General features: G+C 63.1%; 104 protein-coding genes and 1 other RNA gene (1 of these 105 running past the window's edge). 55 read left to right on the plus strand and 50 right to left on the minus strand.

Going from position 1 to position 115,343, the window contains the following annotated elements; all coding sequences use genetic code 11:
• The first annotated feature begins 177 nt into the window (after positions 1-177).
• From aspS to PQR08_RS12480, 8 genes are all read left to right on the plus strand, one after another.
• Positions 178-1,980, plus strand: a complete 1,803-nt coding sequence (gene aspS, locus PQR08_RS12445) for an aspartate--tRNA ligase (protein WP_187607472.1) — start codon at positions 178-180, stop codon at positions 1,978-1,980.
• Between the two features lie 109 nt (positions 1,981-2,089).
• Entirely contained in the window at positions 2,090-2,566 is a 477-nt protein-coding gene (gene nudB, locus PQR08_RS12450) for a dihydroneopterin triphosphate diphosphatase (RefSeq protein ID WP_187607473.1), read from the plus strand.
• On the plus strand, positions 2,563-3,858 hold the full coding sequence (locus PQR08_RS12455; RefSeq protein ID WP_408161314.1) for a phospholipase D-like domain-containing protein: 1,296 nt from the start codon (positions 2,563-2,565) through the stop codon (positions 3,856-3,858). The genes nudB and PQR08_RS12455 overlap by 4 nt, the downstream gene beginning before the upstream one ends.
• Before the next feature lie 271 nt (positions 3,859-4,129).
• Positions 4,130-4,804 carry a TetR/AcrR family transcriptional regulator gene (locus PQR08_RS12460; protein ID WP_187607475.1) on the plus strand — a complete coding sequence of 225 codons (675 nt, stop codon included), beginning with the start codon at positions 4,130-4,132 and terminating at the stop codon, positions 4,802-4,804.
• Between the two features lie 67 nt (positions 4,805-4,871).
• The gene (locus PQR08_RS12465) at positions 4,872-6,659 is read left to right on the plus strand and encodes an acyl-CoA dehydrogenase C-terminal domain-containing protein (RefSeq protein ID WP_408161315.1); all 1,788 of its coding nucleotides are present in this window, start codon (positions 4,872-4,874) and stop codon (positions 6,657-6,659) included.
• 714 nt (positions 6,660-7,373) lie between these two features.
• Positions 7,374-9,803 carry a 3-hydroxyacyl-CoA dehydrogenase/enoyl-CoA hydratase family protein gene (locus PQR08_RS12470; RefSeq protein ID WP_408161316.1) on the plus strand — a complete coding sequence of 810 codons (2,430 nt, stop codon included), beginning with the start codon at positions 7,374-7,376 and terminating at the stop codon, positions 9,801-9,803.
• Positions 9,804-9,817: 14 nt separating this feature from the next.
• On the plus strand, positions 9,818-11,014 hold the full coding sequence (locus PQR08_RS12475; RefSeq protein ID WP_187607478.1) for an acetyl-CoA C-acyltransferase: 1,197 nt from the start codon (positions 9,818-9,820) through the stop codon (positions 11,012-11,014).
• Between the two features lie 54 nt (positions 11,015-11,068).
• The gene (locus PQR08_RS12480) at positions 11,069-11,833 is read left to right on the plus strand and encodes an enoyl-CoA hydratase (protein WP_408161317.1); all 765 of its coding nucleotides are present in this window, start codon (positions 11,069-11,071) and stop codon (positions 11,831-11,833) included.
• Positions 11,834-11,839: 6 nt separating this feature from the next.
• Here PQR08_RS12480 and fdhD read toward each other — a convergent pair whose 3' ends face one another.
• The gene (fdhD, locus tag PQR08_RS12485; protein ID WP_408161318.1) at positions 11,840-12,667 is read right to left on the minus strand and encodes a formate dehydrogenase accessory sulfurtransferase FdhD; all 828 of its coding nucleotides are present in this window, start codon (positions 12,665-12,667) and stop codon (positions 11,840-11,842) included.
• A gap of 190 nt (positions 12,668-12,857) precedes the next feature.
• Here fdhD and PQR08_RS12490 point away from each other — a divergent pair, with 190 nt between their 5' ends.
• Positions 12,858-13,337, plus strand: a complete 480-nt coding sequence (locus tag PQR08_RS12490) for a nitrate reductase associated protein (RefSeq protein ID WP_187607481.1) — start codon at positions 12,858-12,860, stop codon at positions 13,335-13,337.
• Positions 13,338-13,536: 199 nt separating this feature from the next.
• Positions 13,537-16,650, plus strand: a complete 3,114-nt coding sequence (locus tag PQR08_RS12495) for a sensor domain-containing protein (protein WP_408161319.1) — start codon at positions 13,537-13,539, stop codon at positions 16,648-16,650.
• 13 nt (positions 16,651-16,663) lie between these two features.
• On the opposite strand, the gene PQR08_RS12500 is transcribed toward PQR08_RS12495, so the two are convergent.
• Positions 16,664-17,059 carry an acyl-CoA thioesterase gene (locus PQR08_RS12500; RefSeq protein WP_187607483.1) on the minus strand — a complete coding sequence of 132 codons (396 nt, stop codon included), beginning with the start codon at positions 17,057-17,059 and terminating at the stop codon, positions 16,664-16,666.
• A 234-nt stretch (positions 17,060-17,293) separates the two neighbouring features.
• On the opposite strand from PQR08_RS12500, the gene PQR08_RS12505 reads away from it, so the two are divergent.
• Together PQR08_RS12505 and PQR08_RS12510 are read left to right on the plus strand one after the other, a co-directional pair.
• Entirely contained in the window at positions 17,294-19,171 is a 1,878-nt protein-coding gene (locus tag PQR08_RS12505; RefSeq protein ID WP_408161320.1) for an ABCB family ABC transporter ATP-binding protein/permease, read from the plus strand.
• A 111-nt stretch (positions 19,172-19,282) separates the two neighbouring features.
• Entirely contained in the window at positions 19,283-19,486 is a 204-nt protein-coding gene (locus tag PQR08_RS12510; RefSeq protein ID WP_238285181.1) for a DUF805 domain-containing protein, read from the plus strand.
• 9 nt (positions 19,487-19,495) lie between these two features.
• Here PQR08_RS12510 and PQR08_RS12515 read toward each other — a convergent pair whose 3' ends face one another.
• The gene (locus tag PQR08_RS12515) at positions 19,496-20,884 is read right to left on the minus strand and encodes an MFS transporter (protein ID WP_238209728.1); all 1,389 of its coding nucleotides are present in this window, start codon (positions 20,882-20,884) and stop codon (positions 19,496-19,498) included.
• Between the two features lie 285 nt (positions 20,885-21,169).
• Between PQR08_RS12515 and PQR08_RS12520 the strand changes: the two genes are divergently transcribed.
• The 6 genes from PQR08_RS12520 to PQR08_RS12545 all read left to right on the plus strand — a co-directional run bounded on the left by PQR08_RS12520 (position 21,170) and on the right by PQR08_RS12545 (position 26,974).
• Entirely contained in the window at positions 21,170-22,141 is a 972-nt protein-coding gene (locus tag PQR08_RS12520) for a LysR family transcriptional regulator (protein WP_187607487.1), read from the plus strand.
• A gap of 108 nt (positions 22,142-22,249) precedes the next feature.
• A complete protein-coding gene (locus PQR08_RS12525) occupies positions 22,250-23,563 on the plus strand; it encodes a Glu/Leu/Phe/Val family dehydrogenase (protein ID WP_035497661.1) in 1,314 nt (437 codons plus the stop codon).
• A 309-nt stretch (positions 23,564-23,872) separates the two neighbouring features.
• On the plus strand, positions 23,873-24,766 hold the full coding sequence (locus PQR08_RS12530; RefSeq protein WP_035497662.1) for a glutamate/aspartate ABC transporter substrate-binding protein: 894 nt from the start codon (positions 23,873-23,875) through the stop codon (positions 24,764-24,766).
• A gap of 68 nt (positions 24,767-24,834) precedes the next feature.
• A complete protein-coding gene (locus PQR08_RS12535; RefSeq protein ID WP_035497664.1) occupies positions 24,835-25,575 on the plus strand; it encodes an amino acid ABC transporter permease in 741 nt (246 codons plus the stop codon).
• Positions 25,575-26,252: a glutamate/aspartate ABC transporter permease GltK gene (gene gltK / locus PQR08_RS12540; RefSeq protein WP_035497665.1), complete on the plus strand. Its 678-nt coding sequence runs from the start codon at positions 25,575-25,577 to the stop codon at positions 26,250-26,252. The genes PQR08_RS12535 and gltK overlap by 1 nt, the downstream gene beginning before the upstream one ends.
• Positions 26,249-26,974: an amino acid ABC transporter ATP-binding protein gene (locus PQR08_RS12545; protein ID WP_035497667.1), complete on the plus strand. Its 726-nt coding sequence runs from the start codon at positions 26,249-26,251 to the stop codon at positions 26,972-26,974. The genes gltK and PQR08_RS12545 overlap by 4 nt, the downstream gene beginning before the upstream one ends.
• A 48-nt stretch (positions 26,975-27,022) precedes the next feature.
• Here PQR08_RS12545 and PQR08_RS12550 read toward each other — a convergent pair whose 3' ends face one another.
• Positions 27,023-27,925, minus strand: a complete 903-nt coding sequence (locus PQR08_RS12550; RefSeq protein WP_075583799.1) for a class II glutamine amidotransferase — start codon at positions 27,923-27,925, stop codon at positions 27,023-27,025.
• 180 nt (positions 27,926-28,105) lie between these two features.
• On the opposite strand from PQR08_RS12550, the gene pyrC reads away from it, so the two are divergent.
• The 3 genes from pyrC (at position 28,106) to rnpB (ending at position 30,425) form a co-directional block, all read left to right on the plus strand.
• Positions 28,106-29,176 (plus strand): dihydroorotase, encoded by a 1,071-nt coding sequence (gene pyrC, locus PQR08_RS12555; protein ID WP_408161321.1) that lies wholly within the window; start codon positions 28,106-28,108, stop codon positions 29,174-29,176.
• 10 nt (positions 29,177-29,186) lie between these two features.
• A complete protein-coding gene (locus PQR08_RS12560; protein ID WP_408161322.1) occupies positions 29,187-29,999 on the plus strand; it encodes a DUF3025 domain-containing protein in 813 nt (270 codons plus the stop codon).
• 12 nt (positions 30,000-30,011) lie between these two features.
• An RNA gene (rnpB, locus tag PQR08_RS12565) (RNase P RNA component class A) lies at positions 30,012-30,425 on the plus strand.
• Between the two features lie 65 nt (positions 30,426-30,490).
• On the opposite strand, the gene PQR08_RS12570 is transcribed toward rnpB, so the two are convergent.
• A complete protein-coding gene (locus tag PQR08_RS12570; protein WP_035497674.1) occupies positions 30,491-30,913 on the minus strand; it encodes an OsmC family protein in 423 nt (140 codons plus the stop codon).
• Between the two features lie 573 nt (positions 30,914-31,486).
• On the opposite strand from PQR08_RS12570, the gene rplM reads away from it, so the two are divergent.
• From rplM to erpA, 3 genes are all read left to right on the plus strand, one after another.
• The gene (gene rplM / locus PQR08_RS12575; protein ID WP_008351572.1) at positions 31,487-31,915 is read left to right on the plus strand and encodes a 50S ribosomal protein L13; all 429 of its coding nucleotides are present in this window, start codon (positions 31,487-31,489) and stop codon (positions 31,913-31,915) included.
• A gap of 11 nt (positions 31,916-31,926) precedes the next feature.
• On the plus strand, positions 31,927-32,319 hold the full coding sequence (gene rpsI / locus PQR08_RS12580; protein ID WP_035497678.1) for a 30S ribosomal protein S9: 393 nt from the start codon (positions 31,927-31,929) through the stop codon (positions 32,317-32,319).
• A 211-nt stretch (positions 32,320-32,530) separates the two neighbouring features.
• The gene (gene erpA / locus PQR08_RS12585; protein ID WP_035497680.1) at positions 32,531-32,896 is read left to right on the plus strand and encodes an iron-sulfur cluster insertion protein ErpA; all 366 of its coding nucleotides are present in this window, start codon (positions 32,531-32,533) and stop codon (positions 32,894-32,896) included.
• A gap of 64 nt (positions 32,897-32,960) precedes the next feature.
• Here the strand turns inward: erpA and PQR08_RS12590 are convergent, their stop codons facing one another.
• The gene (locus PQR08_RS12590) at positions 32,961-34,091 is read right to left on the minus strand and encodes an anhydro-N-acetylmuramic acid kinase (RefSeq protein WP_408161397.1); all 1,131 of its coding nucleotides are present in this window, start codon (positions 34,089-34,091) and stop codon (positions 32,961-32,963) included.
• 344 nt (positions 34,092-34,435) lie between these two features.
• Here PQR08_RS12590 and tyrS point away from each other — a divergent pair, with 344 nt between their 5' ends.
• From tyrS to PQR08_RS12605, 3 genes are read left to right on the plus strand one after another with little or no spacing between them, the layout of a single operon-like run.
• Positions 34,436-35,695, plus strand: a complete 1,260-nt coding sequence (gene tyrS / locus PQR08_RS12595) for a tyrosine--tRNA ligase (RefSeq protein ID WP_309879545.1) — start codon at positions 34,436-34,438, stop codon at positions 35,693-35,695.
• Positions 35,696-35,699: 4 nt separating this feature from the next.
• Positions 35,700-36,158 (plus strand): D-aminoacyl-tRNA deacylase, encoded by a 459-nt coding sequence (gene dtd / locus PQR08_RS12600; RefSeq protein ID WP_035497684.1) that lies wholly within the window; start codon positions 35,700-35,702, stop codon positions 36,156-36,158.
• Positions 36,155-36,805: a histidine phosphatase family protein gene (locus PQR08_RS12605; RefSeq protein ID WP_408161323.1), complete on the plus strand. Its 651-nt coding sequence runs from the start codon at positions 36,155-36,157 to the stop codon at positions 36,803-36,805. Before dtd ends, PQR08_RS12605 begins: the two co-directional genes overlap by 4 nt.
• On the opposite strand, the gene ruvB is transcribed toward PQR08_RS12605, so the two are convergent.
• The 9 genes from ruvB to PQR08_RS12650 form a co-directional block, all read right to left on the minus strand.
• Entirely contained in the window at positions 36,802-37,863 is a 1,062-nt protein-coding gene (gene ruvB, locus PQR08_RS12610) for a Holliday junction branch migration DNA helicase RuvB (RefSeq protein WP_187607494.1), read from the minus strand. The two genes, PQR08_RS12605 and ruvB, sit on opposite strands and share 4 nt — an antisense overlap.
• 56 nt (positions 37,864-37,919) lie before the next feature.
• A complete protein-coding gene (gene ruvA / locus PQR08_RS12615; RefSeq protein ID WP_187607495.1) occupies positions 37,920-38,501 on the minus strand; it encodes a Holliday junction branch migration protein RuvA in 582 nt (193 codons plus the stop codon).
• Between the two features lie 24 nt (positions 38,502-38,525).
• A complete protein-coding gene (gene ruvC, locus PQR08_RS12620; protein ID WP_187607496.1) occupies positions 38,526-39,068 on the minus strand; it encodes a crossover junction endodeoxyribonuclease RuvC in 543 nt (180 codons plus the stop codon).
• An 88-nt stretch (positions 39,069-39,156) separates the two neighbouring features.
• Entirely contained in the window at positions 39,157-40,722 is a 1,566-nt protein-coding gene (gene purH, locus PQR08_RS12625; protein ID WP_238209738.1) for a bifunctional phosphoribosylaminoimidazolecarboxamide formyltransferase/IMP cyclohydrolase, read from the minus strand.
• A gap of 64 nt (positions 40,723-40,786) precedes the next feature.
• A complete protein-coding gene (locus tag PQR08_RS12630; protein WP_008351548.1) occupies positions 40,787-41,020 on the minus strand; it encodes a Fis family transcriptional regulator in 234 nt (77 codons plus the stop codon).
• On the minus strand, positions 41,017-42,111 hold the full coding sequence (gene dusB, locus PQR08_RS12635) for a tRNA dihydrouridine synthase DusB (RefSeq protein ID WP_371880203.1): 1,095 nt from the start codon (positions 42,109-42,111) through the stop codon (positions 41,017-41,019). The genes PQR08_RS12630 and dusB overlap by 4 nt, the downstream gene beginning before the upstream one ends.
• Positions 42,112-42,322: 211 nt before the next feature.
• Positions 42,323-43,519, minus strand: coding sequence for a UbiH/UbiF/VisC/COQ6 family ubiquinone biosynthesis hydroxylase (locus PQR08_RS12640; RefSeq protein WP_408161324.1), 1,197 nt, complete (start codon positions 43,517-43,519; stop codon positions 42,323-42,325).
• Positions 43,520-43,521: 2 nt separating this feature from the next.
• Entirely contained in the window at positions 43,522-44,919 is a 1,398-nt protein-coding gene (locus tag PQR08_RS12645) for an aminopeptidase P N-terminal domain-containing protein (RefSeq protein ID WP_408161325.1), read from the minus strand.
• Between the two features lie 188 nt (positions 44,920-45,107).
• The gene (locus PQR08_RS12650) at positions 45,108-46,412 is read right to left on the minus strand and encodes a THUMP domain-containing class I SAM-dependent RNA methyltransferase (RefSeq protein WP_408161326.1); all 1,305 of its coding nucleotides are present in this window, start codon (positions 46,410-46,412) and stop codon (positions 45,108-45,110) included.
• A gap of 225 nt (positions 46,413-46,637) precedes the next feature.
• On the opposite strand from PQR08_RS12650, the gene PQR08_RS12655 reads away from it, so the two are divergent.
• A complete protein-coding gene (locus PQR08_RS12655; protein ID WP_075583800.1) occupies positions 46,638-46,856 on the plus strand; it encodes a hypothetical protein in 219 nt (72 codons plus the stop codon).
• A 69-nt stretch (positions 46,857-46,925) separates the two neighbouring features.
• On the opposite strand, the gene PQR08_RS12660 is transcribed toward PQR08_RS12655, so the two are convergent.
• Genes PQR08_RS12660 through PQR08_RS12670 form a run of 3 tightly spaced genes read right to left on the minus strand, consistent with a single transcriptional unit; the run spans position 46,926 to position 49,854 of the window.
• Positions 46,926-48,368 (minus strand): NAD(P)(+) transhydrogenase (Re/Si-specific) subunit beta, encoded by a 1,443-nt coding sequence (locus PQR08_RS12660; protein WP_238209742.1) that lies wholly within the window; start codon positions 48,366-48,368, stop codon positions 46,926-46,928.
• Positions 48,369-48,689, minus strand: a complete 321-nt coding sequence (locus tag PQR08_RS12665) for an NAD(P) transhydrogenase subunit alpha part 2 (protein ID WP_035497951.1) — start codon at positions 48,687-48,689, stop codon at positions 48,369-48,371.
• Between the two features lie 19 nt (positions 48,690-48,708).
• Positions 48,709-49,854: a Re/Si-specific NAD(P)(+) transhydrogenase subunit alpha gene (locus PQR08_RS12670; RefSeq protein ID WP_035497703.1), complete on the minus strand. Its 1,146-nt coding sequence runs from the start codon at positions 49,852-49,854 to the stop codon at positions 48,709-48,711.
• A gap of 226 nt (positions 49,855-50,080) precedes the next feature.
• On the opposite strand from PQR08_RS12670, the gene PQR08_RS12675 reads away from it, so the two are divergent.
• The 3 genes from PQR08_RS12675 (at position 50,081) to PQR08_RS12685 (ending at position 52,433) form a co-directional block, all read left to right on the plus strand.
• Positions 50,081-50,563 (plus strand): NUDIX hydrolase, encoded by a 483-nt coding sequence (locus tag PQR08_RS12675; protein WP_408161327.1) that lies wholly within the window; start codon positions 50,081-50,083, stop codon positions 50,561-50,563.
• Positions 50,564-50,570: 7 nt separating this feature from the next.
• On the plus strand, positions 50,571-51,701 hold the full coding sequence (mnmA, locus tag PQR08_RS12680; protein ID WP_408161328.1) for a tRNA 2-thiouridine(34) synthase MnmA: 1,131 nt from the start codon (positions 50,571-50,573) through the stop codon (positions 51,699-51,701).
• Between the two features lie 174 nt (positions 51,702-51,875).
• The gene (locus PQR08_RS12685) at positions 51,876-52,433 is read left to right on the plus strand and encodes a TetR/AcrR family transcriptional regulator (RefSeq protein ID WP_408161329.1); all 558 of its coding nucleotides are present in this window, start codon (positions 51,876-51,878) and stop codon (positions 52,431-52,433) included.
• 273 nt (positions 52,434-52,706) lie between these two features.
• Here the strand turns inward: PQR08_RS12685 and PQR08_RS12690 are convergent, their stop codons facing one another.
• The 5 genes from PQR08_RS12690 to PQR08_RS12710 form a co-directional block, all read right to left on the minus strand.
• The gene (locus tag PQR08_RS12690; RefSeq protein ID WP_408161330.1) at positions 52,707-53,318 is read right to left on the minus strand and encodes a glutathione S-transferase N-terminal domain-containing protein; all 612 of its coding nucleotides are present in this window, start codon (positions 53,316-53,318) and stop codon (positions 52,707-52,709) included.
• A gap of 137 nt (positions 53,319-53,455) precedes the next feature.
• On the minus strand, positions 53,456-54,157 hold the full coding sequence (locus PQR08_RS12695; protein WP_238285084.1) for a PqiC family protein: 702 nt from the start codon (positions 54,155-54,157) through the stop codon (positions 53,456-53,458).
• Entirely contained in the window at positions 54,154-55,836 is a 1,683-nt protein-coding gene (locus PQR08_RS12700; protein ID WP_408161331.1) for a PqiB family protein, read from the minus strand. The genes PQR08_RS12695 and PQR08_RS12700 overlap by 4 nt, the downstream gene beginning before the upstream one ends.
• Positions 55,829-56,518, minus strand: coding sequence for a paraquat-inducible protein A (locus PQR08_RS12705; protein WP_250483061.1), 690 nt, complete (start codon positions 56,516-56,518; stop codon positions 55,829-55,831). Before PQR08_RS12705 ends, PQR08_RS12700 begins: the two co-directional genes overlap by 8 nt.
• Positions 56,515-57,195 (minus strand): paraquat-inducible protein A, encoded by a 681-nt coding sequence (locus PQR08_RS12710; protein WP_187607509.1) that lies wholly within the window; start codon positions 57,193-57,195, stop codon positions 56,515-56,517. The genes PQR08_RS12705 and PQR08_RS12710 overlap by 4 nt, the downstream gene beginning before the upstream one ends.
• Before the next feature lie 460 nt (positions 57,196-57,655).
• Between PQR08_RS12710 and PQR08_RS12715 the strand changes: the two genes are divergently transcribed.
• From PQR08_RS12715 to PQR08_RS12725, 3 genes are all read left to right on the plus strand, one after another.
• The gene (locus PQR08_RS12715; RefSeq protein WP_238209750.1) at positions 57,656-58,225 is read left to right on the plus strand and encodes a cytochrome b; all 570 of its coding nucleotides are present in this window, start codon (positions 57,656-57,658) and stop codon (positions 58,223-58,225) included.
• A 116-nt stretch (positions 58,226-58,341) separates the two neighbouring features.
• Positions 58,342-58,899 (plus strand): YceI family protein, encoded by a 558-nt coding sequence (locus PQR08_RS12720; protein WP_408161332.1) that lies wholly within the window; start codon positions 58,342-58,344, stop codon positions 58,897-58,899.
• A 56-nt stretch (positions 58,900-58,955) separates the two neighbouring features.
• Positions 58,956-59,534 (plus strand): YceI family protein, encoded by a 579-nt coding sequence (locus PQR08_RS12725; RefSeq protein WP_187607512.1) that lies wholly within the window; start codon positions 58,956-58,958, stop codon positions 59,532-59,534.
• Positions 59,535-59,610: 76 nt separating this feature from the next.
• On the opposite strand, the gene secF is transcribed toward PQR08_RS12725, so the two are convergent.
• The 5 genes from secF to queA form a co-directional block, all read right to left on the minus strand.
• Positions 59,611-60,561 carry a protein translocase subunit SecF gene (secF, locus tag PQR08_RS12730; protein ID WP_187607513.1) on the minus strand — a complete coding sequence of 317 codons (951 nt, stop codon included), beginning with the start codon at positions 60,559-60,561 and terminating at the stop codon, positions 59,611-59,613.
• Positions 60,562-60,587: 26 nt separating this feature from the next.
• Positions 60,588-62,654 carry a protein translocase subunit SecD gene (secD, locus tag PQR08_RS12735; RefSeq protein WP_408161333.1) on the minus strand — a complete coding sequence of 689 codons (2,067 nt, stop codon included), beginning with the start codon at positions 62,652-62,654 and terminating at the stop codon, positions 60,588-60,590.
• A 127-nt stretch (positions 62,655-62,781) separates the two neighbouring features.
• A complete protein-coding gene (yajC, locus tag PQR08_RS12740) occupies positions 62,782-63,111 on the minus strand; it encodes a preprotein translocase subunit YajC (RefSeq protein WP_035497714.1) in 330 nt (109 codons plus the stop codon).
• 210 nt (positions 63,112-63,321) lie between these two features.
• Positions 63,322-64,482 (minus strand): tRNA guanosine(34) transglycosylase Tgt, encoded by a 1,161-nt coding sequence (tgt, locus tag PQR08_RS12745; protein ID WP_408161334.1) that lies wholly within the window; start codon positions 64,480-64,482, stop codon positions 63,322-63,324.
• 46 nt (positions 64,483-64,528) lie between these two features.
• Positions 64,529-65,575, minus strand: a complete 1,047-nt coding sequence (gene queA / locus PQR08_RS12750) for a tRNA preQ1(34) S-adenosylmethionine ribosyltransferase-isomerase QueA (RefSeq protein WP_408161335.1) — start codon at positions 65,573-65,575, stop codon at positions 64,529-64,531.
• Positions 65,576-65,578: 3 nt separating this feature from the next.
• On the opposite strand from queA, the gene recG reads away from it, so the two are divergent.
• The 6 genes from recG to PQR08_RS12780 all read left to right on the plus strand — a co-directional run bounded on the left by recG (position 65,579) and on the right by PQR08_RS12780 (position 72,140).
• Positions 65,579-67,837, plus strand: a complete 2,259-nt coding sequence (recG, locus tag PQR08_RS12755; RefSeq protein ID WP_408161336.1) for an ATP-dependent DNA helicase RecG — start codon at positions 65,579-65,581, stop codon at positions 67,835-67,837.
• Positions 67,838-67,967: 130 nt separating this feature from the next.
• Positions 67,968-68,927, plus strand: a complete 960-nt coding sequence (locus PQR08_RS12760; protein ID WP_187607518.1) for a hydrogen peroxide-inducible genes activator — start codon at positions 67,968-67,970, stop codon at positions 68,925-68,927.
• Positions 68,928-69,153: 226 nt separating this feature from the next.
• Positions 69,154-69,306: a hypothetical protein gene (locus PQR08_RS12765; RefSeq protein WP_371880192.1), complete on the plus strand. Its 153-nt coding sequence runs from the start codon at positions 69,154-69,156 to the stop codon at positions 69,304-69,306.
• 144 nt (positions 69,307-69,450) lie between these two features.
• Positions 69,451-69,939, plus strand: a complete 489-nt coding sequence (locus PQR08_RS12770; protein ID WP_035497719.1) for a Dps family protein — start codon at positions 69,451-69,453, stop codon at positions 69,937-69,939.
• 119 nt (positions 69,940-70,058) lie between these two features.
• Positions 70,059-70,919 (plus strand): 4-hydroxybenzoate octaprenyltransferase, encoded by an 861-nt coding sequence (gene ubiA, locus PQR08_RS12775; protein ID WP_187607520.1) that lies wholly within the window; start codon positions 70,059-70,061, stop codon positions 70,917-70,919.
• A gap of 402 nt (positions 70,920-71,321) precedes the next feature.
• On the plus strand, positions 71,322-72,140 hold the full coding sequence (locus PQR08_RS12780; protein WP_408161337.1) for an FkbM family methyltransferase: 819 nt from the start codon (positions 71,322-71,324) through the stop codon (positions 72,138-72,140).
• Between the two features lie 31 nt (positions 72,141-72,171).
• On the opposite strand, the gene proC is transcribed toward PQR08_RS12780, so the two are convergent.
• The 6 genes from proC to PQR08_RS12810 all read right to left on the minus strand — a co-directional run bounded on the left by proC (position 72,172) and on the right by PQR08_RS12810 (position 79,236).
• Positions 72,172-72,984 (minus strand): pyrroline-5-carboxylate reductase, encoded by an 813-nt coding sequence (proC, locus tag PQR08_RS12785; RefSeq protein ID WP_408161338.1) that lies wholly within the window; start codon positions 72,982-72,984, stop codon positions 72,172-72,174.
• 13 nt (positions 72,985-72,997) lie between these two features.
• Complete coding sequence (locus PQR08_RS12790; protein ID WP_187607523.1) at positions 72,998-73,693, minus strand: YggS family pyridoxal phosphate-dependent enzyme; 696 nt, start codon at positions 73,691-73,693, stop codon at positions 72,998-73,000.
• A 44-nt stretch (positions 73,694-73,737) separates the two neighbouring features.
• On the minus strand, positions 73,738-74,964 hold the full coding sequence (glcF, locus tag PQR08_RS12795; RefSeq protein ID WP_238209763.1) for a glycolate oxidase subunit GlcF: 1,227 nt from the start codon (positions 74,962-74,964) through the stop codon (positions 73,738-73,740).
• Between the two features lie 8 nt (positions 74,965-74,972).
• Positions 74,973-76,061, minus strand: a complete 1,089-nt coding sequence (gene glcE / locus PQR08_RS12800; protein WP_187607524.1) for a glycolate oxidase subunit GlcE — start codon at positions 76,059-76,061, stop codon at positions 74,973-74,975.
• A gap of 144 nt (positions 76,062-76,205) precedes the next feature.
• Positions 76,206-77,717: an FAD-linked oxidase C-terminal domain-containing protein gene (locus PQR08_RS12805; protein ID WP_035497956.1), complete on the minus strand. Its 1,512-nt coding sequence runs from the start codon at positions 77,715-77,717 to the stop codon at positions 76,206-76,208.
• 100 nt (positions 77,718-77,817) lie between these two features.
• Positions 77,818-79,236, minus strand: coding sequence for an FAD-binding oxidoreductase (locus PQR08_RS12810; RefSeq protein ID WP_408161339.1), 1,419 nt, complete (start codon positions 79,234-79,236; stop codon positions 77,818-77,820).
• Positions 79,237-79,487: 251 nt separating this feature from the next.
• On the opposite strand from PQR08_RS12810, the gene PQR08_RS12815 reads away from it, so the two are divergent.
• The 4 genes from PQR08_RS12815 to PQR08_RS12830 all read left to right on the plus strand — a co-directional run bounded on the left by PQR08_RS12815 (position 79,488) and on the right by PQR08_RS12830 (position 82,029).
• Positions 79,488-80,054, plus strand: a complete 567-nt coding sequence (locus PQR08_RS12815) for a cob(I)yrinic acid a,c-diamide adenosyltransferase (protein ID WP_408161340.1) — start codon at positions 79,488-79,490, stop codon at positions 80,052-80,054.
• A gap of 98 nt (positions 80,055-80,152) precedes the next feature.
• The gene (locus tag PQR08_RS12820; protein WP_408161398.1) at positions 80,153-80,524 is read left to right on the plus strand and encodes a DUF262 domain-containing protein; all 372 of its coding nucleotides are present in this window, start codon (positions 80,153-80,155) and stop codon (positions 80,522-80,524) included.
• A 14-nt stretch (positions 80,525-80,538) separates the two neighbouring features.
• The gene (locus PQR08_RS12825) at positions 80,539-81,330 is read left to right on the plus strand and encodes a hypothetical protein (RefSeq protein ID WP_408161341.1); all 792 of its coding nucleotides are present in this window, start codon (positions 80,539-80,541) and stop codon (positions 81,328-81,330) included.
• 93 nt (positions 81,331-81,423) lie between these two features.
• Positions 81,424-82,029 (plus strand): MAE_28990/MAE_18760 family HEPN-like nuclease, encoded by a 606-nt coding sequence (locus tag PQR08_RS12830; RefSeq protein WP_408161342.1) that lies wholly within the window; start codon positions 81,424-81,426, stop codon positions 82,027-82,029.
• Between the two features lie 84 nt (positions 82,030-82,113).
• Here the strand turns inward: PQR08_RS12830 and aroG are convergent, their stop codons facing one another.
• Positions 82,114-83,187, minus strand: a complete 1,074-nt coding sequence (gene aroG / locus PQR08_RS12835; RefSeq protein ID WP_187607528.1) for a 3-deoxy-7-phosphoheptulonate synthase AroG — start codon at positions 83,185-83,187, stop codon at positions 82,114-82,116.
• A gap of 59 nt (positions 83,188-83,246) precedes the next feature.
• On the opposite strand from aroG, the gene PQR08_RS12840 reads away from it, so the two are divergent.
• The gene (locus PQR08_RS12840) at positions 83,247-83,567 is read left to right on the plus strand and encodes a hypothetical protein (RefSeq protein ID WP_408161343.1); all 321 of its coding nucleotides are present in this window, start codon (positions 83,247-83,249) and stop codon (positions 83,565-83,567) included.
• Here PQR08_RS12840 and tldD read toward each other — a convergent pair.
• The 3 genes from tldD to PQR08_RS12855 form a co-directional block, all read right to left on the minus strand.
• Entirely contained in the window at positions 83,519-84,985 is a 1,467-nt protein-coding gene (gene tldD / locus PQR08_RS12845; protein WP_035497732.1) for a metalloprotease TldD, read from the minus strand. The two genes, PQR08_RS12840 and tldD, sit on opposite strands and share 49 nt — an antisense overlap.
• 148 nt (positions 84,986-85,133) lie before the next feature.
• Positions 85,134-85,964 (minus strand): carbon-nitrogen hydrolase family protein, encoded by an 831-nt coding sequence (locus tag PQR08_RS12850; protein WP_408161344.1) that lies wholly within the window; start codon positions 85,962-85,964, stop codon positions 85,134-85,136.
• A gap of 68 nt (positions 85,965-86,032) precedes the next feature.
• On the minus strand, positions 86,033-90,322 hold the full coding sequence (locus tag PQR08_RS12855; protein WP_408161345.1) for a YhdP family protein: 4,290 nt from the start codon (positions 90,320-90,322) through the stop codon (positions 86,033-86,035).
• A 183-nt stretch (positions 90,323-90,505) separates the two neighbouring features.
• On the opposite strand from PQR08_RS12855, the gene glnE reads away from it, so the two are divergent.
• Positions 90,506-93,298, plus strand: coding sequence for a bifunctional [glutamate--ammonia ligase]-adenylyl-L-tyrosine phosphorylase/[glutamate--ammonia-ligase] adenylyltransferase (gene glnE, locus PQR08_RS12860; protein ID WP_408161346.1), 2,793 nt, complete (start codon positions 90,506-90,508; stop codon positions 93,296-93,298).
• Between the two features lie 9 nt (positions 93,299-93,307).
• Here the strand turns inward: glnE and recN are convergent, their stop codons facing one another.
• Both recN and PQR08_RS12870 read right to left on the minus strand, forming a co-directional pair.
• Positions 93,308-94,960 (minus strand): DNA repair protein RecN, encoded by a 1,653-nt coding sequence (recN, locus tag PQR08_RS12865; protein ID WP_408161347.1) that lies wholly within the window; start codon positions 94,958-94,960, stop codon positions 93,308-93,310.
• 31 nt (positions 94,961-94,991) lie between these two features.
• Complete coding sequence (locus tag PQR08_RS12870; RefSeq protein ID WP_408161348.1) at positions 94,992-95,888, minus strand: NAD kinase; 897 nt, start codon at positions 95,886-95,888, stop codon at positions 94,992-94,994.
• Between the two features lie 185 nt (positions 95,889-96,073).
• Here PQR08_RS12870 and hrcA point away from each other — a divergent pair, with 185 nt between their 5' ends.
• From hrcA to PQR08_RS12885, 3 genes are all read left to right on the plus strand, one after another.
• On the plus strand, positions 96,074-97,090 hold the full coding sequence (gene hrcA, locus PQR08_RS12875; protein ID WP_187607532.1) for a heat-inducible transcriptional repressor HrcA: 1,017 nt from the start codon (positions 96,074-96,076) through the stop codon (positions 97,088-97,090).
• 122 nt (positions 97,091-97,212) lie between these two features.
• Positions 97,213-98,280 carry a ferrochelatase gene (hemH, locus tag PQR08_RS12880; RefSeq protein ID WP_408161349.1) on the plus strand — a complete coding sequence of 356 codons (1,068 nt, stop codon included), beginning with the start codon at positions 97,213-97,215 and terminating at the stop codon, positions 98,278-98,280.
• Between the two features lie 25 nt (positions 98,281-98,305).
• Positions 98,306-98,713, plus strand: a complete 408-nt coding sequence (locus tag PQR08_RS12885) for an RNA-binding S4 domain-containing protein (RefSeq protein ID WP_238209779.1) — start codon at positions 98,306-98,308, stop codon at positions 98,711-98,713.
• On the opposite strand, the gene PQR08_RS12890 is transcribed toward PQR08_RS12885, so the two are convergent.
• Positions 98,685-98,846: a hypothetical protein gene (locus PQR08_RS12890; protein ID WP_181291003.1), complete on the minus strand. Its 162-nt coding sequence runs from the start codon at positions 98,844-98,846 to the stop codon at positions 98,685-98,687. The two genes, PQR08_RS12885 and PQR08_RS12890, sit on opposite strands and share 29 nt — an antisense overlap.
• A 361-nt stretch (positions 98,847-99,207) precedes the next feature.
• Here PQR08_RS12890 and grpE point away from each other — a divergent pair, with 361 nt between their 5' ends.
• The 4 genes from grpE (at position 99,208) to pabB (ending at position 105,213) form a co-directional block, all read left to right on the plus strand.
• Positions 99,208-99,798 carry a nucleotide exchange factor GrpE gene (gene grpE, locus PQR08_RS12895; protein WP_408161350.1) on the plus strand — a complete coding sequence of 197 codons (591 nt, stop codon included), beginning with the start codon at positions 99,208-99,210 and terminating at the stop codon, positions 99,796-99,798.
• Between the two features lie 261 nt (positions 99,799-100,059).
• Positions 100,060-102,015 (plus strand): molecular chaperone DnaK, encoded by a 1,956-nt coding sequence (gene dnaK, locus PQR08_RS12900; protein ID WP_187607536.1) that lies wholly within the window; start codon positions 100,060-100,062, stop codon positions 102,013-102,015.
• A 236-nt stretch (positions 102,016-102,251) separates the two neighbouring features.
• Positions 102,252-103,388: a molecular chaperone DnaJ gene (gene dnaJ, locus PQR08_RS12905; protein ID WP_035497750.1), complete on the plus strand. Its 1,137-nt coding sequence runs from the start codon at positions 102,252-102,254 to the stop codon at positions 103,386-103,388.
• Positions 103,389-103,425: 37 nt separating this feature from the next.
• Positions 103,426-105,213 (plus strand): aminodeoxychorismate synthase component I, encoded by a 1,788-nt coding sequence (gene pabB, locus PQR08_RS12910; protein WP_408161351.1) that lies wholly within the window; start codon positions 103,426-103,428, stop codon positions 105,211-105,213.
• A 5-nt stretch (positions 105,214-105,218) separates the two neighbouring features.
• Here the strand turns inward: pabB and dgoD are convergent, their stop codons facing one another.
• Positions 105,219-106,367, minus strand: a complete 1,149-nt coding sequence (gene dgoD / locus PQR08_RS12915) for a galactonate dehydratase (RefSeq protein ID WP_187607537.1) — start codon at positions 106,365-106,367, stop codon at positions 105,219-105,221.
• A 182-nt stretch (positions 106,368-106,549) separates the two neighbouring features.
• Here dgoD and PQR08_RS12920 point away from each other — a divergent pair, with 182 nt between their 5' ends.
• Positions 106,550-107,185: a FadR/GntR family transcriptional regulator gene (locus PQR08_RS12920; RefSeq protein WP_408161352.1), complete on the plus strand. Its 636-nt coding sequence runs from the start codon at positions 106,550-106,552 to the stop codon at positions 107,183-107,185.
• Here the strand turns inward: PQR08_RS12920 and PQR08_RS12925 are convergent.
• On the minus strand, positions 107,182-108,042 hold the full coding sequence (locus PQR08_RS12925; RefSeq protein ID WP_250483077.1) for an MBL fold metallo-hydrolase: 861 nt from the start codon (positions 108,040-108,042) through the stop codon (positions 107,182-107,184). The genes PQR08_RS12920 and PQR08_RS12925 overlap by 4 nt on opposite strands.
• Before the next feature lie 150 nt (positions 108,043-108,192).
• Here PQR08_RS12925 and PQR08_RS12930 point away from each other — a divergent pair, with 150 nt between their 5' ends.
• Complete coding sequence (locus tag PQR08_RS12930; RefSeq protein ID WP_408161353.1) at positions 108,193-109,209, plus strand: DedA family protein/thiosulfate sulfurtransferase GlpE; 1,017 nt, start codon at positions 108,193-108,195, stop codon at positions 109,207-109,209.
• Position 109,210: 1 nt separating this feature from the next.
• On the opposite strand, the gene PQR08_RS12935 is transcribed toward PQR08_RS12930, so the two are convergent.
• The 7 genes from PQR08_RS12935 to glyQ all read right to left on the minus strand — a co-directional run.
• Positions 109,211-110,140, minus strand: a complete 930-nt coding sequence (locus tag PQR08_RS12935; RefSeq protein WP_408161354.1) for a DMT family transporter — start codon at positions 110,138-110,140, stop codon at positions 109,211-109,213.
• 152 nt (positions 110,141-110,292) lie between these two features.
• On the minus strand, positions 110,293-110,679 hold the full coding sequence (gene gloA, locus PQR08_RS12940; protein ID WP_238209787.1) for a lactoylglutathione lyase: 387 nt from the start codon (positions 110,677-110,679) through the stop codon (positions 110,293-110,295).
• 81 nt (positions 110,680-110,760) lie between these two features.
• On the minus strand, positions 110,761-111,681 hold the full coding sequence (locus tag PQR08_RS12945; RefSeq protein WP_238286167.1) for a M48 family metallopeptidase: 921 nt from the start codon (positions 111,679-111,681) through the stop codon (positions 110,761-110,763).
• A gap of 82 nt (positions 111,682-111,763) precedes the next feature.
• Complete coding sequence (locus tag PQR08_RS12950; protein ID WP_408161355.1) at positions 111,764-112,537, minus strand: lysophospholipid acyltransferase family protein; 774 nt, start codon at positions 112,535-112,537, stop codon at positions 111,764-111,766.
• 12 nt (positions 112,538-112,549) lie between these two features.
• A complete protein-coding gene (gene gmhB / locus PQR08_RS12955; protein ID WP_187607541.1) occupies positions 112,550-113,122 on the minus strand; it encodes a D-glycero-beta-D-manno-heptose 1,7-bisphosphate 7-phosphatase in 573 nt (190 codons plus the stop codon).
• A 9-nt stretch (positions 113,123-113,131) separates the two neighbouring features.
• Positions 113,132-115,231 (minus strand): glycine--tRNA ligase subunit beta, encoded by a 2,100-nt coding sequence (glyS, locus tag PQR08_RS12960; RefSeq protein WP_408161356.1) that lies wholly within the window; start codon positions 115,229-115,231, stop codon positions 113,132-113,134.
• Between the two features lie 17 nt (positions 115,232-115,248).
• Positions 115,249-115,343, minus strand: partial view of a glycine--tRNA ligase subunit alpha gene (glyQ, locus tag PQR08_RS12965; protein ID WP_075583802.1) — the final stretch only. 934 nt of this gene lie beyond the right edge of the window; 95 of the gene's 1,029 nt are visible here — the last part of the coding sequence; its start codon lies off the right edge, out of view; it ends in the stop codon at positions 115,249-115,251.

Below are 115,343 nucleotides of genomic sequence, written 5' to 3' on the forward strand. Positions count from 1 at the left end.
GTCTCGTGGGGGGGGGGGGCTCCCGCCCCGAGCGCGCCGGCGCCGGTCGCGCCCGCCCGCCGCCCCACCGAGCCGCCGATGTAATGCCGGCACGCGCGAGCCAGGAGTCCGCCGAACGAAAGAGCGAGGCCCGAACGCGCGAGCCGTTGATCAACGAACAACGAAAGACACAACATCATGTCGATGCGATCTGAATACTGCGGTCTGGTGACCGAGGCCCGCCTGGGCCAAACCGTTTCGCTGTGCGGCTGGGTGCATCGCCGCCGCGACCACGGTGGCGTTATCTTCATCGACTTGCGCGATCGCGAAGGGCTCGTTCAGGTCGTCTGCGATCCGGACCGCGCCGAGATGTTCAAGGTGGCCGAAGGCGTGCGCAACGAGTTTTGCGTGCAGGTGAAAGGCGTCGTGCGCGACCGTCCCGAAGGCACGGTCAACGCGAACCTCACGAGCGGCAAGATCGAAGTGCTGTGCCACGAGCTGACCGTGCTGAACGCATCGGTCACGCCGCCGTTCCAGCTCGACGACGACAACCTCTCGGAGACCACGCGACTCACGCATCGCGTGCTCGACCTGCGCCGTCCGCAAATGCAGAAGAACCTGCGCCTGCGCTATCGCGTCGCGATGGAAGTGCGCAAATATCTCGACGCGCAAGGTTTCATCGACATCGAAACGCCGATGCTGACCAAGAGCACGCCGGAAGGCGCGCGCGATTACCTCGTGCCGTCGCGCGTGAACGCGGGTCAGTTCTTCGCGCTGCCGCAGTCGCCGCAGTTGTTCAAGCAGTTGCTGATGGTCGCGAACTTCGACCGTTACTACCAGATCACCAAGTGCTTCCGCGACGAAGACCTGCGCGCCGACCGTCAGCCGGAATTCACGCAGATCGACTGCGAAACGTCGTTCCTGACCGAGCAGGAAATCCGCGATCTGTTCGAAGAGATGATCCGCCACGTCTTCAAGGAGACGATGGATGTCACGCTGCCCGCGAAATTCCCGGTCATGCTGTATTCGGAAGCGATGCGCCGCTTTGGTTCGGACAAGCCCGATCTGCGCGTGAAGCTCGAATTCGCCGATCTCACGGATGCCGTGAAGGACGTCGACTTCAAGGTGTTCAGCATGCCGGCCAACTCGAAGGACGGCCGTGTCGCTGCGCTGCGCGTGCCGAAGGGCGGCGAGCTGTCGCGCGGCGACATCGACGGTTACACGGAATTCGTGCGCATCTACGGCGCGAAGGGCCTCGCGTGGATCAAGGTCAACGACAAGTCCCGTGGCCGCGACGGCCTGCAAAGCCCGATCGTCAAGAACCTGCATGACGCGGCGCTCGCGGCGATCATGGAGCGCACGGCGGCGCAAGACGGCGACATCATCTTCTTCGCGGCGGATCGCGCGAAGGTCGTGAACGACAGCCTCGGCGCGCTGCGCCTGAAGATTGGCCATTCGGAATTCGGCAAGACGACCGGCCTGCTCGAAACCGGCTGGAAGCCGCTGTGGGTCATCGACTTCCCGATGTTCGAGTTCGACGAGGAAGAGAACCGCCACGTGGCCGCGCATCATCCGTTCACGAGCCCGAAGGACGAGCACCTCGAGTACCTCGAAACCGATCCGGGCCGCTGCCTCGCGAAGGCATACGACATGGTGCTGAACGGCTGGGAAATCGGCGGCGGTTCGGTGCGTATCTTCCAGGAAGACGTGCAGAGCAAGGTGTTCCGCGCGCTGAAGATCGGCGCGGAAGAAGCGCGTCTGAAGTTCGGCTTCCTGCTCGACGCGCTCCAGTACGGCGCGCCGCCGCACGGCGGTATCGCGTTCGGTCTGGACCGCATCGTCACGCTGATGTCCGGCGCCGATTCGATCCGCGACACGATCGCGTTCCCGAAGACGCAGCGCGCGCAGGATCTGCTCACGCAGGCGCCGAGCGAAGTGGACGAGCGTCAGTTGCGCGAGTTGCACATCCGTCTGCGTCAGCCGGAGCAGAAGGCGCACTAAGCAGCTTTCGTTGTCGATGTGATGAAAAAGGCGCCGAGTGCGCCTTTTTCGTTTTTTGCGTTACAGTCTTTGGGCACCGACAAACAATGAAACGCGCGTTCACCAAGACATGCAGAAGCCGCCAAAAATCCCCGAATCCGTGCTGGTCGTCATTCATACGCCGGAGCTCGATGTGCTCATCATCGAACGCGTGGATCACAAGGGCTTCTGGCAGTCGGTGACGGGCTCGAAGGATCGCATCGACGAACCGTTCGTCGAGACCGCGGCGCGCGAGGTGCAGGAAGAGACGGGCATCGTGATCGGCAGCGCGCTCGTGCCCGAGAACGCGCTGCTCGACTGGCATCACAGCATCGAATACGAGATCTATCCGCAATGGCGGCATCGCTACGCGGAAGGCATCACGCGCAACACCGAACATCAGTTCAGCCTGCTCGTGCCGCATTGTCTCGAAGTGACACTCGCGCCGCGCGAACACACCGCACACTTGTGGCTGCCGTTTCGCGAGGCCGCCGACCGATGCTTCTCGTGGTCGAACCGGGAAGCCATCCTGCAATTGCCCGAGCGCCTCGCGGCGCATAGCCGATGATCGGACTGCGTCCGCGGCGCAGTTTCAAGCGTTTGCGCCAGGCGCTGTTCTCGGGCCGCCGCCCGCCGCGCTTTTGCTTCACGTCCGGCAATCACGTGCGGCTCTTCAAGGGCGGCGTGCAATTTTTCCCGGCGCTGATCGAGCGGATCGACAACGCGCGCAAGTCGGTGTCGCTGGAAACCTATATCTTCGCCAACGACGATATCGGCCGCGCCGTCTCCGATGCGCTCGTGCGCGCGGCCGAACGCGGCCTGAAGGTGCGTGTGATCACGGATGGCATCGGCACGGAAAGCAATCTGCCGATGTTCAAGCTCTGGCAGGAGCGCGGCGTCGATCATCGCATCTACAACCCGCATCTTCTGTTCGGGCCGCTCGGCTTCTCGCGCACGCATCGCAAGCTCGCGCTGATCGATGAAACGTACGCGTTTTGCGGCGGCATCAATATCGTCGACGACTACGATCAGAACGGCACGCGTCTCGAACGGCCGCGCTGGGATTTCGCGATGGAGGCGCAAGGCCCCGTCGTCAAGGACGTGCGCGAAGCCTTCGACCTGCAATGGCAGCGGATTCGGCTGGGCGTGAAACCGCGACAGCTGAAACAGCCGGCCTGCGAGCAGCAGGAAAGCGAAAGCGCGCGCGCGCCCGGCCGATGGAACGCCCGCCGCGCGATGCTGGCGCGCCGGCGCGCGCGGCTCGGTGAAATCCACGCAGTCGACCAGCCGTGCGTTGCGTTCGTCGCGCGCGATAACCTGCTCAATCGGCGCGCGATCGAAAAGGCGTATCTTCGTGCAATCGCGCACGCAGAGAGCGAAGTGTTGCTCGCGAATCCTTACTTCATGCCGGGGCGCAGGTTGCGGCGCGCGCTGGTCAATGCGGCCGGGCGCGGCGTGCGCGTGTCGCTGGTTATCGGTCGTAAGGAATTCGTAGCATTGGATTACGCGACGCCGTTTCTCTACGGCAACCTGCTGAAGCACGGCGTGAGGATCGCGGAATACGAGAAGACGATGCTTCACGGCAAGGTCGCGGTCGTCGATGCGGACTGGGCGACGATCGGCTCATCGAACCTCGACGCGCTTTCGCTCGTGCTCAACAACGAGGCCAACATGGTGCTCGTGAATCATCCCGAAATCGGCGGATTACACGACGCCATTCTTCAGGCGTTTGACGAAGGCCGTCCGATCGATGAAAAGCACTATGCGTCGCGGCCTGTTACGGAGCGAGCGCTTAATTGGCTGGCCTACAACACTTACCGCGTGATGATGAAAATGATCACCATTGGTCAGTACGATTAACCTGCTATTTCGCATCGATTGCGTAAAAATACTGGTCAGCAGGCATCATTGGAGAAAGGTTCCCACGAATCGGGAACTCGGGCAGTCACTTACAGGCAGTCCGTACATAAAACGCGACAATGGGCTCGGACATCGTTGAGATTTATCCTATAGACGAGTCCTAGCGTTTTAGAAACGCGTATCTAAAAATCTGCTTGTATCACCAGCGTTCGGCCATAATAATAGAACGGCCGTTCGATTTTACGGGTCACATAAGAACGGTAGGGACATCATGCGAAAAGGCGAACAGACGCGGGCCGCGATTCTCGACGCAGCGCTGGAGTTGGCAAGTCGGGACGGGCTGGAAGGGCTGACGATCGGCCTGTTGGCCGAGCGGATGCAAATGAGCAAGAGCGGTGTGTTTGCGCATTTCGGGTCGCGAGAGGATTTGCAGGTGGAGGTGGTGCGCGAGTATCACCGGCGCTTCGAAGACGAAGTGTTCTTTCCGAGCCTGCGCGAAGCGCGCGGCCTGCCGCGATTGCGCGCGATGATGAATCGCTGGATGGAGAAGCGCATCCAGGAAGTGACCACGGGTTGCATCTATATCAGCGGAGCGGTGGAGTACGACGACCGCGCCGCGAGCGCCGTGCGCGAGCAGCTCGTGCACAGCGTGAGCATGTGGCGCGAGGCGTTGTTGCGCGCGATTCGCCAATCGAAGGACGAAGGGCATCTGAAGGCGGAGACGGATCCGCATCTGATGCTGTTCGAGCTGTACAGCTTTACGCTCGGCCTGCATCACGATGCGCGCTTCCTGCATCTTCCGGAAGCCGTGCAACTGACGCGGGACGCGCTGGACAAGACGATCGTGTCGTATCAGACGTCGAATGCGGGAGCCGGAACGGCCATCCCTCAGCCGACTGCGAATGCGGCGACGAACCTGACATCGCAACACACCGACAGCCGTTAGCGGCGCCGTCGAATCGAAGGTGGTTCGGCGGCGCGCAACCAGACGCTTGAAGAAACTGGAGAGATTCATGGGACAGTACGCCGCCCCCCTTCGCGACATGCAGTTCGTGCTGCACGAAGTGCTGAACGTCGAAGCCGAATTGAAGAGCATGCCGAAGCATGCCGACCTCGACGCCGACACCATCAATCAGGTGCTCGAGGAAGCCGGGAAGTTCTGCTCCGAAGTCGTGTTCCCGCTCAACCAGAGCGGCGACCGCGAAGGCTGCACCTACGCCGGCGATGGCGTCGTCAAGACGCCGGCGGGCTTCAAAGAGGCGTACCGCCAGTACATCGATGCGGGCTGGCCCGCGCTCGGGTGCGATCCCGAGTACGGCGGCCAGGGTTTGCCTGCGTTCGTGAACAACGCGCTGTATGAAATGCTCAATTCGGCGAATCAGGCCTGGACGATGTATCCCGGCCTCTCGCACGGCGCGTACGAGTGTCTGCATGCACACGGCACGCCGGAGCAGAAGTCCACCTATCTTTCGAAACTCGTCTCGGGCGAGTGGACCGGCACGATGTGCCTGACCGAGCCGCATTGCGGAACGGACCTCGGCATCCTGCGCACGAAAGCCGAGCCGAATTCCGACGGTTCGTACGCGCTCACCGGCACGAAGATCTTCATTTCGAGCGGCGAGCACGACATGGCCGAGAACATCGTCCATCTGGTGCTCGCGCGTCTGCCGGGCGCGCCGATGGGAACGAAGGGCATCTCGCTTTTCATCGTGCCGAAGTTCGTCCCCGATGCAGGCGGTGCGATCGGTGCACGCAACGGCATCAAGTGCGGCTCGATCGAGCACAAGATGGGCATCCACGGCAATGCGACCTGCGTGATGAATCTCGACGGCGCCACGGGTTGGCTCGTCGGCGAGGCGAACAAGGGCTTGAACGCGATGTTCGTGATGATGAACGCGGCGCGTCTGGGCGTCGGCATGCAGGGACTCGGCCTGACCGAAGTCGCGTATCAGAACTCGCTCGTGTATGCGAAAGAGCGTCTGCAGATGCGCTCGCTCACCGGCCCGAAGGCGCCGGAGAAGGCTGCCGATCCGATCATCGTGCATCCGGACGTGCGCCGCATGTTGCTCACGCAGAAGGCCTATGCCGAAGCGGGCCGCGCGTTCACGTACTGGGCGGCGCTCAACATCGACAAGGAACTCTCGCACGCGGATGAATCCGTGCGTCAGGAGGCCGCCGATTTCGTCGCGCTGCTGACGCCGGTCATCAAGGCCTTTCTGACGGACAACGCGTTCGAAGGCACCAATATGGCGATGCAGATCTACGGCGGCCACGGCTTCATCTCCGAATGGGGCATGGAGCAGCACGTCCGCGATGCGCGCATCAACATGATCTACGAGGGCACGAATTCCATTCAGGCGCTCGATCTGCTGGGCCGCAAGATTCTCGGCGATATGGGCGCGAAGCTGAAGCGCTTCGGCAAGCTCGTTGCCGATTTTGTCGAGCAGGAAGGCGTGAAGCCGGAGATGCAGGAGTTCATCAATCCGCTTGCCGATATCGGCGACAAGGTGCAGAAGCTCACGATGGAGATCGGCATGAAGGCCATGCAGAATCCTGATGAGGTCGGCGCTGCGGCCGTGCCTTATTTGCGTACTGTTGGGCATCTGGTGTTTTCATATTTCTGGGCGCGGATGGCGCGGGTTGCTCTGGACAATGCCGCTTCCGACGATGCCTTCTACAAGGCCAAGCTCGCCACTGCGCGGTTTTACTTTGCCAAGCTGCTGCCTGAGACCGCTTCGACGATTCGTGCTGCTCGTGCCGGAGCTAAGCCGATGATGGATTTCGACGAAGCGCTTTTCTGATTTTTTGGGCTTGTGCGCCGGATCCCGTTTTCGCGGTGGTCTATTGGCATTGCCCCTGTGCGGGGCGGCAGTCACTTTCTTTGCTGCTGCAAAGAAAGTAACCAAAGAAAGCAGCTCGTTGAGGCCCGCGGTCACACGCAGTTTGGCCATGCTTGCCAGCCGTCGATGGCACTCGCCTAAGTGTCGCCCCCAAAGGCCCATCCGGGCTTGGATCGCGCACGGTCTGTCGAGCCAGTAGTTTGCGCGCGCTGGTTCAGCACAAAAGAGCATCGGCACAGCGCTACGCGCTGCCGTTGGGTATGCAAGGGAAACCAACGGCGCACATGTGCAGAGCATTGAGATGGCGGTGTTTGCAAAGAAGCACGTGCAAACCCGATTGGCCGGTCGGCCGCGAAGCGGGCCGGAGCTATTTGGTGCTGAACCAGTGAGGCGAGTGGTGCGATGTGTCAGACCGTGCGCGGTCCAAGCCCCGCTAGACCTACGAGGGCACTCGCTATAGCCGGGCCATTCAGCCAATCGCCTGTGCCGCGGCCGGTGTGAAGTGCTTAGGCTGGGGATAGCTGTTTCTTTGGTTACTTTCTTTGCAGCAGCAAAGAAAGTGACCCCCGCCCCGGGGAGGGGCAGAGCAAATAGACCGACACGAACTCAGGATTCCACGAAGAACGAAGGCCACCGAATCAACCCACCTCTCACGAACCCCGGAGTGACAAACCTGTGAGCACCCTGAACATCAAAAAAGTCGCCGTGCTCGGCGCGGGCGTGATGGGCGCGCAGATCGCCGCGCATCTGATCAACGCCCGCGTCCCTGTTCTTCTCTTCGATCTTCCCGCGAAGGAAGGCCCGAAGAACGGCATCGCGCTGAAAGCCATCGAGAACCTGAAGAAGCTGTCGCCCGCGCCGTTCGGCGTCAAGGACGACGCCCAATACATCGAGCCCGCGAACTACGACGACGATATCGCGAAGCTCGCCGAATGCGACCTCGTGATCGAAGCCATCGCCGAGCGCATGGACTGGAAGCACGATCTCTACAAGAAGGTATCGCCGCACATCGCGCCGCAAGCAATCTTCGCGAGCAACACGTCGGGCCTGTCGATCACCGAGTTGTCGAACGGCTTTTCCGATGAACTGAAATCGCGCTTCTGCGGCGTGCACTTCTTCAATCCGCCGCGCTACATGCATCTGGTCGAGCTGATTCCGACCGAATCCACGAAGCCCGAAATCCTCGACCAGCTCGAAACCTTCCTGACGAGCGTGATCGGCAAGGGCGTCGTGCGCGCGAAGGACACGCCGAACTTCATCGCGAACCGCGTCGGCATTTTTTCGATTCTCGCGGTGATCGCGGAAGCCGAAAAGTTCGGCCTGCGCTTCGACGAAGTCGACGACCTCACCGGCGCGCGCCTCGGCCGCGCGAAGTCCGCGACGTTCCGCACGGCGGATGTCGTCGGTCTCGACACGATGGCTCACGTCATCAAGACGATGCAGGACAACCTGCACGACGATCCGTTCTTCTCCGTCTACAAGACGCCGCCCGTGCTCGAAGCACTGGTGAAGAACGGCGCGCTCGGCCAGAAGACGGGCGCCGGTTTCTATCGCAAGGAAGGCCGCGCGATCAAGGTGCTCGACCCGAAGACGGCGTCTTATATCGATGGCGGCGCGAAGGCCGACGAACTCATCGGCCGCATTCTGAAGCGTCCGCCCGCCGAGCGCTTCAAGCTCCTGCGCGAAACCGACAACAAGCAGGCGCAGTTCCTGTGGGCAATTTTCCGCGACGTGTTCCACTACATCGCGGTGCATCTCGAATCGATCGCGGACAACGCGCGCGATGTCGATCTCGCGATCCGTTGGGGCTTCGGCTGGAATCAGGGGCCGTTCGAAAGCTGGCAGGCGGCGGGTTGGCAGCAAATCGCGAAGTGGGTGCAGGAAGATATCGATGCAGGCAAGGCGCTGTCGAACGCGCCGCTGCCCGCGTGGGTGCTCGACGGTCCCGTCGCCGGGAAGAACGGCGTGCATACGAACGAAGGGTCGTGGTCGCCGAAAGCGAAGCGCTTTGAGCCGCGCTCGACGCTGCCCGTCTATGAGAAGCAGGTGTTCCGCGCGCCGCTCGTCGGTGAGACGGGCGCCGATCCGAAGACCTTCGGCAAGACGCTGTTCGAAACCGAGAACGTGCGCGCCTGGCTCGATCGTGACGATGGCGACATCGTGATCGTCTCGTTCAAGACGAAGCTGAACACGATCGGCGCGGGCGTGATCGACGGCCTCACGCAAGCCATCGAGCTCGCGGAGAAGTCGTATCGCGGCGTCGTGATCTGGCAACCGACGTCGCTGCAACTCGGCGCGCCGGGCGGTCCGTTCTCGGCAGGCGCGAACCTCGAAGAAGCAATGCCCGCGTTCATGATGGGCGGCGCGAAAGGCGTCGATCCGTTCGTGAAGAAGTTCCAGCAAGGCATGCTGCGCGTGAAATACGCGAACGTGCCGGTGGTGTCGGCGGTGTCGGGCATCGCGCTCGGCGGCGGCTGCGAACTGCTGCTTCATTCGGCGAAGCGCGTCGCGCATGTCGAGAGCTATCTCGGTCTCGTGGAAGTGGGCGTCGGTCTGGTGCCGGCGGGCGGCGGTCTGAAGGAAGCCGCGTTGCGCGCGGCGGAAGCGGCCAGCGCGGTCAATGCGACGACCGATCTGCTCAAGTTCCTGCAGAAGTCCTTCGAAAACGCGGCGATGGCGAAAGTCTCGTCGTCCGCATTCGATGCCCGCGCGATGGGTTATCTGAAGCCGTCCGACACGATCGTCTTCAACGTGCACGAACTGCTCGACATCGCGAAGAACGAGGCGCGCGCATTGAGCGCGTCGGGTTATCGTCCGCCGTTGCGCGTGAAGCAGGTGCCGGTGGCGGGGCGCTCGGCGATCTCGACGATCAAGGCGTCGCTCGTGAACATGCGCGACGGGCGCTTCATCAGCGATCACGACTATCTGATCGCGAGCCGCATCGCGGAAGCGGTGTGCGGCGGCGACGTCGAAGCGGGCAGTTTCGTCGACGAAGAATGGCTGCTGGCGCTGGAACGCCGCGCGTTCGTCGAACTGCTCGGCACGCAGAAGACGCAAGAGCGAATCATGGGCATGCTGCAGACCGGCAAGCCGGTTCGCAACTAATCGCGGAGCAATCAATGAGCAAACAACTTCAAGACGCATACATCGTCGCCGCGAGCCGCACGCCGATCGGCAAGGCGCCACGTGGCGTGTTCAAAAACACGCGCCCCGACGAGCTGCTCGTTCACGCGATCAAATCGGCGGTCGGGCAAGTGCCGGGACTCGACACGAGCGTGATCGAAGATGCGATCGTCGGCTGCGCGATTCCCGAAGCCGAGCAAGGTCTGAACGTCGCGCGCATGGGCGCGCTGCTGTCGGGCTTGCCGAACACGGTCGGCGGCGTGACGGTGAACCGCTTCTGCGCATCGGGCCTGACCGCGCTCGCGATGGCGGCGGACCGCATTCGCGTCGGTGAAGCCGAGGCGATGATCGCGGGCGGCTGCGAATCGATGAGCATGGTGCCGATGATGGGCAACAAGCCGTCGCTGTCGCCGCATATCTTCGATCGCAACGAAGACGTGGGCATCGCCTACGGCATGGGGCTGACGGCGGAGAGGGTCGCGGAGCGCTGGAAGGTGAGCCGCGAGGCGCAGGACGCGTTCGCGGTGGAGTCGCATCGCCGCGCGCTGGCCGCGCAGCAGGCGGGCGAATTCGCCGATGAAATCGCCGCCTACACGCTGAACGAGCGCTTTCCGGATCTCGCATCGGGTGAAGTGCGCGTGAACAATCGCGAAATCAGGCTCGACGAAGGCCCGCGCGAAACGAACCTGGAAGGGCTGGCGAAGCTGCGTCCCGTGTTCGCGAACAAGGGCTCGGTCACGGCCGGCAACAGTTCGCAGACGTCGGACGGCGCGGGCGCGCTGATCGTCGTGTCGGAAAAGGTCTTGAAGCAGTTCAACCTGACGCCGCTCGCGCGTTTCGTGAGCTTCGCGGTGCGCGGCGTGCCGCCGGAGATCATGGGCATCGGGCCGAAGGAAGCGATTCCGGCCGCGTTGAAGGCGGCAGGTCTGAAGCAGGACGACATCGACTGGATCGAGCTGAACGAAGCCTTCGCGGCGCAGGCGCTCGCGGTGATCGGCGATCTCGGTCTCGATCCGTCGAAGGTCAATCCGCTCGGCGGCGCGATCGCGCTCGGCCATCCGCTCGGCGCGACGGGCGCGATCCGCGCATCGACGGTCGTGCACGGCCTGCGCCGGCGCAACCTGAAGTACGGCATGGTGACGATGTGCGTCGGCACCGGCATGGGCGCGGCGGGCATCATCGAACGCCTTTGATCGCGAATGGTCCGCGACGTCGTTGCTCGCGGACCGACATGAAGGAGACAGCGGATGGAAATTCAGATCGAACGCGCGGACGGCGTGCTGAGCATCGTGCTCAATCGTCCGGAGAAGAAAAACGCGATCACCGCGGCGATGTATCAGGAAATGGCCGACGGCCTCTACGAAGCCGAGATGGACCCGACTGTGCGGGCCGTGCTGATTCGAGCGGTGGGCAGCACGTTCAGCGCGGGCAACGATCTCGACGATTTTCTGAACGATCCGCCCAAAGGCCTCGACGCGCCCGTGTTCCAGTTCCTGCGCCGCATCAGCGCCTTTCCGAAGCCGATCGTGGCGGCGGTCGGGGGCACGGCGGTGGGCATCGGCACGACGATGCTCCTGCACTGCGACATCGTCTACGCGAGCACGAACGCGAAGTTCTCGCTGCCGTTCTCGCAACTCGGACTGTGTCCCGAAGCGGCGTCGAGTCTGCTGCTGCCGCGCACGGCGGGTTATCAGCGCGCCGCGGAAAAGCTCCTGCTCGGCGAAGCGTTCGACGTGAATGAAGCGATCGGCATGGGCTTCGTGAACGGCGGGATCGATGCCGCCGAGCTCGACGCCTACGCGTTCGAAAAGGCGAAGCGGCTGGCGATGCTGCCGGCCTCGTCGCTGCGCGTGACAAAGTCGTTGATGAAGGGCGCGCAGACGCATGAAGTGAGCGCGCGCATGGAAGACGAAGCCGCGCACTTCGCGCGGATGCTGGTCGCGCCCGAAGCACGCGAAGCGTTTCAGGCGTTCTTCGAGAAACGCAAGCCGAACTTCAGCCAGTTCGAGTAAGGCGCTTCACTCGACGTCGTATTCGACGAAGCTGTTCTCGCGCGCGAAGCTGACGAGCCGCAAGCCCGCCTGCTTCGCGATCGAGATGGCGAGGGATGTCGGCGCGGAAATCGTCGCGACCATCGGAATGCCGACGCGCGCCGACTTGCGCACGAGTTCATAGCTCGCGCGGCTCGAAAGAAACACGAAGCCTTGCGTCGTGTCCTCGCGGCGCAGGATCAGGTGGCCGATGAGTTTGTCGAGCGCGTTGTGCCGCCCGACGTCCTCGAAGGCGTAGCGCACGGCGCCGGTTTCGTCGCACCACGCGGCGGCGTGCAGTCCGCCCGTCAGCTTCGTCAACTGCTGATACGCGGGCAATTCGCGTGCGGCGCGCTCGGTCGCGTCGGGCGCGAGACGCGCAAGAAAGCCCGTATCCGGCACCTGTTCGGGCTGAAGATCGAGCAACTCGATACTTTCGATGCCGCACACGCCGCAGCCCGTGCGCCCGGCGAGCGCACGGCGCTTGTCCTTGAGCGACGCGAACGCCTGCTGCACGACCTGCAAATGCACTTCGGCATGCGGCAACGCGACGCCGTCATCGCGGAAGTAGACCTCGATGTCGTGAATGTCGCTGCCACGCTCGACGATACCTTCCGTCAGCGAGAAGCCCACGGCGAACGCTTCGAGATCGCGCGGCGTGCACATCATCACCGCGTGCGAGATGCCGTTGAAAACGAGTGCGACGGGCCATTCCTGACCGACGTTGTCCGCGGCGATCGCGCTCTCGTTCCTGCGATGCCTGCGCACCTGACGCTCGACGAAGCCCGGTTGGTCGTCGGTTTCGAGTTGATTCACTTCAATGCTCCTGACCGCTCACTTCGAGTAAAGTCGGGTATGTGATTTGCTGCCTATCGTTGCTGTTCGCACGCATCGCGACGCGAACAGCGGCTAGATTGCAATGGTTCCAGCCAGATCCAAGGCCCTACAATAACTTAAGCGGGCGATGCGCGTCGCGCACCCCTGCTCAATCCAACGAGGCTTCGCCATGGGACTTTACGACGCCGCCCGTCTCTTCGGATTCGAAGTCGAATCCTCTGACAATCTGCGCTTCATTCCGCTTGCGGTGCGCTTCAATCTCGATCGCTTCGGCATGCGCATTACGCTTGATCAATGGCAGCAGCTTCCTTACGACGATCGCGCGCTGCTCGCACGCTTTCCCGTCGAGGACGATGCCGAACTCGAGAAGAACTTCGACCTCGCGCTCGAAGAGATGATGAAGACGCACGTGAACGCTGCGCCCGAGAAGATCGAGCGCGATCCGGACCCCGTGTGGATGCACGCCGATGCCGTGCCCGAAACCGTGATCCGGCAAAGCAGCCTGTCCGGCGTGAGCGCGCCGAGTCTCGATCGCTGGGGCGCGCTCGACCGTTTCCAGCGTTACGCGCTTGCGAAACTCTCGCGCAACACCGACAAGGTCAATCACGATTTCCTGCCCGCGATGAAGGAATTCGGCCTGGTCGACTGAAGGCCCGGCGCGCGCAAACGTTAAGCGCGCGCTTTAATCGGATTATTTGCGGGCAAGCCCTAAATATAGGGCGAGCGGTGCCGTTATTGGGCGTTATCCATTAATCGCGGCGTGTACGCGTTTCACGCCGCGCATTCGCGTGGACGCGCGTTGCCTCGATGCGCATCCGACGCGCACTCAAGGATTCAGCCCGCCGCTCATGACCCGATTCCTCTCCAGAGGTTTGCTCGTCAATATCGCCGTGGTATTGGCCGCGCTCGGCGCGAATGCGTTCGTCGCCTGCGAGCGCATCGGCGGGCTGCGCGAAAGCGACGCGCGCACGCTGCGCTCGATGAGCCTCCTGCGCGATCTCGCGGCCTGGCGCGGCGCGCTCGGCGAATCGCTCACGCAACTGAGCCGCTTCGAAGCGACCGGCATCGCCGAAACCGACGCACGCCATCAGGAGCGCGAAGCCCATCTCGACGCGCTCGAAAGCGGACTGCGCGCGCAGATCGCGATGGAGCCGGGCATGACGGGCGCCTTCGATGCGCTCGCCGCGCGCGCCGCCGAAATGCGCCGCGACGCCGGTCTCGCGTTCGAGCGCGCGAAACGCGCCGCGCCCGACGAATCCCGCGCGTGGGCCGACGCCGCGTTCGTCACGCTCGGCGAAGATCAGCAGAGCGTCGATGATGAACTCGACTTCGTGCGCTCGCGCATCGATAACGCGACGATCATCGCGCTCGATCAGTCCGCGCAGGCATCGAGCGGCGCGATGCTGCTGCTCGTGTTCACGATGCTCGCCGGCAGCGCCGTGCTGATCTATCTGTTCGCAAGCCACGAGCGGCAGTCGCGCGAGAAGCTCGGCGTCGTGCGCGCGAGACAGCGCAGCAACGAACGCTTTCGCGGCATGTTCGAGGCGCATCCCGTGCCGATGTGGATCGTCGATCGCGAGACGATGCGCTTCGTCGCCGTGAATCAGGCCGCAATCGAACACTTCGGTTTCAACGAGCCGGAGTTCATGAACATGACGCTGCGCGATCTGCACCATGCGGACGACTTCGACAGCTTCGCCGCACGGCTCGCGCGCAGCGTCGGCGAGAGCGGCGAGCGTGCCGCCTCGGGGCAGGGATCGGCGGGCGTGTGGCGTTATCGGCGCAAGGATGGCGCGATCGTCGGCGCGGATGTCTCGCACCACTCGCTCACGTATTCGAATCGTCCGGGCATCTTCATGCTGGCGAACGACGTGACCGACCGCATCAACGCGGAAGCCGAGGCGAGAAGATCGAACGAGATGCTCGAAGCGGTCATCGACAACATTCCGCAGCGCGTCTTCTGGAAAGACCGCGACTTGCGCTATCTCGGCTGCAACAACGCGTTCGCGCGCGATGCGGGTCTCGCCTACAACGAACAGGTGATCGGCAAGACGGATTTCGACCTGCCGTGGAGCGCGCTCGCGGACATCGTGCGCGCGGACGACGAGGAAGTCATCGTCACGACGGTGCCGAAGATGCATCACGAGCGAGACATCGTGATGGGCGAGCAATTGCGCACCGTGGTCACGAGCAAGCTGCCTTTGCTCGACGGCGAAGGGCAGACGATCGGCGTGCTCGGCTCGTATCACGATGTCACCGATCACAAGCGCGCCGAACTCGCGCTGCGCCTGCAAAGCCGCGCGCTCGACGCGAGCGTGAACGCGATTCTGATCACGGGCGTCGTGGACGGCGCGAACGTGATCGAGTATGCGAATCCGGCGTTCAAGCGCATCACGGGCTACGACCCGAGCGAGGTGATCGGGCAGGACTGCCGCTTCCTGCACGGCCCGGACGGCGATCAGGACGGACTCACCGCGATCCGTCGCGCGCTCGCCGTGAACATGGAGGCGAGCGTCGTGGTGCGCAACTATCGCAAGGACGGCGCGCTCTTCTGGAATCAGCTCTTTGTCGCGCCGGTGCCGGACGCGCAGGGCATGACGACGCATCATATCGGCATCATCAACGACGTGACCGATCTGATGCGCTATCAGGAAGAGCTCGAATATCAGGCGAATTACGACACGCTCACACGCCTGCCGAACCGCAATCTGCTGCGCGACCGCTTGCAGCACGCGATCGAGACGGCGCGGCGGCGCGAGACGAAGATCGCCGTCGTCTTCATGGATCTCGACGGCTTCAAGAACGTCAACGACAGTCTGGGTCACAGCGTCGGCGACCGGCTGCTCGCGGTGATAGCGGAGCGGCTCGCGCGTTCGGCGCGATCGAGCGATACGGTCGCGCGTCACGGCGGCGACGAGTTCGTGGTCGTGCTGCCCGATCTCACCGACGAAGCCGGTCTGATCGCATGGATGGAGCGCACGCGCGCGGCGATTTCGGAGCCGGTATGGCTCGACGACACCGAGCTTTATGTCGGCTGCAGCATGGGCGCGAGTCTCTATCCGCAAGATGGCGACGATGCCGAAACCGTGATGAAGAAGGCCGATCTCGCGATGTATCGCGCGAAGGACATGGGCCGCAACAACTATCAGTTCTATCAGCCGGAGATGAACGCGAGCGTCGGCGCGCGCATGAATCTCGAGCGGCGCTTGCGGCGCGCACTGCGCGACGGCGAGTTCCTGCTGCACTATCAGCCGCAGGTGGACATGACGACGCGATCGATCGTCGGCATCGAGGCGCTCGTGCGCTGGAGCGATCCGGAGCAGGGGCTCGTGTCGCCGGCGTCGTTCATTCCGGTGGCGGAAGAGAGCGGGTTGATCGGACCGCTGTCGGAGTGGGTGTTGCGCGAAGCATGCCGGCAGAACAAGGCGTGGCAGGATGCCGGGCTGCCGCCGGCGCGCGTGTCGGTGAATCTGTCGGCGCGGCATTTTCAGCAGCGCGACATCGCGCGGCTCGTGACGTCCGTGCTCGAAGAGACCGGACTGGAACCGCGCTATCTCGAACTCGAACTCACGGAAAGCGCGATCATGCGCAACGCGGAGGAAGCGATCACGATGCTCTCGGAGCTATCGGCGCTCGGCATCGGCATTGCGATCGACGACTTCGGCACCGGATATTCGAGTCTTTCGTATCTCAAGCGCTTTCCGGTGCATCGTTTGAAGATCGATCGCTCGTTCGTCGCGGATATCGGCTCGTCGGGCGATGACGAAACGATCACGTCGGCGATCATCGCGCTCGCGCATTCGCTGGAATTGCAGGTGATCGCGGAGGGCGTCGAAACGCACGCGCAGCACGACTTCCTGCGCGAGCGCGATTGCGACGAAATGCAGGGCTACCTGTTCTCGCGCCCGATGCCGCACGAAGCGATTCCGGGCTTGCTGCGGCAGGGCGTGCTGCCCCACTGATCGCGTCGCGTGTCTAGTCGCGCGACGGCAGCACGCGCGGACGGCGATCGCGGTCGGTCGCGACATAGGTGAGCGTCGCTTCCGTGACCTTGACGACTTCTTCGGCGAGATTCATGCGCTGCGCCCAGACCTCGACCGACACCGTGACCGACGTATTGCCGGTCTTGACGATATCGGCGTAGAAGCTCAGCAGGTCGCCGACGAACACCGGATGCTTGAACAGGAATGAATTCACCGCGACGGTCGCGACGCGGCCGTTCGCGCGGCGGCTCGCTGGAATGGAGCCGGCGATGTCCACCTGCGCCATGATCCATCCGCCGAAGACGTCGCCGTGGACATTGGCGTCGGCGGGCTGCGGCACGACGCGCAGCGCGACGTGCTTCTCGGGAAGACTCGATTGGTCGGTCATGGAAGGCGGTCCGGTTTGCGATGCGGCAGGAAGGCTGGCGGGCGCGAGCGGCCCCTTGAACCTTCTGCGACAATGCATATTTATGAATAAGCCCAACGCGCGCGAGCGGAAACCTCGATTACGCCGGGGCTTGCAGTAAATTGTACGGGAAAGCATGCGAGAGACGTGCGCCCGTTTCGCCGATAACAGCGTCCCCACGCCGCGCCCAAGCGACGCGCTCACACGATACGACTCATGCGCCGCTATTCCAGCAGCGAGCCCGGCCCGATGGCCCAGGGTCCGCGCAACGACTGGCAGACGATTCGCTCGCTGCTGCCCTATCTCACCACGTACAAATGGCGGGTCGCGTTCGCGCTGACGTGCCTGATCGGCGCGAAGGTCGCGAACCTCGGCGTGCCGATCGTGATGAAGCGCATTGTCGATAGCCTCGCTTCCGTGCAGCATCTCACCGCACTCGGACGCGCGGACGACGCGCCGGGCATCGTGCTGATCGGCGGAATCGGGTTGCTGGTGATCGCTTATGCGGGCGCGCGGCTTTCGACCTCGCTCTTCACCGAGCTTCGCGAACTGCTTTTTGCAAAGGTCACCGAGAGCGCCGTGCGGCAACTCGCGCTGCAAGTGTTCCGCCATCTGCATTCGCTGTCGTTGCGTTTTCATCTGGAGCGGCAGACGGGCGGCATGTCGCGCGATATCGAACGCGGCACGCGCGGCATCCAGCAACTCGTTTCGTATTCGCTCTACAGCATCCTGCCGACGCTCGTCGAAGTCGGTCTCGTGCTCGCGTTCTTCGTGACGAAGTACGAGGCGTATTACGCGATCGTCACGCTTGTCGCGCTCGCCACGTATATCGTGTTCACGGTGAAGGTCACCGAGTGGCGCACGCATTTTCGCCGCACGATGAACGATCTCGATTCGAAGGCGAACTCGCGCGCGATCGATTCGCTGCTCAACTACGAGACCGTGAAGTACTTCGGCAACGAAGAGTGGGAAACGCGTCGTTACGATGAGAACCTGCAGCGCTATCGCGCGGCCGCGATCAAGTCGCAGCGCTCGCTGTCGATGCTCAACTTCGGCCAGCAGATGATCATCGGCATCGGGCTCGTGTTCATTCTGTGGCGCGCGACGCAGGGCGTGATGGCGGGACGTCTCACGCTCGGCGACCTCGTGCTCATCAACACCTTCATGCTGCAGCTTTATATTCCGCTGAATTTTCTCGGCGTCGTTTATCGCGAGCTGAAGCAGGCGCTGACCGACATGGACCGCATGTTCACGCTGCTCGGCGCGGGCCGCGAAGTTCCCGATGCGCCGAACGCGCAGCCGCTCGCCGTGCGCGGCGGCGAAGTGCATTTCGAGAACGTCAGCTTCGCGTACGAGAAGGCGCGGCCGATTCTGCATGACGTCGACTTTACGATTCCGGCAGGCACGACGACGGCCGTGGTCGGACACAGCGGATCGGGCAAGTCGACGCTCGGACGGCTGCTGTTCCGCTTCTACGATCTCGATCGCGCGCAGGGCGGCGGCATCAGGATCGATGGACAGGACATTCGCGACGTGACGCAGGATTCATTGCGCGCGGCGATCGGCATCGTGCCGCAGGACACCGTGCTCTTCAACGATTCGATCTACTACAACATCGCCTACGGGCGTCCTTCCGCGAGTCGCGACGAAGTGATCGCGGCGGCGCGCGCGGCGCATATCCACGAGTTCATCGAGACGTTGCCGGCGGGTTACGACACGCCTGTCGGCGAGCGGGGGCTTAAACTTTCGGGCGGCGAGAAGCAGCGCGTCGCAATCGCGCGCACGCTTTTGAAGGATCCGCCGATTTTGATCTTCGACGAAGCGACGTCGGCGCTCGATTCGAAGTCCGAACGCGCGATTCAGCGCGAGCTCGATTCGATCGCGCGCGAGAGGACGACGCTCATCATCGCGCATCGGCTATCGACGGTCGTGCATGCGCAGCAGATCATCGTGATGGATCACGGGCGTATCGTGGAGCGCGGCACGCATGCCGAGTTGCTGCGTGCGGGCGGGCTGTTTGCGCAGATGTGGGCGTTGCAGCAGCAGCGGGCGGAAGAGTCGGTGGTGGATCAGCGGGATACGGCGGGGGTTTGACGAAGCAGGCGCGTGATGTTCGACCAGGCACGATCGCACGAAACTCGACAATCCCTCCATTCGGTACCTGATAGACTGCGCTCCTTGTTTTGGAAGCCAAACTAAAAGCCCATGGACGGTATTAGTTTCGGGGACTTGGTCCTTTTCGCGGCATTTCTCGCCGTGGTCATCTATCCGGCCGTGCGAATCATTCGTCGCACGGGACGTTCCGGATGGTGGGTGCTCGCGTTTATGACGCCAGCACTGACGCTCATCGCGCTGTATGTCTTCGCATTCGCACGCTGGCCGGCGCTCGACGGCGATCGCCGGCCATAATCCGCAGCCTCACTCCATCGCGTGAGCACCACCGATCGCGATGCCATCATGCGCCTGCGATGCAGTGGACGACCACCGCAGCCACTGCCCACGCAGCAAGAACAACGCGCCGAACGCGCAGGTCGCGAGCACGCCGAAGGTCGCGAAGCCCATCTGATAGCTGCCGGTACTTTCCTTCGCGATGCCCATGATCACCGGCAGATAAAACCCGCCGATGCCGCCCGCCGCACCGACGATCCCCGACAGCAGTCCCGTCTTGCCCTTCCACCGATGCGGCACGAGCTGGAACGTCGAGCCGTTGCCGAGACCGAACGCGATGTACAGGCAGATCAGAATCGCGAGACCGCCTGCTACGGGCGGCATCCAGATCGCGAACGCGAAATCGCCGATCGCGATGGCCGCAAGCAGCACGAGCAACGCGCGCACGCCGGTCACTCGATCCGCGACATAGCCGCCGAACGGCCGCACGATCGCGCCGAGAAACGCGAGCAGCGACATGAAAAGTCCCGCTTCGAGCTTGGGCATCTGATAAAGCGACGTGAGCAGCAGCGTCACATACGACGACATGCCGACGAAGCCACCGAACGTGATGCTGTAGATCAGCATGATGACCCACGTGTCGCGCTCGCGGAGCACCGACCGATAGTGTCGCGGCAGCACCGCGATCGCGATCAGCGCGCCGATCACCGGCAATAGCAGCACGCCAGTCCTGCCGCCGCCGAACACGCCGCCGTTCACCGCGAGCACCAGCACGATCAGGCTGACGAGCGTCACCACGAAGCTCCCCAGCGCGCGCATCGTGCTGCCGGCTTTCTGACCGGCATCGGAGGCCCATGCGAAAAGTGCGACGGCCGTGATCGCGAGCAAGGGCAACGCGGCGGCGGTCGACATCTGCCAGCCGAAGGCATCGGCGAGATGCGGGAACAGGAAGCCATCGAGCACCGCGCCGATGTTGCCCGCGGCGGCGAGACCCAGCACGAGCCCTTGCACCTTCGGCGGATAGTTGCTGCCGGCCATCGGCAACGCGACGGCGAAGCTCGCGCCGCCCATGCCGAGGAACACGCCGAGCACGAGCAGCAACGCATACGACGGCACGCCGGGCAGAAGCGGCAGCACGATCGACGGAATCGACGAGAGCACGACGCCCATCAGCGCGACGCGCCTTCCGTCGGTCGACTGATAGAGATTGCCGAGCGTCACGCGCAGGATCGCCGCGGCCAGCACCGGCACCGCGACGAGAAAGCCCTGTTGCGCGGCGGACATCGTCACGTCGCGGCCGATGAACGGCGCGAGCGGTCCGTACAGCACCCAGACGGTGAAACCCGTATCGAAGTAAAGGAAGCAGGCGAGCAGCGAGCGCCAGTTGCCGCTCCTGAGCGACGCGATCAGATTGGACATTGCGGGGTTCCGTGTACGCGCGTGCTATCGGATGAGCACACGACGGCGCGAGGAACTGCAAACATCATGCCAACGAGATGCATGTTTAAACGACGTATCGCGGTCGAGCGAATGTGGGCGCGGATGCGTTCAGGCGTGCGGTCTTATCGGCACGGCTCGCCAGGAAACTCGACGGCACCGCGTACGTGCGCAACCGCATACGAATGGTGCGCCACGCCTTCGCGCGGTTCATGCGCCCGCTAGAATGCGTTCTTCGCCGAACACGCGCCTCGCGCTCGAAATCGCATGGAACTGAAATGGCTGGAAGACTTCGTTTCGCTAGCGGAGACGCGCAGCTTTAGCCGCTCGGCCGAGCTTCGACACATCACGCAGCCCGCATTCTCGCGGCGCATCCAGGCGCTGGAGGCGTGGCTCGGCACGGAGCTCATCGACCGGTCCGTGTATCCGACGCGGCTCACGCAAGCCGGCAACGTGTTCTACGAGCAGGCGCTCGCGATGCTCTCGCAGTTCCACGAAGCGCGCACGCTGCTGCGCGGACAGGGCGGCGTGCCTTCGGCGACCATCGAGTTCGCCGTGCCGCACACGCTTTCGCTCACGTACTTTCCGCGCTGGCTCGAACATATCGAGGCGCGGCTCGGGCGCATCCGCACGCGCCTGCGCGCGCTCAACGTTCACGATGCGGTGCTGTCGCTCGTCGAAGGCGGCTGCGATCTCGTGATGGGCTATCACCATCCGAGCCATCCGGTCGCGCTCGATCCCGCGCGCTACGACATGCTCACGCTCGGCGCCGAACCGATCAGTCCGTTCTCCGCCGTCACCAAGGGCGGACGTGCGCGCTTCACACTGCCCGCGACCGCCGAATCCCCGGTCCCTTACCTGTCGTACACGCCTAATGCGTATCTCGGACGCATGACCGAAGTCATCATCGCGACCGCGCCCACGCGGCTCTATCTCGACAAGGTTTATGAAACCGACATGGCCGAAGGCCTCAAGGCGATGGCGCTCGCCGGGCACGGCGTCGCGTTTCTGCCGCACAGCGCCGTGGAAGATGCTCTCGAAGAAGGGCGGCTCATCCGCCTCGATCGCGGCACGCGCGGCACGCCCGCCGGCCAGTTCACGCTGACGATGGAAATCCGCCTCTATCGCGACAAGCTCGCAGCGCAAGGCGAGGAGCCGCGACAGGCGTTGATGCGCGCGCTATGGGATGCGGTCGGTGAAGAACTGTTGAAGGCATCGCCCGGGAAGCCCGCCGCATAAGGCTCGGCGACGTTATGCAGAAATTGCATGATGGGATAAGGAAACGGCATTGGATTTGGAAACGGCGTTTTTCGACAATGAGCCCATTCCTTCACCGCTGGAGCATCAATGTCTGCCTCGAAGCAACCTGTGCAAGCGCCGGACGCAAAACACGCTATCCCGTCGTATCTCCATGCCGATGATCTCGGTCCCTGGGGAAACTATCTTCGCCAGGTCGATCGCGTCGCCCCGTATCTCGGTTCTCTCTCCCGCTGGCTCGAAACCCTCAAGCGCCCGAAGCGCATTCTCATCGTCGATTGCCCGATCGAACTCGATAACGGCACCGTCGCGCACTTCGAAGGCTATCGTGTGCAGCACAACACGTCGCGCGGCCCGGGCAAGGGCGGCGTGCGTTATCACCAGGACGTGACACTCTCCGAAGTGATGGCGCTGTCCGCGTGGATGTCGGTGAAGAACGCGGCCGTGAACGTGCCGTACGGCGGCGCGAAGGGCGGTATCCGCGTCGATCCGCGCACGCTGTCGCGCGGCGAACTTGAGCGCGTGACGCGCCGGTACACCAGCGAGATCGGCATCATCATCGGGCCGAACACGGACATTCCCGCGCCGGACGTGAACACGAACGAGCAGATCATGGCGTGGATGATGGACACGTACTCCATGAACCAGGGCCAGACGGCAACGGGCGTCGTGACCGGCAAGCCGATCTCGCTCGGCGGCTCGCTCGGGCGCAAGGAAGCGACGGGCCGCGGCGTGTTCGTCGTCGGCACGGAGGCGGCGCGGCGCATCGGCATGGATATCGAAGGCGCGCGCATCGCGGTGCAGGGCTTCGGCAACGTGGGCGGCATCGCGGCTAAGCTGTTCCAGGAAGCGGGCGCGCGCGTGATCGCCGTGCAGGATCACACGGGCACGATTCACAACTCGAAGGGCATCGATGCGGTCGCGCTGCTCGATCACGTCGCGAAGAACGGCGGCGTCGGCGGCTTCGCGGGCGCGGATCCCGTGCAGGCCGAAGAGTTCTGGATGATCGAAAGCGACATCCTGATTCCGGCCGCGCTCGAAAACCAGATCACCGAGAAGAACGCGTCGAAGATTCGCACGAAGATCGTCGTCGAAGGCGCGAACGGCCCGACCACGACCGCGGCCGATGACATCCTGACCGACAAGGGCGTGCTCGTGATTCCGGACGTCATCGCGAACGCGGGCGGCGTGACGGTTTCGTACTTCGAGTGGGTGCAGGACTTCTCGAGCTTCTTCTGGACCGAGGACGAGATCAATCAGCGTCTCGAACGCGTGATGCGCGAAGCGTTCGCCGGCGTGTGGCAGGTCGCGAGCGAGCACAAGGTGTCGGTGCGCACGGCGGCGTTCATCGTCGCGTGTACGCGGATTCTGCAAGCGCGCGAGATGCGCGGTCTCTATCCCTGATCCGGTGCGACGGCGCGTTCGCCGCAACGGTCCGCGGGAGGCGGAAAGCGTTCGCGCCCTTTGAATGATGCGGGCGGCATTTCCTCGGAAATGCCGCCCGCATTTGCATGAAAGCTACAAGTCGCCCGGCTAGTTGTATTCGGTCAAGCATCCGCGCGAAAACGACAGTAATATGCGCGGTCGCAACCAGTTGCAACCCTACTGCAATCGGGCGTCTCACAAATAAGACGGCTTGGGTTAACAATCATTCTTTCAGAATAATTACCCTGCTAAACTTGCCCCGGTTTTTCGCCACAGGAGATCGAACACATGAAGGTTAAAAAGGCTGCGCTGCTCGTCGCCGCGCTCGGGTTTCTCGCAACCGGCGCGTACGCGCAAGACGCCGGCACGCTGAAGAAGATCAAGGACACGGGCGTGATCTCGCTGGGGCATCGCGAATCGTCCATTCCCTTTTCCTACTATGACGACAAGCAGAACGTCGTCGGCTACTCGCACGAGTTCGCGCTGAAGGTCGTCGAGGCCGTCAAGCAGAAGCTGGGCATGCAGGATCTGAAGGTCAAGCTCACGCCGATCACGTCGCAGAACCGCATTCCGCTCGTGCAGAACGGCACCGTCGATATCGAGTGCGGCTCGACCACGAACAACGCCGAACGCCAGCAGCAAGTCTCCTTCTCGAACACGATCTTCGTGATCGGCACGCGCCTCATGACCAAGAAGGATTCGGGCGTGAAGGACTGGGCCGACCTGAAGGGCAAGACCGTCGTGACCACGGCCGGCACCACGTCCGAGCGCCTGCTTCGCAAGATGAATCAGGACAAGAACATGGGCATGAACATCATCAGCGCGAAGGACCACGGCGAGTCGTTCCTGACGCTGTCGACGGGCCGCGCGGTCGCGTTCATGATGGACGATGCGCTGCTCGCCGGCGAGCGCGCCAAGTCGAACAACCCGAACGATTTCGTGATCGTCGGCGCGCCGCAATCGCATGAAGCGTACGGCTGCATGATCCGCAAGAACGATCCGGAGTTCAAGAAGGTCGTCGACGACGCGATCGCCAAGGTCGAAACGTCGGGCGACGCGGACAAGATCTACAAGAAGTGGTTCGAAAGCCCGATCCCGCCGAAGGGTCTCAACCTCAACTTCCCCGAAAGTGAAGACATGAAGGCTCTCTACAAGAGCCCGAATGACAAGGCAATCGACTAACCGGTTCGAGTCTCGAACGAACGAAACGGAAGGAGCTTGCTTCTTCCGTTTCTTTTTGGAGTGAGTCCATGTCTTACCACTGGAACTGGGGCGTCCTGCTGAGTCCGGTTTCGACCGGCGAGCCCACCACCTATCTCGGCTGGCTGATCTCCGGCTTCTGGGTGACGATTACCGTGTCGCTCGCGGCCTGGGTGATCGCGCTCGTGGTCGGCTCGTTGTTCGGCATCTTGCGCACGGTCCCGAATCGTACGCTGGCGGGCATCGGCACCGTCTACGTCGCGATCTTCCGCAATATTCCGCTGATCGTGCAATTCTTCGTCTGGTATCTCGTGATACCGGAGTTGTTGCCGCCTTCCATGGGCAACTGGTTCAAGCAACTGCCGCCCAGCGCGCAGTTCTTTTCGTCGTCGATCATCTGTCTCGGGCTCTTCACCGGCGCACGTGTATGCGAGCAGGTGCGCTCGGGCATCAACGCGCTGCCGCGCGGACAGCGCAACGCGGGTCTCGCGATGGGCTTCACGCAATGGCAGACGTATCGTTACGTGCTGATGCCGGTTGCGTACCGCATCATCGTGCCGCCGCTCACGTCGGAATTTCTCAACGTGTTCAAGAATTCGGCGGTGGCGTCGACCATCGGTCTGCTGGATCTGTCCGCGCAGGCGCGCCAGCTCGTCGACTACACGGCGCAGACCTATGAGTCGTTCATCGCGGTGACGGTCGCCTACATGCTCATCAATCTGGTGGTGATGCAGTTGATGCGCTGGGTCGAAGCGAAGACGCGGCTGCCTGGCTACATCGGAGGCAAGTAATGCATCAGTTCAACTGGAGTGACATTCTTGCGCAGTGGCCCACGCTGATGACGGGTGCCAAGATCACGTTGCAGATCACGGTGCTCGCGATCGTCGTCGGCATTGTGTGGGGCACCGTGCTCGCGCTGTTCCGCCTGTCGGGCGTGAAGCCGCTGCAATGGTTCGCGAGCGCGTACGTCACGCTGTTCCGCTCGATCCCGCTCGTAATGGTGCTGCTGTGGTTCTTCCTGATCGTGCCGCAACTGCTGCAGAACGTGCTCGGGCTGTCGGCGGACATCGACATTCGTCTCGCTTCGGCGATGGTCGCGTTCTCGCTCTTCGAGGCCGCGTACTATTCGGAAATCATTCGCGCGGGCATTCAGGCGGTGCCGCGCGGTCAGGTGAACGCGGCCTTCGCGCTCGGCATGACGTACGGCCAGGCGATGCAGCTCGTCGTGCTGCCGCAGGCGTTCCGTGCGATGGTGCCGCTCCTGCTCACGCAGGCGATCGTGCTGTTTCAGGATACGTCGCTCGTCTACGTCATCAGTCTCGCGGACTTCTTCCGCACGGCGACGAACATCGGGGATCGCGACGGCACGTCCGTCGAAATGGTCCTGTTCGCGGGTGCGTGCTATTTCGTGATCTGCGTGGTGGCGTCGGCCCTCGTCAAAAGTCTTCAGAAAAAGGTCGCAAGATGATCTCTATCAAGAATGTTTCCAAGTGGTACGGGCAGTTCCAGGTGTTGACGGACTGCACGACCGAAGTGAAGAAGGGCGAGGTCGTCGTGGTGTGCGGCCCGTCGGGTTCGGGCAAGTCGACGCTCATCAAGACCGTGAACGGCCTCGAGCCGTTTCAGAAGGGCGAGATCACGATCAACGGGCAATCGTTGACCGACAAGAAGACCAACTTGTCGAAGCTGCGCTCGAAGGTCGGCATGGTGTTCCAGCACTTCGAGTTGTTTCCGCATCTGACCATCACGCAGAACCTGACGCTCGCGCAGATCAAGGTGCTCGGCCGCTCGAACGACGAAGCGATGCAGAAGGGTTTGAAGCTGCTGGATCGCGTCGGCCTGCGCGCGCACGCCGACAAGTTTCCGGGCCAGCTTTCCGGCGGTCAGCAGCAGCGCGTGGCGATTGCGCGCGCGTTGTCGATGGACCCGATCGCGATGCTCTTCGACGAGCCGACGTCCGCGCTCGATCCGGAAATGATCAACGAGGTACTCGACGTGATGGTCGAACTCGCGCAGGAAGGCATGACCATGATGTGCGTGACGCACGAAATGGGGTTCGCGAAGAAGGTGGCGAACCGCGTGATCTTCATGGACAAGGGATTGATCGTCGAGGACGATCAGAAGGAAGCGTTCTTCGCGAATCCGCGGTCGGATCGCGCGAAGGACTTCCTGGCGAAGATCCTGCACTGACCCTGTCGTGAAAGAAAAACGGCGCTTCCGAAAAGAAGCGCCGTTTTTTTATTCGATCCCGAGTTCCGATTCCACCGCTGCCGTCGTCTGAATCTCGCCGATCTTCAGCGCAGATCCGACGCACGCCTTCGCGAGCGGCTCCGCCGCCTTCTTCGCGATTTCCTCTGGCACGGGAATATTCACCGTGCGCGAGAGATCGCCTTTCTGGAACATCGCGAGATCGCCGGGCGCGAAACGCGTCCAGGTTTCATTGTCGGTGAGCGGGGACGTGGCGATCACGGCGACGCGATCTTCCGGCGTCGTGTATTTGGCGAAGTCGATCGACATGTCCGCATCGATCAGATGCGCCGTCGAGAACGGCCAGCTGCGCACCAGATAGTACAAATGCGTCGAGCAGTGCGAGAAGAGTGCCTGTCCGTTCGACATCAGGAAATTGAAGACGCCGTATTGCGTGATGTCGCGGGTGAGCACGGCGAGCGCGTCGAAGAGTTCGTCGAGCGGCGGCTGCGAGCACGGAAACGCGCGGCGCAGGCCTTGCAGCAGCGCGCAGAATGCGAGCTCGCTATCGGTCGTGCCGACCGGCTGGTACACGCCGGTGAGTTCGGGCGAATGGCCTTTCAGATCGCCGTTGTGCGCGAAGATCCAGTGACGGCCCCACAACTCGCGCATGAACGGATGGCAGTTCTCGAGCAGGATATGCCCCTGCGTCGCCTTGCGGATATGCGCGATCGTGTTCTTCGATTTGATCGGATAACGCTTCACCATGTCGGCGAGCGGCGAGCTGGCGGACGACTGATGATCGATGAAGAGCCGGCAGGCCTTGTCTTCGAAGAACGCGATGCCCCAGCCGTCGGCATGATGATCCGTAACACCGCCGCGCGCCGCGAAACCGGTGAACGAGAACGTCACGTCGGTCGGTTCGGCGCAATTCATTCCGAGAAGTTGGCACATGATGCTGGGGCGGGCGGCTTATGGCCTGTTGTTACAATACGTACCACAAGCATATCACCGAGGTCGGGCCGAAAAAATCGCGCAACCGCTCATAACGGCGCGCGTTGTGGAATTCCCACGGCGGTTTTTTCCTCTCCTCGCGTGGACTTGCGCCATTCCAACGTTCCCCGTCATCACGCCATGTCCGCTAACTCATCCTCGCCCAATTCGCTCACGATCGCGCGTCCCGACGACTGGCATCTGCACGTGCGCGACGGCGCGACGCTCGCGGCCGTCCTGCCGCACACGGCGCGCCAGTTCGGCCGCGCGATCATCATGCCGAACCTGAAGCCGCCCGTGACGACGACCGGACTGGCCGCGGCGTACCGCGAGCGCATCCTGGCGGCGCTGCCGAAAGAGGGCGCGGCCGCGCGCTTCGAGCCGCTGATGACGCTCTATCTCACCGACAACACGCCGCCCGACGAGATCCGTCGCGCGAAAGACAGCGGCTTCGTGCATGGCGTGAAGCTGTATCCGGCGGGCGCGACGACCAATTCCGACGCGGGCGTGACGGACCTCGGAAAGTGCGCGAAGACGCTCGAAGCGATGCAGGAAACCGGCATGCCGCTCTTGGTGCACGGCGAAGTGACCGATGGCGACATCGACGTGTTCGATCGCGAGAAGGTCTTCATCGACCGCGTGATGACGCCGCTGCGCCGCGATTTTCCGGCGCTGAAGGTCGTGTTCGAGCACATCACGACGAAGGACGCCGCCGATTACGTGCGCGAGGCCGAAGGTCCGATCGGGGCGACGATCACCGCGCATCATCTGCTTTACAACCGCAACATCATGCTGGTCGGCGGCATGCGGCCGCATTACTACTGCCTGCCGGTGCTCAAGCGCGAGACGCATCGCGTGGCGCTCGTCGAAGCGGCGACGTCCGGCAATGCGCGCTATTTCCTCGGCACGGACAGCGCGCCGCATCCGAAGGGCCTGAAGGAACACGCGTGCGGCTGCGCGGGATGCTACACGGCGCTGCACGCGCTCGAACTGTACGCAGAAACCTTCGACAAGGCCGGCGCACTCGACAAGCTCGAAGGCTTTGCGAGCTTCCACGGCGCGGACTTCTACGGCCTTCCTCGCAGCGCGGAAAAGGTGACGCTGGAACGTGGCTCCTGGACGTTGCCCGCCGAATTCACCGCCGGCGACTCGACCATCGTGCCGTTGCGCGGCGGCGAGTCGATCAACTGGCGCTTCTCCGACGCGCATTGACGCCGCGAACGTGAGCGCGGGTTTCGCCGATATCGACTGGGCGCGGCCCTGGCTCGCGTCCATCGAAGCGCGCGGCAGGCGCTGGCAAGCGGCGGCGCTCGCCGGTTACGACGAATACCTCGCGACGCTCAACGAAGACGCGGCGTCGGCCTCGCTCGTGACCGGGCGCGGCGAGCCGCTTGCGTTCATCGCACAGGAAGAACTGCCGGTCGGCGCTTCGTACGAAGGACATATCGCGCAGACCGGCCGCGTGCCGACCCGCCACAATCTCCACGATTTCTTCAACGCGTCGATGTGGTTCGCGTATCCGCGCATCAAGGCGACGCTCAACGCGCGACAGGCGCAGCAGATCGATGCGCTCGGCGTCGGACCGACGCGCGGCGGCGTGCGCGACGCGCTCACGCTTTTCGACGAAAACGCGGTGCTCTTCGCCTGCGCCGACGCATCGCTCGCCGATGCACTGCGCGGCTTCGGCTGGCGCATGCTGTTCGTCGACGAGCGCGCGGCGTGGGGCACGCGCTGCGAGGCGCGCATCTTCGGGCACGCGTTGCTGGAAAAGCTCGTTGCGCCGTACAAGGCGTGCACGGGGCACGCGTGGATCGTCGACGTTCCCGCCGACTATTTCACGCTCGACGATGCCGAGCGCCGCGCACTGATCGACGAACGTGTGGCGAAGGGCCTGAACGCCGGGCCGCTCGACAGCCGCGCGTTCGCGCCGCTGCCGGCGCTGGGCGTGCCGGGCTGGTGGACGGCGAACGCATCTCCCGATTTCTACGACGATGTATCTGTGTTTCGCCCGGGCCGCCGTAATCGCCAATGTTAGAATCGATGCCGCAAAGCGGGCCAGGCAATCGCGGCCTTGACGGTTTCGACCGAAAAGGGCGAGGAAAGTCCGGACTCCACAGGGCAGGGTGATGGCTAACGGCCATCCGTGGCAACACGCGGAACAGGGCAACAGAAAGCAAACCGCCGATGGCTTCGGGCGCAAGTCCGGAGATCAGGTAAGGGTGAAACGGTGCGGTAAGAGCGCACCGCGGACGTCGCGAGACGATCCGGCACGGTAACCTCCACCCGGAGCAATTCCAAATAGGCAGGCGCGCATCCACGCGATGCAGGACGGGGCCCCCGTCCGTCTGCGGGTAGGAAGCTTGAGCGCGTCAGCAATGGCGCGTCTAGAGGAATGATTGCCACGCGCGTTCGGCTTCGGTCGGCGCGTGCACAGAATCCGGCTTATCGGCCCGCTTTGTCGTCATTCAAAGAGAAGAGCCGGCGTCTTTCGACGTCGGCTCTTTTCATTTCCGCTTGCGGGCAGGCTTACGCTTCGACGATCTCGAACGAATGCGTGAGCTCCGCGGTCTTCGCCAGCATGATCGACGCCGAGCAATACTTGTCGTGCGACAGGTTGATCGCGCGCTCGACCGTCGCCGGGTTCAGGTTCTTGCCGGTCACGGTGAAATGAAAATGGATCTTCGTGAAGACCTTCGGATCTTCGCTCGCGCGATCCGCCTTGAGCGTGACCGAGCAGCCCTGAATTTCCTGGCGGCTCTTCTTCAGGATCATCACGACATCGTAGGCCGTGCAGCCGCCGGTGCCGAGCAGCACCATTTCCATCGGGCGCGGCGCGAGATTGCGGCCGCCGCCTTCCGGTGCACCATCCATATTGACGAGATGGCCGCTTCCCGTTTCGGCGGCGAAGGCCATGCCGTCTTGTCCCATCCAGCTAACTTTGCATTCCATGCTCAGGCTCCAGCTGCTCAGCGCGTCGTTACAGAAACTTTATTGTAGCGGTTCAGGCAGTCTCGACGGGTCGCTGCTTACGAGCATCCACGGGTTGACGAAGCGGAAATCGGCGAGACGGTTCGTCCTTCGACAGCAAGATTTCAAGTCGAGGATGGCCTCTAAAGCCAAAATATGCCGGATGATCGACGCGAAACTTTCATAAGTACATGAAAATACGCAAAAATTCTGGGTGATGCTCATCGTTTTTATATTTCAAATAGTGAAACTCACTTTCACCATGCAAATCTTCTTGCTTTGCAGCATGACCGTGCCTATACTCGTTCCTGTCTCCTCCACCTCCTCCTTGGTGGATTAAGCCCGAGCCTCAGCTGCCCGGGCTTTTTTTCGTCCTCACGTCGCGCAAAGCAAATCTTTGACGTAGCAGCCAAATTCCCTTTATAATTCAAAGTTCTCTTCGCTACACGCCCGCGGAGAGAGGCTTGTGAGAGCCTGCACGCGTCTCGAACGCACTCATATAAGCAGGGCCGAACAACGCAAAGTTCAAGGGCAGATCAATTTTTTGGATCGATCATGAAGACGTTTTCCGCAAAAGCCGAAGAGGTGACGCGCGAATGGTACGTGATTGACGCGACGGATAAGGTTCTCGGCCGTGTCGCCAGCGAAGTGGCACGCCGTCTTCGCGGCAAGCATAAGCCTGAATTCACCCCGCACGTCGACACCGGTGATTTCATCATCGTCGTCAATGCCGGCAAGCTGAAGGTCACCGGCAACAAGACCACGGACAAGAAGTACTATCGTCACTCGGGCTACCCGGGCGGCATCTACGAAACGACGTTCGGCAAGATGCAAGAGCGTTTCCCGGGCCGCGCGCTCGAGAAGGCTGTCAAGGGCATGCTTCCGAAGGGTCCGCTCGGCTACGCGATGATCAAGAAGCTGAAGGTCTACGCCGAAGCAACGCATCCGCATACGGCTCAACAGCCTAAAGCGCTCGAGATCTAAGGGGAGCCCACATGATCGGTAACTGGAACTACGGTACGGGCCGCCGCAAGAGCGCCGTCGCTCGCGTCTTCATCAAGTCGGGCAAGGGCGAGATCATCGTCAATGGCAAGCCCATCGCCGACTATTTCTCGCGCGAAACGTCGCTGATGATCGTGCGTCAGCCGCTCGAACTCACGAACCACGGCACCACGTTCGACATCAAGGTCAACGTGAATGGCGGCGGTGAGACGGGTCAAGCAGGCGCGGTCCGTCACGGCATCACGCGTGCGCTGATGGACTACGACGCTACGCTCAAGTCGCAGCTGTCGAACGCTGGCTTCGTCACCCGCGACGCGCGTGAAGTGGAACGTAAGAAGGTCGGTTTCCACAAGGCACGCCGCAGGAAGCAATTCTCGAAGCGTTAAGCGCTTCGGCGTTTCGCCGTTGTCGGACACCGGCTACCGGCGAAACTGCTGCAAAAGCCGCCCGCACCTTGGTGCCGGCGGCTTTTTCGTTTTGGCGCGCCAAAACAGGATCATGTCGAATTTGCATATAGCCCATTGATTTCATGGACATTCGGCACGATATTGAGATCAGCCCTACAATAGCGGTTAGAAGCTTAATTGGAGAGTTCGAATGAGCGCTGTCAGCGACACCCCCACGACCGAAATGCCGTTGCCGTTCGTCTTCACCGACGCGGCTGCAGACAAGGTCAAGCAATTGATCGATGAAGAGGGCAATCCGGATCTGAAGCTGCGCGTGTTCGTGCAAGGCGGCGGATGCTCGGGTTTCCAGTACGGTTTCACGTTCGACGAAGAAGTCAACGAAGACGACACCGTGATGGACAAGGCAGGCGTGCAGTTGCTGGTCGACTCGATGAGCTATCAGTATCTCGTCGGCGCGGAAATCGACTATAAGGACGACATCAACGGCGCGCAGTTCGTCATCAAGAACCCCAACGCCACCACGACTTGCGGTTGCGGTTCGTCGTTCTCGGTCTGAGCACGAATCAATCGATGTAAGCGAAACGGAGCCTTCGGGCTCCGTTTTTGTTTTTCCGCGCGCTTCAGTGCGGATAGATCGCGCCGAGCACCCGCCCACCCGACGCGCCCGTCACCGCTGGCAGATTGCCCGGCTCGCGCGCGACACAGCGCATCGCAAGCCACGCGAACGCAAATGCTTCGACCTGCTGCGGCGGCACGCCGAGCGCCTCGGTCGTCATGACGGGCACGCCTGCGACGCCGCCGTCTTCCAGCGCCTGCTGGAGCATCTTCATCAAAACCGGATTGCGCGCGCCGCCACCGCACACGTACACGGCGCGCACATCCGACGCGTGACGCGCGATCTCACGGGCGACGGTGGTTGCGGTGAGCGCGGTGAGTGTCGCCTGAACGTCGGCGGGAGCGAGGCTCGCGAAGGCGGCGAGCTTCGCGTCCATCCATGCCGGGTTGAACAGATCGCGGCCCGTGCTTTTCGGCGGAGGCAGTTCGAAAAACGGCTCGTCGAGAAGGGCATCGAGGAGCGCCGGATGCACCGCGCCTTGCGCCGCGAATTGCCCGCCATCGTCGTAGGCTCGTTGCAGATGACGCAACGCCCATTCGTCGATCAACGCGTTCGCCGGTCCGCAATCGAAGCCGCGTACTTCGCCGCTTGCCGCAAGAATCGTGATATTGCTGATGCCGCCCAGATTGCACACGACGCGCGTTTCGTTCCTTTCGCCGAAGAGCGTCGCGTGGAACGCCGGCACGAGCGGCGCGCCCTGACCGCCTGCGGCGACATCGCGGCTGCGGAAATCGGCGATCACGTCGATGCTGGTCATCTCCGCGAGCAGCGCCGGATTGTTGATCTGCCGCGTGTAGCCCTTCTCCGGCCGATGCCGCACCGTCTGGCCGTGAACCCCGATCGCGCGCACCTTCGCCGCCGAACAGCCGCTCATGCTCTGCAATTCGTGGCAGCAGACGGCGTAGCGCGTCGCGAGCGCATTTGCCGCGAGCGCCTCGCGTTCGAGTTCGTTGTCGCCGGGCGATTGCAGCTCGAAGAGCGCATCGCGCAAGCCTTTCGAGAAGGACACATGCGCTTCGCCGATCACGACAGGCGGCTTGCCCGTCGCGAATTGCACTGCGACGCCGTCCACGCCATCCATGCTGGTTCCGGACATCAAACCGAAGTACACGCCATCCGCCTTGCCGGTTTCGATTGCTTCGGTTTTCTTGGGCACGCTGCTCTCCTCTTCGATGCCATGTTGCGGGTTTTGCTCAAGCGGCGATTATCCGCGTTATGGGTCGAATCGTTAAGACGCGTCTGGCGTGGTCTTGTATCGGCTGATGCATTCCGACACGAAACGGCGCGAATGACCGCGTCATCGCGTAAAATCCTGAGCCTGAACAAGCAATTGCGCGAGATTTCGTCATTTTCCGCGCGCGCCGCGTTTCGACGCGCGGCGTCCCATCCGGCCACGCCGGACCGCTGCGACGGCATCGAGGCCAGATCGCGCCGCCGTTCGCCAGTCATCGAACCCTTTTGACTTCACAAGCCGCAAGCATGACCACAGATTCCAACGCTTCTTCCGCGCCCGCCGCCGCGCAGAGCTTTCCGATCACCGACGATGTGAAAAACGCGCTCGCCATCGCCAAACGTGGCTGCGACGAACTGCTGATCGAAGACGAATTCGCGCAGAAGCTCGCGAGGAGCGCGGCGACGGGCAAGCCGCTGCGCATCAAGCTCGGTCTCGATCCGACCGCGCCCGACATCCACATCGGCCATACGGTCGTGCTGAACAAGATGCGTCAGTTGCAGGATCTCGGCCATCAGGTCATTTTCCTGATCGGCGATTTCACTTCGCTGATCGGCGATCCGTCCGGCCGCAACGCGACGCGCCCGCCGCTCACGCGCGAGCAGATCGAAAGCAACGCGAAGACGTATTTCGAGCAAGCTGCGCTCGTGCTGGATCGCGAGAAGACCGAAATTCGCTACAACAGCGAATGGTCGATGCCGCTCGGCGCGGACGGCATGATCAAGCTCGCATCGCGTTACACGGTTGCGCGCATTCTCGAGCGCGAAGACTTCACGAAGCGCTTTCAAGGCGGCGTGCCGATCTCTATCCACGAATTCCTGTATCCGCTGATGCAGGGTTACGACTCCGTCGCGCTGAACGCGGATCTCGAACTCGGCGGCACGGACCAGAAGTTCAACCTGCTCGTCGGCCGCGAGTTGCAGAAGCAGTACGGCCAGGAACAGCAGTGCATCCTGACGATGCCGCTCCTCGAAGGCCTCGACGGCGTCGAGAAGATGTCGAAGTCGAAGAACAACTACATCGGCATCAGCGAAAAGCCGACCGAGATGTTCGGCAAGCTGATGAGCATTTCGGACGTGCTGATGTGGCGTTACTTCGAGTTGCTGTCGTTCCGCAGCATCGAGGAAATCGCGCGCTTCAGGAAAGAGGCCGAGGGCGGCCGCAATCCGCGCGACTTCAAGGTGATGCTCGCACAGGAGCTCGTGACGCGCTTCCACTCTTCGTCGGATGCGGAACGCGCGCTCGACGACTTCAATCATCGCGCGAAGGGCGGCGTGCCGGACGACATTCCGACGGTGACGCTCGCGGGCGCGCCGCTCGCGATCGGCCAGTTGCTGAAGCAGGCGGGTCTCGTGCCGTCGACGAGCGAGGCGCTGCGCAACATCGAGCAGGGCGGCGTGAAGATCGATGGCGCGACCGTCTCCGACAAGGGCCTGAAGATCGAGGCGGGCGAGTTCGTGGTGCAGGTGGGCAAGCGCCGTTTCGCGCGCGTCACGCTGACCGCTTGAGCCGATGATCGCGCTCATACAGCGTGTGAAGCGCGCCGATGTGCGCGTGGGCGAGCGCGTGACCGGCGCGATCGACGCGGGCTTGCTCGCGCTGGTCTGCGCCGAGCGGGGCGACAACGAAGCCGCCGCCGACAAGCTCCTCGCCAAGATGCTCGCGTACCGCGTGTTCAGCGATGCCGCGGGCAAGATGAACCTCCCGGTGCAGAACATGGATGGCGCGGGCCGCGCGGGCGGCGTCCTGCTGGTTTCGCAATTCACGCTCGCCGCGGATACGTCGAGCGGCCTGCGCCCGAGTTTCACGCCCGCCGCTCCGCCCGACGAAGGCAAGCGGCTTTTCGATTACTTCGTCGAGCAGGCGCGCGCGAAGCATCCGATCGTCGAGACGGGCGAATTCGGTGCGGAGATGCAGGTGTCGCTCGTCAATGACGGGCCGGTTACTTTCTGGCTTCAGGTGCGTCCATGACGACTCAGGTTCTTTTCATCCGGCACGGCGAGACCGACTGGAATCGCATCAAGCGCATTCAGGGGCATATCGACATTCCGTTGTCCGAGCACGGCTTCCTGCAAGCCGAGCAGCTCGGAGCACGCCTTGCTCGCGAGGGCCGTATCGACGCGGTTTATTCGAGCGATCTGCAACGCGCGCAGCAAACGGCGCGTCCTTTCGCGGATGCTTTGGGGCTCGAATTGCGTTTGTCGGAAAAATTGCGCGAGCGATTTTACGGCGCGTTTCAAGGCCACGACAGCGACGAAATCAACGACAAGTTTCCCGCTGAATACGTCGAATGGCAGACGCGCGATCCCGGGTTTTCACCGCCCGGCGACGGCGAATCGCAGCGCGTGTTTTATCACCGCGTCGTGCATGCGACGGAACCGATCGTTGCCGCGCATCCGGGCGGACGTATCGCGGTCGTCGCGCATGGCGGCGTGCTCGATTGCAACTATAGATTCGCGATGAAGCTGTCGCTGCAGGAACCGCGCATGTGGCCGCTGCTCAATTGCAGCGTCAATGTGGTGGAGTATGAGGGCGGCGGCGCGACGGTTGTGTCGTGGGGCGATGTCACTCATCTGTCCACGGATACCGACGACGACAACTTGCGCAAGCGCGCCTAGCCGTTGCTCGTATCCCAAAGATCCCGAATCGGCCCGGCATCCGGCGCGGCAAGACCAAAGTGCCGATAAGTAAGCATCGTCGCGACGCGGCCGCGCGGCGTGCGCTGCAAAAACCCTTGCTGGATCAGATACGGCTCCAGCACGTCCTCGATCGTGTCGCGCTCCTCACCGATTGCCGCGGCGAGATTGTCCACGCCGACCGGCCCGCCATCGAACTTGTGCAGGATCGCTTCGAGCAGCTTGCGGTCCATCAGATCGAAGCCGACAGGATCGACGTCGAGCATCTTCAGCGCTCGGTCGGCGACATCGGAGGTAATCATGCCGTCCGCTCTGACTTCGGCGTAGTCGCGCACGCGGCGCAGCAGGCGGTTCGCGATCCGCGGCGTGCCGCGCGAGCGCTTCGCGATTTCCAGCGCGCCTTCGGGCACGATCTCGGCCTTCAACAGCGACGCCGACCGTGACACGATACGCGCCAGCTCGCTCGCGTTATAAAACTCCAGCCGCGACACGATGCCGAAGCGGTCACGCAACGGATTCGTCAGCATGCCCGCGCGCGTGGTCGCGCCGACCAGCGTGAACGGCTGCAGATCCAGCTTAACGCTGCGCGCGGCCGGTCCTTCGCCGATCATGATGTCGATCTGATAATCCTCTAACGCCGGATACAGGATTTCCTCGACGACCGGAGATAGCCGGTGAATCTCGTCGATGAACAGCACGTCATTCGCTTCGAGATTGGTCAGGAGCGCCGCGAGATCGCCCGCGCGCTCCAGCACCGGGCCGGAAGTCTGCCGCAGATTCACGCCCATTTCCCGCGCGATGATATGCGCGAGCGTCGTCTTGCCGAGACCCGGCGGTCCGAACAGAAGTACGTGATCGAGCGCTTCGGAGCGCCGCTTGGCCGCTTCGATGAAAATTTCGAGCTGCCCGCGCGCCTTTTCCTGCCCGATGTATTCGTCGAGCTTGTGCGGGCGCAGCGCGCGCTCGAACGCTTCCTCGTTCGGCGAGACGGGCTTGGCCGAGATGACGCGTTCGGCGGCGAGTTTGTCGGTTTCGATCATGGGTCGATTGTACAGCGAGGATTCTCGCGGCGAATCTGGCCGAACGGCCTAGGCCGTCACGCCTTCGAGAGCGCCTTCAGCGCCAGCTTGATGCCTTCGGACACGCCCGTGCCCGCCGGCACGTTCTTGACGGCGGCGAGCGCTTCCTTCTCGGAATAGCCGAGCGCGAGCAGCGCGTTGAGGATATCGGATGCGTGATCGGACTGTGAAACCGTGCCCGCGATCGCGCCGAGATCCGCGCCGAGCTTGCCTTTCAGTTCGAGCAGCAGCCGCTCCGCCGTCTTCTTGCCGATGCCGGGCACGCGCGTGAGGCGCGCGGCGTCCTGCGTCGTCACGGTCTGCGAAAGCTCGTGCACGCTCATGCCCGAAAGCACGGCCAACGCCATCCGCGCGCCGATGCCGCTGATTTTCAGCAACTCGCGGAACGTCGAGCGTTCTTGCGCGGTGAGAAAGCCGTACAGCAGATGCGCATCCTCGCGCACGATCAGTTGCGTGAGCAGCACGACTTTTTCGCCGGTGTTCGGCAGGTTGTAGAACGTGCTCATCGGCACGTCGATTTCGTAGCCAACGCCGTTGCAATCGACAAGCAGGTGCGGCGGATTTTTTTCCAGCAGAACGCCAGCGATGCGACCGATCATGTGTTTGAACCAGGAAAAGTGTTATTAGCCGATGAGCCGGCCGCGACGCACGCGCAAGCCTTTCTTCGCAAGCCCCGGCGCGATGCCGCCCAACGCCGCGAGACCGGTGCCCCCGTGCGCGTGACAGATGGCCATGCCGAGCGCGTCGGCGGCGTCGGTGCTCGGCACGCCGGAGAGGCTCAAGAGACGCACGACCATCTGCTGCATCTGTTCCTTCGTCGCGCGTCCGTAGCCGACCACGGCCTGCTTCAACTGCAACGCCGTGTATTCCGCAACCGGCACGCCGCTCGCGACGAGCCCGCAAATGGCCGCGCCGCGCGCCTGCCCGAGCAGCAGCGTCGATTGCGGATTCACGTTGACGAAGACTTTTTCGATCGCGGCCTGATCCGGATTGTGCTGCGAGATGAGCGTCGAGATACCGCTGAAGATGGTGTTCAGGCGCGAAGGCAAGTCGGCATCGGCCGTCTTGATGACGCCGCTCGTCACGTAAGTGAGCGTGTGCCCCGTCTTGTCGATGATGCCGAAGCCCGTCACGCGCAGGCCGGGGTCGATGCCTAGGATTCTCATTCGTTCGCGATGCGCGTAGTCCAAATCAAAAAGGCCTGCTTGCGCCGTTCTAGCGCAAACAGGCCAATCTTAAATGAAGCAGACGGGATTAATGACGGAAATGACGCGTGCCGGTGACGATCATCGCGACATTGTGTTCGTCGGCGGCGGCGATCACTTCGTCGTCGCGCATGGAGCCGCCCGGCTGGATCACGCAGGTCGCGCCCGCATTCACGACGACATCGAGGCCGTCACGGAACGGGAAGAACGCATCCGAGGCCACCGCCGAGCCGTTCAGCGTCAGACCGGCGTTCTGCGCCTTGATGCCCGCGATACGCGCCGAATCCACGCGGCTCATCTGGCCCGCGCCGACGCCGAGCGTCATGCCGCCGCCGCAAAACACGATCGCATTCGACTTCACGTATTTCGCGACGCGCCACGCGAACATCAGATCGTCCATTTCCTTCGGCGTGGGGTGGCGCTTCGTCACGACCCGCAGTTCGTGCGGCTGCACGTTCTTCGCATCGAGCGATTGCACCAGCAGGCCGCCGCCGACGCGCTTCAGATCGAACGTGTTGTGACCGTCGCCGAGCGCGATCTGCAACAGGCGCACGTTCTGCTTCGCCGCGAACACGGTGCGGGCCGCGTCGCTGAACGACGGCGCGATCAGCACTTCGACGAACTGTTTCGCGACCGCTTGCGCGGTGGCTTCATCGACTTCGCGATTGAACGCGATGATTCCGCCGAACGCCGAGGTCGGGTCCGTCTTGAACGCCTTCGAGTACGCTTCGGCCGAATTTGCACCAACCGCCACGCCGCACGGATTCGCGTGCTTGATGATGACGCACGCGGGCGCATCGAACGTCTTCACGCATTCCCACGCTGCATCGGAATCGGCGATGTTGTTGTACGACAGTTCCTTGCCCTGCAACTGCTCGTAGTTCGCGAGCGCGCCGGCGGGCACCGAAAGGTCGCGATAGAACGCCGCGCTCTGATGCGGATTCTCGCCGTAGCGCAGATCCTGAACCTTCTCGAACGCCATGTTGAAGGTCGCCGGATACGTGTTGCGGCTCGCATGCTGCAGCTCTTCGGTCAGGCTCGTCAGATAGTTCGTGATCGCGCCATCGTATTGCGCGGTGTGCGCGAACACCTTCGTCGCGAGACGGAAGTTCGTCTTGTAGCCGACGGCATTATTGTTCGCGCGCATCTCTTCGAGCACGGCGGCGTAATCGGCCGGATCGACGACGACCGTCACGTCGCGATGATTCTTCGCCGCCGAGCGCAGCATGGTCGGGCCGCCGATATCGATGTTCTCGATCGCGTCTTCCAGCGAGCACTCTTCCTTCGACACCGTCTGCACGAACGGATAAAGATTGACGACCAGCAGATCGATGGTCGGAATATCGTGCTTTTCCAGCGCAGCCATGTGCTCGGGCAGGTCGCGGCGCGCGAGAATCCCGCCGTGAACCTTCGGATGCAGCGTCTTCACGCGCCCGTCGAGCATTTCCGGGAAGCCGGTGTAGTCGGCGACCTCGGTCACGGGCAGGCCCGCGTCGGCGAGCAGTTTCGCGGTGCCGCCGGTCGAGAGGAGCTTGACGCCGAGTTCCGACAGCGATTTGGCGAAATCGACGATGCCGGATTTGTCGGAAACGGAGAGGAGCGCTTGCTTGATCATGATGAACACTGAAACCGAAAAGGGAAACCAGGCCGGACCAAGGCGCGCGCCTCAGTCCGCAGAATCAAATCAATCCGTGCTGCTGAAGCTTCTTGCGTAAGGTGTTGCGGTTGATGCCGAGATACTCGGCAGCGAGCGATTGGTTTCCGCCCGCCTGCTCGAGCACCACTTCGAGCATCGGTTTTTCCACGCACGAAATCACCATGTCGTATACGTCGTGCGGGTTGGAGCCGTCCAGGTCCTGGAAGTAGTTGTCGAGGCTCTGGCGGACGCATTGTTCGATGTTATGTCTGCTCATGCGGCAATCAGTCGGTCTGTCGTGTTGTTGTTCCCGCCGCACGATTCTTCCCCGTCCGCGTCTTCGGCGTCTCCGGACTCGTCCACATAGACGAGGCGGTCCGACAACGCCTTTTGCGCGTCAAAGAATTCGTTGACGGCGAGCAATTGTTCTTTGGTCGTGTCCAGCGTGTTCATCCGGTGCCGGAAGGTGTTGGCGCCGGAAAGGCCGCGAGTGTACCAGCCGATATGCTTGCGCGCAGTCCGTACGCCCGTGAATTCCCCATAAAAGGCGTAGTGATCTTCGAGGTGTTCGTTCATCACCTGCTGGATCTCGTCGATGCGCGGCGGCGGCAAGCGCTCGCCCGTCTTCAGAAAATGCTCGATTTCGCGAAACAGCCACGGACGACCCTGCGCCGCGCGGCCGATCATGATGGCGTCGGCGCCGGTCGCGGCGAGCACGTCGCGCGCTTTTTCGGGCGTCGCGATGTCGCCGTTCGCGACGACGGGAATCGTCACCGACGCCTTCACGGCCGCGATGGTGTCGTACTCCGCGTCGCCCTTGTAGAGATCGGCGCGCGTGCGGCCGTGGACGGTGAGCATCGAAATGCCCGCTTCCTGCGCGATCCGCGCAATCGTCAGCGCGTTCTTGTTCTCGCGATTCCACCCCGTGCGAATCTTGAGCGTGACGGGCACGGCGTCCGGGCCCACGCCGACCGCCTGCACTACGGCTTCCACGATGCGCGCGACGAGCGGTTCGTTCTGCAGCAGCGCCGAGCCCGCCGCGACGTTGCACACCTTCTTGGCCGGACAGCCCATGTTGATGTCGATGATCTGCGCGCCGTTCGCGACATTGTGGCGCGCGGCTTCCGCCAGCATCTGGGGATCGGCCCCGGCGATCTGCACCGAGATCGGCTCGACCTCGCCCGCGTGGTTCGCGCGGCGCATGGTCTTCTCGCTTTTCCACAACTGCGCGTTCGACGCGACCATCTCCGACACCGCGTAGCCCGCGCCCATGCGCTTGCAGAGCTGCCGGAACGGGCGGTCGGTGACGCCTGCCATCGGAGCGACGAACAGGTTATTGCGCAGGACGTGTGAACCGATGGTGGGCATGAAGGCTAAACGATCCGCGCTGCGTTTCCGGCAAAGGCCGGGTCAGGCGGATGCAACGTTGCTTAAGGGGAAACGCATATTTTAACGCGAAGAGCGTGCTGAATTTAAGAGCAATCGCATGCAAGTCTTTAAATCTTCTATGAAAGAAGGCGCGTTCATAGAGGATAAGTTCCTTCGTTTAGCGCAGACGGATGCCTTTTTCCGTGCCGGATCAACGTCGCTGGCCGAACATCATCTGCCGGGCGAGCGCGGATTTCACCGGCGGGAGGAACTCCAGCGCGGTGAGGGCGAGACCGCGCATCGCTGCCAGCGGCGGGAAATCGACCGTGAAGATGCGCGCGAGCGTGTCGGTGGCGCCGATCGTCAGTCGCCGGTCGAGCGCGCGGCGCTGCGCGAAGCGGGCGAGCGCGAGCGGGCGCGGGCCGTCGGCGGACAGCGCGTCGGTGAGCGCGAGCGCGTCGCGCAAGCCGAGGTTCAGGCCCTGACCCGCGACCGGATGCAGCGTCTGCGCGGCATTGCCGATGGCGACGGCGCGCCTGTCGACGAGCACGTCGAGCGCGGTCAGGCCGAGCGGAAACGCCGCGCGCGATGCGATCCGCGTGAAGCGGCCCATGCGCGTGCCGAAGGCGGCGCCGAGTTCGGCGAGGAAAGTGTCGTCGTCGAGTTGCATGCGGCGCGCGGCTTCGTCGGGCGTGCTGCACCAGACGAGCGAGTAGTCCGCGTGACGCTGACCGCCGCATGGCAGAAGCGCGATCGGCCCTTCGCTGGTGAAGCGTTCCCACGCGACATTCGCTCGCGGATCCGACACGCTCACCGTGCCGACAATGGCCGTTTGCCCGTAATCCCGCGCGCGGCGCTCGCCGGGCGCGGGAACATCGCTCTTCTGATACAGACCGCCCTCGGCGTTCACGAGCACTTTCACGCGGATAGTGCGTTCGCCGCCCGGCGACTGCAGCGGCAGCGTGACGCCGTCGTGATCCTGCAGCGGCGCGAGGGCGGAGGTATCTGTGCACCAATCGACGTTGGTCGAGCGCACCGCATCGGCGAGCGCGCCGACGAGCGAGCCGTAGCGCACCACATAGCCTAGTTCGGGCAATTCGTGCTCGTCGTGCTCGATCAGCGTGCGGCCGAAGTGTCCGCGCTGCGACACGTGAATGCGGCGGATCGGCGTGGCGTCACCGGGGAAGCCGAGCGGCTGGAGCATCACGCGGCTGCCGTGCGACAGCGCGAGCGCGCGCGGATCGCTGGCGGCGGCATCGGGCGTGCGCGCATCGATGAGCGCGATGGAGAGCCGCGATGTCGCGCTGCGCCGCGCGAGCCAGCCGGCGAGCGCGAGCCCGACCGGCCCCGCGCCGACGATGGCGATGTCGTAGTTGAAATGCGGTTCGATGCCTTGGACGTCGCTCATGTTCAGTTTGCGTTTGAATCGCGCATCAGCGCTTCGATCTCGTTGGCGGCGACGGGCACCTCACGCGTGATCAGCTCGCAGCCGCTTTCCGTGACGATGGCGTCGTCCTCGATGCGGATGCCGATGTTCCAGTACTGCTCCGGCACATCTTCGGCGGCGCGCACGTAGAGACCCGGTTCGACCGTGAGCGCCATGCCGGGGGCGAGCATGCGCCAGGGACGCGCGCCTTGCTCGTCGAGCGGGCCGTCGGCCTCGCGATATTCGCCCGCGTCGTGCACGTCCATGCCGATCCAGTGCCCCGTGCGATGCATGTAGAAGCGCGCGTAGGCGCGTTGCGCGAGGACGTCTTCGACGCTGCCGAACTTGGTCTTGTCGAGGATGCCGGTATCGAGCAATCCTTGCGACAACACTTTCAACGCCGCCTGATGCGGTGCGTCGAAGCTCACGCCGGGGCGCGTCGCATCGACGGCTGCAGCCTGGGCCGCGAGCACGATGTCGTAGAGCGCTCGCTGCGCGGGCGTGAAGCGGCCGCTCGCGGGGAACGTGCGCGTGATGTCGGATGCGTAGCCGTCGAGTTCGCACGCAGCGTCGATGAGGATCAGGTCGCCGTCGCGCGCGATCGCGTTGCCCGCCGGATAGTGCAGCACGCAGGCGTTCGCCCCCGCCGCGACGATCGATCCGTATGCCGGCGCCTGCGCGCCGTGTCGGCGGAATGTGTAAAGCAGCTCCGCTTCGATCTCGTACTCGCGCATGCCGGGGCGACATGCGCGCATCGCGCGGCGGTGCGCTTCGGCCGAAATCGATGCCGCGCGGCGCATGATGGCGATTTCATGCGCGTCTTTCACGAGGCGCATCTCGTCGAGAATCGGCAGCAAATGCTCCGCGCTGGCGGGCGCGCGCACGCCGCTGCGGCTCTGCGCGCGCACGGCGGCAAGCCAGTCGCGCACTTGCGCATCGAGTTCTTCCGACGTGCCCAGCGCGTAGTGCAGCGCGGGCTTGTCGGCGATGAGCCGGGGCATTTCCTCGTCGAGCGCGTTGATGGGGAACGCGGCGTCGAAAGCGAAGGCGTCGCGCGCGGCGTCCGGGCCGAAGCGAAAGCCTTCCCACGTTTCGCGTTCCGCGTTTTTCTCGCGGCAGAAGAGGATCGATGCGGGCTCGCCTTCCTTCGCGCTCGCGTTCAGGACGAGCGTCGCCTCGGGTTCGTTGAAGCCCGTCAGATAGTAGAAGTAGCTGTCGTGCCGGAAAGGGTAGTCCGTGTCGCGATTGCGCATGACTTCCGGCGCGGTCGGCACGATGGCGACGCCGCCGCCTCGTGCACGCAGCGCGGCGAGAACGCGCTCGCGGCGCGTGCGGTAAATATCGACGGCGATGGGGCTGGCGAGTTCGGTCGGTGAGTTCATGCGCCGATTGTAGCGCCGGCTTCGCGATCACGGCATCTGGCCATTCGGCATAGGCCGAAACGCATCCGGGACGACGCCGTATTGCCCGTAAATCGGCCTATGCCATTCGGCCGAATGGTTTCACGCGCGCCGCCGCCGCATACTTGTTTCGAAGGCGGCGCGGACGGCGGCGCGGACGGCGGCGCGGTTCATTCGCCGGCGGGACGATTGCGCACGCTGCCCGCGATCAGATCGAAGCGGAACAGGCGGCATTCGAGCGCGCCATTGAAAAGCGGCGTCTTCGTCGATTCACGCAGCCGCAACAGGCCCGGCAGCTTGCGGTCGGACGTGAGCACGTACGCCCGCCAGCCGGGAAAGCGCTGCTTCAGCGCGTTGCCGAACGAGACGAAGAATTCCGTGTCGGCCGGATCGGGCTGCGCGCGCGCGAATGCGTCGTCGTCTTCGCGGCGGGAGCGCGGCGTATCGCGGATCTCGCCGCGCGGACCGCGCCCGCGCACTTCGATCCGTTCGCCGTACGGCGGATTCGCGAGGAGGATGCCCGGCGCGTCGGTGGGCGGGACCATGTTGCGGGCGTCGATCTGCTTGAGCGACAAATCGGTGATGCCCGCGCGGCCGAGGTTCGCGCGCGCCTTTTCGAGCATGTCGCCGGAAATGTCGCTGCCGAAGATGCTCAGCTCGGCTTGCGTGGCGCGGGAGGCACGGCGTTGTTCGAGGGCGGCCGTCTTGAGCTTCTGCCACATGCCCGGATGAAACGGCTTCAGCTTTTCGAAGCCGAAGCGCCGGTCGTTGCCCGGCGCGATGTTGAGCGCGGTTTGCGCCGCTTCGGCGAGGAAGGTGCCGCTGCCGCACATCGGATCGAAAAGCGGCGTGCCGGGCGTCCAGCCGGTGAGGCGCAGGATGCCGGCCGCGAGATTTTCGCGTAGCGGCGCGGCGCCTTTGTCCAGGCGCCAGCCGCGCTTGAAGAGCGGTTCGCCGGAGGTGTCGAGATAGAGCGTGCACTCGTTCACCGTGAGGAACGCGAACACGCGGACGTCGGGCTGCGCGGTATCGATGCTCGGACGCGCGCCGGCGACGTCGCGCAGGCGATCGCAAACTGCATCTTTCACGCGCAGCGTCGTGAATTCGAGGCTCTTCACCGGCGATTTGATCGCGGTGAGATCGACGCGCATCGTCTGGCTGGGCGTGAACCATTGCTCCCAGCGTTGGCGATGCGTGAGTTCATAGATGTCCTGCTCGCTGCGATACGGGCCTTGCGCGACTTTCAGGAGCACGCGGCTCGCGATGCGCGAATGCAGGTTCGCCGCCATGCCCGCGACCCAGCCGCCCCGGAAGTGGACGCCGCCGGGCACTTGCGCGCCGACGATCAGCGATCCGCCGCCCGACAGCGGCGCGTTCGCCACATGACGCTCTCCGATCTCCGAAAGCTCGGCGGCGAGCGGCGCTTCGAGACCGCGCGGGCAGGGGACAAACCAGTCGAAGAGTGGGGAGGACATGAGCTACTTTGAGGGACGTTTAAAGGCGGTATTGTACGCGCGTGCTTCAATGGGCCCGGACGTCGTCGCTCGATGCAGACAAACCCGCGCCTTTCGCGATGGCGACGGATACGAATCGTCGGCCGATCGTTTCCGTCGTGCCGAATTCGGAAAGTTCGTCTGTTGCTACAACGGCCAGATCTCCAGAGTCTGATTTGGCGAAACCCGCCAATCAAAGGAGATTCCATGCCGAACGTGTACGTTGAACCACTTCCGAAGCATCGCGAGGGAGCAATCGAAGGCTACGCACTCGAACTCTCAGCCACGCTACGACTGACCACCGTGGACTACAGAACGCAAGCGGAAGCGATAAAGGCCGCGCGAGCCAACGGCCATAAACCTTTGGTCGCTCGTGTGAGAAAAACGGATAAGGGCAATCCGGATCACTGGCGGGCAGCAGATTAAGTACAGGCCTTTGACCTTGCAGCCGCGCCCGGAATCCACCGGGGCGCGGCTGTCGGACCAGGCGGGTGGTTATTCCACCGCCTTCATCATGTCCTCCACCACCTTCTTCGCGTCCCCGAACACCATCATCGTCTTGTCCATATAAAACAGTTCGTTATCGAGTCCGGCATAACCCGCCGCCATCGACCGCTTGTTCACGATGATCGTCCGCGCCTTGTACGCTTCGAGAATCGGCATCCCGGCGATAACGGACTTCGGATCGGTCTTCGCGGCAGGGTTCACCACATCGTTCGCCCCGAGTACGAGCACCACATCCGTCTGACCGAACTCGCTGTTGATGTCCTCCATCTCGTGCACCATCTCGTACGGCACTTCGGCTTCGGCCAGCAGCACGTTCATGTGACCCGGCATGCGCCCCGCGACCGGGTGAATCGCATACCGCACATCGATGCCTTTCTCGACGAGCTTGTCCGTCAGCTCCTTCAGCGCGTGCTGCGCGCGCGCCACGGCAAGACCGTAACCCGGCACGATCACCACGCTTTCCGCATTGCCGAGCATGAACGCGGCGTCATCGGCGGAACCGGACTTGACCGGACGCTGCTCCGTCGAGCCGCCCGCAGAAGCACCGCCCGCCTCGCCGCCGAAGCCGCCGAGAATCACGTTGAAGAACGACCGGTTCATCGCCTTGCACATGATGTACGACAGAATCGCACCCGACGAACCCACCAGCGACCCCGCGATGATCAGCATCGGATTGTTCAGCGAGAAGCCGATGCCCGCCGCCGCCCAGCCCGAGTACGAGTTGAGCATCGACACGACCACCGGCATGTCCGCGCCGCCGATCGGAATGATGATCAGCACGCCGAGTGCGAACGCGATGATCGTCATGATGATGAACGGCAGCCACGACTCGGTGAGCATGAAGATCACGCCGAAGCCGATCATCGCGATGGCGAGCAGCAGATTGATCAGATGCTGCCCCGAGTACACGACCGGCGCGCCCTGAAACAGCCGGAACTTGTACTTGCCGGACAGCTTCCCGAACGCGATGACCGAGCCCGAGAACGTGATCGCGCCGACGAACGTGCCGATGAACAACTCGACGCGATTGCCATACGGAATCGGCTCGCCGAGCGGGGCGAGACCGAACGCGGCCGGCTCCGCAACCACGCCGTACGCGATACACACCGCCGCGAGACCGATCAGCGAGTGCATCGCCGCGACGAGCTCGGGCATCTTCGTCATCTCGACTTTCGCCGCGATGTACGCGCCCGCACCGCCGCCGACGATCAGCGCGACGAACAGCAGCGATAGCCCGAGCGCCAGATTCGCCTCGAGATAAGCGGCCTGCTTAACGATCAGCGCGAGCGTGGTGAGAATGGCGATTGCCATGCCCGCCATGCCGAACGTGTTGCCGATACGCGCGGTCTTCGGATTGGACAAGCCCTTGAGCGCCTGGATGAAACACACCGAGGCGACGAGATACAGAAGGGTGACGACGTTGAGGCTCATTTACGCGCCCTCCTTGACCGCAAGCTTCTTCGGCTCTTTCTTCTTGAACATCTCGAGCATTCGCCGTGTGACGAGAAAGCCGCCGAACACGTTCACCGCCGCGAGCAGCACGGCGAGCGTGCCGAAGAACTTGCCCGCGACACCGACCGTGAGGCCGACCGCGAGCATCGCGCCGACGATGACGATCGCCGAAATCGCGTTGGTCACGGCCATCAGCGGCGTATGCAGCGCAGGCGTGACGTTCCACACGACGTGATAGCCGACGTAAATGGCCAGCACGAAGATGATGAGGTTGATCACCGTGTGATTGATGACATCCATGTGCGTCTCCGTATCGGCGTTAAGCGGCCGCACGCGTGACTTGCCCATCGCGGCACTGGAGCGTGGCCGCGACGATGTCGTCCGCGAGGTCGATGTTGAGCGTGCCTTCCTTGGTGATGATGAGCTTCAGGAAGTCCAGAAGATTGCGGGCGTAGAGCGCGGAGGCATCGGCGCCGACCATCGAAGCGAGATTCGTGTGGCCGACGATATGCACGCCGTGCTTCATCACCACCTGATCGACTTCGGTGAGCGGGCAGTTGCCGCCTTTCCGTCCCTCGAACTCGGGTCCGCGACCGGCGGCGAGATCGACGATCACGGAACCCGGCTTCATGTGCTTGACCGTTTCGATGGAGATGAGCGTCGGTGCGGGACGGCCGGGAATCAGCGCCGTCGAGATGACGATATCCGCCGCCTTCGCACGTTCGTGCACCTGCGCCGCCTGCCGCGCGAGCCAGCTTGGCGGCATCGGACGCGCATAGCCGCCGACGCCGACCGCAGCCTCGCGTTCTTCATCGGTTTCGAAGGGCACATCGACGAACTTCCCGCCGAGCGATTCGATCTGCTCGCGCACAGCCGGACGCACATCGGATGCTTCGACGACCGCGCCGAGACGCTTGGCCGTGGCGATCGCCTGCAAGCCCGCGACGCCCGCGCCGAGCACCAGCACGCGCGCCGCCTTGACGGTGCCGGCGGCGGTCATCAGCATCGGCATGAAGCGCTGGTAATACTGGCAGGCGATCAGCACGGCCTTGTACCCGGCGATGTTCGCCTGCGACGAGAGCACGTCGAGACTCTGTGCGCGCGTGGTGCGGGGCGCGGCTTCGAGCGCGAACGCGGTGACGCCCGACGACGCGAGCCGCGCGGTGTTTTCAGTGTTGAAGGGATCGAGCATGCCGATGAGCACGGCGCCCGGTTTGAGCATCGCCAGTTCGCTTTCGCTCGGCGATTGCACCTTGAGGACGATTTCGGCGGAAAAGGCCGTGGCCGCATCGACGAGATCCGCGCCCGCTTGTGCGAAGGCATCGTCGATATAGCTTGCCGGCAAGCCCGCGCCGCTCTGGACGGAAACGCGATGTCCTTGCGTGACGAGCTTTTTGACCGTTTCGGGCGTAGCGGCGACGCGCGCCTCGTTCGCCCGCGTTTCAGCAGGCACTCCGATGTGCATCTTCAAATCCTCCTGTCTTTGTTGCCCTATTCGCCCCGGGGAAGGGTTAGGAAGGCTTAAGGCTGAGTAGTTATTTCAAATGCTGGAACTAACGGCTATCGCAACTGTAACCGAAGATTGCACCCGCAAGGATCCGATCCGGCACTTGTTCCATCCGCCCCACGTCAGCGCTTACCCCTAGAACGGGACGCGCGGGATCGTCGCCGGGACGGTAAAATATCTCGCCATGAAATCAGACACTTGGGCCCCGCACGTTACGGTGGCGGCAATCGTCGAGCGGGACGGAAAATTTCTCGTCATCGAAGAGCACACGTCCGCAGGGCTGCGAATCAACCAACCGGCCGGTCACCTCGAAGCGGGCGAAACGCTCGTCGAAGCGGTGATCCGCGAGACGCTGGAAGAAACGGCGCATCGCTTCGAGCCCGAGGCGCTCGTCGGCGCGTATATGACGCACTTCGCGCGACCGGGCCGCGACGTCACGTATCTGCGGTTCACGTTCTGCGGCAAATCGTTGGGCGAAGAAACCGGTCGTTCTCTCGATAAAGGCATCGTGCGCGCGATGTGGCTCACCGCCGACGAGTTGCGTGCGGCCGTCGAGCGGCATCGGACGGCGCTCGTGATGAAGTGTGTCGACGACTATTTATCCGGGCGGCGCGTGCCGCTCGATTTCATTCATACGCATTCGGTCGCGCCGGTGGTGCGGGCGTGATATCCCTATGAGCAAGCGAAGAGTGGTAGTGGGCATGTCGGGCGGCGTGGATTCGTCCGTGACGGCATGGCTGTTGAAGGAACAGGGCTACGATGTCGTCGGCCTTTTCATGAAGAACTGGGAAGACGACGACGACGGCGAATACTGCTCGACCCGGCAGGACTGGATCGACGTGGTGTCGGTCGCGGATCTGATCGGCATCGACGTCGAGGCGGTCAACTTCGCCGCCGAGTACAAGGACCGCGTGTTCGCGGAGTTCCTGCGCGAGTATTCGGCGGGCCGCACGCCCAATCCGGACGTGCTCTGCAACGCCGAAATCAAGTTCAAGGCGTTCCTCGATCACGCGATGTCGCTCGGCGCGGAAACCATCGCGACGGGCCATTACGCACGCGTGCGCGAGCAGGACGGGCTCTTCCAGTTGCTCAAGGCCACCGATTCGACCAAGGACCAGTCGTACTTTCTGCATCGGCTGAATCAGGCGCAACTGTCGAAGACGCTGTTCCCGCTCGGCGAAATGCCGAAGACGAAAGTGCGCGAGATCGCCGCGCAGATCGGCTTGCCGAACGCGAAGAAAAAGGATTCGACCGGCATCTGCTTCATCGGAGAACGTCCGTTCCGCGAATTCCTGAACCGCTATCTGCCGACCAAACCCGGTCCGATGAAGACGCCCGACGGCAAGGTCGTCGGCGAGCATATCGGGCTGGCGTTCTATACATTCGGGCAGCGCAAGGGCATCGGCATCGGCGGCGCAAAGGACGGCAGTGGCGAGCCGTGGTTCGTCGCCGGCAAGGACATGACGATGAACACGCTCTACGTGGTGCAGGGCCACGATCATCCGTGGCTTCTGTCGCCGACGCTCGTCGCGGGCAATACGAGCTGGGTCGCGGGCTTTGCGCCTGAAGAGGGCGCGGCGTGCGGCGCCAAGACGCGGTATCGGCAGCAGGACGCGGCGTGCCGCTTCGCGCATGCGGACGACGGCCGCTTCGCTCTTCATTTCGATGACGCTCAATGGGCCGTCACGCCGGGACAGTCCGCCGTGCTTTATCAGGGCGATGTGTGTCTGGGCGGCGGCATCATCGAGCATGCGGCGGCGGGGCGGGAATCGACGCAAACAGCGGCGCTTTCCGCCGCGCGCTAGCATCGCCGGCAGCGATCGGACGACAAGCCCTGACTTCGGTCAGGGCTTTTTAATTTCCATCGGCTCAATAAAAGCTTTTCGATAAAAACTTTTTGATACAAGCGCTTGACCGTCTATCTAGTGATAGATAAATTACGCACGTCGACTTCATGGGCAATGAGGCAAACGGACAAAATGGACAAGAACACGGTACGCGAAGCGCTTTTGGATCACGCCCAGACCTTGCTGATGACGCGCGGATACAACGGATTCAGCTATCGCGACCTGTCCGGTCTGGTCGGCGTGAAAACCTCCAGCATCCACTACTACTTTCCGACCAAGGAAGATCTCGCGCTCGAAGCCGTGAACGCATACAGCGCGGACGTGATGTCGTCGATCTATGCGATCGACAGCTCCGCCCCCGCCGACAAGAAGCTCGATCGGTATACGAAGTTGTTCGGACGAATCATCGGCGGCGGCAATCAGATTTGCCTCTGCGGCATGCTCTCGGCGGACATCGAATCGCTGCCGGATAAGGTCCGCCACGTCGTGCAGTCGTTCTACAAGGCGAACGAAAACTGGCTGGCGAAAGTGCTCGCGGAGGGCGAAGCGCAGGACACGCTGGACGCCGGTGGCAAACCCGAGGCCGCGGCGCGCACCTTGTACGCCGCGTTCCAGGGAAGCCTGCTCGCATGCCGCCTGTTTCAGACGCGCGCGCGTCTGGAAGAGATCGCCGACGCTTTCCGGCGGTAGATAAGGCTGTGGATAACCTTGTGAGAAAGCAGTGAATTCACGGTTGGTTATCTATCGCTGAATAGATAGATTTTGACGAGCCAAGACAGTTTCCCGACCGACACCGTCTTTTCGTCCGTCGATATGGCGAAAGGCCGGGTGTTTCGGGAAGAAAGCGCCTGCATCGGACATTGAATAGTCGTATCGCAATTCAATATCTATCTAGTAGTAGATGCAGCTTGAAAGCTTCCGCGCCGCAGGAATCGCAGGCATTCCAGCGCTCCGGCCTCGCGATCAGACCGGCGCGGTATCCACGAACGATTGCCGCTGCGAGATACGCGCGTAGTACTTGTCGAGATTCGGATGCGCGTCCCGCCAGTTCAGATCGGGCATGCGGAAGTCGAGATAACCGAGCGCGCAGCAGCACGCGATATCCGCGAGCGTGAAGCGGTTCGCCGAGCACCACTGCTTCGAGCCGAGACCGCGCGCCATCGCGCGCAGGCCGTCCTCGATCTTGTGACGCTGGCGCGTCGTCCATTTTTCGCTGCGATGCGCTTCTTCGCGCAAGACGCCTTCGAGACGGATCAGCACGGCGGCATCGAGCATGCCGTCGGCGAGCGCTTCCCAGCAACGCACTTCGGTGCGCTCGCGGCGCTCCTGCGGCAGCAACTTGCCGACCGGCGTAAGCGTGTCCACGTACTCGCAGATCACGCGCGAATCGAACACCGCTTCGCCGTCGTCCAGGATGAGGCACGGCACCTTGCCGAGCGGGTTGTAGTCGTGGATCTTCGAATCAGATGCCCAGACGTCTTCGAGCACCAGTTCGCAATCGATCTTCTTTTCCGCCATGACGATCCGCACTTTGCGGACGAACGGGCTGGGATGCGAACCGATCAGTTTCATCATCTAATTTTCACGTTTGATTCGGAATGCGGGCGACGACGATCTTAACCGGGCGCGCACGAACCATCGGCAAATTAGAGATGGCTTGCGTCGCCGATGTCGTCTGCCGACAACATGAGGCGCGCCCGGCGCGGCGTGGATCATTGCGCGCTGGCAGTTGTCGCGCCGTTCGTGGACGGACACGGCAGAACCGGCGCGGCTGCGGGCTTCGCGTTCGCGCTGTTCTTGCCCTTCGCGGACGCGACCGGCGCGCTCGTCGTCGAAGGGAGCGCGCTCAGGCTGCGCACGCCCGCGGAGATCGCGGAGGCGAGCGTATCGACCGCCTTGCGATGACCTTCGACGAGCGCGTCGTAACCTGCGTCCACGCGTTCCTGCGCGACGGTCCGGCACGTCAGCACCGTATCCGATCCGGCGGCGCGCACGCTCCACACAGCGTCGATCACAGCCTGCGAGCCGGGCCAGGATTCGAAGCGCCGCACGTTCACCTTCACGCGATAAACCGGCACCGATTCCGGATGCGGCGTGCCATAAACGTCGATCGCGCCGAGCTGCTGCGTGAGATCGGCGGACAGCGCGCGCCGCACTTCGTCGCCGGGCAGCGACGCCCAGCGCTCATCTTCGAGCACGCGAACCTGCGCGGGACTCGTCTGCACCACCAACTGATTCTTCGTGACCTGCTGCGGCACGTCGACGGGCGCGAGCTCGAAATAGAACGACGCCTGTGTCGACGGCACGGGACGCGCATCGCCGCCGCCGAGCGTGTAGAAACGGCTCGCCGGCGAAGCGCAGGCGGCGAGCATCGCCGATGCGCTCAGGGTCAATATCAACGAGCCGAACTTCATGGTTTGTCTCCCGATTTTCCGCGCAAGAGCGATTCCGGATGGCGTTCCAGATAATCCGCGAGCGAGTTGAGCGATTGCAGCGTGCGCGTGAGTTCCTGCAGCGCGTGATGCACGTCCGACTGCAGCGGCGAGTCCGATTGCAGCGTCGACTGCGCCTGGCCGAAGGTCTTCTTCGCCTGCGTGAGCGTGTCGCGCATTTCCGGCATGACTTCCTTGTCGAGCTTGTCGAAGAGCGCGTTCGCGTTCTTCAGCGAGCCGTTCAGGTTGGTGCCGATTTCGTCGAACGGAATCTTGTCGATCTTGCGCGCGATATCGGCGATCTGCAGTTGCAGTTCGTCGAGCGTGTTCGGCACGGTCGGCAGTTCGAGCGGATCGTTGGCGACGTTGACCTTCGCGGGCGGCGCCTTCGGGAAGAAGTCGAGCGCGATATACAACTGGCTCGTCAGCAGGTTGCCGGTGCGCAACTGTCCGCGCAGACCGCGCTTCACGAGCAGTTGCAGCATGTCCTGACTCGCCGTCGTACCTTGCTCCGGCAGCGCCTGCTTCGCGCGTCTGCCGAGACGATCGGGATAGAGATCGATCGTGACCGGCATCATGAACGCGTGCGATTTCGGATCGTATTGAACGCCGATACCCGTGACCTGCCCGAGCACGATGCCGCGGAAATCGACCGGCGCGCCGACCGACAGCCCGCGCAGCGACTGATTGAAGTTCATCACGACATGAACCGGCTGGCCATCGGGATCGCGCATCGCGTCGGCCTGATCGCCGGCGAGGCGGAACGTGGTGTTGTTTTGCGCCTGTGGTCCGGACTGCTGGTTCGGCGGCGTCTGGAACGCGATGCCGCCCAGCACGACCGTCGCGAGCGATTGCGTGTTGAGCGTGAAGCCGCTCGAATCGAGCCGCAGATCGACGCCGCTCGCATGCCACCAGCGCGCGTTGCTGCCGACGTACTGATCGTAGGGCGAGGTGACGAACACCTGCAGCGTGACGCCGGTGCCGTCCTTGTCGAGCGAGAACGCGACGACCTGCCCGACCTGCACGCGCCGGTAATAGACCGGCGAGCCGATATCGAGCGAGCCGAGCGACTCGCCGTGCAGCGTGAACGTGTGCCCCTTCTGGTCGCCAGTGACGGCGGGCGGCGTCTCCAGCCCGATGAAGTAAGTCTGGTCGTCGGTGGACTTGCCCGCATCGACGCCGATATACGCACCCGACAGGAGCGTCGACAGACCGGTCACGCCGCTTGCCGCGACGCGCGGGCGCACGACCCAGAAGCGCGTGTCCTTGACGGCGAAATCGGTGGCTTCCTTGGTGAGCTGAACATCGACGAGCACGCGCGAATGATCCTTCGACAACGTGATGGTCTTGACCGTGCCGATATCGACGTCCTTGAACTTCACCTTCGTCTTGCCCGGTTCGAGGCCCTCCGCGCTCACGAAGCTGATGGTCACGGTCGGTCCGCGGCTCGACACCGTCTTCACGACGAGAATCACGCCGATCAGCGCCGCGACGAGCGGAATGACCCACACCAGCGAGGGCAGCCAGCGGCTGCGCGGCTCGATCACGGGATCGGGCAGATTCGGCGGCAGGCCGCCGCCTTTGCCTTTGTTGCCGTCGCCGGGGTTGTCTGACGGCGGCGCCGGCTGCTTCGGGTCGATCGGACCTTGGGCACTAGTCATATCTCTTTCCTGACGGTTCGATGTTGTCCCACATGAGGCGCGGGTCGAATTGCATGGACGCGATCATCGTCAGTACGACGACCGATGCGAACGCGAGCGCGCCCGGCCCCGGCGTGATGACCGCGAGCGACTTGAAGCGCACGAGCGCGATGGTGAGCGTGATCACGAAGACGTCGAGCATCGACCAGCGCCCGATGCCTTCGACGATGCGAAAGAGCGTCGTGCGCTGACGCGGCCTCCAGATGGAGCGCCGCTGCACGCTGATGGTGAGAAAGCCGAGCGTGGCGAGCTTCAGCATCGGCACGAGAATGCTGGCGACGAAAATCACCGCGGCGAGCGGATAGTCGCCGTCGTTCCAGAAGAGCGCGACGCCGCTCATGATGGTGTCGTCCTCGGAGCCGAGAATCGACGACGTGTGCATGATCGGAAAGAGATTCGCCGGAATATAAAGAATCGCCGCGCTGATGAGCAGCGCCCAGGTGCGCGCGATACTGTCGGGATGGCGCCGGTGCACCACCGCGTCGCAGCGCGTGCAGCGTTGCTTCTCGACGGTGCGCGCGAGCGGCTGCACGAGCCCGCAGGCATGACACGACACGACGTTCGCGCGCGACGCCGTGGTGTAGTACGTCTCGCTGGCTTGCTCGCCGGTGGCCGGATCGGCCGGATCGATCGGATCGTTCACGATTTCTGCCTCGCTTCAGAGGGGATGCGCTTGCGGCCGTTCGCGCGCTGTGTCGCGTCGCGCCGGCCGAGCTCGGTCGCGATGTCCCAGAGCGCGCGCGGATCGAAACTCACGACGACCGCGAACATGAGCGTCAGCGCGCCGAACGCGAAGAGCGCCGCTTCGGGAATCACGCGCGCGATGCTGACCATCTTCACGAGCGTGACGAGCACGCCGAGCATGAAGACTTCGATCATCCCCCACGGACGCACGAACTGAATGCCGCGCAGGAGCGCATTGAAGCCCGGCGGAACGTAGCCCGAGCGCAGCGGCAGCAGCACATAGAGCAGCGCGAGCAGTTCGCACAACGGAAACAGAATGGTCGAGCAGAAGACGAGCACCGCCATCAGCTCCATCTGCTCGTTCCATAGCGCGACGATCGCGCCGATGAGCGTGGTCTGGGACGTGAGGCCGTTCGCGTCCAGCTCGACGATGGGAAAGCCCTGCGCGATCACGAACGTGACGAGCGCGGCGAGCGTCATCGCGCAGATTTTGTCGAGGTTCGACGAGATGCTGCGATAGAGCAGCGATCCGCATCGCGGACATTTCGCCGAAGTGCGCTGAGGCAGCGCACGTTTATGGAAGAGCGCGTCGCATTCGTGACACGCGATGAGGTCATCCGGTTCGTTCGCGTTCATGGTCGAGGCCCGAGACTTGTCGAGCATAGTGGTCGGGCGCCGCGAAGGCCGGCTCCGACGGAGCTTAGCAAGCCGTGGGCCAGCACAAAAAGTAACAGCATGGTATCAAATGGCGAGTCGCTGACGGATGTGGCGGGATGCTTCGTGCGCGCGGAATGAAATCGCCACTCCGCTCGTTAATACATTGATGCCGGAATCAAGCGCGGATCGCGCCGCTTGTTCGCGCCTTCATCGACCGTTGCACGCGTGGAATAGTTCGTTGCATGCGCGGCACCCGAAGGCTCCGCAACATGGTTCGATTGCCCGCAAAGCCGCGCCGGGACTGGCTTTGCGGGTTCGGTGCGGGCTTTTTCGCGCGCGCTGGCAATTCGTTATCGTTGATGTAGCATGGCGGCCTTGAACACCTGTCGTCGGCTGGCGACGGGGCAGGGCAACATCGAACATATGAGGTGAAAGGAAAATGGAAAGCACCGCTCGCATCGCGGCGACGCCGCCGGCGCAACGCTATAGCGCCACGGCGATCGGGCTGCATTGGCTGATCGCGTTGTTGATCGTGTGCGGCTTCTGGCTCGGCTGGATCATGACCGACATCCCGGGGTTCACGCCGACGAAGCTCAAATACTTCTCGTGGCACAAGTGGATCGGCGTGACGGTGTTCGCGCTCGCGCTTCTGCGCCTCATCTGGCGCGCGACGCATCAAGCGCCGCCGATGCCCGACGGCATGCCGCGCTGGCAGCACAACGCGGCGAATCTCGCGCATTTTCTGCTCTACCTGCTGATGCTCGTCATTCCCGCGTCCGGTTATCTCTACAGTTCCGCGGCCGGCATTCAGGTGGTCTATCTCGGCGTGCTGCCGCTGCCGACGATCATCGGTCCGGACAAGGCGCTGAAGGCGACGCTGCGCATCGTGCATGTCGCGCTGAACTACACGTTGCTGTTCTTCGTCGTGATGCACGTGCTCGCTGCGCTGAAGCACCATTTCGTCGATCGCGACGGCTTGCTCGCTCGCATGCTGCCGTTCCTCAAGTAAGCGCATCGCATTGTTTTTTCGCCGTTGGCAGGGCGTTTCCCGGCGGCTGATTGTTATCGCATTCTAATGATTTCCAATACCGGTTTGTTCGATCGGACCGTTTGAATAGGGCACACATGAAAGTGAAACTCAATCGTTGGATGCTGGCTACGGCGGCTTCGCTTGCTTTTGTCGCCGGCGCACAGGCGCAGGTGGATGCAAGCAAGAGCACGGTGATCGCCACCTCGAAGCAGATGAACGTCCCCACCGACGGCAAGTTCAACAAGTTCAGCGCGCAGATCGCCTTCGATCCGGCGAAGCCGACCGCGGGCACGGCGAACATCACGATCGACACCGGCAGCTACGACCTCGGCGACGACGACTACAACAAGCAGGTCCGCGGCGCGGAATGGTTCGATGCAGCCAAGTTTCCGACGGCGACCTTCGTCTCCAGCGCGATCGCGCCGGCCGGCGGCAACAAGTACAACGTGACCGGCAAGATCACGATCAAGGGCAAGTCGCAGACGGTCACGGTTCCTGTGACGGTCACGCAGCAGGGCGCGACTGAAACCTTCGACGGCGCGCTGCCGATCAAGCGCACCCAGTTCGATGTCGGGACGGGCGAATGGAAAGACACGTCGATCGTCGCGGACGACGTCGTCATCAAGTTTCACATCGTTGCCGCGAAGAAGTGAGCGGCGGTTTTGTCACACACGCATATTCAGCGTACTTAGTTAGTCAGGAGAAGAACTTGAAAAAGCTTTCGATCATCGCCGCGGGCGCGGTTGCACTGGGTCTGTCGTTCGGCGCGATGGCCGCCGACACGTACAAGCTCGATCCGAATCACACGTATCCGAGCTTCGAAGCCGATCACTTCGGCGGCGTGTCGACGTGGCGCGGCAAGTTCAACAAGAGCAGCGGCGAAGTCACGCTGGATCGCGCGGCGAAGACCGGCACGGTGAACGTGACGATCGACCTGTCGTCGGTCAACACGGGCAATCCGAAGCTGGACGAGCATCTGCAAAAGGCCGAGTTCTTCGATGTCGCGAAGTATCCGACGGCCGAGTACAAGGGCACGTCGATCAAGTTCGACGGCGACCAGCCCTCGGAAGTGATCGGCACGCTGACGATGCACGGCGTGACGAAGCCGATCAACCTGAAGGTCGAGAGCTTCAAGTGCTTCGTGAATCCGATGATGAAGAAGGAAGTGTGCGGCGTGGAAGCGACGACCACCTTCGATCGCGGCGACTTCGGGATGGACTACGGCAAGTCGTACGGTTTCAGCCTGAAGACGGTGCTGCATATTCAGGCCGAAGGTGTGAAGCAGTAAGTTCGACGCCTCAATGCAAAGCGGCCGGTCTGCGAAGACCGGCCGCTTTTTTACGTCCCTGCGAAGTGCGTGCGCCTCAAACCTGCGCGCCCGCGTTCGGATCGTTTGGATCGAACTTGTCCTTCTTGTCCTTCACGAGATCCTCGCGCTTCACGCCGAACCACATCGCGAGCGCCGCCGCGACGAACACCGACGAATAGATACCGAACAGAATACCGACGGTCAGCGCCAGCGCGAAGTAATGCAGCGTCGGGCCGCCGAAGAAGAACATCGACAGCACCATCATTTCCGTACAGCCGTGGGTGATGATGGTTCGCGACATCGTGCTCGTGATCGCGTGGTCGATCACTTCCCGCACCGTCATCTTGCGCTGCTTGCGGAAGGTTTCGCGAATCCGGTCGAAGATAACCACCGACTCGTTCACCGAATAGCCGAGCACCGCGAGAATCGCCGCCAGCACGGACAGCGAGAACTCCCACTGGAAGTAGGCGAAGAAGCCGAGAATGATCACCACGTCGTGCAGGTTGGCGATGATGCCCGCCACCGCGTATTTCCATTCGAAGCGGAACGACAGATAGATCACGATGCCGATCACCACGCACGCAAGCGCGAGCAGGCCGTTCGTCACGAGTTCCTTGCCGACCTGCGGACCGACGAACTCGACGCGCTGCAGCTTCACTTCGGCGTTGTCGGTCTTGAGCGCGGTCATCACCTGATCGCTCTGCTGCGCGGACGTCAGGCCCTGCTTGAGCGGCAGACGAATCAGCACATCCTGCGACGTGCCGAAGTTCTGCACTTGCGCGTCGGGGTAGCCGAGCCTCGACATCGACGCGCGCACCGGTTCGAGCTGCGCGGCTTGCGGATACTGCACTTCGACGACCGTGCCGCCGGTGAACTCCACCGACAGATGCAGACCGCGATGCATGAGGAAAAATACGGCCACGAGAAACGTCACGAACGAAATCACGTTGAAGATCAACGCGCGTTCCATGAACGGCAAGTCGCGGCGAATACGGAAGAATTCCATTGTCTATCTCTCCGGACTCAGCGGAATCAGCGGGACTCGCCCGGTTTCTGTTGATCGATGCCGGGGCCCGAACGACGGCGCACCGTCGGCTTGCCCGAGCGCGCCTGCGCCTGAGGCGCCGGGCGCGGCGCGGCCACTGCCGTCTTCGTCTTGCCCTTCGCGGTCTTCACGATTTCGTCGACGGGCGATTCGTCGCCGCGCTGCGCCGCGAGATAGGCCGCCGCGGCCGCTTCGGCGTTCGCGCCTTCCGGACGCCACACCTGACCGATCGCGAGCGACTTCAGCTTCTTCTTGCCGCCGTACCACAGGTTCACGAGCCCGCGCGAGAAGAACACCGCGGAGAACATCGACGTGAGAATGCCGATACAGTGCACGACTGCAAAGCCGCGCACCGGACCCGAACCGAACGCGAGCAACGCGAGACCGGCGATCAGCGTGGTGACGTTCGAGTCGAGAATCGTCGCCCAGGCGTGCTTGAAGCCCTCCTGAATCGCGGTCTGCGGCGGCGCGCCGTTACGCAGTTCCTCGCGGATACGTTCGTTGATCAGCACGTTCGCGTCGATCGCCATACCGAGCGCGAGCGCGATAGCCGCGATGCCCGGCAGGGTCAGCGTCGCCTGCAGGAGCGAGAGCACCGCGACCAGCAACAGCAGATTGACCGACAGCGCCAGCATCGAAAACACGCCGAACAGCAGGTAGTACGCGATCATGAAGATGGCGATCGCGGCGAAACCGTAGGTCACCGAATCGAAGCCCTTCTTGATGTTGTCCGCGCCGAGGCTCGGGCCGACCGTGCGTTCCTCGATGATGTCCATCGGCGCCGCGAGCGAACCGGCGCGCAGCAGCAGCGCGAGATCGGTGGCGGCTTGCGGCGTCGGCTGGCCGGTGATCGAGAAGCGGTCGCCGAGTTCGGACTGGATCGTCGCGACCGTCAGCACTTCGCCCTTGCCCTTTTCGAACAGGACCATGGCCATCGGCTTGCCGATGTTGTCGCGCGACACCGCCGACACCGCGCGGCCGCCGGCCGAGTCCAGACGGATATTGACCGACGGGCGCTGATGCTCGTCGAAGCCCGCCGAAGCGTCGATGATGCGGTCGCCGGTGAAGATCACCTGCTTGCGCAAGAGCACGAGGCGGTCGCCCTGCTTGAACGCTTCGTCGCCGGGGGGCACCGCGTCGTTCGGGCCGATGTAGGTGTTGACCGGATCGGCCAGGCGCGCTTCGAGCGTCGCCGTGCGGCCGATGATGTCCTTCGCCTTCGCGGTATCCTGCACGCCCGGCAGTTCGACCACGATGCGGTCCGAGCCCTGCTGCTGGATCACCGGCTCGGCGACGCCAAGTTCGTTCACGCGGTTATGCAGCGTCGTGATGTTCTGCTTGAGCGCGCTGTCTTCGACGATCTTCTGCGCGTCCGGCGAGAACGTGCCGACCACCTGGAAACCGTCGCCGCCCTGGCGCGTCGTCCATTGCAGTTCGGACACGCCCGTCTGGAGCTGCGTGCGCGCGCTGTCCGCGCCCGCCTGATCCGAGAAGTTCACGACGACCGATTGCCCGACGCGGTTCACGCCGCCATCGCGGATATTGCGGTCGCGCAGATAGGTGCGCGCGTCGGCGGCATCGGAATCGAGCTTCTTGTTGAGCGCGCCGGCCATGTCGACCTGCAGCAAGAAGTGCACGCCGCCGCGCAGATCGAGACCGAGGTACATCGGCAGCGCGTGCAGCGCCGTCAGCCAGCGCGGCGAGGCGCTCTGCAGATTCAGCGCGACGATGTACTGCGGATCGGTCGGATCGGCGTTCAGCGCCTTCGAGAGAAGATCCTTCACGTGCAACTGCGTGTCGGTGTCCTTCAGGCGCACGCGGATGTTCGCGTTCAGCTGCGAGTTATCGAAGGTGACTTCGTCGGCCTTGATGTTGCTCGCGGCGAGCGCGGCTTCGACGTTCGCAAGCGTCGAGGAATCGAGCTTGACCGTCGCCTTGCCGCTCGACACCTGAACTGCGGGCGCCTCGCCGAAGAAGTTGGGGAGCGTGTACACGAGACCGATGACGAGCGCCACCAGCATCACGACATACTTCCAGAGGGGATAACGATTCATGGGAATGGCCGACCGGAAAGTTGGCTTCGGAGGAGAGGGCGTCCGGCGTTATGCGCGATGAGCCGGTCGTGAAGACTCGGACGGCTCGGTGAGCGAGGCCGCGCCGGACGCGGTGGAACGAGTGGCCTTACAGCGACTTGATCGTGCCCTTCGGGAGAATGGTCGTCACGGCAGCCTTCTGGATGGTGATTTCCGTGCCTTCGGCGATTTCGACGCCCACGTATGCATCCGTGACCTTCGTGACCTTGCCGACGATGCCGCCGTTCGTCACCACTTCATCGCCCTTGGCCATGGCGGAGAGCATGTTGCGATGCTCCTTCTGACGCTTCATCTGCGGACGGATCATGATGAAGTACAGCACCGCGAACATCAGGATCAGCGGCAGGAAGCTCATCAGGCTCGATTCCGCGCCACCCGCGGTAAGGCCTTGTGCATAAGCATTGGAAATGAACGACACGTTGGTCTCTCCGTTAAAACGTCACAAATACGTTCGAAAAACTCGAATGGAAATTAGCCCGGTATTCTACCACTCGCGTATGCCGCGACACTCCGGGAATGCGCTTTGCCATCAAGCCGTTACGACTCGATGTCCCGGACTTTCGCGGCATTTTTTCGCAAATGGTAGAAAGGCAATTGTAATGCTTGCCGCGCCGTTTCGAGACGCGGCTTAATCGACGCCGCGCGCGCGATTCTCCGCAAAGGTCTTGCGGAACGCTTCGAACGTGTGATTTTCGATCGATTCCCGCACTTCGCCGATCAGCTCCAGGTAGTAGTGCAGGTTGTGAATCGTGTTCAGTTGCGCGCCGAGAATCTCGCCGACGCGATGCAGATGATGCAGATAGCCGCGCGTGAAGTTCTGGCACGTGTAGCAGCCGCAGCTTTCGTCGAGCGGCTTCATCGAGTTCTTGTGCGTAGCGTTCTTGATCTTGAGATCGCCGAAGCGCGTGAAGAGCCAGCCGTTGCGCGCGTTGCGCGTGGGCATCACGCAGTCGAACATATCGACGCCCGCCGCGACGCCCGCGACGAGATCCTCCGGCGTGCCGACGCCCATCAGGTAATGCGGCTTGTCGGCCGGCAGCTTCGGGCCGATGTGATTCAGCACGCGCATCATGTCTTCCTTCGGCTCGCCGACCGACAGCCCGCCGATCGCGAGGCCATGAAAACCGATGTCGGAAAGACCGGCGAGCGATTCGTCGCGCAGGTCTTCGAACATGCCGCCCTGCACGATGCCGAAGAGCGCGTTCGGGTTGCCGAGCTTGCTGAATTCGTCGATGGAGCGCTTCGCCCAGCGCATCGACATGCGCATCGAATCCGCGGCGTCCTTGTGCGAAGTCGGAATGCCGTTGGTCGAGTAGGGCGTGCATTCGTCGAACTGCATGACGATGTCGGAGTTCAGCACCTTTTGAATCTGCATCGACACTTCGGGCGACAGGAAGAGCTTGTCACCGTTGATCGGCGACGCGAACGTGACGCCTTCTTCCGTGATCTTGCGCAGTTCGCCGAGCGAAAACACCTGAAAGCCGCCCGAATCGGTCAGAATCGGCCGGTTCCAGCCCATGAACTTGTGCAAGCCGCCGTGCGCGCCGATGACTTCCAGCCCCGGACGCAGCCACAGGTGGAACGTGTTGCCGAGGATGATCTGCGCGCGAATCTCTTCGAGTTCGCGCGGCTGGATCGCCTTCACGGTGCCGTAAGTGCCGACCGGCATGAAGATCGGCGTCTCGACGACGCCGTGATTGAGCGTGAGACGGCCGCGGCGCGCCTGGCCGTCGGTCGTCAGCAATTCGAACTTGAGCCCGTTCTCGGGCGGGGTATGGGTTGCGGTCATTTGAATTCCTGCCACTGGAAAACAGTCCAGCGCATTGGTTAAAAATCTAGTCGCGGCGCGTCAGCAGCATGGCGTCGCCGTAACTGAAGAAACGGTACTTCTCCTCGATCGCGTGCCTGTACGCATCGCGGATCGTTTCCATGCCGGCGAACGCGGACACGAGCATCAGCAGCGTCGATTTCGGCAGATGGAAGTTCGTCACCAGCCGGTCGACGACGCGAAATCCGTAGCCCGGCGTGATGAAGATATCGGTTTCGGCCTGCGTCGCCGCGAGCGGCTGGCCGGCTTGAGCCGCATCGCGCGCGGCGGCTTCGAGTGCGCGCATCGACGTCGTGCCGACCGCGATGACGCTATTGCCGCGCGCCTTCACCGCCGCGATGCGATCGACGAGCGATTGCGGCAGGTCGTACCACTCGCTGTGCATCTTGTGCTCGGCGATGTTCTCCACGCGCACCGGCTGGAACGTGCCCGCGCCGACGTGCAGCGTCAGCGTCGCGCGCTCGACGCCGCGTGCATCGAGCTCGGCGAAAAGCGCGTCGTCGAAATGCAGGCCGGCAGTCGGTGCGGCCACCGCGCCCGGATTCGCCGCATACACCGTCTGATAGCGCGTTTCGTCGTAGGCGTCGGCGTCGTGCTCGATATACGGCGGCAGCGGCAAGCGCCCGTATTGCTCGATGAGCGTCAGGCATTCGGCCGGAAAGTGCAGCGTGTAGAACGGCTCGACGCGTTCGCCGACGGTCACATCGAATGCATCGGCGAGGCGGATCGTGGTGCCTTCACCCGGGCTCTTGCTCGCGCGAATCTGCGCGAGCGCCGTGGTCGCGCCGGTCAGCCGCTCGACCAGCACCTCGACGCGCCCGCCGCTGGCCTTCTGGCCGAAGAAGCGCGCCTTCAGGACTTTGGTATCGTTGAACACCAAAAGATCGCCCGGCGCGATCAGATCGGGCAGTTCGGAGAAACGCCGGTCGATCAGCGTAGCGGGCGTGGCGCGGTTGTCCACCTCGAGCAGGCGGCTCGCGCTGCGCTCGGCGAGCGCGCTCTGCGCGATCAGCTCGGGCGGCAGATTAAAATCGAAATCGGAAAGCGTGAACATGGCGTGAACGAAGCGCGAACGACACGGGAAACGCGCCGAACAAACCTCATATTGTACTTGCGAAGAGAGTCAATGCCCTTGTCCGACCGCCGCCTGGCTTCCCCGACCGATGCGCTCCCGACTGCGGACGAAGCCGAAGCGCCTGTCGCGCCCAAGCGGGCAAAGACGGCCGAAAGCGCCGAGAAGAAGCCGAAACCCGTCGTCAGGACGGCGGACAAGCTCGCGAAGCTGGGCCTGAAATCCGACATCGATCTCGTGCTGCATCTGCCGATGCGCTATGAGGACGAAACCTCGCTCACGCCCATCGGCGAACTGATTCCGGGCGATATCGCGCAGACCGAAGGCGTCGTGTTCGACAACGAGATCGCGTATCGGCCGCGTCGACAATTGCTCGTGAAGATCAACGACGACGCCGGCGACGAACTCACGCTGCGCTTTCTCAACTTCTACGGCTCGCAGGTCAAGCAGATGGCCATCGGCGTGCGCCTGCGCGTGCGCGGCGACGTGCGCGGCGGCTTTTTCGGCATGGAAATGGTGCATCCAGCCGTGCGTCCCGTCGATGACGGCGCGCCGCTGCCGCAAGCGCTCACACCGGTTTATCCGTCGACGGCGGGCATCTCGCAGGCTTATCTGCGCAAGGCAATCGATTCCGCCATTTCGCGCGTGTCGCTGCCGGAACTGCTGCCCGAGCCGATCGCGCGCGCGCATCTCGCGCCGCTGAACGTGCCAGGCCTCCTCGACGCCGTGAAGACGCTGCATCATCCGCGCGCGGATTCGGATGAAACCGCGCTCATCGACGGCACGCATCCGGCGTGGACGCGCATCAAGTTCGAGGAATTGCTCGCGCAGCAACTGTCGCTCAAGCGCGCGCACGAGGAACGGCGCACGCGCGCCGCGCCCGCGATGCCGCGCCGCCTGCCGGACGATGACGCGTCGCTCGTCGTGAAGCTGTTGCGCGCCTTGCCGTTCGCATTGACCGGGGCGCAGCAGCGCGTGGTCGCCGAAATCGCGGGTGAACTGACGCTCGCGCATCCGATGCAGCGTCTCTTGCAAGGCGATGTCGGCAGCGGCAAGACGATCGTCGCGGCGCTGGCCGCGGCACAGGCCATCGACGCGGGCTATCAGGCCGCGCTCATGGCGCCGACCGAAATCCTCGCGGAGCAGCACGCGCGCAAACTGCGCGGCTGGCTGGAGCCGCTCGGCGTCACGGTCGCGTGGCTCGCGGGCAGCCTGAAGGCGAAGGAAAAGCGCGCAGCGACCGAGGCGGCGGCGCTCGGCACGGCGCAGCTTGTCATCGGCACGCACGCGATCATTCAGGATGCAGTGGAATTCGCGCGCCTCGGACTCGTGATCGTCGACGAGCAGCATCGCTTCGGCGTCGCGCAGCGGCTCGCCTTGCGCGCGAAGGCGCTCAATGCGGCGGACGGCGCGCGCGATTTTCAGCCGCATCAACTGATGATGTCCGCGACGCCGATCCCGCGCACGCTCGCGATGACCTACTACGCGGATCTCGACGTCTCGACCATCGACGAACTGCCGCCCGGCCGCACGCCGATTCTCACCAAAGTGGTGTCGGACGGCAGGCGCGACGAGATCATCGGCCGTGTTCGCGAAGCGGCGCTGACCGGACGCCAGGTGTACTGGGTCTGTCCGCTGATCGAGGAGAGCGAGACGCTGCAGTTGCAGACGGCTGTCGAGACTTACGAGACGCTGGTCGCCGCCCTGCCCGAACTGCGCGTCGGTCTGGTTCACGGACGGCTCGCGCCCGCGGAAAAAGCGGGGGTGATGGACGCGTTCTCGCGCAACGAAGTGCAATTGCTCGTCGCGACGACGGTGATCGAAGTCGGCGTGGACGTGCCGAACGCGTCGCTGATGGTGATCGAGCATGCGGAGCGTTTCGGCCTCGCGCAGTTGCATCAGTTGCGCGGTCGCGTGGGGCGGGGCAGCGCGGCGTCCGTGTGCGTGCTGATGTATGCGAACCCGCTATCGCAGACCGCGCGCGCGCGCCTGAAAACCATGCGCGAGACGACCGACGGCTTCGAGATCGCTCGCCGTGATCTCGAAATTCGCGGACCCGGCGAGTTTCTCGGCGCGCGGCAATCGGGCGAAGCGATGCTGCGTTTCGCGAGTCTCGAAAACGATGGCTGGCTGATCGAGCCGGCGCGCGCCGCCGCCGATCAGATGCTCGCGCAATTCCCCGACGCGGTCACGCGGCACCTCGCACGCTGGCTGGGCGCGAGGGAGCACTATTTGAAGGCCTGACTGAACTCGCGCGGGTCATGTCGGTCCCTATTTAACCGACGCGGGCCGGCGAATCGGCAGAAGTTGTCGAACGACGGTTGGCAGGTGTATAACTCAAACCTATTGAATCAACGTATTTCATTGGCCGCCAATGACCCTCACTGAACTGAAGTACATCGTCGCGGTCGCGCGCGAGCGGCATTTTGGTCGCGCGGCCGAGGCGTGCTTCGTCAGCCAGCCGACGTTGTCGGTGGCAATCAAGAAGCTCGAAGACGAACTCAATGTGCAGATCTTCGAGCGCGGCACGAGCGAAGTCAGCGTGACGCCTATCGGCGAGCAGATCGTGACGCAGGCGCAGCGCGTGCTCGAACAGACGCTCGCCATCAAGGAAATCGCCAAGCAGGGAAAGGATCCGCTCGTCGGACCGCTGCGCCTCGGCGTGATCTACACCATCGGACCGTATCTGCTGCCCACGCTCGTCAAGCAGATGATCAAGTCGGTCCCGCAGATGCCGCTCATGCTCCAGGAGAATTACACGCTCAAGCTGATCGAGCTCCTGAAGCAGGGCGAAATCGATGTCGCGATCATGGCGCTGCCGTTCCCCGAAACCGGCCTGATGGTGCGCGCGCTCTACGACGAGCCGTTCGTCGTCGCGATGCCTTCCGGACACGCGTGGGAGAACCGCGCGAAGATCGATCCGGACGATCTCAAGCAGGAAACCATGTTGCTGCTCGGAAGCGGTCATTGCTTCCGCGATCACGTGCTCGGCGTGTGCCCCGAACTCATGCGCTTCTCGCAGAACGCGGACGGCATCCAGAAGACGTTTGAAGGCTCCTCGCTGGAGACGATCCGTCATATGGTGGCGAGCGGCGTCGGTATCACGGTGCTGCCGCGCATGTCGGTGAGCGAGGTGCGGCCGCACGCGGGGGGCATCGATTCCGGTCTGCTCAGTTACGTGCCGTTCGATGAGCCGGTGCCGGACCGGCGTGTCGTGCTCGCGTGGCGCAAGAGCTTCACACGCATGCCGGCCATCGACGCGATCTCCGAAGCGATCGCCAATTGCGATTTGCCGGGCGTCAGGAAGCTGGATATGCCGGTGGCGGTGAACTGACGATGTTTGCGCGATTGGATGCGCTGTGGTTCTGACGAACACAGCGCTTCTGACTTTCCTCTCTTTTTTGCCGATTATTTAGGCTATCTAAGTAGTTCGTTCGATCCGACTTCAGAATCCCGCCGCGCATGACTATCGAATAAATAAAATTAATCAAATTATAAATTTCGATAGTTCTCTGTAAGCTCCCTCTATCGGTTCCAAGACCACAACGGGAGAAACCATCATGTCGCAAGCGTTGAATCACATCGCACAGGCGGTCGAGCATATCGAAGCATCCAGCCGTCACGCGTCGCGCACGATGCGCGTCGCGCTTGCTTTCGGCATCGTCGCGATGGGCTATGGACTCGTCGTCGCGAGCGGTGTAGTCGGCGCCTGAAGATCGTCAAGACGCTCGAAAGTCTTGTCACGATAAAGCGTTCCCCGTTTCTCTAAGATAAACTGTCGAGCGCTCGAAGCGCCGCGCGACAAGGCGATGCACGCGGCGCTCGCACCGTTCGAATCACTCTCTCACGGAGTCATCATGGCGAAGAAAGGCACTGCACCTGCCGTCAATATCGGCATCAGCGACAAAGACCGCAAGAAGATCGCCGACGGGCTGTCACGGCTGCTGGCCGATACATACACGCTCTATCTGAAGACCCACAACTTCCACTGGAACGTCACGGGTCCGATGTTCAACACGCTGCATCTGATGTTCGAAACGCAATACACCGAACTCGCGCTCGCCGTCGATTCGATCGCGGAACGCATTCGCGCTCTGGGCGTGCATGCGCCGGGCAGCTACAAGGAGTTCGCGAAGTTGTCGTCGATTCCGGAAGCGGACGGCGTGCCGGCTGCCGAAGAGATGATCCGCCAACTGGTGGAAGGTCAGGAAGCGGTGGTGCGCACGGCGCGCGAGATCTTCCCGGCGACCGAAGCCGCCAACGACGAGCCGACCGCCGACCTGCTCACGCAGCGCATGCAGACGCACGAGAAGACCGCGTGGATGCTGCGCGCGATGCTGGCCTGATACTTCTTCGGTTGCGAAGCGATAAAACCCCGCTCTCATGCGGGGTTTTCGCTTTTGAGGATGAACGAACGCGCTGATCTAAAATAGCCGGACCGCGTTTCTCTGCATCGACCTCCGCCATGCTCGCCCGTCTTCCGCTCTACATGCGCCTCGTGCGCCTCGACAAGCCCATCGGCAGCCTGTTGCTGCTATGGCCGACGCTCAACGCATTGTGGATCGCATCCGATGGCCGTCCGTCGCCGATGCTGCTCGTCATCTTCACGATCGGCACGATCCTGATGCGTTCGGCGGGCTGCGCGATCAACGACTACGCCGACCGCGATTTCGACCGCCACGTGAAGCGCACCGCCGAGCGGCCGATCACGTCGGGCAAGATCAAGGCGTGGGAAGCGGTGGCGCTCGCGACGGCGCTCGCGCTCGTCGCGTTCCTGCTGATTCTGCCGCTCAACACGCTCACCAAGGAGTTGTCGGTGTTCGCGCTGTTCGTCGCGGGCACGTATCCGTTCACCAAGCGCTTCTTCGCGATCCCGCAGGCGTATCTCGGCATCGCGTTCGGCTTCGGCATTCCGATGGCCTTCGCCGCCGTGCAAAACCATGTGCCGATGCTCGCGTGGATCATGCTCGCGGCGAACGTGTTCTGGTCGGTCGCCTACGACACCGAGTACGCGATGGTCGATCGCGACGACGACATCAAGATCGGCATCCGCACGTCGGCGCTCACGTTCGGCCGATACGACGTGCTGGCCGTCATGCTGTGCTACGCCGTGACGCTCGCGATCTATGTGGGTATCGGCATCGCGCTAGGGTATGGCTGGCTCTACTGGCTCGGCTGGCTCGCGGCAGCGGGTTGCGCGGTTTATCACTACGGGCTGATCCGCAATCGCGAGCGGATGGCGTGCTTTGCCGCGTTCAAGCACAACAACTGGCTCGGGGGGATGTTGTTCGCGGGGATTGCGCTGCATTACGCGTTCTCGAATTGATCCCTTTTGCGTTGATCGCGTGTCGCAACGTGCGCAAGGCGCGTTGCTCAAAGCGGCAGCTCGCCGCTTATGCCAGTCCGCGAAACAGTCTGAGAACGACAAAAGTGTTCACATCGCGGGTTCGCGGCCTTATGTTTTGATAAGGTCGTAAGTCAGGCAAACGATTAATTCCTGGGAACGCTGAAAGAGACGCGTCCCATGGTGCCCGGTGATTCATATCGAAAGCACCGATCCTTCCTTCGACAAGCCGATCACACGCCCAGGGCTTTCCGCGCGGCGACGATAGCGCGCAGGCACGCGCACCGCGCTCGCTTAAGGCCTCTGCACGACGAGCCGCCAACGCCCCGCGCACGAATGCCGGTTCCGCACGATTCCTCATTTCCTTAAAGATGGATACCTGCCATGTCCTTACCCGAACGTCCTATTGCTTTCGTCCTTGCCGCGTCGAATCACGGCACCATGATCATTAATCGAAACGATGTCGCCGTTCAGGATAATTTTGCTTATGGCGTGGGTCATCAATTACTCAGTACATCCAGTTTCGACGCCAGCGAAGTCTCGTTCGTGCTCGAGTTGCTTGCGCTGCGCCGCAAGTATTTCGGCGACGGCGTCTTTGCGATCGACGGCGGCGCCAATATCGGCGTGCATTCGATCGAATGGGCGCGCCGGATGTACGGTTGGGGCAATGTGCTGAGCTTCGAGGCTCAGGAAATCGTGTACTACGCGCTGGCCGGCAATCTCGCGATCAATAATTGCCTGAACGCGCGCGCGAAACTCACGGCGCTTGGCGAATCGGTCGGCCGGATCATCATTCCGCAGCCGGATTATTATTCGCCTGGAAGTTTCGGAAGTCTGGAACTGCGCGAGTTGGAAAATACGTTGAGTGTCGGACAAGAGGTTTCGTACGATCCCAAGAAAGGCGTTGCGGTGCCGATGATCAGCATCGATTCTCTGGAGCTCGAACGCGTCGATTTCATCAAGATCGATGTCGAGGGCATGGAAATGGATGTGTTGAAAGGCGCAACCGAAACATTGAAACGCTGCGCGCCGGTTCTGCTGGTGGAAACGCTCAAAAGCGATGCGAAGTCGATCCGCGCGTTTCTGGCCAGCATGGGTTATGCGGATTTTTACACGGTGAATCCCAACCTGTTGGCCATCAGCGAGCGCGACCCCGTGCGCCAGAACATCGTGGAACGCGATAACGTCGTCTATATCGGCTGAAGCGGACAATCGCAACGAGCCGCGCCGCCGCTCAAGCCCCGCCCAGCTCATCCCCCATCTCTTTCGCCCGCGCTTGCGCCGCCAGCGCGCCGCGCACGATCGCATCCTTCACGCCCTGCGCATCGAACGATGCGAGCGCCGCCGCCGTCGTGCCGCCCTTCGATGTCACGCGCTCGCGCAGCACGCTCGCCGGCTCGCCCGATTGCGCCGCCAGTTGCGCCGCGCCCGTGAACGTGGCGACCGCCAGCGCGCGGCCTTGCTCCTCGTCCATGCCGAGCTGGCGCGCCGCTTCCTGCATCGCTTCGATGAAATAGAACACGTAGGCCGGGCCGCTGCCGGAGATCGCGGTGACGGCGTCCAGTTTCGCTTCGTCGTCGAACCAGACGGCCGTCCCGACCGCTTCCAGCACCTCGCTGCTGAGCGCCTTCGCCGCGTCGCTCACGCCGGGCAGCGCGGCGAGACCCGTCACGCCCATGCCGATCAGCGCGGGCGTGTTCGGCATCGTGCGCACGATTTGCGTGTAGCCGTTCAGCCAGCGCGAGAGATCCGTCGCGCGGATGCCCGCCGCGATGCTGATGATCGTCTGCTTCGACAGATGCGGCGCGAGCGCTTCGGCCACGCTCTTGAGCACTTGCGGCTTCACGGCGAGCACGATCGCGTCGTAACCGGCGAGCTTGACATCGACAGCCGCGCCGGTCGCGATGCCGAACTGCTTCGCGGTGCGCGCGCGCGCTTCGTCGTTGATGTCGACGGCGTAGATGTCGGACGGCGCGACGCCGCGCTTGACGAGACCGCTGATGAGCGCCGCGGCCATGTTGCCGCCGCCGATGAATGCAATTTTCATGGTTGAGATGAGGTCAGGTGGTGTAAGTGCGCGCGCCGAAAATCGCGCTGCCGATGCGCACCATCGTCGCGCCTTCGAGCACGGCGGCTTCGAGATCGGCGGACATGCCCATCGAGAGCGTGTCGAGATCGAGGCCATCGGCGCGCAGCGTGTTCATCAGATCGCGCAGGCGGGCGTGCGGCACGCGTTGCGCGTCGAGGGTATCGGCGGGCTCGGGTATCGCCATCAGGCCGCGCAGGCGGAGGCCGGGCAGGGCGGCGACCGCATGCGCGAGCGCGGCGGCTTCCTCCGGCTCGACGCCGCTCTTCGACGCCTCGCCGCTCACGTTCACCTGAATGCAGACGTTGAGCGCGGGCGTGCCGTCGGGACGTTGCGCGGAAAGCCGCTCCGCGATCTTCAGCCGGTCGATGGAATGCACCCAGTCGAACTGCTCGGCGACGAGCTTCGTCTTGTTCGATTGCAGCGGCCCGATGAAATGCCATTCGATGTCGCCGCGCAGATCGGCCAGCTCCGCGATCTTCGCGATGCCTTCCTGCACGTAGTTCTCGCCGAACGCGCGCTGGCCGGCATCGAAAGCGGCGCGCACGTCGTTCGCGGGAAAGGTCTTGGACACGGCGAGCAGCGTGACGGAGGCCGCATCGCGCGACGCGCTTTGCGCGGCCTTCGCGATGCGTTGATGGACTTCTTCGAGATGTTGAGCGATAGACATACCTGAGCCAGCCTAAAGAACCATCCGGCCATTATACGAAGCGCTCAACCGTACAGCAGATGCTCCAGCAGTTGAATCCAGTGCGTGACGGGCGTCGATGTGCCGCTTTGCAGATGCGCGATGCAGCCGACATTCGCCGACACGATCATTTGCGGCTCCAGCTTCTCCAGCCGATCGAGCTTCTGATTGCGCAGCGTGTACGAGAGCTTCGGCTGGAGGACCGAATACGTCCCCGCCGATCCGCAGCACAGGTGACTATCGGCGGGCAGGCGCACTTCGAGCCCGAGCGCGGTCAGCAGATGCTCGACGTGTCCGCGAATCTGCTGTCCATGCTGCAACGTGCACGGCGGATGGAACGCCACGGTATGCACGCCGCGCCGGCGCGAAAGCGCGACGAGTTCTTCTTCGTACATCGGCAGGATTTCGGCGAGATCGCGCGTCAGATCGACGATCTTCTGCGCCTTCTCCGCATACGCGGGATCGTTGCGCAGCAGATGCGCGTATTCCTTCACCGTCGCGCCGCAGCCCGACGCGTTCATCACGATCGCCTCGACGCCGCTTTCCACATACGGCCACCATGCGTCGATGTTGTTGCGCACGTCGTCGAGCGCGTCTTCGTTGTAGCCGAGATGCAGGCGAATCGCGCCGCAACAGCCCGCCGACGGCGCCGTGACGATCTCGATGCCGAGCGCATCGAACACGCGCGCCGTCGCCGTGTTGACGTTCGGCATCATCGCCGGTTGCACGCAGCCCGCGAGCATCAGCATCTTGCGTTCGTGCTTGTTCGTGGGCGGCGCGAGCGGCCGCTCGGGCACGGGGATCTTCGCGCGCAACTTGCGAGGGAGGATGCCGCGGAACTGCTGTCCAAGCTTCATCGCAGGGGTGAAGAGCGTGCTGTTCGGCAGGAAGCTCGCGAGCAGGCGCCGTTGCAGGCGATGACGCATCGGCCGCTCGACCTTCTCTTCGACGATCTTGCGCCCGATCTCGACGAGCCGCCCATACTGCACGCCCGATGGGCACGTGCTCTCGCAATTGCGGCACGTGAGACAGCGATCCAGATGCAGTTGCGTACTGCGCGACACTGGCGCGCCTTCGAGCATCTGCTTCATCAGATAGATGCGCCCGCGCGGCCCGTCGAGTTCATCGCCGAGTATCTGATACGTCGGGCAAGTCGCCGTGCAGAAGCCGCAGTGCACGCACTTGCGCAGGATGGCGTCGGCTTCGTCGCCATCGGCCGTGCCGCGGATGAAATCGGCGAGATTGGTTTGCATCGAAGCGCCTAGAAGTCGGGATACAAACGCGCGCGGTTGAAGATGCGCGCCGGATCGAATGCGGCTTTCAATCCACGATGAATCTTCATCAGCGGCGCGGGCAGCGGCGTGAACACGCCTGCATTGCGATCGTAGGCGGAACCCGCGCGGAAGATCGTCGCGTGTCCGCCCGCCTGCTTCGCGCTGATGCGCACGGTCTGCGGATCGGTATCGGTGATCCACCAGCGCTGCGCGCCGCCCCATTCCATCAGTTGCGCGCCCGGCAGATGCAGCGGCTCCGCGATCGACGGCAACGCGAGCCGCCACAACGCCGAGCGCGGTTCGATCACTGCGAAGAACGGGTCCGTCTGTTCGCGCATGCCGATCCAGAAACGGTCCGCTTCGACCGCATCGACGACCTCGCCGCCGAGCGTATTGCGCGCCGTCTTCACGGCCGCTTCCGCGCCCGCGAGACGCAGCGCGAGCGTGCCGTCGCGCCACGCGCTGCCGCAGATCGGCAACGGATGGCCGCCCCATTCGTTGAGCTTGCGCACGCCGTCGGTCGCGTGCATGTCGAACTTCAGCGTGGCTTCGGCGACGGGACGCGGCAACACCTTGATCGACAGTTCGAGGATCAGCCCGAGCGTGCCGAGCGATCCCGCGAGCAGGCGTGACACGTCATATCCGGCGACGTTCTTCACCACCTGACCGCCGAAATGCAGCACTTGCCCGTGCCCGTTCATGACGACCGCGCCGAGCACGAAATCGCGCGGCGCGCCGGTCCATGCGCGGCGCGGGCCCGCGAGCCCCGCGGCGATGCAGCCGCCCAGTGTCGCATTGCGCCCGAAGTGCGGCGGCTCGAACGGCAGCATCTGGTTATGCGCTCTGAGCGCCGCTTCGATTTCGGCCAGCGGCGTGCCGCTGCGCGCGGTGATGACAAGTTCCGCCGGGTCGTACTCGATGATCCCGCGATGCGCCCGCGTGTCGAGGATTTCTCCCTGGAGCGTCTGGCCGTACCAGTCCTTCGTCCCGCCGCCGCGGATGCGCAGCAGCGTGCCGGATTCCGTGGCCCGGGCGATTCTCTCCGACCAGCCGGCGACGATGTCGTCCTGTTCCATGGGTGTTCCGCTAGTTCGTCGATTTCGGGCTTCGACTTCTGTGTCAGCTTTCTGACGGCTGTCCGGTCGATTGTACCGGCCGCTTAACGCCGCCGCACTCGGAGAAACATGGATAGCGGAACGCGCGCCGCGCCTCGTGAGAAATCAGAAACGCGGCAATTCGGGATGCGGCAACAGCCCGCCGCGCACATGCATCTTGCCGTACTCGGCGCAGCGCGCGCGCGTCGGGATGCCCTTGTCGGGGTTGAGCAGACCCGGCGGATCGAACGCGCGCTTGACCGCGAAGAACGCGTCGCGCTCTTCCGGCGAGAACTGCACGCACATCGAATTGATCTTCTCGATGCCCACGCCATGCTCGCCCGTCACCGTGCCGCCCAGTTCGACGCAACATTCCAGGATGTCGCAGCCGAACGCCTCGGCGCGATGCCATTCGTCGAGATCGTTGCCGTTGAAGAGAATCAGCGGATGCATGTTGCCGTCGCCGGCGTGGAACACGTTGATGCAGCGCAGCGCGTACTTCTTCTCCATCTCTTCGATACGCGCGAGCAGCGGCCCGATCGCGCGGCGCGGCACGGTCCCGTCCATGCAGTAATAGTCCGGCGAGATGCGGCCCGCCGCCGGAAACGCGTTCTTGCGGCCGGACCAGAACTTGAGGCGCTCGGCTTCGGAACGCGAGATCTGGATGCGCGACGCGCCGTGCTCGCGCAGGACAGCCGTCATGCGGACGATTTCCTCGGCGACTTCATCGTGCGTGCCGTCGGATTCACATAGCAGGATCGCGGCGGCGTCGAGGTCGTAGCCCGCGTTGACGAACTCTTCGACGGCGCGCGTCGCGGGCTTGTCCATCATTTCGAGGCCGGCCGGGATGATGCCCGCGGCGATGATCGCGGCGACTGCGTTGCCGCCTTTCACGACGTCGTCGAAGCTCGCCATGATGACCTGCGCCGTTTGCGGCTTCGGGATCAGCTTGACGGTGATCTCGGTGACGATCGCGAACATGCCTTCGCTGCCGATTAGGACCGCGAGCAGATCGAGACCCGGCGCATCCGGGCCGAGCGAGCCGAACTCGACGACATCGCCGTCCATCGTCACCGCGCGCACGCGCAGGACGTTGTGTACCGTGAGGCCGTATTTCAAGCAATGCACGCCGCCGGAGTTCTCGGAGACATTTCCGCCGATCGTGCACGCGATCTGCGACGATGGATCGGGCGCGTAGTACAGACCGTAGGGCGCGGCCGCTTCGGAAATCGCGAGATTGCGCACGCCCGGCTGCACGGTCGCGGTGCGCGCGTAGGGATCGACTTCGACGATCTTGCGAAAGCGCGCAAGCGACAGCACGATGCCGTGGCGGATCGGCATTGCGCCGCCGGAAAGGCCGGTGCCCGCGCCGCGCGGAACGATCGGAATGGATAGACGCGCGCAGATCTGCACGACGCGCTGCACTTGCGCCTCGGTTTCAGGCAGCGCCACCGCGAGCGGCAGCCGCCGATACGCGGCGAGGCCATCGCATTCGTACGCGGCGGTATCTTCGTCGCGAAAGAGCAGACAGTGCGTGGGCAGCACGGCCATCAGCGCCTGCACGACTTCGCGTTGACGCGCGGCGAGCTGATCTTCGGTCAGCGCGGGCGCGTCCTCGTACGGCAGGTTGGGCGGCATCTGCTCGGCTTTGAGCTCGTCGGGTGCGTTCATGTCTCCTCCTTTTGATGCCTGCGCAGACAGTCGCGCTTATTTGATGCTTGCATCTTGCGCGACTTCGTCAGCCTTCGAAAGTGAAGATTTTCCCCGGGTTCATCAGGTTTTTCGGATCGAGCGCCTGCTTGATGGCGCGCATGGTCGCGATGGCGTCTTCGCCATGCTCATCGATCAGGAAGCCCATCTTGTGCAGCCCGACGCCGTGTTCGCCGGTGCAGGTGCCGCCCATCGCGAGCGCGCGTCCGACGATGAGTCGATTGATGCGCTCCGCTTCTTCCAGCTCTTCGGGCTTATCGGGATCGAGCAGCATCGCGACGTGAAAGTTGCCGTCGCCGACGTGACCGACGATCGGGCTCGGCAAGTACGAGCCGCGCAGATCCTTTTCCGTTTCCTCGACACATTCGGCGAGACGCGAGATCGGCACGCAGACGTCGGTGGTGACGGCGCGGCAGCCGGGCTTCAGTTGCAACATCGCGAAGTAGGCCGAATGGCGCGCGTTCCAGAGACGGCTGCGGTCTTCGGGACGCGTCGCCCATTCGAAGTCCTCGCCCTTGTTCTCCGCGACGATGTCCTGCACGGTCTGCGCCTGTTCCTTCACGCCGGATTCGGTGCCGTGAAATTCGAAGAACAGCATCGGCGATTCGCGCAGCGTCAGATTCGAGTGACGGTTGATCGCGCGCACGGCGAGCTTGTCGACGAACTCGACTCGCGCGATCGGCACGCCCATCTGAATGGTTTCGATGACGGCGCGCACGGCGTCTCCCATCGACGGGAATGCGCACACGGCCGCCGATATCGCTTCGGGTTGCGGATAGAGACGCACCGTGATTTCGGTGATGACGCCGAGCGTGCCTTCCGAGCCCACGAAAAGACGCGTGAGGTCATAACCCGCCGACGATTTGCGCGCGCGCGTGCCGGTCTTGATGACGCGGCCATCGGCGAGCACGACGGTGAGGCCGAGAACGTTCTCGCGCATCGTGCCGTAGCGCACGGCGTTGGTGCCGGAGGCGCGCGTCGCGGACATGCCGCCGATGCTCGCATCCGCGCCAGGATCGATCGGGAAAAAGAGGCCGGTGTCCTTGAGCGCTTCGTTCAGTTGCTTGCGGGAGATGCCGGGTTGCACCGTCACCGTGAGGTCTTCGGCGTTGATCGCGGCGATCTGGTTCATCTCGGACAGATCGATGGAGACGCCGCCCTGGACCGCGAGCAAGTGACCTTCGAGCGAGGAGCCGTTGCCGTAGGGGATGATCGGGACGCCGTGTTCGGCGCAGAGCTTCACGATGGCCTGCACTTCCTCGGTGCTGCGCGCGAAGACGACGGCGTCGGGAAGTTGCGGATCGAACGGCGATTCGTCGCGGCCGTGGTGTTCTCTTACTGCTTGCGCGGTTGAGATGCGGTCGGCGAATTTTTGCTTCAGGGCTTCGAGCAGCGCGGTGGGGAAGGGGCGTTTTTCGAGCGCCTGGTGTTCGGTGGGGTGGTTCACAAGGTGTCTCCGGGCGGTGCGGATTGCGTTCTTGATTGCGCGCTTGGTATGAGCGTTGCGGCTTTTCTCGCGATGCCTTTGCGACCGGGCCGTTTTGTCCAGGCTTGCGATCGGCGCGAAAGCCGTACGGTGTTTATCTCATTTTACGCCGTCGGGGGGAAGGTCGGCGGGGCGGGGTTTTGGGGGCGTTTTGGACGCGCGGGTCTGCCTATAATGGGTCGGGTTTTTGTCTGCTTATCAGGGAGTCAGCGATGGGTAACCGCTTGAGCAAGATCACCACGCGTACCGGCGACGATGGAACGACAGGATTGGGCGATGGAAGCCGCGTTTCGAAAGACGATGCGCGGATTGCCGCGATTGGCGATGTCGATGAATTGAATTCCTGTATCGGCGTGCTTTTGTGTGAACCGATGCCTTCGGATGTGCGGGACGCGCTGACGCAGATTCAAAACGATTTGTTTGATCTTGGTGGGGAGTTGTCGATTCCCGGGCATTCGATGATTCAGACTTCTCATCTTGCGCAATTGGATGCCTGGCTGGAAGACTACAACGCGACACTGCCGCCCCTCAAAGAATTTATTCTGCCGGGTGGGTCTAGAGCGGCTGCGCTTGCTCATGTTGCGCGGACGGTTTGTCGGAGAGCGGAAAGGGCGATTGTGGCGTTGGGGCGTGTAGAGACCGCGGGGGTTAATGAGGCGCCGCGGAGGTATGTGAATCGGCTTTCGGATTTGTTATTTGTCTGCGCTCGAATTCTAAATCGAGCAGACGGCGGCATAGACGTCCTTTGGATAAAGGAAGTAGCGGGAAATCAAAAATAGCCTGCTTGTACGAGCAATAATTCCGAATTGTCGTTGTATATACGAAAATTGCTGCCCGATAAGTCCAAATATACGTTCGTATTAGAGGTATCTTGATCGTGAAGCGTTTAACGCCCCTAAATATGTCCGTGAAAAAAGACGTTGACTCCAAGCGACGTGAGATCTCCTCCGACAACCTTTCGATGTCAGTTGGCGAACTTCTCAATTTATACAAAGATAGTGAGTTGGACATTCACCCTGAATTTCAACGCGTATTTCGGTGGGGACTTCAACAGAAATCCAGATTGATCGAATCTTTGCTTCTTGGGATTCCACTTCCTTCGCTGTATGTGGCGACAAACGACTCTGGGGTATGGGAAGTAATTGATGGAGTACAGAGGCTATCGACGATATTCGAGTTTATGGGGGAGCTCACCGGTCCGGTCAGCAGCGAGGACGGTGATCTGGAAAAAAGCGTCCTCTCAAGCTAGAAGGAACAAAACACTTGCCTAATTTGAGCGGTGTGGAATTCGCCACAATGGACCCGGCGTTGAGATTGGAGTTTAAGCGAACTCGCCTCGATATAAAGGTATTGGCGCGCGAGCAAGGAGCATCGTCCGGAAAATTTGATCTCTTCGAGCGCTTGAATACATATGGCGAGCCGTTGTCACCGCAGGAGCTAAGGAATTGCGTTCTGGTAAGCTTGAATCCTAAACGTTTCCGATGGTTAAAGGCTTTGGCCGAAAACCAAAACTTTCGTTCATGCACGCTCCTCAGCGAAACTCAGATAGCTGAAAAATACGATATGGATCTCGCTTTGCGTTTCATTGTGCTTCGCGATGTAAATCCAAGCGAGATTGGCGACGTTCACGAGTTTTTGCGCGACAGAATGGAGTTGATCGCAGTGGACGACGCCTTCGATGAAGAAGGCGAAGCAAAAAAATTCTCCGAGGTATTTGAGTTTTTAGACGGCAAAACGCAAGGAAATATTTTTCGTCACTGGAGCGAAAGACTCGGTGCATTTAGAGGTGGCTTCTCTTTGGCGGCGTTCGAGGGCTTAGGACTTGCTCTAAGCCGTCACTGGGATCAACTCGCAGGAATCAAAGAGAGTATCCAAGTCCAGCAGCTAGTTGAAGCATTGTGGAAATCCGATGCGTATAGGAACAGCTTTTCTGGATTAAGAGCGCGTGAGCGTATGGCGCGGGTTACTCCCATTGCTGAAGCTTTAGTAACCGATTTGACGACTGAAGCAGAGCCGCGAAAACCGGTTTCGAAAAGGACACGAGTGAAGAAGTGAAGGAAGGCTAAGAAGATGAGCTTGCGTACTGTTGAGGAGTTCCAGCAGAAGATTGCACGCGAATTAGCTTGGAGAAAGTAAGAAATTAGTGGATTGAGGGTGTCGGCTCGGCGAGCGACTAGCGAAAAAAATTTTCTCTATCGCGGAGGACTGGTTCTCCTTTGCGCCCATTGGGAGGGTTTTCTGCGAAATTCGGTAAGGCTGTATTTCAAGCATGTCTTTGCTCAAGAACTGAGACTCAAGGAATTGGCGCCCAATTTTGTTGCTGCCGCATTTTTCGCAGATGTGCAGCGAGCGGGAAAAGCCGAGTATCCTGGGAGCGTTGACACACATGGCAAACTCGCTCAAAGAATTATCAGCCGTGCAGATGAGGTGTGCAGAAACTCGACGTGGGAAGTAAGGGCCGAGGGCAACCCGGGAACGGAAGTGCTAGCTCGCCTGCTTTCTTCTGCAGGATTGAATCCGCGCCTCGGATTGGACGCAGCTAATTGGTCGACTATGAGCGTTTTCATTGACGAGCAGGTGGTTCGTGACCGTCATCTTGTAGCTCATGGCGAAGGATTCCAAATTTCCCGGATCGAGTTTTTAGAGAGAGCCGATCGAATGTTGGGTCTTCTAGACCGTGTAAGCAGTGAGTTGATTGGCGCTGCGGAACGGCGCATTTATCTGTCGATGGAAACAGACTCTCAAGTCGCGTAAGTGATCAGTTCATGGCGAGACCGTAGTGCGGCATGAGTGAATAATCGGCCGCGACGTCTAGCGGCCGATTCAAACACTGTCTTTTTAGTTTCCGCCACCTCGAACGACTCGTCGTTGTTTGACTGAATCCGCCAAGCCTTCCAACACCTTCACACTTTCATCCCACCCAATACAAGCATCGGTAACGCTCTGCCCATAGGTCAACTCACATCCTTCCTTCAAATCCTGCCGCCCCGCGACAAGATGCGATTCCACCATCACCCCCACGATCCGCTCATCCCCAGCAGCGAGCTGCTTGCCGATATCCTCACAAACCGGAATCTGATTCTCATGCTTCTTGGAGCTATTGGCGTGACTCGCATCGATCATCAGCCGCGCAGCTAACCCCGCCTTCCCGATATCACTACAAGCAGCATCCACGCTCGCCGCATCGTAATTAGGCGCTTTACCCCCGCGCAAAATGATATGACAATCCTCATTCCCCGCGGTCGAAACGATCGCCGAATGCCCGCCTTTGGTCACGGAGAGAAAATGATGCGGCTGCGACGCCGCCTTGATCGCATCGACAGCGATCTTCACATTCCCATCCGTACCGTTCTTGAACCCGACAGGGCACGACAAACCGGAAGCAAGCTCGCGGTGTACTTGAGATTCGGTAGTCCGCGCCCCAATCGCCCCCCACGAAATCAGATCGGCGATGTACTGCGGACTGATCATGTCGAGATACTCGGTGCCAGCGGGAAGCCCAAGCTCATTGATATGCATGAGCAACTCGCGCGCGGCCCTCAACCCGTCATTGATCTTGAAGCTGTTATCCATGTACGGATCGTTGATGAGCCCCTTCCATCCAACGGTCGTCCGCGGCTTTTCGAAATACACCCGCATCACGATCTCCAGCTCGCCCGCGAACCGCTTGCGCTGCTCGATCAGCTTCCCGGCATATTCAAGCGCCGCGCGCGGATCATGAATCGAGCAAGGCCCGATGATCACGATCAACCGGTCATCCATCCCGTGAAGAATGCGATGCATCGACTGTCGCGCGTTGTAGATCAGCTCCGAAACCGGCTCGGCGCAGGGGAATTCGCGGATCAGATGCGCGGGTGGCGTCAGCTCTTTCAACTCGCGGATACGAACATCATCGGTATTGTGCGGGGGCATGTCGGTTCTCCAACGGCAGCGTTCTAATCAAACTATGAGACGAAAAAAAACCGCCAGACTTGCTGGCGGTTTTTTCGGGAATTCGGTCTGTTCAACCTGTGTACGACTCACCCCTCTCGATCCGCCAGCGGCTTGAGATGCCAAAAGAAATAAAAATAAAACTTGGCGGACATGATGGATCGAAGGTGTGTCGAAAAAGTTGTGACTGCTTTTATAACCGCAAACGCACGGCGCTGACAACCCTGCAACTACAAAAACGCGGACAATCCGCATCGGGCAGCGCGGCCACGCCGCAAACAAAGCCGCCCGATGCGGAAAACCCGCATGACTATCACACGGTCCCGCCGACCGTCATCTTCTCGATGCGCAACGTCGGCTGACCGACGCCCACCGGCACGCTCTGGCCTTCCTTGCCGCACACGCCCACGCCGCTATCGAGCGACATGTCGTTGCCGATCATCGTCACGTACTTGAGCGATTCCGGCCCGCTTCCGATCAGCGTCGCGCCCTTCACCGGATACGTGATCTTGCCGTTCTCGATCATGTACGCCTCGGAAGCCGAGAACACGAACTTGCCGTTGGTGATATCGACCTGACCGCCGCCAAAATTCACCGCGTACAAGCCGTTCTTCACCGAGGCGAGAATCTCCTGCGGGTCCTTGTCGCCGTTGAGCATGTACGTGTTCGTCATGCGCGGCATCGGCAGCGCGGCGTACGATTCGCGGCGCGCGTTGCCCGTCACCGGCATCTTCATCAGACGCGCGTTGAGCGAATCCTGGATGTAGCCCTTCAGGATGCCGTCCTCGATCAGCGTCGTGCACTGCGTCGGGTTGCCTTCGTCGTCGATGTTGAGCGAGCCGCGCCGATTCGGCAGCGTGCCGTCATCGACCACCGTGACGCCCTTCGCCGCCACCTGCTCGCCGATCATGCCCGCGAACGCCGACGATCCCTTGCGGTTGAAATCGCCCTCGAGCCCGTGTCCGACCGCCTCGTGCAGCAGCACGCCCGGCCAGCCCGGCCCGAGCACGACGGTCATCGCGCCTGCCGGGGCAGGGCGCGCTTCGAGGTTGACGAGCGCGGCGTGCACGGCATCGTCGACGTATTTGTTCAGGATGGCGTCGGTGAAATAGCCGTAGTCGAAACGTCCGCCGCCGCCGCCCGAGCCGATCTCGCGCCGGCCGTTCTGCTCGGCGATCACCGTCACCGATACGCGCACGAGCGGACGCACGTCCGCCGCGAGCGCGCCGTCGCTGCGCGCGACCAGCACGACGTCATACTCGCCGGCGAGACCGGCCATCACCTGCGTGATGCGCGGGTCCTTGCCGCGCGCCATCTGCTCGACGCGCTCCAGCAATTTGACCTTGGCGTTCGCGTCGAGCGAATGCAAGGGATCGGCGGGCAGATACAGATCGCGCCCCGACACGCCCGTGAGCGTGCTCGCCGGCTTGATCTTGTGTTTGCCGCCGCCCGCTTTCGCAATCGCGCGCGTCGCGATCGCGGCCTGACGGATCGATTCGGGCGACAGGTCGTCCGAATACGCGAACGCCGTGCGCTCGCCCGACACGGCGCGCACGCCGACGCCCTGATCGATGCTGAAGCTGCCCGATTTGACGATGCCTTCTTCGAGACTCCACGCTTCGCTGCGCGTGGACTGAAAATAGAGGTCCGCGTAATCGACACGATGCGTGAAGATTTCCGCGAGCGTGCGGGTGATCAGTCCTTCGTCGAGGCCGTAGGGCGTGAGCAAAACGTCCTTCGCCGTGACCAGATTCCGAATGCCGGGTTCGATGATGTTCATGCGGTGCCTATTGCGTGTTCTGTGACGAGTTCGATGATATTTCAGACGAATTGCAGACTATTCTACGGTCTGATCCAGTCGTTTCATGTGCGGGGAGAAACCCGCGTCTTCAAGTCATCAGTCGAGTTGATCCGAGTAAGCCGCGCGATCACCCGATCACGCGATGTCGATAAGCCGGCAAGCTCTGCCGCACGGCCGCGATGCGTTGCAAATCGATGCCGCCGATCACGACGCCCGGCCCTTCGTCCCGAACGCCGACGATTTCGCCCCACGGATCGATCAGCATGCTGTGACCCCACGTGCGGCGTCCGTTCTCGTGATTGCCGCCCTGCGCCGCGGCGAGCACATAGCATTGATTCTCGACGGCGCGCGCCTTGAGCAGCGTCTCCCAGTGCGCACGGCCGGTCGTGTAAGTGAACGCGGAAGGCACGACCATCAGCGCGCAGTCGCCGAGCTTTCGGTACAGCTCCGGAAAGCGCAGGTCGTAGCACACCGACAATCCCACGCGTCCGAAGGGCGCGTCGAAGGTCCGCACTTCGCTGCCCGGACAGATGGTGCGCGCTTCGTCGAACGATTCCTCGCCTTTTTCAAAATTGAACAGATGAATCTTGTCGTAGCGCGCGACCTGCGTGCCGCTCGGATCGAAGACGAGCGTCGTGTTCAGCACGCGGTTCTCTTCGGGCGAGCGCAGCGGCAGCGTCCCGCCGATGATCCACACGCGATGCTCCCGCGCCGCATCGGAAAGAAATTGCTGGATCGGACCCGAGCCGGGCGTTTCGCGGATCGCGAGCTTGTCGGTGTCCTTGAAGCCCATGTAGCAGAAATATTCGGGCAGCAGCACCAGTTGCGCGCCGCCGCGCGCGGCTTCGGCGATGAGGCGGCCGGCGTCGGCAAGATTGCGGTCGCGGTCCGGCGTGCTGACCATCTGGAGCGCGGCGACCTGAAACGGGGCCGCGCTTTCGCTCGATCTTTCGCTCATGTCTCTATGCGCTGGCAGAAAAAAAGGGACGAAAACGGCGTCGCCGGGGCGGATGCAAACGCCCGTTTTCAGCGGGCAGCGGACGGAACCACGGCGGCGGCGGGTGTTTCGATCTTACCCTGATCGCCATTGAGCCGCTTAACGACGGGTTTGCTCCACGAGCCGGTGATCGAATAGTCGAGCGCAAAAGCCTTCTGAATCGATGCCGACAGCGCGATGTCCGCCGCGAGCACGCCGAGGCCGAGCAGCGGATTGATCACCGCCGCGCCGATCGCCGCCGCGCCCGCGCCGACCGTCGGCACCACCTTCACGTGAAGATCCTGCGTCTGCTTCGGCATGTCGACGACGCCCTGCATCTGCACGCGCGCGGGCGACGTGACCATGAGGAAGTCGTCCGTGCGGCTGATGCCGTCGACGATCTTCGCATTGCCCGTGATCTTCTCGAACGGCAGGCCCTTGCCGACGACATCCTCGAAGTGCAGCGTCAGCAGGTTGGCGAGACTGCGCAGGCTGAAGATGCCGAGCCACTTCGCCGCGCCCGGCGCACGCAAGATCTGGCCGTGACGCAGATCGACGGCGACGTTGCCATCGAGCGTATTCACATCGACGGCAGTCGGACCGCCGTTCCAGCCCGCGTGGCCCGAGACCGTGCCGCTGCCCGAATTGACGACATGCGGCGCACCGAAGCGATCGATCAACTGTCCGCCGTTCTTCACGTCGAGCTTGAAATCGAGCGACGTGCGGCGCGGGATCGCGTCTTCCGTGTCTACCTTTAAGACGCCGCCCGGCAGCGTGCGCCACGTCGCGTTCGCGGTGAGCGTCGCGTCGGGGTTGATGAGTTCGAGCTTGTCGAGCGTCCAGATCGGCTCGTCGGCGATGACCTCGTTGTGCGCGTCGACTTCGAGCCGCCCGAGGCTGTGACCGCGAAACACGAGCTCGTTCACGATGAGATCGATCGTCGGCACATTGCGCGGCGGCTTCCTGATGACCGGGCCGACCGTATCGCCCGCCATCTTCTCCGGGATCACGACCTTCGCAAAACGTCCCTGCAGGGTGCCGGGGCTGTCTCTCGTCGCGCCCGGCGTCCAGGCGACATCGCCCGACACCTGATCCGACGCGATGTTCGCCTGCCACTTGCGATCCGCTCCGCTCGCGCCGATCGCGATGTTCTCCCAGCGCCGGTCGAGCAGCTTGAGCGTCGTGAAGTGGATGGCGGCGCGGGTCGGAATGAACTGCTTGACGTTCTCGCTCATCGGCGGGCGCGGCGCGTTCGCGGCGGCGGCGGCTTCCGGCGTCGCGGTGCTGGCGGCGCTGATGTCGGCGAAGGTCTTGCGCCATGCGTCGGCATCGAGCTCGTTCAGATCGGCGTCCACGCTGACGCCCTCGGCCGGCAAATCGGCGGGCTTGTTCACGCCGATCGCGCCGCGCACGACTTTCAGACGCGCGCGCATGTTCATCGGCTCGGCGGCGTTCTGCGGATCGATCTTGACCTGCGCGCGGCCGATCTGCTGCAACACGTAATGCGCCGTCACCGGCCCGAAGCTCAACTTTGCGTCGTGCAGATCCGACGCGCCGCCCGGCGCGGGCTGGAAGGTGAAGGAGAAGGGCATCGGCGTGCCTTGCGCCTTGCCGAACGGCGCGGGCAGATCGATGCCGAGACCCGTCAGATCCGAGTTCGCCTGCACGTTCGGCAGCGCGTTCTTCACGCCGTGCACGTGCAGTTCATAAGGCGCGGCGCCGTTGATGCGCTTCATGAATTCCGCGACCTGCGGCGTGATGCGCCGATTGAGCCGCGTGGCGGCATCCGCGCCGATGCGCCCGTTCACGTCGATCGCATAGCTGCCGTCGGGCTGTACGCCGCCTTTCGCGCGCACGTCGCCGCCGAGCAGTTGCGCAGTGAGGCCGTCGAGCGTCACGGTCTTGGCGGCGAAGTCGGCGCGGCCGCGCAGATGCGTGAGAGGCGGCAGATTGCCGTACGTGACTTCGTTGTCCGCGAAGGTGATCGAGCCTTTGTAATCGGGCTTGAGCGGCGGCAGCGGCGCGGGCGGACGGAAGCGCGGAATGCCGAGCGTGAGCGCGAGCGACGCGTCTCCTTTGGCGTCGATCTTGCGCGTCGCGTGCTTCGCCATCAGGCCGAGCGAGCTGTCGTCGACGTATTGCAGCATGTCGGCGAGCGGGCCGCGCGCGCGGCCGTCGATCCACAGCTTGGTCTCGCGATTGCCCGTATCGTCGATGCGCCCGACGACCTTCGAGACCTTCACGTTGCGGTAATGCCCCTTGTCGATATCGAAGCCGAGCTTGTTCTGCGCGAGCGTGAACGTGCCGTCGATGCCCTCGAATGCCGGCCAGAAGTTCGGCAGGCCGTTGGCCATCTTGCGCGGCGGAAACGGCGTCGGGTCGAACTTGCCGCCCGTGAACGGCGCGTTGATGCGGAAGATGCCCGCGTCGGGAAATTTCGCGTAGGGAAAGCGCGTGAGATCGCCGTGCACTTCGATCGTCCCGTTCTTCGCGACGCCCGCCTGCAGCGCATGGCCGAGATAGACGCGCACGCGCTCGTTCAGGCTCGTCGGCAGATAGCGCACGAGGCTCGTCACCTTCAGATGCGCGACCTTCGCCTTCAGATCGAGATTGCCGCGTCCGTGGCCCTGGTTCCAGTAATCGGCGGTGGCTTCGCCTTCGGCGTCCGCGTTCTTGACGCGCAGACGGTCGATATGGATCGTGAAGGCGCGGCGCAGTTCGCCCGGCGCGATGGCATCCGCGACGGTCCAGTGCGCGTTGCCCTGCAGCGAGTCGAAGGTGAGACGCGGATCGTCGAACGCGCCGGGAATGATGACGGCCGCGTTCTTCGTGTCGATCGTGATCTTGCCTTCCTTCTCGTTCGCGTCGACGGTGCCCCACAGATTCTCGACGCCCGGAATGCCCGCACGCGGATGGTTGTTGATCGTGAGGCCGGGCGGCGGCTCCTGCGCCTGCACGCTCAGGCCTTCGAGATCGCCCTTGAACGCGTAATGCAGCAGCGGCGCGTCGCCCTTCGTGCGCTGTTGCTGCGCTTCTTCCTCGTTCTTCGGCGCGGCGCGCTCGGTGAAGATCGTGTAGTTCGCCACCTGGCCGCGCGGATTGAAGCGCACGAGCTCGTTGAGCACCCTCGCCGGCACCGGCAGCGCGCGCACGAATTCCGCGAGGATGCCGATATCGACGGAATCGCCCGTCAGCCGCACCAGTTGCCCCTTGCCGGCGCTTGGCGGGCGGAACGTGCCTGTCAGCGAGCGCGACACGAGCAGGCGCGCGACCGGCGTGCCGTCATCGAGCGGCGGCTGGCCGAGCTCCGCATGCAGGTCGCGCAGATTCAGCGTGTACTCGGTGTCGTTCTTCTCGATGCTCCAGCCGAAGCGCGCGATCGGCAGATCGAGACGCGGCTGCGTCGCGCGCACGCGCAGCGCCACGTTCGCGCCGGTCAGTTCGCCGGTCGCATTCTGCAACTGGCCGCCCGCGAAGTTCAGCCAGATCTGGTTGTTGATGCGCCCGCCGTACATCTGGAACGGCAGCTTCACGTAGCGCGCGAGCATCGGCAGATCGACGGGGCCGGTCGACATGTAGAGACGGCCGGTCCAGTTCGCGGGCGCGCCCATCGCGGAAAAAGGCTGATGACGGAAGTCCGCGCGATAGTCGAGCGGGCCGTGCAATACGTCGCCGTCGGCGGGCGCCTTGAGCGCGAGCCGATGGCGCGTGCCGTCGTTGATGATCGCGAGATTCAGGCGCTTGAACGCGATCTCGGGCGCTGAGCGTTGCGCGTCGCGCCAGCGCAGCGTGCCGTCGCGCAGAAGAATGCGGTCCTGGCCGAGCAGCCAGGTCGTGAACGCGTTCGAGCCGGTGCGATGCGTGGGCAGCGGCACGCCCGCGACGGACACCGCGCCGTCCGCATTGCGCGCGATGATCACGTCGGGACCATCGACCGTCAGGTCCGCGAGCTTGGGCCGCAGATGCAGCAGCGACGCCCACGCGATGCTCGCGCTCGCGTGCGGCACGGCGAGACCCGGCGAGCCATCGGCGGCATCGATGCTCAGATTGTCGATGTCGAGTGTCGGCGAAAGCCCGGACCATCGCGCGGAAATCCTGCCGATATGCAACTGCGCGTGAATCTTCGACGAGACGAGCTGCTCGATGCGCGGCCGGAACGAATCGACCTGCGGCATGACGACATAGCGCAGGCCGACATACACGCCCGCGACCACGAAATACGCGATGGCCGCGACGACCAGAATGATTTTGAAGACGCGTGAAAGCACGCGCTCGGCGTTGCCGCTGGGCTTGGCTTGTCCAACTTCGTTCGGGTCGACGGATCGTCTGCTGTCGGACATGCTGCGGCTGTCGGGCGATATGGTAGTTTTGCGTGTTTGACGCTGAAATGTAACACGGGCATCGCGGTGATGGCCGCCGCCCGTGCACTCGTGGATGCTCGCAAAGCCGCGCCCGGCAAGACTCGCGGCGCGTTGCGTGAAGTGCGATGTCTTACCGGAAGCAATGAGCGAACCCAACCTTTCATGACCGACGCCACTCTTCTCAGTTCCGACTATTCCAACTATGCGGCGCGCGCTTATGCGGCGCGGCCCGAACTGGCGTCGAATGTCGCGCAGTGGGCGCGCTCGCGCATCACGCGCGAATGGATCGAAGCGCGCCTCGATGCGCACTGCGCGCCATGCACCGAAAACGGCGTGCTCGACGAAGCCGCGCTCAAGACCGCGCTGCGGCGTCTGCGAACCGACGTGTTCTGCACGGTGATGGAGCGCGATCTCGCGGGCGCGGCCGACGTCGCCGAAGTCACCGGCGCGATGACCGATCTCGCCGAGGTCACCGTGCAGCGCGCGCTCGCGGTGTTGTCGGCGGATCTCGAAGCGCTCTTCGGCGAGCCGCGCGGACCGGACGGCGAGCGGCTGACGCTCGGCGTCGTCGGCATGGGCAAGCTCGGCGGGCGCGAGCTGAATGCATCGTCGGACATCGACCTGATCTTCGTTTATGAAGAGGACGGCGAAACCTCGGGCGGCACGCGCTCCGCACTCCCGACGCAGGAATTCTTCACACGGCTCGGCAAACGTCTGATCGGCGCGCTCGCGGAGATCACGCAGGACGGCTATGTGTTCCGCGTCGATATGCGGCTGCGGCCCAACGGCGATTCCGGCCCGCTCGTGTGCAGCCTCGGCATGCTCGAAGAGTATTTCTACGTGCAGGGCCGCGAGTGGGAGCGCTACGCGTGGATCAAGGGGCGGCTCGTTTCGGAGACGCAGAGCGATTCCGCGAAGCGCCTCGCGAAGCAGCTCGAAGCGATCGCGACGCCATTCATCTACCGGCGCTATCTCGACTACGGCGTGATCGCGGCGATCCGCTCGCTGCATCAGCAGATTCGGCAGGAAGCGCGGCGGCGCGCGTCGATGCGTCCCGACAAGGCCGATGACATCAAGCTCGGGCGCGGCGGTATCCGCGAGATCGAGTTCAGCGCGCAGGTGTTCCAGTTGATTCGCGGCGGCCAGGCAGCGGATTTCCGCATTCGTCCGACGCTCGCGGTCCTCGAACGCGCCGCCGCCAACGGCCTGCTCGCGCCCAATGTGTGCGAGGCCCTGTCCGACGCGTATCTGTTCCTGCGCACGGTCGAGCATCGGCTGCAATATCGCAACGACGCGCAGACGCACGCGATGCCCGTCGCGGACGACGAGCGCACGCTGCTCGCGAAGTCGCTCGGCTTTGCTGACTATGCCGCGCTGATGGACAAGCTCGACGCGCATCGCGAGCTCGTCGAGCAGCAGTTCGACGCGATCTTCGCCGACAAGGTGAGCGGGCAGGGCGGCTGCGGCGTCTCTGAGGATTCGGCGGCGTCGTGGATCTGGAGCAGCGCGCTCGCCGACGACTCCGCGCAGGAAGAGCTCGCCGCGCGACTCGCGGAACTCGGCTTCGCGGACCCCGCGCCGGTGCTTTCGCGTCTGACGGGCGTGTGGAATTCGGCGCGTTATGCCGGCTTGCCGTCGCAGAGCCGGGAGCGCTTCGACATCGTCGCGCAGCGGGCGCTCGAAGCCGTGCAGTCGATCGATGCGGGCAAGCGCGGCGACATCATCGTGCGTCTGTTCGATCTGCTCGATGCCATCGGCAGACGCGGCGCGTATCTCGCGCTGCTGACCGAATATCCGGCGGCGCTGGAGCGCGTGCTGTCGGTGCTATCGGGTTCGCGCTGGGCGGCGGGCTATCTGATCCGCCATCCGCAGTTGCTCGACGAATTGCTCGACGACGAAGCCATCGCCAGCCCGTTTGACTGGTCCGAGTTCAAGCGCTCGCTGATCGCGCGGCTCGACGCCGCCGAGGACGTCGAACATCAGATGGATCTGCTGCGTCATGCGCACCAGGCCGAAGTTTTTCGCATTCTGCTGATCGATCTCGCCGGCCATCTGAGCGTCGAGCATGTGAGCGACCGTCTCTCCGAACTCGCCGACGCCGTGCTCGACGTGACCGTGCGCACCGTGTGGAAGCAGTTCCCGAAGCGGCATCGCGAGACGCCGCGCTTTTCGGTCATCGCGTATGGGAAGCTGGGCGGCAAGGAACTGGGCTACGCGTCGGATCTCGATCTCATCTTTCTTTACGACGATGACGACGACGCCGCCTCCGACATCTACGCGATGTTCACGCGCCGCCTCATCACGTGGCTCACCGCGGCGACGGGCGCGGGCACGCTGTTCGATGTCGATTTGCGCCTGCGCCCGAACGGCGAGTCCGGCCTGCTCGTGACCGACCTCGCAACGTTTCGGCGCTATCAGATTCGCGAGGGCGACGCGGCGAACACCGCGTGGGTCTGGGAGCATCAGGCGCTTTCGCGCGCACGTTACAGCGCGGGCGACGCGGAGATCGGCGCGGAGTTCGAGAAGATTCGCGCCGACGTGCTCGTCATGGAGCGCGACGCCGCCGCGCTGGCACGCGAGATCGCGTCGATGCGCCAGCGCGTCGCCGATGGCCATCCGAATCGCAGCGAGCTGTTCGACCTGAAGCACGATCGCGGCGGCATGGTCGATATCGAGTTCATTGTGCAGTACTGGGTGCTGCTGCATACGCGTGAGCATCGCGCGTTTCTGCGCAACGCGGGCAACATCACGCTGCTCAAGATCGCCGCGCAAAGCGGATTGATCGCCGAAGACCAGGCCGATGTGATCGGCGCGGCCTACCGGCATTACCGCAAGCTTCAGCACACGCTGCGGCTCGACGGCATGGAGAAAGCGCGCGTCGATCCGGCCGAGGTTCAGGCCGAACGCGACGCGGTGACGGCGTTGTGGAATCGGGTGTTCGCCGTGGCGGGCTGAGCCCGGCGTTCAGGCGGCCAGCATTTCCTTCGCGTGCTTGCGCGTGGTCGCGGTGATTTCGAGGCCACCGAGCATGCGCGCCACTTCCTCGACGCGCCTGCTCTTGTCGAGCGGCGTCACCGTGCTCACGGTGCCGCCGGCATCGTCGGGCGATTTCGCGACCTGGAAATGCTGATCGCCGCGCGCGGCCACTTGCGGCAAATGCGTGACGCACAGCACCTGACGGTCGCGCCCGAGTTGATGCAACAGACGCCCGACCACTTCCGCGACACCGCCGCCGATGCCCGTGTCCACTTCGTCGAAGATGAGCGTGGGCGTCGGGCTTGCGGTGCTCGCAATCACGGCGAGCGCGAGGCTGATGCGCGCCAGTTCGCCGCCTGACGCGACTTTCGCGAGCGGCCTCAACGCGACGCCCGCGTGACCGGCGACGCGGAACTCGATCTGCTCCAGCCCGTTCGCACCGCCTTCCGCGAGCGGCACGAGCGCGACGTCGAAGCTGCCGCCCGCCATCGACAATTCCTGCATGCCGGCAGTGACCGCGTTCGACAGATGCTTCGCGGCCTTTGCGCGCGCCTTCGACAGCACCTTGGCCTGCGCCAGATATTCGGTTTTCGCTTTCTCCGCTGCGGCGTTGAGCGCGTCGAGATCGGCGGCGGCGTCGAGATCGGCGAGCTGTTGGCGGCGCGCGTCGTGTTCCTCGGGCAGCGTCTCGGGCTGAAGGCGGAACTTGCGCGCCGTCGAGTGCAGTTGATCCATGCGCCTTTCGACTTGTGCGAGCCGGTCGGGATCGAGTTCGAGCCGCTGCGCGTAGTGCGACAGCGAATACGACGCCTCCTGCAACTGGATTTCCGCCGGTTCGAGCGACGCGAGCACGTCGTTCAGCGCGGGATCGATATCGGCGAGACCGCGCACCTTCGAGATGATCGCGCCGAGCTGCGAGATCATCGCTTCGTCGGATTCGGAGAGCGCGCCGAGTGCGCCCTGCACGCCGTCGATGAGACTCGCCGAATGCGACAGCCGATGATGTTCCGCGCTCACTTCCTCCCATTCACCGGGCTGCGGCGCGAGTTTGTCGAACTCGCTCAGTTGCCACGCGAGACGCTCGCGTTCCAGTTGCAGTTCGCGGTCGCGGCTTTGCGCGGTCTCGACGGCCTGCTGCGCATCGCGCATGGCGCGCCACGCGCGATTCACCGCGCCGGCGGTATCGAGCAACTGCGCGTGCGTGTCGAAGAGTTCGCGTTGCGCGTCGGGACGCATCAGCAACTGATGCGCGTGCTGCCCGTGAATGTCGACGAGCATTTCGCCCACTTCGCGAAGCTGCGCGAGCGTCGCTGGCGTGCCGTTGATGAACGCGCGCGAACGGCCGCCCGAATCGATCACCCGGCGCAGCATGACCGAGTCGCTGTCTTGCGACAACGCGTGCTCGTCCAGCCAACGCGTGACTTGCGGATGCGTGCCGAATTCAGCGGTGATATCCGCGCGCGCCTGGCCCGTGCGCACGACGCTCGCATCGCCGCGGGCGCCGAGCGTGAGTGCGAGGGCATCGATCAGGATCGACTTGCCCGCGCCGGTTTCTCCCGAAAAGACCGTGAAACCTGGATCGAAATCGATGTCCAGCGTGGCGACGATGACGAAATCTCGAATGGAAAGATGACGGAGCATGGACGCTTCGGGGAAGGGGAATTCGGGAAGTTCAGAGAGAAGAGGCGTCCTGCGACGGATGCTCGTTCCAGTGCAGCTTCTTGCGCAACGTGGCGTACGAGCTGTAGCCGACCGGATGCAGCACCGGCACCGTATGCTTCGAGCGCCGCACTTCGATCGCGTCGTTCAGCTCGACGGCGGTGAACGACTGCATGTCGAAATTCACGTTGACGTCCCGCCCGCCGATGATCTGGATGGTCACCTTCGAATCGTCGGGCAGCACGATCGGACGGTTCGACAGCGAATGCGGCGCGATCGGCACGAGCACGAAGCCCTGCAACTGCGGATGGAGAATCGGTCCCGCCGACGACAGCGCGTAAGCGGTCGAGCCCGTAGGTGTCGCGACGATCAGGCCGTCCGAGCGCTGGTTGTACATGAAGTGGCCGTCCACCGACACGCGCAACTCCGCCATGCCGGAAAAGCCGCTGCGATTCACCACGACGTCGTTGAACGCCAGCGCGTGATAGATCGGCTTGTCGTCGCGCATGATGCGCGCTTCTAGCAGGCTGCGCTCCTCGCGCTCGAACTGGCCGGCGAGCATCTGCGGGATGATCTCCTGCATCGCCTTCAACGGAATGTCCGTGATGAAGCCGAGCCGTCCGTGATTCACGCCGATGAGCGGCGTCTTGTACGGCGCGAGCTGCCGGCCGATGCCGAGCATGGTGCCGTCGCCGCCGAGCACGATCGCGACGTCCGCGCGCGCGCCCATCTCCGCGATGGAGAGCGCCGGAAACTCCGTCACATCGACATCTTTCGCGGTGCCCGCCTCGAACACGACCTCGAAGCCTTGCTGCGCCAGAAGACCGGCGAGCGATCTCAGCGGCGCCTCGATGCCTGGCGTGTTGGTGCGCCCCACGAGGGCGACGGTCTTGAATTGGCCAATTTCCATGCCGGCATTACACCATAGTCAGAGAGCGAAAAGAACCGCGGGCGATGGCGGACGAGCGTGCTGCGACGGGACCGCACGACGCCGCACGGCACGCCCGTCGTTTATCGCTAGAATGGAGCGGACGTTGAACGCAGCGCACACGGCGCGGCTCGCCGCCCTCCGACTCGTTGAGCTAAAATTTCCCCATGCTAGACCCACGTGCACAAACCCTCCTGAAAACGTTGATCGAGCGCTACATCGCCGAAGGTCAGCCGGTCGGTTCGCGCACGTTATCACGCCATTCCGGTCTCGAACTGAGCCCCGCGACGATCCGCAACGTGATGTCGGATCTCGAGGAGCTCGGCCTCGTCTCGAGCCCGCATACGTCGGCGGGACGCATCCCCACGCCGCGCGGTTACCGGCTCTTCGTCGACACGATGCTGACTGTAGAAGCGCCGCAAGACGAAGCCATGACCACCGCCGTCAAGACCCGCCTGCAGGGCGAGGAGCCGCAAAAAATCGTCGCGGCGGCGGCGAGCGTGCTGTCCAGTCTTTCGTCGTTCGCGGGCGTCGTGCTCACGCCGCGCCGCAGCCACATGTTCAAGCAGATCGAGTTCATGCGGCTGTCGGACAAGCGCATCCTGCTCATCATCGTGACGCCCGAAGGCGACGTCCAGAACCGCATGATGGCGACGCAGCGCGACTACTCGCCCTCGCAGCTCGTCGAAGCCTCCAATTACATCAACGCGCATTTCGCGGGCCTGTCCTTCGACGAAGTGCGCCGCCGTCTGCGCGAGGAAATCGACCAGTTGCGCGGCGACATGACCGCGCTCATGCAGGCGGCCGTGGTCGCGAGCACCGCCGAGACGGATCCCATGGACACCGTGCTCATTTCCGGCGAGCGCAATCTGCTCGAAGTGGCGGACCTTTCCTCCGACATGGCGCGGCTGCGCAAGCTTTTCGATTTGTTCGACCAAAAGACGAGCCTCCTTCAACTGCTGGATGTATCGAGCCACGCACAAGGCGTGCAGATCTTCATCGGCGGCGAGTCGAATCTCGTGCCGATCGAGGAAATGAGCGTCGTGACAGCGCCGTACGAGGTCAACGGGAAGATCGTCGGCACGCTCGGCGTGATCGGCCCGACGCGCATGGCGTATAACCGCGTGATTCCGATCGTGGACATCACCGCGCGCCTGCTCTCGATGTCCCTTAGTCATCAGTGACGCCATCTTGGCGCGGCACGCAAGGCTGCGCCACTAGGCCGTTCGGCCAATGATGCCCGCTTGAGCCCGCCGCTATAATGGTCTTCAACTTTTAGACGACCACCTTCCGGCCCGCTTGCCCTATGCGTTTCGACCTCGAGTTGCCCTCGCAGCCCAGCGCTTCGCATCGCGTCGCGGTGCTGCTGATCAATCTCGGCACGCCGGACGCGCCCACGCCGCGGGCGGTGCGCAAGTATCTGGCGCAGTTTCTGTCCGATCCGCGCGTCGTGGAAATTCCGTCGCTCGTGTGGCAGGTCATTCTGCGCGGGCTGATCCTGCCGTTTCGCGGACGGGCGTCGGCCAAGAAATACGCGCAGGTGTGGATGCACGAAGGCTCGCCGCTGCGCGTGCATACGGAAAAACAGGTCGAGGGTCTGCGGCGGCTGTTCGCGGCGAACGACTATCACGTGATCGTCGACTACGCGATGCGCTACGGGTCGCCCGGCATCGGCGCGATGCTGAATCAGCTGAAGCTCGAAGGTGCCGATCGCATTCTTCTCTTGCCGATGTATCCGCAATACTCGTCGTCCACGACAGCAACCGCGTTCGACGATGCCTTCGCCGCGCTCAAGCGCGTGCGCAATCAGCCGGAAATCCGCACGATCCGCCATTACGCGGATCATCCCGCGTATATCGGCGCGCTTGCCGAACAAGTGCGCGACTATTGGCGGCATCACGGCCAGCCGGATTTCGCCGCGGGCGACAAACTCGTCCTGAGCTTTCACGGCGTGCCGAAGCGCACGATGGATCTCGGCGATCCGTATCACGACCAGTGCCAGTCGACCGGCGCGCTGCTCACGGCCGCGCTCGGACTCACGCCGGTGGAATGCCGCGTCACGTTTCAGTCGCGCTTCGGCCGCGCGGAGTGGCTTCAGCCGTACACCGCGCCGACGGTCACGGAACTCGGCGCGGGCGGCGTCGCGCGCGTGGATGTGTTCTGTCCCGGCTTCACGGCGGATTGTCTGGAAACGATCGAGGAAATCGGCATCGAGGTGCGCGACGAATTTCTGAAGGCCGGCGGCAGGCATTTCCACCGGATTCCCTGTCTGAACGCGACGCCCGCGTGGATCAAGGGGCTCGGCGAAATCGCCGCGCAGCATCTGCAGGGGTGGCCCGTGCAGACCGTGCAGCCGCTTTCCGCGGTGGCCTGAGCACGGCTTTTTCAAGCATTCACCCATGAACTACAAGATTTCGACGGAACCTGGCGCGCGTTTGCGCATCGATAAGTGGCTTTGGGCGGCGCGTTTCTTCAAGACGCGTTCGCTCGCGAGCGATGCGGTGGAAAAGGGCCGTGTGAAGATCGGCGGGGCGAACGTGAAGCCGTCGAAGGACGTGCGTGTCGGCGATATCGTCGAGATCGATATCGAGCGGCTCGTCTGGCAGGTCGAAGTACGCGGGCTATGCGACGTGCGCGGCCCGGCGACGGTCGCGCAGACGCTCTATGCCGAAACCGAGGAAGGCCGGGCGAAGCGCATGGCCGAAGCCGAGCGTCGCAAGACGTTCCACGAACCCGCAGCCGGCTTGCAGGGCAGGCCGACGAAGCGCGACCGCCGGACTATCGACAAATTTTCTCGTTCGGATTGAAGTAACTTTCGATGGTCGCGTGAACGCCACCGTACTCGGTGTTACGGTCCGTCACGACGCCGGACATGCAGATGGTGGTCGTTCCCGCGACGAGTACCAGGGCGACCACCGCGATAGCAAAGGTCAGTTTCATGGTATCCCCGGAGAACGGGTTGCCCGGTCAGAAAGCGACCGGTTCAGGAAACGGGCAAGGGCTGAAAGCGGATTGAAGCATTTCGTAGGATTAGGGTAAACGTGCGTCCTGCGGTGCTTGATTGAAGTGTAGGCGAGTCAGGGCTTTCCCTCAATCTGAAATTGCGCGCCGCGGCGAAGTGTGGGTTACGGGCCATTTCGGTGCCATCGGAGCGCTCGAATTGGTCCGAAAAAATCGCGCAAAAGCCTTGAAAATATGTTCGACGCCCCAATTTCCGCCGTTAGTGCGAAAAACGCGATCCGGACTGCGCTCCGCCGCTTTCGCAACCGATTCAACTCAACAGCAATAGATATTGAGCGACATGGAAAACACGCAAGAGAATTCAGCGAGCCAGAACCCGACGCCCGCCGACGAGAACGCGCGCCAGGCCGCAGACACCACCAGCACGGCGCAGGCTGCACCGGCAGAAGCGGCTGCCACGCCGCAAGCTGCGCCGAACGAGGCCGAGGCCGCGTTGGCCGAAGCGCAGGCCACCATCGTGGCGCTCAAGGAAGACTTCCTGCGCGCCAAGGCCGAGACGGAAAACGTCCGCCGCCGCAGCCAGGAAGATGTCGCGAAGGCGCATAAATTCGCCATCGAAAATTTCGCGGAGAACCTGTTGCCGGTGCTCGACAGCCTCGAAGCCGCGCTCGCCGATCAGTCGTCGGATCTCGCCAAGGTCCGCGAAGGCGTTGAACTGACGCTGCGTCAGCTCACCGGCGCGTTGGAGAAGGGCCGCGTCATCGCGTTGAATCCTGTGGGCGAAAAATTCGATCCGCATCGCCATCAGGCCATCTCGATGGTGCCGGCCGAGCAGGATCCCAATACCGTCGTCACGGTGCTGCAAAAGGGTTACGTGATCGCGGATCGCGTGCTGCGTCCGGCGCTCGTGACCGTCGCCGCGCCGAAGTAACGCGTCTGCGGCGATCACGGCCAGTGTGCCGCGTTCCGGCCGCTTTCGCGGTCTTCGGCGGCGCACGAAAAGATCCGCGCCGCACAAAAAAACTTATAGACCGCATCGCGTTCAGGGTCTTGAAATCGAAACCTGCGCTCTTATCTTGCGTACAGGTATGAATTTTGGGCGTTCGGCCCGGTAAATCGGCAAAAGCCGGCGTCAGGCACGACACACCGCCGCCGCAACGCCACTGCGATCAAAGCTAGGAGAGGATAAAAAATGGGCAGAATCATCGGCATCGACCTCGGCACCACGAATTCGTGCGTGGCGCTGATGGAAGGCAATCAGGTCAAGGTCATCGAGAATTCGGAAGGCGCGCGCACCACGCCGTCGATCATCGCGTACATGGATGACAACGAAATTCTCGTCGGCGCGCCTGCCAAGCGTCAGTCGGTCACCAACCCGCGCAACACGCTGTACGCGGTCAAGCGCCTGATCGGCCGCCGCTTCGAAGAGAAGGAAGTGCAGAAGGACATCAATTTGATGCCCTACAAGATCGTCAAGCACGATAACGGCGACGCATGGGTCGAGGCGCATGGCAAGAACCTCGCGCCGTCGCAGGTTTCCGCCGAAGTGCTGCGCAAGATGAAGAAGACCGCTGAGGACTACCTCGGTGAGCCGGTCACGGAAGCCGTCATCACGGTGCCGGCGTACTTCAACGACAGCCAGCGTCAGGCAACGAAGGATGCGGGCCGCATCGCCGGTCTGGAAGTGAAGCGCATCATCAACGAGCCGACGGCAGCCGCGCTCGCGTTCGGTCTGGACAAGGCCGAAAAGGGCGACCGCAAGATCGCCGTGTTCGACCTGGGCGGCGGCACGTTCGATATCTCGATCATCGAAATCGCGGACGTGGACGGCGAAATGCAGTTCGAAGTGCTGTCGACGAACGGCGACACGTTCCTCGGCGGTGAAGATTTCGACCAGCGCATCATCGATTACATCATCGGCGAGTTCAAGAAGGAGCAGGGCGTCGACCTGAGCAAGGACGTGCTCGCGCTGCAGCGCCTGAAGGAAGCCGCTGAAAAGGCGAAGATCGAACTGTCGTCGACGGCGCAGACCGACATCAACCTGCCGTACATCACGGCCGACGCGTCGGGTCCGAAGCACTTGAACCTCAAGTTCACGCGTGCAAAGCTCGAAGCGCTCGTCGAAGAGCTGATCGAGCGCACGATCGAACCGTGCCGCATCGCGATCAAGGATGCGGGCGTGAAGGTCGGCGACATCGACGACGTGATTCTCGTCGGCGGCATGACGCGCATGCCGAAGGTGCAGGAAAAGGTGAAGGAGTTCTTCGGCAAGGATCCGCGCCGTGACGTGAACCCGGACGAAGCCGTGGCCGTTGGCGCTGCGATTCAGGGTCAGGTTCTGTCGGGCGACCGCAAGGACGTTCTGCTGCTCGACGTGACGCCTTTGTCGCTCGGCATCGAGACGCTCGGCGGCGTGATGACGAAGATGATCAACAAGAACACGACGATCCCGACGAAGCACTCGCAAGTGTATTCGACGGCCGACGACAACCAGGGCGCCGTGACGATCAAGGTGTTCCAGGGCGAGCGCGAAATGGCCGTGGGCAACAAGCTGCTCGGCGAGTTCAACCTCGAAGGCATTCCGCCCGCACCGCGCGGTACGCCGCAGATCGAAGTGACCTTCGACATCGACGCAAACGGCATTCTGCACGTGGGCGCGAAGGACAAGGCGACGGGCAAGGAAAACAAGATCACCATCAAGGCGAACTCGGGTCTGACGGACGCGGAAATCGACAAAATGGTGAAGGACGCCGAAGCCAACGCCGAGGAAGATCACAAGCTGCGCGAGCTGGCCGATGCCCGCAACCAGGGCGACGCGCTGGTTCACAGCACGAAGAAGGCCGTTGCCGAATACGGCGACAAGGTCGACGCTTCGGAGAAGGAAAAGATCGAAGCGGCGCTGAAGGATCTCGAAGAAGCGCTGAAGAGCAATTCGAGCGACAAGGCCACGATTGAAGCGAAGGTCGAGGCGCTGGCTCAAGCCTCGCAGAAGCTCGGCGAAAAGATGTACGCCGACATGCAGGCACAGCAAGGCGCGGCGAGCGCGGCGGCTGGTGCGGCAGGCGCGGGCGCGTCGGCGGATGCGGGCGCGAGCCAGCACCACGACGATGTCGTCGACGCCGACTTCAAGGAAGTGAAGAAGGACTAAGCCGCAAGGGCGCGGGAGTGGCAACGCTCACGCGCTTTTCGGTGGCAACACCGGGACGCGTGACGCGTCTTACGTGTAACGCGCCTGGCGAGCCTCACGGCTCTCCGGGCACGTTGTTTTTTCAGAGGCGCCTTGATTTAGGCGAGGCGCGCGAAGTTTTACGCGCGAGTCGAAGCAACGGACTCGCAGCATCTGACAGGAACCGTCGCGGGTAAGCGCGGCGGCATCGAACCGACATGGCGAAACGGGATTACTACGACGTTCTGGGCGTCGCGAAAAACGCGAGCGACGACGAGATCAAGAAGGCGTATCGCAAGCTCGCGATGAAGTATCACCCTGACCGCAATCCGGACAACAAGAAGGCGGAAGAGAATTTCAAGGAGGCGAAGGAAGCCTACGAAATGCTCTCCGACCAGCAGAAGCGGGCCGCGTACGACCAGTACGGCCACGCGGGCGTCGATCCGAACATGGCGGGCGCGGGCGCGCAAGGTTTCGGCGGTTTCGCCGATGCCTTCGGCGATATCTTCGGCGACATCTTCGGACAGGCCGCGGGCGGCGCTGCTCGCGGCGGACGCGGCGGACCGCAGGTGTATCGCGGCGCGGACTTGCGCTACAGCATGGAGATCACGCTCGAGCAGGCGGCGCACGGTTACGACACGCAGATCCGCGTGCCGAGCTGGGTGAACTGCAACGTCTGTCACGGCTCGGGCGCGAAGCCGGGCACCAAGCCGGAGACCTGCCCGACCTGTCACGGCCAGGGCCAGGTGCGCATGTCGCAGGGCTTTTTCAGCATCCAGCAGACGTGCCCGAAGTGTCACGGCAGCGGCAGCTACATCCCCGATCCGTGCGCGAACTGCCACGGCGCGGGCAAGGTGAAGGAAACGAAGACGCTGGAAGTGAAGATTCCGGCGGGCATCGACGATGGCATGCGCATCCGCTCGGCCGGCAACGGCGAGCCGGGCATCAACGGCGGCCCGAACGGCGACTTGTACGTGGAAATCCACATCAAGCAGCACACGGTGTTCGAGCGCGACGGCGACGACCTGCACTGCCAGATGCCGATCCAGTTCACAACGGCGGCGCTGGGTGGCGAGATCGAAGTGCCCACGCTGGCGGGCCGCGCGAGCTTCACGGTGCCGGAAGGCACGCAGTCGGGCAAGACGTTCCGGCTGCGCGGCAAGGGCATCAAGGGCTTGCGTTCGAGCATCGCCGGCGATCTCTACGTGCATGTGCAGGTGGAAACGCCGGTCAAGCTCACGGAGCAGCAGCGCGATCTGCTGAAGCAGTTCGAAAAGTCGCTGGAGCAGGGCGGCGCGCGGCATAGTCCGCAAAGCAAGAGCTGGTTCGACCGCGTGAAGAGCTTCTTCGACTGATGCGGTTGAGTGCGGTGTACGTCGTGCGAGCATGACGATGAAAACCGAAGAGCGCAGCGCGGTGTTCGCGCTGCTCGACGATTGCGATGCGACCGCCGAAAGGCGGTCGAGTCGTTTGTACACGGACTTCGCGCATGAACGCGTGTGCGTGGATACGCGTGAGCTCGACGCGGTCTGCGGCGACATCGAACGCGATCTGCGAGGCGGTCTTCATGCGGTCGTCGTCGCGGATTACGAGTTCGGGCGCAATCTCCAGTTCGGCAGCATCGGACGCGGCGACGATCATGCGCTGCGCGTGCTCATGTTCCGCGAGTGCGCGCGTCTGTCGCGCGATGAAGTCGACGCGTGGCTCGCGTCCGAAGGCGATGACCTGACGGCAGGCGTCGCGGGCATCGAAGCGAGCGTCACGCGCGATGAATTCGATGCGTCGATCGCCGCTGTGCAGGACGCGCTGCGCGAAGGCGAGTCGTATCAGATCAACTACACGTTCCGGCTGAACTTCGATGTGTTCGGCGCACCGCTCGCGCTGTATCGGCGTTTGCGCGAGCGGCAGGCCGTGCATTACGGCGCGTTGATCGCGTTGCCGGATGGCAGATCGGTCGTGTCGTGCTCGCCGGAATTGTTCGTCGAAAAACAAGGCGATCTGCTGCGCGCCCGGCCGATGAAAGGCACCGCGCCGCGCGACGCCGATCCCGAGGCGCTGCGCCACGATCCGAAGAATCGCGCCGAGAATGTGATGATCGTCGATCTGCTGCGCAACGACATGTCGCGCGTGGCGGTCACGGGTTCGGTGAATGTGCCCGTGCTGTTTTCGGTCGAGCCTTACGCGTCGGTGTGGCAGATGACATCGACGATCGAAGCGCGCGTAATTCCCGGCACGTCGTTCGCCGGCATCGTGCGCGCGCTCTTTCCGTGCGGTTCGATCACCGGCGCGCCGAAGTATCGGACGATGCAACTGATCGACGAAATCGAGAGCACGCCGCGCGGCCTTTATACGGGCGCGATCGGCTGGCTGGATGCGAGCGGCGATTTCTCCATGTCGGTGGCGATCCGCACGATCGTTGTCGATGCCGCGGGCAGGCGTGGCGTGCTCGGCATCGGCGCGGGCATCGTGCTCGATAGCGTCGCCGCCGACGAATACGAGGAGTGTCTGTTGAAAGCACGCTTCCTGACCGGTGCGGACCCCGGCTTCGAGCTTTTCGAGACTACCTATGCGACGCGCGATGAAGGCGTTCGCCACTACGCGCGCCACGTCGCGCGATTGAAGGCGAGCGCCGCGTATCTCGGCTTTGCGTTCGACGAGCGCGCGCTCTCGGCTCAAATCGAGCAGCATTGCGCGGGGTTCGACGCGGGCAAGGCGTATCGCATGCGCATCGCGCTGGACAAGAACGGACGTATCGCGATGACGAGCGCGCCGCTCGCACCGTTGCCGTCGGATACCGTGGATGTGTTGCTCGCGTCCGATCGCGGCTTTGCGCCGCAGTCGTCCGGCGATCCGCTGCTGCGTCACAAGACGACGCGCCGCGCCGACTACGATCGCGCATGGAAAGCCGCCGAAGCCGAAGGGGCCTTCGACATGTTGTTCGTCAACGAACGCAACGAGCTGACCGAAGGCGGCCGTTCCAGCGTCTTCGTGCAGCTCGGCGGCCAGTGGTTCACGCCGCCCATCGACGCTGGCGTGTTGCCGGGCGTGATGCGCGCGGTGCTCATCGAAGAACTCCACGCCGCCGAACGCACGCTGACGATGGACGACTTGCAGAAAGCCGAAGACCTGCTCATCAGCAACGCATTACGCGGTGGCGTGAAGGCAAGGCTTCGGCGCTGAAAGCATCACCACTCGGCGACGCTGCCGTCCGCATGACGCCACACCGGATTGCGCCAGCGATGCCCCACCTTCGCCATCTCGCGCACCTTCTCCTCGTTGACCTCGATCCCTAATCCCGGCCCCTGCGGGATCGTCACCATGCCGTCTTCGTACTTGAAGACTTCCGGATTCCGGATGTAGTCGAGCAGGTCGTTGCCCTTGTTGTAGTGGATGCCGAGACTCTGCTCCTGAATGAACGCGTTGTAGCTCACCGCGTCGATCTGCAGGCAGGTCGCGAGCGCGATCGGTCCGAGCGGGCAGTGCAGCGCGAGCGCGACATCGTAGGCTTCCGCCATCGTCGCGATCTTGCGGCATTCGGTCAGGCCGCCCGCATGCGACGCATCCGGCTGAATGATGTCGACATAACCGCCCGCCAGAATGTGCTTGAAGTCCCAGCGCGAGTAGAGCCGCTCGCCGAGCGCGATCGGCGTGCTCGTCTGATTGACGATATCGCGCAGCGCCTCGACGTTCTCCGACAGCACCGGCTCTTCGATGAACATCAGCTTGAACGGATCGAGTTCCTTCGCGAGCACCTTCGCCATCGGCTTGTGCACGCGGCCGTGGAAGTCGACACCGATGCCCACGTTCGGACCAACCGCTTCTCGCACGGCGCGCACGTTGTCGATGACGCCTTGCACCTTGTCGAAGGTATCGATGATCTGCAACTCTTCCGAGCCGTTCATTTTCACGGCCTTGAAGCCGCGATCGACCACCGCGCGCGCGTTGTTCGCGACATCGCTCGGACGGTCGCCGCCGATCCACGAATACACCTTGATCTTGTCGCGCACCTGGCCGCCGAGCAGCGCGTGAACCGGCACGCCGTGATACTTGCCGAGAATGTCCCACAGTGCCTGATCGACGCCCGCGATCGCGCTCATGCCGATGGGACCGCCGCGATAGAAGCCGGAGCGGTACATGACCTGCCAGAGGTCTTCGATATGGCGCGGGTCGCGGCCGACCAGATAATCGGCGAGTTCATCGACGGCGGCGGCGACCGTATGCGCGCGACCTTCGACGACCGGCTCGCCCCAGCCGGTGATGCCTTCGTCCGTTTCGATCTTGAGGAAGCACCAGCGTGGCGGAACGATGAAGGTCTCGAGTTTCGTGATTTTCATTGAGCGTCTCCTGAAGGGATCTACATGTTATCAAAAAGCCGTTGTGTAGGCATATTAATAGTATTATTCAATTCTGAGCGAATCCTTCGAAACATCAGTCGAATACTCCATAATCGTGGCCACACCTAAAGGAGACCATCATTCACCGGGATCTACATGGCCGCGTGGCGCATGAACTGGGCATGGCGATTCTGCGTGGCGACGTCGCGCCCGGATCGCCCTTGCCGCGCGAAGCGGAGTTGATGGAACGTTTCGGCGTGAGCCGCACGGTGCTCCGCGAGGCGTTGCGCACGCTCACGTCGAAAGGGCTGATCGAGTCGCGGCCGAAAGTCGGCACGCGCGTGCGCGCAAGGGATGCCTGGAATCTGCTCGATTCCGACATGCTCGACTGGTATTCGCGCGTCGCGCCGCCGCTGCAATTCGCGCTCAAGCTTCAGGAAATGCGCGAGATGATCGAGCCGTACGCCGCCGCGCTCGCCGCCGATAACCACGAGGAACGCACGCGCGAGCGTCTCACACGCGCGCATCAGGCGATGGTCGGTGCACAGAACGTCGAAGAATGGGTGCGCGCGGACCTCGATTTCCATCTGTGCGTGCTCGCCGCGTGCAGCAACGAATTGCTGATACCGCTCGGCGCGCTGATCGAGCGCACGCTGGAAGGTCAGTTGCGTCTGAACGCCAAGCGCGCCGACGTCTACAACGCGTCGCTCGCGGAACATACGGCCGTGTTTAAGGCGATCGTCGCGCGAGATTCGGCCGGTGCGCGCCGCGCGATGGCCGATTTGCTCGGCGTGACGCGCGGCAGGATCGAAGGCTAAAACGCGTTCAGCGGAATCTTCAGATACGTCGTGCCGTTGCCGGCCGCGTCAGGAAAGTGGCCGGCGCGGATGTTCACCTGGATCGCGGGCAAGATGAGCGTCGGCATGCCGAGGGTCGCGTCGCGTGCCTCGCGCATCGCGACGAATTCGTCCTCGGTCTTGCCGCCCCCGACGTGAATGTTCTTCTCGCGCTGCTCGCGCACCGTGCATTGCCACTGCGGGTCGCGCGTGTCGGGCGGATAGTCGTGGCAGACGAAGAGGCGCGTTTCCGGATCGAGCGCGAGCAGGCGCTGAATCGATCGATACAGCCTGCGTGCGCTGCCACCGGGAAAATCGCAGCGCGCGGTGCCGACGTCCGGCATGAAGAGCGTGTCGCCGACGAACACCGCATCGCCGATCCGATACGCCATGTCGGCGGGCGTGTGGCCCGGCACGAACAGCGCGGTCGCCTCGATCTCGCCGATCATGAAGCGCTCGCCGTCCGAAAACAGATGATCGAATTGCGAGCCGTCGAGCTGAAACTCCGGTTCGAGATCGAAAATCTTCTTGAACACGCCCTGCACGGCGCGTATGGATTCGCCGATGGCGATCTTTCCGCCCAGCGTGCGCTTCAGATACGGCGCCGCCGAAAGATGGTCGGCATGCGCGTGCGTCTCCAGAATCCATTCGACGGAGAGCCGCTTTTCGCGCACGAACGCGACGACCGCATCGGCTGATTGCGTCGAGGTGCGCGCGGCTTTCGGATCGTAGTCGAGCACGGGATCGACGATCGCCGCTGCCGAACCGGCCTCCTTGTAGACGACATACGTCATCGTGCCGGTGTTGATGTCGAAGAAAGGCTGAGTGATGGCTTGCACGCTGACTCCCCCGGTTGTTGCCTCGCGTCCTGCTCTCGTCGCCCGGATCGATTGGGCGTGTTTGTCGGGATCGCGATACAGTGTAACCCTTTGCGCCGGACCCCAACGCACCGGCGCTCACCTCCACGAAAGCTCGATCAAGAGGTTCGAATGCCGCACGTCCCGACTTCGCTCGCGTCGTCGTGGGGCGCGTGGGCCGTCTTCGTCAGCGTCCTCGCGACGCAACTCGGCGTGCCCGTCCCCGCCGCGCCGATGCTGATTCTCGCCGGCACGATCGTCGCCGCCGGCAACGCGCCGTTCTGGCAGATGCTCGCGGCCGCGGTGCTCGCCGTGCTCATCGCGGATTCACTCTGGTTCGCCGCGGGCCGCCTCTACGGCCGCCGCTTTCTCAACTCGCTCGTGCGCTTCTCGCTGTCCATCGATTCGACGCTGCGCACCGCGCGCCGCTGGTTCGAGCGCTTCGGCGTGCCGCTGCTCGCGCTGTCGAAGTTCGTGCCGGGGCTCGGGCTCGTGTCGGCGCCGCTGCTCGGCACCACGCAGATCGAAGTGCGCGTGTTCCTGTTGTGGGATCTGATCGGCGCGACCGCGTGGGCGAGTTTCTGGATGCTCGGCGGCGCCGCGCTGCAGGAACAGATCGGACGACTCGTCGTGCTGGTGCGCGCCAATGGCACGACGGTGATCGACATTCTCGCGATGGTCGCGCTCGGCTTCCTGCTGTATCGATGGATCCGGCGCGAACAGTTTCGCCAGTGGCTCGCGAAGTATCACATCACGCCGGACCAGCTCGACTCGATGATGCGTTCCGACACGCCGCCCGTGATCTACGACGCGCGCCCGGCGGAGATTCGCCGCCGCGAGCCGTATCGCATCGCGGGCGCGATCTCGCTGGACCTCGATTCGCCGGATCGCGTCGATCAGTTGTATTCGGAGCACGAGGTGGTCGTGTATTGCGTGTGCCCGAACGAGGCGACCGCGAAGATCATCGCGCGGCAGTTGCGCGCGAAGGGTTTCAGCCATGTGCGGCCGCTGAAGGGCGGGCTGGATGCGTGGGAGAAGCACGGCTATCCGGTCGAACCGATGCCGGCGGAACACCTTCGTGCCGCGTCCGGTCACGACGACGATATCGATCACGACATGGTCACGATTCGCGCGACCGCGCCGGAATGAGCTACGTCCGGCGCGTGGGACGGTTCACCAGCGCGATGCCCGCGAGCACCATCGCCGCGGCGACCATGAAACGCGCGGTGAACTGCTCGCCGAGCAGAAGCACGCCGAAGGTGACGCCGAAGATCGGCGTGAGAAACGAGAACACCGAGAGCCGCGACGCCATATAGCGCGTGAGCAGCCAGAACCACGTCAGATAGCTGATGAACGCGACGACGATCGCCTGATACGCGAGGCTCGCGATCGCGAGCGGCGAGACGGCTCCGATATGCGTCTGTCCGATGCCCGCCGCGAGCACGAGCAGCAGCACCGCCGACACCGCCAGTTGATAGAACAACGTCTTGCTCGCGCTTGCATGCGAAAGCGACGACGCGCGCACGACGACCGTCGTCGCGGCCCAGAAGATGCCGGCCATGATGCCGAGCGCATCGCCCGCGATACCCCGCATCGTCGACGTGCTGTTCGGATTGCCGTGCAGAAAGCCGTCGGCGAACGCGAGCGCGATGCCGCAGAACGCGAGCACGATGCCGCACCACTGCGTGCGCGAAAGCCGCTCGCCCGCGACGAACCAGTGCAGGCCGAGCGCGGTGAAGCAGGGCGCGGTGTAGAGAAACACGGCCATGCGCGTCGCCGTGGTGAGACTCAGGCCGAAGAAAATGCAGACGAACTCGCCGCCGAATAGCAGACCCGCGAGCAGGCCGGCGGGCAGCGTGTCGTCGCGCTGGAAAAGCGGCACGCCGCGCGTGCGCGTCCATATCCATACGAGGCATGTCGCGATCAACGAGCGGATGCCGGCCTGCAGCATCGGCGGAATCGATGCGTTCGCTTCCTTGATCGCGACTTGCTGGAATCCCCACGCACCGCACAGCGCGATCATAACGATGATGGCGGTGGCGTCGGGGGCGCGGCGCACGGAGAGGGACGGCGTGCTCATCGGCTGGCTCGGTAAGCGTGGCCGGAGAGGCCATGCACTGATTTGGAGCGTCGATTGTGCCAGCGAACGGCCTTCGATGAGCGAAAGGTCGTGATGAGCCCGTGGAGATTGCGCGCCGCGACGAATGCGCGGCGCGCGATGTGCTGCGTGCGTTACGAATGCTTTTCGATCAGTTCGACCTTGTAGCCGTCCGGATCTTCGACGAACGCGATCACCGTCGTGCCGCCTTTCACCGGACCGGCTTCGCGCGTGACCTTGCCGCCTGCCTGGCGGATGCGCTCGCATGCGCCGGCGGCGTCGTCGACTTCCAGTGCGATATGGCCGTACGCCGTGCCGAGATCGTACTTGTCGGTGCCCCAGTTATAGGTCAGCTCGAGCACGCTGTTCTCGCTTTCCGGGCCGTAGCCGACGAACGCGAGCGTGTACTTGTACTCGGTGTTTTCGCTTTGACGCAGCACTTTCATGCCGAGAATGCGCGTATAAAAATCGATGGAACGCTGCAGGTCGCCGACGCGCAGCATCGTATGGAGGAGTCGCATGGTGGGGTTCCTGTTGTGTGTCGTTTGCGGGGGACAGGAAGGAAATTGTACCGTCGGCGCCCGCCGCATGCTGACGACACCTCAGAGCGCCGGCAACAGATCCGGCGGATGATGCTTGAGCGTGTGCCGCGCTTCGCGGAACTCGGGGAAAATGGACTCGACCGTCTGCCAGAAGCGCGGGCTGTGGTTCATCTCGCGCAGATGCGCGAGCTCGTGCGCGACGACGTAATCGATGATCGACATCGGGAAATGAATGAGCCGCCAGTTCAGGCGGATCTTGCCGTCGCTGGAACAACTGCCCCAGCGCGTCGCCGCCGACGACAACGCATACGCGCGATATTCGACGCCGAGCTTCGCCGCATACACCGCGAGCCGCTCGCCGAAGATGCGCTTCGCTTCCGATTGCAGCCAGCCCTGCACGCGATCCTTGATCTGCTGCGCGTCGGCGAGCGCGGGCAGCGCGAGCGAGAGCACGTTGGTCTTGTCGTCGAAAGACAGTGCGCTCGCCGTCGAGCCGAGCGACACGCTGATCGTCTTGCCGAGATACGGAAACTGCGCGCCATCTTTCCAGTCGATGCGCGGCAGCGCGCGCTGCTCGACGCGCGTCTGCCATTCGGTGAGCTTCTTGACGATCCAGTTCTGCTTGTCGAGGATCGCGCTTTCGATATCCGCGATCGTCACCCAGCGCGGCGCGGTGATCGCGAGCCCGGTGCCGTCGATGCAAAAGCCGATCGTGCGCCGCGCCGAACGCCTCAACCGATACTCCAGCGCGCCCGCCTTCAACGCGATGCGGCGCAGGCGCACGCCATCGGGCAGCGGTGTTGCCGGAGCGGGGGGCGTGAGAACGGGAACGGGATCGGCGGCGGGGACATCGCCGCGCAGCGGAGCGGGTCCGTTCGCGGGCGGCGCGCCGGAGTATGCCGGCGCATGCTCGAACGGCAGATCGAGTTGCAGGGTATCGAGCGCGACGGCGGGGCGCTGTCGCGATGGGGCTTTCTGCATCGGCTCGGCTTTGCGCTCACGGCGCAGGAATGACGAGAAGAATGAGTAAGGCACGCCGCGGCTCGATTCGAACGCTGCCGCTTCAGCGGCCCGCGCCCGCGGCGCCGGCCTCACCCGGCTGCGCGTTCGGCGCGGCGTAAGCGTGCGGATCGATGCGGCGCATTTCCGCCTCGATCCAGCTTTCGACGCGCGTGTTCACTTCCTCGGGCGTGAGACCGGCTGTACCGATCGGCCTGCCGATCGACACCGTGACTATACCCGGATATTTGATGAAGGAATTGCGTGGCCAGACGTGACCGGCGTTGTGCGCGATCGGCACGACCGGCGCGCCGGTCACGACGGCGAAGCGCGCGCCGCCGGTCTTGTACTTGCCCTGGCTGCCGACGCGCGTGCGCGTGCCTTCGGGAAACATGATGACCCACGCGCCTTCGTCCATGCGCGCGCGGCCCTGACTCGTGACGGATGCGAACGCATCGCGTCCCTGCTTGCGATCGATATGGACCATCTTGAGCAGCCCGAGCGCCCAGCCGAAGAACGGCACGTAGAGCAACTCGCGCTTGAACACGTAGCAGAGCGGGCGCGGCATCAACGCGGGAAACGCGAGCGTCTCCCATGCGGACTGATGCTTCGACAACAGCACGGCGGGACCGTCCGGCAGATTCTCCATGCCTTCGATCTTGTAGCGAATCCCGATCAGATGCCGCAGCACGACGATGGTCGATTTGCACCAGCCGGCCGCCATCCAGTAGCGCTTGTCGGCGCGCATGAACGGAAACGCAATGAAACAGGCGATCGCGTACGGCGTCGTGTACACGATGAAGTAAAGCATCAACAGCAGCGAACGGATGAAGCGCATGACGTCTCGGTGTTACTGGGCCGCGGAGCGGTCCTGATGCCGTGCGAGGAACTCGAGCGCGAACGCGCGCAAGTCCTTGTGAACCACGGTGCCTTCGGGCAACTGGCCTTCCTTGAGCGTCTTTTCGCCTTTGCCGGTGAGCACGAGATGCACGGGAAAGCCGAGCGCCGCGCCCGCTTGCAGATCGCGCAGCGAATCGCCGACGACGGGCGTGTCTTCAGGATCGATCTCGAAGCGGTCGATGATCTGCTGCAACATGCCGGGCCTCGGCTTTCTGCAATCGCATTGATCTTCCGCCGTGTGCGGGCAGAAGAACACCGCGTCGATACGTCCGCCGACGGCCGCGACCGCGCGATTCATCTTCTGATGCATCGCGTTCAGCGCGGCCATGTCGAAGAGACCGCGCCCGATGCCCGACTGATTCGATGCGATCGCCACGCGATAACCCGACTGATTCAGGCGCGCGATGGCTTCGAGGCTGCCGGGAATGGCGACCCATTCGTCCGGCGACTTGATGAATGCATCGGAATCGGCGTTGATCACGCCGTCGCGATCGAGGATGACCAGTTTTCGGTTCATGACCATGGCGGCGCGTCAGGCAGCGAGCTTCGAAATATCGGCGACGCAGTTCATCTGCTGATGCAATGCGTTGAGCAATGCGAGCCGATTGTTGCGCAGCGCGGGATCTTCCGCATTCACCATCACGTCGTTGAAGAACGTGTCGACGCTCTCGCGCAACGCGGCGAGCGCGGTCAACGCTTCCGTATAGTTGCGCGCCGCGAGCTGGCTCTGCACGCGCGGCGTCACCTGTTCGATCTGCGCGTACAGATTCTTCTCTGCCGCTTCGACGAGCAGTTCCTTGTTCACCGACGCAGGCGCGCCTTGCTCGGACTTCTTCAGGATGTTCGAGATGCGCTTGTTGGCGGCCGCGAGCGCCGCCGCTTCGGGCAGCGCGGCGAACTCGCGTACGGCATCGAGGCGCGCGACGATGTCGTCGAGACGCGTCGGGTTCAGGCTCAGCACCGCTTCGATATCGTTCGCTTCGAAGCCGCGTTCGCGCAACAGACCACGCAGGCGATCGAGGAAGAACGCGTAGATGGCCTCGGTCGAATCGGCGACTTGCGGCATGCCCGCGAACTGGCGTTGGGCGATGCCGACGAGATCGCGCAGATCGATCGGCAGCTTCTTTTCCAGCAGGATGCGCAGCACGCCGAGCGCGTGACGGCGCAGCGCGAACGGGTCTTTCTCGCCGGTCGGCGCGAGACCGATGCCCCAGATGCCGACGATCGTTTCCAGCTTGTCCGCGAGCGCAACCGCGGCGCCGACGCCCGTCGACGGCGTTTCATCGCCCGAGAAGCGCGGCTGATAGTGCTCCGAGCACGCGAGCGCGACTTCTTCCGGCTCGCCGTCGTGACGTGCGTAGTACGTGCCCATCGTGCCTTGCAATTCGGGGAATTCGCCGACCATGTCGGTCAGCAAATCGGCCTTTGCGAGACGCGCGGCGCGGCGCGTGAGCGCGGCATCGACGCCGACCATCGGCGCGATTTCGCCTGCAAGCGCCTCGACACGTTCGACGCGTTGCAGCGTCGAACCGAGCTTGTTGTGATAGACGACGTTCGCGAGCAGCGGCACGCGGTCTTCGAGACGCTTCTTCTTGTCCTGCGTGAAGAAGAACTTCGCATCGGCGAGACGCGGGCGCACGACGCGCTCGTTGCCTTCGACGATCTCGTCGGGCGTCTTCGTATCGATGTTCGACACGATCAGGAAGCGCGAGCGCAGCTTGCCGTGCTGGTCCGTGAGTGCGAAATACTTCTGGTTCGTCTGCATCGTGAGGATGAGACATTCCTGCGGCACCTGCAGGAATTCCTCGTCGAAGCGGCATTCGTAGACGACCGGCCATTCGACGAGCGCGTTCACTTCGTCGAGCAGCGCTTCGGGCATCACGACGCGGTCGTCGCCGGCGAACGCCAGAAGCTGCGTGCGAATCGATTCGCGGCGATCGTCGAAATTGGCGACGACATGCCCTTTGCTGCGCAGCGTGTTGGCGTATTCGTCGGCGTTCGGAATCGCGACGAAGCCTTCCGACATGAATCGATGACCGACGGTCGTATCGCCCGAATCGACGCCGAGCGCGCTCACCGGCACGACGTTGCGCCCGTGCATGGCGACGAGGCGCTGCACCGGACGCACGAACTGCACGCTGGTGCCGTCCGGGCGCTGATAGGTCATGACCTTCGGAATCGGCAGCTTGCCGAGGGTTTCATCGAGCGCGGCTTGCAGACCGTCGGCGAGTGTCGCGCCGGGCGCGGCGTAGCGCAGGAAGAACGCTTCCGCCTTGCCGTCCTGCGCGCGTTCGAGTTCGGCGAGCGGGAAGTCGGGGAAGCCGAGCGCAGCGAGCTTCTTTGCGAGCGGCGGCGTTGGATTGCCTTCCTTGTCGAGCGCGACCGACACCGGCAGCACTTTCTCGCGCACCTGCTTTTCCGGTGCGACATCGCGCACGTTCCTGATGAGCACGGCGAGGCGTCGCGGCGTCGCGTACTTTTCGAACGCGGGCGCGCCGTCGATCAGATCGCGCGCAGCGAGACGCTCGACGATGCCTTCGGCGAAAGCGGTGCCGAGACGCGCGAGCGCTTTCGGCGGCAGTTCTTCGGTGAGCAGTTCGACGAGCAGGGAAGCGTGGTTGGATTGCGTCATTGTTCTGTCGAGCCTCGTCAAACCTGTTCGTTGTTGCTGCGTTCGCCCGGCGGCGTGCTTTCCGGTTTCAGCGGCGGCGCCCATGCGGGACGCTGCGCTTCCTGCTCGTCGG

The organism is Caballeronia jiangsuensis (assembly GCF_046030135.1).
Classification (GTDB): domain Bacteria; phylum Pseudomonadota; class Gammaproteobacteria; order Burkholderiales; family Burkholderiaceae; genus Caballeronia; species Caballeronia jiangsuensis.

Coding starts and splice junctions, on each gene's coding strand:
- PQR08_RS12630 (WP_008351548.1), bottom strand. CDS start 41,020: ATGAGCAGACATAACATCGAACAATGCGTCCGCCAGAGCCTCGACAAC.
- PQR08_RS12765 (WP_371880192.1), top strand. CDS start 69,154: ATGTCGCAAGCGTTGAATCACATCGCACAGGCGGTCGAGCATATCGAA.
- secF (WP_187607513.1), bottom strand. CDS start 60,561: ATGGAATTCTTCCGTATTCGCCGCGACTTGCCGTTCATGGAACGCGCG.
- hrcA (WP_187607532.1), top strand. CDS start 96,074: ATGCTAGACCCACGTGCACAAACCCTCCTGAAAACGTTGATCGAGCGC.
- glcF (WP_238209763.1), bottom strand. CDS start 74,964: ATGCAAACCAATCTCGCCGATTTCATCCGCGGCACGGCCGATGGCGAC.
- PQR08_RS12500 (WP_187607483.1), bottom strand. CDS start 17,059: ATGACCGACCAATCGAGTCTTCCCGAGAAGCACGTCGCGCTGCGCGTC.
- PQR08_RS12945 (WP_238286167.1), bottom strand. CDS start 111,681: ATGCAGAAAGCCCCATCGCGACAGCGCCCCGCCGTCGCGCTCGATACC.
- PQR08_RS12670 (WP_035497703.1), bottom strand. CDS start 49,854: ATGCACATCGGAGTGCCTGCTGAAACGCGGGCGAACGAGGCGCGCGTC.
- PQR08_RS12480 (WP_408161317.1), top strand. CDS start 11,069: ATGGAAATTCAGATCGAACGCGCGGACGGCGTGCTGAGCATCGTGCTC.
- PQR08_RS12570 (WP_035497674.1), bottom strand. CDS start 30,913: ATGGAATGCAAAGTTAGCTGGATGGGACAAGACGGCATGGCCTTCGCC.
- PQR08_RS12815 (WP_408161340.1), top strand. CDS start 79,488: ATGGGTAACCGCTTGAGCAAGATCACCACGCGTACCGGCGACGATGGA.
- tgt (WP_408161334.1), bottom strand. CDS start 64,482: ATGACCGCAACCCATACCCCGCCCGAGAACGGGCTCAAGTTCGAATTG.
- PQR08_RS12515 (WP_238209728.1), bottom strand. CDS start 20,884: ATGTCCAATCTGATCGCGTCGCTCAGGAGCGGCAACTGGCGCTCGCTG.
- PQR08_RS12805 (WP_035497956.1), bottom strand. CDS start 77,717: ATGCCGCCCAACCTGCCGTACGAGGACGCGCCCGCGCTGACCGAAGAT.
- PQR08_RS12935 (WP_408161354.1), bottom strand. CDS start 110,140: ATGAGCACGCCGTCCCTCTCCGTGCGCCGCGCCCCCGACGCCACCGCC.
- PQR08_RS12490 (WP_187607481.1), top strand. CDS start 12,858: ATGGGACTTTACGACGCCGCCCGTCTCTTCGGATTCGAAGTCGAATCC.
- PQR08_RS12665 (WP_035497951.1), bottom strand. CDS start 48,689: ATGGATGTCATCAATCACACGGTGATCAACCTCATCATCTTCGTGCTG.
- PQR08_RS12510 (WP_238285181.1), top strand. CDS start 19,283: ATGGACGGTATTAGTTTCGGGGACTTGGTCCTTTTCGCGGCATTTCTC.
- ruvA (WP_187607495.1), bottom strand. CDS start 38,501: ATGATCGGTCGCATCGCTGGCGTTCTGCTGGAAAAAAATCCGCCGCAC.
- PQR08_RS12780 (WP_408161337.1), top strand. CDS start 71,322: ATGTCCTTACCCGAACGTCCTATTGCTTTCGTCCTTGCCGCGTCGAAT.
- PQR08_RS12770 (WP_035497719.1), top strand. CDS start 69,451: ATGGCGAAGAAAGGCACTGCACCTGCCGTCAATATCGGCATCAGCGAC.
- rplM (WP_008351572.1), top strand. CDS start 31,487: ATGAAGACGTTTTCCGCAAAAGCCGAAGAGGTGACGCGCGAATGGTAC.
- secD (WP_408161333.1), bottom strand. CDS start 62,654: ATGAATCGTTATCCCCTCTGGAAGTATGTCGTGATGCTGGTGGCGCTC.
- mnmA (WP_408161328.1), top strand. CDS start 50,571: ATGAGCAAGCGAAGAGTGGTAGTGGGCATGTCGGGCGGCGTGGATTCG.
- PQR08_RS12700 (WP_408161331.1), bottom strand. CDS start 55,836: ATGACTAGTGCCCAAGGTCCGATCGACCCGAAGCAGCCGGCGCCGCCG.
- gltK (WP_035497665.1), top strand. CDS start 25,575: ATGCATCAGTTCAACTGGAGTGACATTCTTGCGCAGTGGCCCACGCTG.
- pyrC (WP_408161321.1), top strand. CDS start 28,106: ATGTCCGCTAACTCATCCTCGCCCAATTCGCTCACGATCGCGCGTCCC.
- PQR08_RS12920 (WP_408161352.1), top strand. CDS start 106,550: ATGGCGATTCTGCGTGGCGACGTCGCGCCCGGATCGCCCTTGCCGCGC.
- PQR08_RS12660 (WP_238209742.1), bottom strand. CDS start 48,368: ATGAGCCTCAACGTCGTCACCCTTCTGTATCTCGTCGCCTCGGTGTGT.
- PQR08_RS12655 (WP_075583800.1), top strand. CDS start 46,638: ATGCCGAACGTGTACGTTGAACCACTTCCGAAGCATCGCGAGGGAGCA.
- hemH (WP_408161349.1), top strand. CDS start 97,213: ATGCGTTTCGACCTCGAGTTGCCCTCGCAGCCCAGCGCTTCGCATCGC.
- ruvB (WP_187607494.1), bottom strand. CDS start 37,863: ATGATCGAAACCGACAAACTCGCCGCCGAACGCGTCATCTCGGCCAAG.
- tldD (WP_035497732.1), bottom strand. CDS start 84,985: ATGAACATCATCGAACCCGGCATTCGGAATCTGGTCACGGCGAAGGAC.
- gloA (WP_238209787.1), bottom strand. CDS start 110,679: ATGCGACTCCTCCATACGATGCTGCGCGTCGGCGACCTGCAGCGTTCC.
- PQR08_RS12530 (WP_035497662.1), top strand. CDS start 23,873: ATGAAGGTTAAAAAGGCTGCGCTGCTCGTCGCCGCGCTCGGGTTTCTC.
- PQR08_RS12710 (WP_187607509.1), bottom strand. CDS start 57,195: ATGAACGCGAACGAACCGGATGACCTCATCGCGTGTCACGAATGCGAC.
- PQR08_RS12645 (WP_408161325.1), bottom strand. CDS start 44,919: ATGAACTCACCGACCGAACTCGCCAGCCCCATCGCCGTCGATATTTAC.
- erpA (WP_035497680.1), top strand. CDS start 32,531: ATGAGCGCTGTCAGCGACACCCCCACGACCGAAATGCCGTTGCCGTTC.
- glyS (WP_408161356.1), bottom strand. CDS start 115,231: ATGACGCAATCCAACCACGCTTCCCTGCTCGTCGAACTGCTCACCGAA.
- rpsI (WP_035497678.1), top strand. CDS start 31,927: ATGATCGGTAACTGGAACTACGGTACGGGCCGCCGCAAGAGCGCCGTC.
- recN (WP_408161347.1), bottom strand. CDS start 94,960: ATGCTCCGTCATCTTTCCATTCGAGATTTCGTCATCGTCGCCACGCTG.
- PQR08_RS12525 (WP_035497661.1), top strand. CDS start 22,250: ATGTCTGCCTCGAAGCAACCTGTGCAAGCGCCGGACGCAAAACACGCT.
- PQR08_RS12720 (WP_408161332.1), top strand. CDS start 58,342: ATGAAAGTGAAACTCAATCGTTGGATGCTGGCTACGGCGGCTTCGCTT.
- aspS (WP_187607472.1), top strand. CDS start 178: ATGTCGATGCGATCTGAATACTGCGGTCTGGTGACCGAGGCCCGCCTG.
- aroG (WP_187607528.1), bottom strand. CDS start 83,187: ATGCCCCCGCACAATACCGATGATGTTCGTATCCGCGAGTTGAAAGAG.
- PQR08_RS12465 (WP_408161315.1), top strand. CDS start 4,872: ATGGGACAGTACGCCGCCCCCCTTCGCGACATGCAGTTCGTGCTGCAC.
- PQR08_RS12885 (WP_238209779.1), top strand. CDS start 98,306: ATGAACTACAAGATTTCGACGGAACCTGGCGCGCGTTTGCGCATCGAT.
- ubiA (WP_187607520.1), top strand. CDS start 70,059: ATGCTCGCCCGTCTTCCGCTCTACATGCGCCTCGTGCGCCTCGACAAG.
- PQR08_RS12690 (WP_408161330.1), bottom strand. CDS start 53,318: ATGATGAAACTGATCGGTTCGCATCCCAGCCCGTTCGTCCGCAAAGTG.
- purH (WP_238209738.1), bottom strand. CDS start 40,722: ATGATCAAGCAAGCGCTCCTCTCCGTTTCCGACAAATCCGGCATCGTC.
- PQR08_RS12790 (WP_187607523.1), bottom strand. CDS start 73,693: ATGTCTATCGCTCAACATCTCGAAGAAGTCCATCAACGCATCGCGAAG.
- PQR08_RS12505 (WP_408161320.1), top strand. CDS start 17,294: ATGCGCCGCTATTCCAGCAGCGAGCCCGGCCCGATGGCCCAGGGTCCG.
- dnaK (WP_187607536.1), top strand. CDS start 100,060: ATGGGCAGAATCATCGGCATCGACCTCGGCACCACGAATTCGTGCGTG.
- queA (WP_408161335.1), bottom strand. CDS start 65,575: ATGTTCACGCTTTCCGATTTCGATTTTAATCTGCCGCCCGAGCTGATC.
- PQR08_RS12475 (WP_187607478.1), top strand. CDS start 9,818: ATGAGCAAACAACTTCAAGACGCATACATCGTCGCCGCGAGCCGCACG.
- dtd (WP_035497684.1), top strand. CDS start 35,700: ATGATCGCGCTCATACAGCGTGTGAAGCGCGCCGATGTGCGCGTGGGC.
- glcE (WP_187607524.1), bottom strand. CDS start 76,061: ATGGAACAGGACGACATCGTCGCCGGCTGGTCGGAGAGAATCGCCCGG.
- tyrS (WP_309879545.1), top strand. CDS start 34,436: ATGACCACAGATTCCAACGCTTCTTCCGCGCCCGCCGCCGCGCAGAGC.
- pabB (WP_408161351.1), top strand. CDS start 103,426: ATGAAAACCGAAGAGCGCAGCGCGGTGTTCGCGCTGCTCGACGATTGC.
- gmhB (WP_187607541.1), bottom strand. CDS start 113,122: ATGGTCATGAACCGAAAACTGGTCATCCTCGATCGCGACGGCGTGATC.
- proC (WP_408161338.1), bottom strand. CDS start 72,984: ATGAAAATTGCATTCATCGGCGGCGGCAACATGGCCGCGGCGCTCATC.
- PQR08_RS12850 (WP_408161344.1), bottom strand. CDS start 85,964: ATGAGCGAAAGATCGAGCGAAAGCGCGGCCCCGTTTCAGGTCGCCGCG.
- PQR08_RS12695 (WP_238285084.1), bottom strand. CDS start 54,157: ATGAAGTTCGGCTCGTTGATATTGACCCTGAGCGCATCGGCGATGCTC.
- PQR08_RS12675 (WP_408161327.1), top strand. CDS start 50,081: ATGAAATCAGACACTTGGGCCCCGCACGTTACGGTGGCGGCAATCGTC.
- PQR08_RS12950 (WP_408161355.1), bottom strand. CDS start 112,537: ATGCGCTTCATCCGTTCGCTGCTGTTGATGCTTTACTTCATCGTGTAC.
- PQR08_RS12605 (WP_408161323.1), top strand. CDS start 36,155: ATGACGACTCAGGTTCTTTTCATCCGGCACGGCGAGACCGACTGGAAT.
- dgoD (WP_187607537.1), bottom strand. CDS start 106,367: ATGAAAATCACGAAACTCGAGACCTTCATCGTTCCGCCACGCTGGTGC.
- PQR08_RS12685 (WP_408161329.1), top strand. CDS start 51,876: ATGGACAAGAACACGGTACGCGAAGCGCTTTTGGATCACGCCCAGACC.
- PQR08_RS12890 (WP_181291003.1), bottom strand. CDS start 98,846: ATGAAACTGACCTTTGCTATCGCGGTGGTCGCCCTGGTACTCGTCGCG.
- PQR08_RS12495 (WP_408161319.1), top strand. CDS start 13,537: ATGACCCGATTCCTCTCCAGAGGTTTGCTCGTCAATATCGCCGTGGTA.
- PQR08_RS12640 (WP_408161324.1), bottom strand. CDS start 43,519: ATGAGCGACGTCCAAGGCATCGAACCGCATTTCAACTACGACATCGCC.
- PQR08_RS12550 (WP_075583799.1), bottom strand. CDS start 27,925: ATGTGCCAACTTCTCGGAATGAATTGCGCCGAACCGACCGACGTGACG.
- PQR08_RS12545 (WP_035497667.1), top strand. CDS start 26,249: ATGATCTCTATCAAGAATGTTTCCAAGTGGTACGGGCAGTTCCAGGTG.
- PQR08_RS12870 (WP_408161348.1), bottom strand. CDS start 95,888: ATGGAAATTGGCCAATTCAAGACCGTCGCCCTCGTGGGGCGCACCAAC.
- PQR08_RS12715 (WP_238209750.1), top strand. CDS start 57,656: ATGGAAAGCACCGCTCGCATCGCGGCGACGCCGCCGGCGCAACGCTAT.
- PQR08_RS12855 (WP_408161345.1), bottom strand. CDS start 90,322: ATGTCCGACAGCAGACGATCCGTCGACCCGAACGAAGTTGGACAAGCC.
- glnE (WP_408161346.1), top strand. CDS start 90,506: ATGACCGACGCCACTCTTCTCAGTTCCGACTATTCCAACTATGCGGCG.
- PQR08_RS12455 (WP_408161314.1), top strand. CDS start 2,563: ATGATCGGACTGCGTCCGCGGCGCAGTTTCAAGCGTTTGCGCCAGGCG.
- PQR08_RS12520 (WP_187607487.1), top strand. CDS start 21,170: ATGGAACTGAAATGGCTGGAAGACTTCGTTTCGCTAGCGGAGACGCGC.
- PQR08_RS12460 (WP_187607475.1), top strand. CDS start 4,130: ATGCGAAAAGGCGAACAGACGCGGGCCGCGATTCTCGACGCAGCGCTG.
- PQR08_RS12930 (WP_408161353.1), top strand. CDS start 108,193: ATGCCGCACGTCCCGACTTCGCTCGCGTCGTCGTGGGGCGCGTGGGCC.
- ruvC (WP_187607496.1), bottom strand. CDS start 39,068: ATGAGAATCCTAGGCATCGACCCCGGCCTGCGCGTGACGGGCTTCGGC.
- nudB (WP_187607473.1), top strand. CDS start 2,090: ATGCAGAAGCCGCCAAAAATCCCCGAATCCGTGCTGGTCGTCATTCAT.
- dnaJ (WP_035497750.1), top strand. CDS start 102,252: ATGGCGAAACGGGATTACTACGACGTTCTGGGCGTCGCGAAAAACGCG.
- grpE (WP_408161350.1), top strand. CDS start 99,208: ATGGAAAACACGCAAGAGAATTCAGCGAGCCAGAACCCGACGCCCGCC.
- PQR08_RS12760 (WP_187607518.1), top strand. CDS start 67,968: ATGACCCTCACTGAACTGAAGTACATCGTCGCGGTCGCGCGCGAGCGG.
- PQR08_RS12650 (WP_408161326.1), bottom strand. CDS start 46,412: ATGTCCTCCCCACTCTTCGACTGGTTTGTCCCCTGCCCGCGCGGTCTC.
- PQR08_RS12535 (WP_035497664.1), top strand. CDS start 24,835: ATGTCTTACCACTGGAACTGGGGCGTCCTGCTGAGTCCGGTTTCGACC.
- dusB (WP_371880203.1), bottom strand. CDS start 42,111: ATGCCCACCATCGGTTCACACGTCCTGCGCAATAACCTGTTCGTCGCT.